Origin of the sequence: Xanthomonas sp. SS, assembly GCF_014236835.1 — a bacterium.
GTDB lineage: Bacteria > Pseudomonadota > Gammaproteobacteria > Xanthomonadales > Xanthomonadaceae > Xanthomonas_A.
Genome location: NZ_CP051190.1, coordinates 4,953,435 through 5,068,777 on the forward strand (window position 1 = coordinate 4,953,435; position 115,343 = coordinate 5,068,777).

The 115,343-nt window shown below is 68.5% G+C and carries 76 protein-coding genes and 1 pseudogene (2 of these 77 cut by a window edge); 23 read left to right on the plus strand and 54 right to left on the minus strand.

From position 1 onward, the window contains the following. The 6 genes from tssF to tssB form a co-directional block, all read right to left on the minus strand. Positions 1-561 carry the start of a type VI secretion system baseplate subunit TssF gene (gene tssF / locus HEP74_RS22005; RefSeq protein ID WP_255427821.1) on the minus strand. It extends 1,335 nt beyond the left edge of the window, so the window shows 561 of its 1,896 coding nt (coding positions 1-561); it begins with the start codon at positions 559-561; the stop codon falls past the left edge of the window. Then, on the minus strand, positions 561-1,064 hold the full coding sequence (gene tssE, locus HEP74_RS20900; protein ID WP_145703999.1) for a type VI secretion system baseplate subunit TssE: 504 nt from the start codon (positions 1,062-1,064) through the stop codon (positions 561-563). The genes tssF and tssE overlap by 1 nt, the downstream gene beginning before the upstream one ends. A 13-nt stretch (positions 1,065-1,077) precedes the next feature. Beyond that, positions 1,078-1,869, minus strand: coding sequence for a type VI secretion system accessory protein TagJ (locus HEP74_RS20905; RefSeq protein WP_185814492.1), 792 nt, complete (start codon positions 1,867-1,869; stop codon positions 1,078-1,080). Positions 1,870-1,950: 81 nt separating this feature from the next. Further along, positions 1,951-2,454 carry an Hcp family type VI secretion system effector gene (locus tag HEP74_RS20910; RefSeq protein WP_185814493.1) on the minus strand — a complete coding sequence of 168 codons (504 nt, stop codon included), beginning with the start codon at positions 2,452-2,454 and terminating at the stop codon, positions 1,951-1,953. A gap of 92 nt (positions 2,455-2,546) precedes the next feature. After that, on the minus strand, positions 2,547-4,040 hold the full coding sequence (gene tssC, locus HEP74_RS20915; protein ID WP_185814494.1) for a type VI secretion system contractile sheath large subunit: 1,494 nt from the start codon (positions 4,038-4,040) through the stop codon (positions 2,547-2,549). A 3-nt stretch (positions 4,041-4,043) separates the two neighbouring features. Next, a complete protein-coding gene (gene tssB, locus HEP74_RS20920) occupies positions 4,044-4,550 on the minus strand; it encodes a type VI secretion system contractile sheath small subunit (RefSeq protein ID WP_145704028.1) in 507 nt (168 codons plus the stop codon). 418 nt (positions 4,551-4,968) lie between these two features. On the opposite strand from tssB, the pseudogene HEP74_RS20925 reads away from it, so the two are divergent. Next, positions 4,969-5,424: pseudogene (locus HEP74_RS20925) on the plus strand (helix-turn-helix domain-containing protein); the annotation flags it as partial. Positions 5,425-5,616: 192 nt separating this feature from the next. On the opposite strand, the gene HEP74_RS20930 reads toward HEP74_RS20925, so the two are convergent. After that, positions 5,617-6,063 carry a universal stress protein gene (locus HEP74_RS20930; protein ID WP_185814496.1) on the minus strand — a complete coding sequence of 149 codons (447 nt, stop codon included), beginning with the start codon at positions 6,061-6,063 and terminating at the stop codon, positions 5,617-5,619. Positions 6,064-6,142: 79 nt separating this feature from the next. Beyond that, positions 6,143-6,709 carry a maltose acetyltransferase domain-containing protein gene (locus tag HEP74_RS20935; RefSeq protein ID WP_185814497.1) on the minus strand — a complete coding sequence of 189 codons (567 nt, stop codon included), beginning with the start codon at positions 6,707-6,709 and terminating at the stop codon, positions 6,143-6,145. Positions 6,710-6,861: 152 nt separating this feature from the next. Here HEP74_RS20935 and HEP74_RS20940 point away from each other — a divergent pair, with 152 nt between their 5' ends. From HEP74_RS20940 to HEP74_RS20975, 8 genes are all read left to right on the plus strand, one after another. Then, complete coding sequence (locus tag HEP74_RS20940) at positions 6,862-8,799, plus strand: M61 family metallopeptidase (protein ID WP_185814498.1); 1,938 nt, start codon at positions 6,862-6,864, stop codon at positions 8,797-8,799. A gap of 382 nt (positions 8,800-9,181) precedes the next feature. Further along, positions 9,182-9,925 (plus strand): endonuclease/exonuclease/phosphatase family protein, encoded by a 744-nt coding sequence (locus tag HEP74_RS20945; protein ID WP_185816754.1) that lies wholly within the window; start codon positions 9,182-9,184, stop codon positions 9,923-9,925. Then, positions 9,922-11,139 carry a cardiolipin synthase ClsB gene (gene clsB / locus HEP74_RS20950; protein ID WP_185814499.1) on the plus strand — a complete coding sequence of 406 codons (1,218 nt, stop codon included), beginning with the start codon at positions 9,922-9,924 and terminating at the stop codon, positions 11,137-11,139. Before HEP74_RS20945 ends, clsB begins: the two co-directional genes overlap by 4 nt. Beyond that, complete coding sequence (locus HEP74_RS20955; RefSeq protein WP_255427822.1) at positions 11,136-12,140, plus strand: putative bifunctional lysylphosphatidylglycerol flippase/synthetase; 1,005 nt, start codon at positions 11,136-11,138, stop codon at positions 12,138-12,140. Before clsB ends, HEP74_RS20955 begins: the two co-directional genes overlap by 4 nt. A gap of 287 nt (positions 12,141-12,427) precedes the next feature. Continuing rightward, positions 12,428-12,904, plus strand: coding sequence for a hypothetical protein (locus HEP74_RS20960; protein WP_185814501.1), 477 nt, complete (start codon positions 12,428-12,430; stop codon positions 12,902-12,904). 114 nt (positions 12,905-13,018) lie between these two features. Continuing rightward, the gene (locus HEP74_RS20965; RefSeq protein WP_185814502.1) at positions 13,019-13,405 is read left to right on the plus strand and encodes a VOC family protein; all 387 of its coding nucleotides are present in this window, start codon (positions 13,019-13,021) and stop codon (positions 13,403-13,405) included. Between the two features lie 173 nt (positions 13,406-13,578). Further along, positions 13,579-14,619, plus strand: a complete 1,041-nt coding sequence (locus HEP74_RS20970; protein WP_185814503.1) for a sensor histidine kinase — start codon at positions 13,579-13,581, stop codon at positions 14,617-14,619. Next, complete coding sequence (locus HEP74_RS20975) at positions 14,616-15,320, plus strand: LytR/AlgR family response regulator transcription factor (protein WP_185814504.1); 705 nt, start codon at positions 14,616-14,618, stop codon at positions 15,318-15,320. Before HEP74_RS20970 ends, HEP74_RS20975 begins: the two co-directional genes overlap by 4 nt. Here HEP74_RS20975 and HEP74_RS20980 read toward each other — a convergent pair. Beyond that, a complete protein-coding gene (locus tag HEP74_RS20980) occupies positions 15,298-16,683 on the minus strand; it encodes a serine hydrolase domain-containing protein (protein WP_185814505.1) in 1,386 nt (461 codons plus the stop codon). The two genes, HEP74_RS20975 and HEP74_RS20980, sit on opposite strands and share 23 nt — an antisense overlap. A 414-nt stretch (positions 16,684-17,097) precedes the next feature. After that, a complete protein-coding gene (gene uvrD / locus HEP74_RS20985) occupies positions 17,098-19,299 on the minus strand; it encodes a DNA helicase II (RefSeq protein WP_185814506.1) in 2,202 nt (733 codons plus the stop codon). A gap of 330 nt (positions 19,300-19,629) precedes the next feature. Between uvrD and HEP74_RS20990 the strand changes: the two genes are divergently transcribed. Continuing rightward, entirely contained in the window at positions 19,630-21,621 is a 1,992-nt protein-coding gene (locus HEP74_RS20990; protein WP_185814507.1) for a PEP/pyruvate-binding domain-containing protein, read from the plus strand. A 168-nt stretch (positions 21,622-21,789) separates the two neighbouring features. Here the strand turns inward: HEP74_RS20990 and HEP74_RS20995 are convergent, their stop codons facing one another. The 12 genes from HEP74_RS20995 to HEP74_RS21050 form a co-directional block, all read right to left on the minus strand. After that, positions 21,790-22,155 carry a DUF6713 family protein gene (locus tag HEP74_RS20995; protein WP_185814508.1) on the minus strand — a complete coding sequence of 122 codons (366 nt, stop codon included), beginning with the start codon at positions 22,153-22,155 and terminating at the stop codon, positions 21,790-21,792. Between the two features lie 209 nt (positions 22,156-22,364). Continuing rightward, positions 22,365-23,798: an FAD/NAD(P)-binding protein gene (locus HEP74_RS21000; RefSeq protein WP_185814509.1), complete on the minus strand. Its 1,434-nt coding sequence runs from the start codon at positions 23,796-23,798 to the stop codon at positions 22,365-22,367. Positions 23,799-23,913: 115 nt separating this feature from the next. After that, on the minus strand, positions 23,914-25,332 hold the full coding sequence (gene cls, locus HEP74_RS21005) for a cardiolipin synthase (protein ID WP_185814510.1): 1,419 nt from the start codon (positions 25,330-25,332) through the stop codon (positions 23,914-23,916). A gap of 218 nt (positions 25,333-25,550) precedes the next feature. After that, positions 25,551-25,718: a 50S ribosomal protein L33 gene (gene rpmG / locus HEP74_RS21010; protein ID WP_170874102.1), complete on the minus strand. Its 168-nt coding sequence runs from the start codon at positions 25,716-25,718 to the stop codon at positions 25,551-25,553. A gap of 10 nt (positions 25,719-25,728) precedes the next feature. Then, a complete protein-coding gene (gene rpmB / locus HEP74_RS21015) occupies positions 25,729-25,965 on the minus strand; it encodes a 50S ribosomal protein L28 (RefSeq protein ID WP_003467012.1) in 237 nt (78 codons plus the stop codon). Between the two features lie 257 nt (positions 25,966-26,222). Further along, positions 26,223-27,491, minus strand: a complete 1,269-nt coding sequence (locus tag HEP74_RS21020; protein WP_185814511.1) for a type II toxin-antitoxin system HipA family toxin — start codon at positions 27,489-27,491, stop codon at positions 26,223-26,225. A gap of 1 nt (position 27,492) precedes the next feature. Beyond that, positions 27,493-27,786 carry a helix-turn-helix transcriptional regulator gene (locus HEP74_RS21025; RefSeq protein WP_221893144.1) on the minus strand — a complete coding sequence of 98 codons (294 nt, stop codon included), beginning with the start codon at positions 27,784-27,786 and terminating at the stop codon, positions 27,493-27,495. A gap of 182 nt (positions 27,787-27,968) precedes the next feature. Next, positions 27,969-31,175, minus strand: coding sequence for an efflux RND transporter permease subunit (locus HEP74_RS21030; protein WP_185814513.1), 3,207 nt, complete (start codon positions 31,173-31,175; stop codon positions 27,969-27,971). Positions 31,176-31,327: 152 nt separating this feature from the next. After that, positions 31,328-32,599, minus strand: a complete 1,272-nt coding sequence (locus HEP74_RS21035; protein WP_185814514.1) for an efflux RND transporter periplasmic adaptor subunit — start codon at positions 32,597-32,599, stop codon at positions 31,328-31,330. 401 nt (positions 32,600-33,000) lie between these two features. Then, a complete protein-coding gene (locus HEP74_RS21040; RefSeq protein WP_185814515.1) occupies positions 33,001-34,272 on the minus strand; it encodes a TolC family protein in 1,272 nt (423 codons plus the stop codon). Positions 34,273-34,327: 55 nt separating this feature from the next. Continuing rightward, positions 34,328-34,702: a hypothetical protein gene (locus tag HEP74_RS21045; protein WP_185814516.1), complete on the minus strand. Its 375-nt coding sequence runs from the start codon at positions 34,700-34,702 to the stop codon at positions 34,328-34,330. 350 nt (positions 34,703-35,052) lie between these two features. Further along, positions 35,053-36,882 (minus strand): DUF885 domain-containing protein, encoded by a 1,830-nt coding sequence (locus tag HEP74_RS21050; protein ID WP_185814517.1) that lies wholly within the window; start codon positions 36,880-36,882, stop codon positions 35,053-35,055. Positions 36,883-37,110: 228 nt separating this feature from the next. Here HEP74_RS21050 and HEP74_RS21055 point away from each other — a divergent pair, with 228 nt between their 5' ends. Continuing rightward, entirely contained in the window at positions 37,111-37,611 is a 501-nt protein-coding gene (locus HEP74_RS21055; RefSeq protein WP_185814518.1) for an REP-associated tyrosine transposase, read from the plus strand. A 59-nt stretch (positions 37,612-37,670) separates the two neighbouring features. Here HEP74_RS21055 and HEP74_RS21060 read toward each other — a convergent pair whose 3' ends face one another. The 7 genes from HEP74_RS21060 to HEP74_RS21090 all read right to left on the minus strand — a co-directional run bounded on the left by HEP74_RS21060 (position 37,671) and on the right by HEP74_RS21090 (position 43,258). After that, positions 37,671-38,012, minus strand: coding sequence for a lipid-A-disaccharide synthase N-terminal domain-containing protein (locus tag HEP74_RS21060; protein WP_185814519.1), 342 nt, complete (start codon positions 38,010-38,012; stop codon positions 37,671-37,673). Position 38,013: 1 nt separating this feature from the next. After that, complete coding sequence (locus HEP74_RS21065) at positions 38,014-38,736, minus strand: glycosyltransferase family 2 protein (protein WP_185814520.1); 723 nt, start codon at positions 38,734-38,736, stop codon at positions 38,014-38,016. Positions 38,737-38,844: 108 nt separating this feature from the next. After that, entirely contained in the window at positions 38,845-39,810 is a 966-nt protein-coding gene (locus tag HEP74_RS21070) for an NAD-dependent epimerase/dehydratase family protein (protein WP_185814521.1), read from the minus strand. 65 nt (positions 39,811-39,875) lie between these two features. After that, entirely contained in the window at positions 39,876-40,802 is a 927-nt protein-coding gene (locus tag HEP74_RS21075; RefSeq protein WP_185814522.1) for a ParB/RepB/Spo0J family partition protein, read from the minus strand. Next, positions 40,802-41,599 (minus strand): ParA family protein, encoded by a 798-nt coding sequence (locus HEP74_RS21080; protein WP_185814523.1) that lies wholly within the window; start codon positions 41,597-41,599, stop codon positions 40,802-40,804. Before HEP74_RS21080 ends, HEP74_RS21075 begins: the two co-directional genes overlap by 1 nt. Positions 41,600-41,696: 97 nt before the next feature. Beyond that, positions 41,697-42,338 (minus strand): 16S rRNA (guanine(527)-N(7))-methyltransferase RsmG, encoded by a 642-nt coding sequence (gene rsmG, locus HEP74_RS21085; RefSeq protein WP_185814524.1) that lies wholly within the window; start codon positions 42,336-42,338, stop codon positions 41,697-41,699. A 296-nt stretch (positions 42,339-42,634) separates the two neighbouring features. Beyond that, on the minus strand, positions 42,635-43,258 hold the full coding sequence (locus HEP74_RS21090; RefSeq protein ID WP_185814525.1) for a 4'-phosphopantetheinyl transferase family protein: 624 nt from the start codon (positions 43,256-43,258) through the stop codon (positions 42,635-42,637). A gap of 129 nt (positions 43,259-43,387) precedes the next feature. Between HEP74_RS21090 and HEP74_RS21095 the strand changes: the two genes are divergently transcribed. Further along, a complete protein-coding gene (locus tag HEP74_RS21095; protein WP_003466992.1) occupies positions 43,388-43,639 on the plus strand; it encodes a GlsB/YeaQ/YmgE family stress response membrane protein in 252 nt (83 codons plus the stop codon). A gap of 66 nt (positions 43,640-43,705) precedes the next feature. On the opposite strand, the gene HEP74_RS21100 is transcribed toward HEP74_RS21095, so the two are convergent. The 6 genes from HEP74_RS21100 to HEP74_RS21125 all read right to left on the minus strand — a co-directional run bounded on the left by HEP74_RS21100 (position 43,706) and on the right by HEP74_RS21125 (position 51,402). Then, positions 43,706-44,137, minus strand: a complete 432-nt coding sequence (locus HEP74_RS21100) for a GFA family protein (RefSeq protein ID WP_185814526.1) — start codon at positions 44,135-44,137, stop codon at positions 43,706-43,708. After that, positions 44,134-44,913 (minus strand): exodeoxyribonuclease III, encoded by a 780-nt coding sequence (gene xth, locus HEP74_RS21105; RefSeq protein WP_185814527.1) that lies wholly within the window; start codon positions 44,911-44,913, stop codon positions 44,134-44,136. The genes HEP74_RS21100 and xth overlap by 4 nt, the downstream gene beginning before the upstream one ends. Before the next feature lie 394 nt (positions 44,914-45,307). Continuing rightward, on the minus strand, positions 45,308-46,744 hold the full coding sequence (locus HEP74_RS21110) for a coniferyl aldehyde dehydrogenase (RefSeq protein WP_185814528.1): 1,437 nt from the start codon (positions 46,742-46,744) through the stop codon (positions 45,308-45,310). Positions 46,745-47,376: 632 nt separating this feature from the next. Next, positions 47,377-48,057, minus strand: a complete 681-nt coding sequence (gene yjjG, locus HEP74_RS21115) for a pyrimidine 5'-nucleotidase (protein WP_185814529.1) — start codon at positions 48,055-48,057, stop codon at positions 47,377-47,379. A gap of 148 nt (positions 48,058-48,205) precedes the next feature. Then, positions 48,206-49,864: an MFS transporter gene (locus tag HEP74_RS21120; protein WP_185814530.1), complete on the minus strand. Its 1,659-nt coding sequence runs from the start codon at positions 49,862-49,864 to the stop codon at positions 48,206-48,208. Between the two features lie 131 nt (positions 49,865-49,995). Continuing rightward, positions 49,996-51,402, minus strand: coding sequence for a DcaP family trimeric outer membrane transporter (locus HEP74_RS21125; protein WP_185814531.1), 1,407 nt, complete (start codon positions 51,400-51,402; stop codon positions 49,996-49,998). Positions 51,403-51,617: 215 nt separating this feature from the next. On the opposite strand from HEP74_RS21125, the gene acs reads away from it, so the two are divergent. The 3 genes from acs to HEP74_RS21140 all read left to right on the plus strand — a co-directional run bounded on the left by acs (position 51,618) and on the right by HEP74_RS21140 (position 55,565). Beyond that, complete coding sequence (acs, locus tag HEP74_RS21130) at positions 51,618-53,561, plus strand: acetate--CoA ligase (protein WP_185814532.1); 1,944 nt, start codon at positions 51,618-51,620, stop codon at positions 53,559-53,561. 136 nt (positions 53,562-53,697) lie between these two features. After that, the gene (locus HEP74_RS21135) at positions 53,698-54,363 is read left to right on the plus strand and encodes a response regulator transcription factor (protein WP_185814533.1); all 666 of its coding nucleotides are present in this window, start codon (positions 53,698-53,700) and stop codon (positions 54,361-54,363) included. Between the two features lie 635 nt (positions 54,364-54,998). Beyond that, a complete protein-coding gene (locus HEP74_RS21140) occupies positions 54,999-55,565 on the plus strand; it encodes a manganese efflux pump MntP (RefSeq protein WP_185814534.1) in 567 nt (188 codons plus the stop codon). A gap of 79 nt (positions 55,566-55,644) precedes the next feature. Here HEP74_RS21140 and HEP74_RS21145 read toward each other — a convergent pair whose 3' ends face one another. The 5 genes from HEP74_RS21145 to HEP74_RS21165 all read right to left on the minus strand — a co-directional run bounded on the left by HEP74_RS21145 (position 55,645) and on the right by HEP74_RS21165 (position 66,303). After that, positions 55,645-56,244 carry a 2OG-Fe(II) oxygenase gene (locus tag HEP74_RS21145; protein WP_185814535.1) on the minus strand — a complete coding sequence of 200 codons (600 nt, stop codon included), beginning with the start codon at positions 56,242-56,244 and terminating at the stop codon, positions 55,645-55,647. Positions 56,245-56,341: 97 nt separating this feature from the next. Further along, positions 56,342-59,095 (minus strand): TonB-dependent receptor, encoded by a 2,754-nt coding sequence (locus HEP74_RS21150; RefSeq protein ID WP_255427823.1) that lies wholly within the window; start codon positions 59,093-59,095, stop codon positions 56,342-56,344. A 274-nt stretch (positions 59,096-59,369) separates the two neighbouring features. Further along, positions 59,370-61,226, minus strand: coding sequence for a tetratricopeptide repeat-containing sulfotransferase family protein (locus HEP74_RS21155; RefSeq protein WP_185814536.1), 1,857 nt, complete (start codon positions 61,224-61,226; stop codon positions 59,370-59,372). Positions 61,227-61,413: 187 nt separating this feature from the next. Then, positions 61,414-64,851, minus strand: coding sequence for a hybrid sensor histidine kinase/response regulator (locus HEP74_RS21160; RefSeq protein WP_185814537.1), 3,438 nt, complete (start codon positions 64,849-64,851; stop codon positions 61,414-61,416). 45 nt (positions 64,852-64,896) lie between these two features. Then, positions 64,897-66,303: a sensor histidine kinase gene (locus tag HEP74_RS21165; protein ID WP_185814538.1), complete on the minus strand. Its 1,407-nt coding sequence runs from the start codon at positions 66,301-66,303 to the stop codon at positions 64,897-64,899. Positions 66,304-66,457: 154 nt separating this feature from the next. On the opposite strand from HEP74_RS21165, the gene HEP74_RS21170 reads away from it, so the two are divergent. Beyond that, the gene (locus HEP74_RS21170; RefSeq protein ID WP_185814539.1) at positions 66,458-68,359 is read left to right on the plus strand and encodes a GGDEF domain-containing protein; all 1,902 of its coding nucleotides are present in this window, start codon (positions 66,458-66,460) and stop codon (positions 68,357-68,359) included. 157 nt (positions 68,360-68,516) lie between these two features. Next, the gene (locus HEP74_RS21175; RefSeq protein WP_185814540.1) at positions 68,517-70,943 is read left to right on the plus strand and encodes an AAA family ATPase; all 2,427 of its coding nucleotides are present in this window, start codon (positions 68,517-68,519) and stop codon (positions 70,941-70,943) included. 120 nt (positions 70,944-71,063) lie between these two features. Here HEP74_RS21175 and HEP74_RS21180 read toward each other — a convergent pair whose 3' ends face one another. After that, a complete protein-coding gene (locus HEP74_RS21180) occupies positions 71,064-73,463 on the minus strand; it encodes a GH36-type glycosyl hydrolase domain-containing protein (RefSeq protein ID WP_185814541.1) in 2,400 nt (799 codons plus the stop codon). Further along, positions 73,460-74,839 (minus strand): MFS transporter, encoded by a 1,380-nt coding sequence (locus HEP74_RS21185; RefSeq protein WP_185814542.1) that lies wholly within the window; start codon positions 74,837-74,839, stop codon positions 73,460-73,462. The genes HEP74_RS21180 and HEP74_RS21185 overlap by 4 nt, the downstream gene beginning before the upstream one ends. Before the next feature lie 150 nt (positions 74,840-74,989). On the opposite strand from HEP74_RS21185, the gene HEP74_RS21190 reads away from it, so the two are divergent. Next, a complete protein-coding gene (locus HEP74_RS21190) occupies positions 74,990-75,550 on the plus strand; it encodes a gluconokinase (RefSeq protein ID WP_185814543.1) in 561 nt (186 codons plus the stop codon). Between the two features lie 649 nt (positions 75,551-76,199). Here the strand turns inward: HEP74_RS21190 and HEP74_RS21195 are convergent. The 5 genes from HEP74_RS21195 to HEP74_RS21215 all read right to left on the minus strand — a co-directional run bounded on the left by HEP74_RS21195 (position 76,200) and on the right by HEP74_RS21215 (position 89,186). Further along, positions 76,200-76,817 carry a DNA-3-methyladenine glycosylase gene (locus tag HEP74_RS21195; protein ID WP_185814544.1) on the minus strand — a complete coding sequence of 206 codons (618 nt, stop codon included), beginning with the start codon at positions 76,815-76,817 and terminating at the stop codon, positions 76,200-76,202. Between the two features lie 236 nt (positions 76,818-77,053). Continuing rightward, positions 77,054-79,201 carry a S46 family peptidase gene (locus tag HEP74_RS21200; RefSeq protein WP_185814545.1) on the minus strand — a complete coding sequence of 716 codons (2,148 nt, stop codon included), beginning with the start codon at positions 79,199-79,201 and terminating at the stop codon, positions 77,054-77,056. 135 nt (positions 79,202-79,336) lie between these two features. After that, positions 79,337-83,338, minus strand: a complete 4,002-nt coding sequence (locus tag HEP74_RS21205) for a hypothetical protein (protein WP_185814546.1) — start codon at positions 83,336-83,338, stop codon at positions 79,337-79,339. Positions 83,339-83,568: 230 nt separating this feature from the next. Further along, positions 83,569-87,408 carry a translocation/assembly module TamB domain-containing protein gene (locus tag HEP74_RS21210; protein WP_185814547.1) on the minus strand — a complete coding sequence of 1,280 codons (3,840 nt, stop codon included), beginning with the start codon at positions 87,406-87,408 and terminating at the stop codon, positions 83,569-83,571. Continuing rightward, the gene (locus HEP74_RS21215; protein WP_185814548.1) at positions 87,405-89,186 is read right to left on the minus strand and encodes an autotransporter assembly complex protein TamA; all 1,782 of its coding nucleotides are present in this window, start codon (positions 89,184-89,186) and stop codon (positions 87,405-87,407) included. The genes HEP74_RS21210 and HEP74_RS21215 overlap by 4 nt, the downstream gene beginning before the upstream one ends. Positions 89,187-89,594: 408 nt before the next feature. On the opposite strand from HEP74_RS21215, the gene HEP74_RS21220 reads away from it, so the two are divergent. Beyond that, a complete protein-coding gene (locus HEP74_RS21220) occupies positions 89,595-90,137 on the plus strand; it encodes a GNAT family N-acetyltransferase (RefSeq protein WP_185814549.1) in 543 nt (180 codons plus the stop codon). Between the two features lie 3 nt (positions 90,138-90,140). Beyond that, positions 90,141-90,683: a DinB family protein gene (locus HEP74_RS21225; RefSeq protein WP_185814550.1), complete on the plus strand. Its 543-nt coding sequence runs from the start codon at positions 90,141-90,143 to the stop codon at positions 90,681-90,683. 205 nt (positions 90,684-90,888) lie between these two features. Here the strand turns inward: HEP74_RS21225 and HEP74_RS21230 are convergent, their stop codons facing one another. Next, positions 90,889-91,542, minus strand: coding sequence for a YceH family protein (locus HEP74_RS21230; RefSeq protein ID WP_185814551.1), 654 nt, complete (start codon positions 91,540-91,542; stop codon positions 90,889-90,891). 244 nt (positions 91,543-91,786) lie between these two features. Between HEP74_RS21230 and HEP74_RS21235 the strand changes: the two genes are divergently transcribed. After that, positions 91,787-92,872, plus strand: a complete 1,086-nt coding sequence (locus tag HEP74_RS21235; protein WP_255427824.1) for an alginate lyase family protein — start codon at positions 91,787-91,789, stop codon at positions 92,870-92,872. Positions 92,873-92,956: 84 nt separating this feature from the next. On the opposite strand, the gene HEP74_RS21240 is transcribed toward HEP74_RS21235, so the two are convergent. From HEP74_RS21240 to HEP74_RS21255, 4 genes are all read right to left on the minus strand, one after another. After that, positions 92,957-93,268, minus strand: a complete 312-nt coding sequence (locus tag HEP74_RS21240; protein WP_185814552.1) for a hypothetical protein — start codon at positions 93,266-93,268, stop codon at positions 92,957-92,959. Between the two features lie 762 nt (positions 93,269-94,030). After that, complete coding sequence (locus HEP74_RS21245) at positions 94,031-94,354, minus strand: hypothetical protein (RefSeq protein ID WP_185814553.1); 324 nt, start codon at positions 94,352-94,354, stop codon at positions 94,031-94,033. 2 nt (positions 94,355-94,356) lie between these two features. Beyond that, positions 94,357-107,820: a hemagglutinin repeat-containing protein gene (locus HEP74_RS21250; RefSeq protein ID WP_185814554.1), complete on the minus strand. Its 13,464-nt coding sequence runs from the start codon at positions 107,818-107,820 to the stop codon at positions 94,357-94,359. Between the two features lie 74 nt (positions 107,821-107,894). Further along, the gene (locus tag HEP74_RS21255) at positions 107,895-109,574 is read right to left on the minus strand and encodes a ShlB/FhaC/HecB family hemolysin secretion/activation protein (protein ID WP_185814555.1); all 1,680 of its coding nucleotides are present in this window, start codon (positions 109,572-109,574) and stop codon (positions 107,895-107,897) included. Positions 109,575-109,981: 407 nt separating this feature from the next. Here HEP74_RS21255 and HEP74_RS21260 point away from each other — a divergent pair, with 407 nt between their 5' ends. Both HEP74_RS21260 and pyrF read left to right on the plus strand, forming a co-directional pair. Continuing rightward, positions 109,982-110,878, plus strand: a complete 897-nt coding sequence (locus HEP74_RS21260; RefSeq protein ID WP_185814556.1) for a 5'-nucleotidase, lipoprotein e(P4) family — start codon at positions 109,982-109,984, stop codon at positions 110,876-110,878. Further along, on the plus strand, positions 110,875-111,609 hold the full coding sequence (gene pyrF / locus HEP74_RS21265; RefSeq protein ID WP_185814557.1) for an orotidine-5'-phosphate decarboxylase: 735 nt from the start codon (positions 110,875-110,877) through the stop codon (positions 111,607-111,609). The genes HEP74_RS21260 and pyrF overlap by 4 nt, the downstream gene beginning before the upstream one ends. Before the next feature lie 204 nt (positions 111,610-111,813). Here the strand turns inward: pyrF and HEP74_RS21270 are convergent, their stop codons facing one another. Both HEP74_RS21270 and HEP74_RS21275 read right to left on the minus strand, forming a co-directional pair. Next, positions 111,814-113,331: a tryptophan halogenase family protein gene (locus HEP74_RS21270; protein ID WP_185814558.1), complete on the minus strand. Its 1,518-nt coding sequence runs from the start codon at positions 113,329-113,331 to the stop codon at positions 111,814-111,816. Positions 113,332-113,449: 118 nt separating this feature from the next. After that, on the minus strand, positions 113,450-115,343 hold the 3' portion of the coding sequence (locus tag HEP74_RS21275; protein WP_185814559.1) for a TonB-dependent receptor domain-containing protein. 1,133 nt of this gene lie beyond the right edge of the window; 1,894 of the gene's 3,027 nt are visible here — the last part of the coding sequence; its start codon lies beyond the right edge, outside the window; it ends in the stop codon at positions 113,450-113,452.

Consider the following 115,343-nt stretch of genomic DNA (forward strand, 5'->3'; position numbering starts at 1 on the left):
CTGCACCCCGGCCAGCGTTTCGAAGCGCAGACGCAACGCCGCGCGCACCGGCTTGGCCGCGGCTTGCGCCGGCGGCAGGCCGATCCCGGCCGCGGCGATCGCCGCTGGCGTATCCAGGTACTTGGCCTCGCGCAGCGCCAGCGGCCACAGCGTGAGCGCGTGCGCGGTGCGGTATTCGCAGGCGGTGCGCTCGCCACCGGCGACCAGGCTGCGCAGCGCGGTGTGGCGCGGCACGGTGTAGCCCGCGGCCAGCGCGCTTTCCTTCAGCTCCGGCTGCAGCTGCACCACCGCCATCGATGGCATTGGCGTCAGGTAGTGCGGGTAGACCATCTGCAACAGGTGCTGGGTGAACACCGGATACTGCGCGTCGAGCTTGAGCTGCACGCGTGCGGCCATGAACGCGAAGCCTTCCAGCAGGCGCTCCACGTACGGATCGGCGCATTCGAAGCCTTCCAGGCCCAGGCGTCCGGCGATCTTCGGAAACTCGCGCGCGAACTCGCCGCCCATCTCGCGCACGTGCTGCAGTTCGCGGTTGTAGTAGCCGAGCAGGCGCGGGTCCATCAGGCGTAGCCCTCGCTGACGTCCAGGCGCCCGGTCTCCAGGTCCAGCTCGGTCTTCAGGTACAGGTTCAGCGGCAGCGGCTGCGCCCACATCTCCGATTCGATGAAGAACACCAGCGAGCGCCGGTCCATGCGCCGCGCGTCGGCCTGCACGGTGACGCGCAGGGTGTCGGCGATCAGCCGCGGCTCGAACGCCAGGATCGCCTCGCGCAGGCGCAGCTGCAGCGCCGCCGCGTCGATGCCGGACATGGCCACGCCGGCCAGGTCGGGGATGCCGAAATTCAGCACCGAACGGCGCACCTCCGGATACGCGTCCAGCGGCTGGTCGGTTGCCAGGTTGACGCAGTTCAGCAGCCACGACAGGTCGCGCATCACGCACTCGCGCAGGCGCGCGGCGGAGATCACCCGCTTGTCGCGGCTCTCCTCCTGGCGCAGCGGTTCGTCGTCGCTGAGCCGGTCCAGCAGCGAAGGCTGCAGGCGTTCCTGGGTGGTGAGTTCGGCCATCGCAGCGCTGTGCTCAGGCCGGGTCGAACAGGATCTGGCGCACGTCGAGCAGCGCGTGCTCGCCGGCATCGGTGGCCCACAGGCGCTGGCCCAGGCCGACGTCGCCGTCGCTGCCGCTCCAGTCGGTGCGCCGCGCCAGCAGCAGCTGGCCGTCGTCGCTGCGCTCGGTGCCGGGGTAGCGTACCGGCACGAAACCGAACGCCTCGCCGCCGTTGCGCCAGGTCACCGCCACCGGCGCCCACAGCATGTCGCGCAGGTCGGCCGGCGCTTCGAACCGCAATGCCTGTATCTGCGCGAACGGCACCCAGGCGTAGCCGCCGTTGACTACGAGTTCCAGGCACGGGCCGAAGCGCGGATCGGCGTCGGCGATCCACGCGAAGCGCGTGTCGTCGAGTTCGCCGGCGCTGGCCGGGGCCTGCTCGAATGCCTGCGCACGCAGCTCGGCGGCCTGCGCAGTGGCGCCTTCGGCCGACAGCCGCAGCGCCTGCAGCAGCAGCGCCAGCCACGGTTCGGGTGCGCCGAGCACCGTCGGCAAGGCCTGCCCGGCGAACACCGCTGCGCGCTGGCGCTCGGCCTGCACGGTGATCGTATAGGTGGCGGCGAGCGCGGCGTTGTCGGCATCGAGTTCGCGACAGGCGGTGAGCTGGTCGCGGGCGCGGTCCCACTGGCCGAGCACCGCCAATAGCTGGAACAGGAACACGCGCTGGCGCGCGTCGGCCGGATGCTGGCGCACGCGTTGGGTCAGCAGTTTCAGCGCTTCGTCCGGACGCCCGTGACGCAGCAGCAGTTCGGGAGTGGTGTCCATGGCCTGTCCGCACGAAGGGAATGTGCGGCGCCGTCGCAACGACGGCGCCGGGGTGCGAGGCGGCCGCAGCCGCCGCCGCGGTCAGGCCTTGGCCACGCCCTGGATGTCGTAGGTGAATTCCTTCGCCCCGCCCTGCGCGATGCCCTTGTCGTCCTGCGGCTGGAAGCTGTACTTGAACTTGCCGAAGTGCAGGGTCACGTTCTCGGTCAGGCGATCCTCGCCACCCGAGCCGCCAGTGGACAGCGAGGTGATCAGCACGCCTTCGCTCAGCTCGATGGTCAGGAAGTCGCTCTGTTCGCCGGTGGCGTTGGTCACGTACAGCCACGCCGTGTCCACGCGCGCGCCGGTGCACACCGCATCGAGCAAGGCGTTGGAGCAGCCGTCGACGTACTTGGTGATGGAGATGTCCTGGATGTGCGCCTTGCCGCCGCTGGCCGAACCGCCACCGGTGTGCAGGTCGCCGGAATTGCTCGCGCCCCACGACCAGGCCAGGATCGGCACCTCGCCCTTGTGCTTCTTGTGGTTGGACGCGCCTTCGATCTTGACCTTGCCGCTGCCGAACTTGATATGCATGTCGAACGCCATGGAACTGCTCCTCTAGTGAAAAACGGACAACGATGGATCGGTGTACGGCGCGCATCGTCTGCGCGCCGACGCCGTGGCACGATGGCGCCGGGTCAGGCCTTGGCCGCCGACGGCAGCCGCGACACCAGTCGCAGCGACACGGTCAGCCCTTCCAGCTGGTAATGCGGTTTCAGGAAGAACTTGGAGGTGTAGTAGCCGGGTGCGCCCTCCACTTCCTCCACCACCACCTCGGCCGCGGCCAGCGGCTTGCGCGCCTTGGTGTCTTCGCTGGAGTTGGACGGATCCCCATCGATGTACTGGGTGATCCAGCGGGTCAGCCACGCCTGCATCTGCTCGCGATCGCTGAACGAACCGATCTTGTCGCGCACGATGCACTTCAGGTAATGCGCGAAGCGGCAGCAGGCGAACATGTACGGCAGGCGCGCGCCCAGTGCGGCGTTGGCGGTGGCGTCGGGGTCGTCGTACTCGTCGGGCTTGTTCAGCGACTGCGCGCTGATGAAGGCGGCCATGTCCGAGTTCTTGCGATGCACCAGCGGCATCAGCCCCATCTTGTCCAGTTCGGCCGAGCGGCGGTCGGTGATCGCCACCTCGGTCGGGCACTTCATGTCCACGCCGCCGTCGTCGGTGGGGAAGGTGTGCGTGGGCAGGCCTTCGACCGCGCCGCCGGACTCGATGCCGCGGATCCGCGAACACCAGCCGTACTGCTTGAACGAACGGTTGATGTTCACCGCCATCGCATAGGCCGCGTTCTGCCAGGTGTACTTGGCCGAATCGGCGCCGGTGGTCTCTTCCTCGAAATCGAATTCCTCCACCGGATTGGTGGTGGCCCCGTACGGCAGCCGCGACAGCGTGCGCGGCATCGCCAGGCCGATGTACTTGGAATCCTCCGACTCGCGCAGCGAACGCCATGCGGCGTAGTCCGGCGTGGAGAAGATCTTGGCCAGGTCGCGCGGGTTGGACAGCTCGTTCCAGTTGTCCATGCCCATCAGCTTGGGCGCGGCCGCGGAAATGAACGGCGCATGCGCGGCGGCGGCAACCTGGGCGATGCCGTTGAGCAGCTCCACGTCGGGCGGGCTGTTGTCGAAGTAGTAGTCGCCGACCAGGCAGCCGTACGGCTCGCCGCCGAGCTGGCCGTATTCCTGCTCGTAGACCTTCTTGAAGATCGGGCTCTGGTCCCAGGCGGTGCCCTTGTAGCGCTTGAGCACCTTGCCCAACTCCTTCTTGGAGATGTTGAGCACGCGGATCTTCAGCTGCTGGTCGCTCTCGGTGTTGCTGACCAGGTAGTGCAGGCCGCGCCAGGCGCCTTCCAGCTGCTGCATGTCGGCGTGGTGCAGGATGTAGTTGAGCTGCTCGCTGAGCTTGCGGTCGATCTCGGCGATGTAGGCCTTGATCGTCTGCGACACGTCCTCGCTGACCACGTCGCTGCGGCTGAGCACCTGCTCGGCCAGGGTGCGCACCGCCGACTCCACTTCTTCCTTGGCGCGTTCGCTCTTGGGCTTGAATTCGCGGTTCAGCAGCGCGGCGAAATCGCCCGCTTCCAGAACCTGGGTCGCGCTGCCGGCTTCGGCCAGTTGTTCGCTCGCCATGGCTCAGCCCTCCTTCGGATCGGCAGGCTTGGCCGCCGAGACCAGCGACTGCAGCAGGGCCGGATCGCGCAGCGCCTGCGCGATCAGGTTCTCGGCGCCGGCCTTGCCGTCCATGTAGGTGTCCAGATTGGCGAGCTGGGTGCGCGCCTCCAGCAGCTTGGCCAGCGGCTCGACCTTGCGCGCCACCGCCGCCGGCGAGAAGTCGTCCATGCTCTCGAAGGTGATGTCCACCGCCAGCTCGCCTTCACCGGTGAGCGTGTTGGGCACCTTGAAGGTGGCCCGCGGGCGCATCGACTGCAGGCGGCTGTCGAAATTGTCCACGTCGATCTCCAGCGCCTTGCGTTCTTCCAGCGACGGCAGCTCGCCGGCATTGGCGCCGGACAGGTCCGACATCACTCCCATCACGAACGGGATCTGCACCTTCTTTTGCGCGCCATAGACTTCCACGTCGTACTCGATCTGTACCCGTGGCGCCCGATTGCGCGCGATGAACTTCTGACTGTTTGCCATTGCCTCGTCTCCGATTGAGCTTTTCGACCCGGCCTGCCGGCAATGCCGTGCAGGCCGGCCGCGCACCTGCCGCCGGTTGATCCCCGGGACGCCGACGCGAAACGCCGGCGACGCTCCCCCATCGCGCGCTCGCCGCCGTTCCGCCTCCACGTTCCCCTTGCGCCGTCGGCGCGCGGGCAGATCGCCGCACACCGGGCATCGCATGCCATGCGTCGCGCCGATCCCCTCGGCGCATCCTGCACGGCGCTTTTCAGCGATGCGGCGAGTCTAGGAACGGCCCCGGAAGACCACCCGACATTTCGTCTCAGCGAAGGCCGCGTCTACGCTCGTGCACAAAGTGTGACGACGGTGATGGTTTCGCCCTGCTTCTTCCGGTTGTACCGATGACAGGCCCAGGGGTGGGCCGCGACCGCCGCAGATGACCACGATCCGTCGCATCACCGTACCGGCGCGCATGCAAGCGCGCGCGCACCTCGCCGACGCCGGCGAACCGTTGTTGATCGACCTGCTGGCCTACATCGAGGAGAACATCGGCGAACCGGACTTGGGCGGCGACATGCTGCTGGCCGCGTTCCCGTTGTCGCGCGCCACCTTGTATCGGCTGTTCCAGGCGCGCGGCGGCGTGGCCAGCTACATCCGCGAGCAGCGCCTGCGCACTGCGCACCGCTACCTGCAGTTGCACCCGCAGTGCAGCCTGACCTGGTTGTTGTACGAAATGGGCTTCGCCTCGGAACGGCAGTTCCAGCGCGCGTTCCAGGCCCGCTTCGGCATGTCGCCGGCGCAATGGCGCAAGGCGTGCCGCGCGGCGCCGTGCCAGCCCAGGGAAGAGCGTCGCGGCCCCTACATCCCGATGTGGCGGATCATCCGCGAACTGTGCCGCACCTCGATGGTGGACGATGCGCCGGTGTACGCGCCAACGGAGCCGGCGACGGCGCAATAGCAGCTAGCGCTCCCTGTAGGAGCGGCTTCAGCCGCGACAGAAGCCTTCCCCAGCGCGACCGTTCCCGGCAAGATCCTGTCGCGGCTGAAGCCGCTCCTACAGAAAGCATCGCCCAGCAATCCAACCTCAACGAATCACCAGCACCGGCACCTGGCTGCGCGCCAGCACCTCGGCGGTCTGGCTGCCGAGCAGCACCCGGCTCATGCCGCGGCGGCCGTGCGAGGTCATCACGATCAGATCGCAGCGGTGCGCCATGGCGATATCGATGATGCCCTCCGCCGGATAGCGATCGAGCACATGGCAGCCGTGCGCGATCACCCCGGTGGCCTCGGCGGCGGCCAGCGCCGGCGCCAGGATCTTCTGCGCGCCCTCTTCGCGGTCCTGCCGATATTCGGGCGTGGCCTCGTAGCCCACGCTCCAGCCCATCGCGTCGTACATGCCCATCGCCCAGGGCTCGGACACGGTCACCACATCCACTTCCGCACCGAGCCTGGCGGCCAGCGCCAGGCCCTGCTGCAGCCCCTTGGCGGACAACTCGGAACCATCGATCGCAATCAGTATGCGCTGGTACATCTGCGTGCTCCGGTAACGCCGCTCACAGCGGCATGGGCAGCATTGGACACCCGGCGCGGACGCCGCGCCTTGACCGGGATCAATTTCCGGGCGGTCGCGACGCCAGCGCGCGCGCCGGATTGCCGGCCACGCGCGCACCGGCAGGCACGTCGCGGGTGACCACGCTGCCTGCGCCGATCACCGCATCGTCGCCGATCGTCACCCCGGGCAGCACGATCGCCCCGCCGCCGATCCACACATTGCGGCCGATCGTCAGCGGCCGGCCGAATTCCAGCCCGGCCGCACGCTGCGCCGCATCGCGCGGATGGTCGGCCGCATACAGTTGCACCGCCGGCCCGATCTGGGTGCCATCGCCGATGCTGACCTTGCACACGTCCAGGATCACGCAATTGAAGTTGAGGAACACGTCCTCGCCGAGGAAGACGTTGTAGCCGTAGTCGCAATGGAACGGCGGCCGCACCACCGCCCCGCGCCCGACCGCGCCCAACCGCTCGGCCAGCAACGCGCGCCGCGTCGCCGGCGGCTCGGCCAGCGCCGCGTTGTAGCGCACCATCCACGCCTTGGCCGCGGCCTGATCGGCCTGCAACTGCGCATCGCCGGGCCGATACGGCTCGCCGGCCAGCATCTTGTCTTTCTCGCTACGCATCCTGCCCTCCCAGGCATTGGGGAGGGCACATCATCGCACCGACCACCAGCGCACGCCGCCACTACGGACCGATCCATCTGCCGCACTGGGCGTCCCCACCGGTGCTACTGTCGCGCGCTTGACGCCACCCAATCCAGACCCGGAGCCCCGCCATGCCCGCTGCCATCCGTCTCGTCCCCCGTCGCGCACGCCTGGCGCTGGCCCTGAGCGTTTCCTTGTCGCTGGCGGGTAATGCCGGCGCGCAAACCGTGCGCACGCCCGACGTGCCGCCGCCGCAGGACACGCCGTATCCCGGCAGCATCGCGCTGCAGGTGGATGCCGGCGACATGCGCCAGGGCATCTACCGGGTGCGCGAGACGATTCCGGTCGCGGCCGGGCGGCTGACGCTGCAGTATCCGCAGTGGATCCCCGGCGACCATTCGCCGAGCGGGCCGGTGGCGATGCTGGCCGGGCTGACGCTCACCGCCAACGGCGCGCCGCTGGCGTGGCGCCGCGACACCTTCGATGTCTACAGCTTCCACGTGGACGTGCCGCAGGGCGTGTCCGCGATCGAGGCCAGCTTTCAGTACCTGTCGCCGCGTGACGACGGCTTCGAGATGACCGACAGGATGCTGCAGCTGGAATGGAACAAGCTGGCCTTGTATCCGGCCGGCCACTACACGCACGGCATCACCGTGGTGCCCAGCGTGACCCTGCCCGCAGGCTGGCAGTTCGGCACGGCGCTGGAGACCGCCACGCAGTCCGGCGCCAGCACCACGTTCAAGCCGGTCGATTTCGAAACCCTGGTCGATTCGCCGATCTACGCCGGCCGCTATTTCAAGCGCGTGGATCTCACCCCGCCGGGCAGCGCGCCGGTGCATCTGGACGTCGTCGCCGATACGCCGGCGTCGCTGGAGATCACGCCTGCGCAGTTGCAGGCGCACCGCAACCTGGCCGTGCAGGCGCTGAAGCTGTTCGGCTCGCATCACTACGACCATTACGATTTCCTGTTCTCGCTGTCCGATGTGCTGGGCGGCAACGGTCTGGAACACCACCAGTCCAGCGAGAACGGGTTGGAGGCGGACTACTTCAGCGCCTGGGCCGACAACGCGCCCGACCGCGATCTGCTGGCGCACGAGTACACGCATTCGTGGAACGGCAAGTTCCGGCGCCCGGCCGATCTGTGGACGCCCACCTTCAACGTGCCGATGGGCGATTCGCTGCTGTGGGTCTACGAGGGGCAGACCCAGTATTGGGGCTATGTGCTCACCGCGCGCGCCGGGATGTGGACGCCGGAACAGTTCCGCGATGCGCTGGCGATGACCGCGGCCAACTACGACCGCAACCGCGAAGGCTTTCAGTGGCGTTCGCTGAAGGACACCACCAACGATCCCACCGCCGCGCATCGCGCGCCGCTGCCCTACCGCAGCTGGCAGATGAGCGAGGACTATTACAGCGGCGGGCAGATGCTGTGGCTGGCGGTGGACGCCAAGCTGCGCGCGCTCAGCCACGGCCGCAAGTCGCTGGACGATTTCGCCAAGGCCTTCTTCGACGTGGACGATGGCAGCCACACAGTCAGGACCTACAGCTTCGACGATGTGGTGGCCGCACTCGATGGCGTGGCCGCGTTCGACTGGGCCGGCTACCTCGCACCGCGCGTGGATGCGGTGAACCCGCCGCTGCTGGAAGGGCTGCAGGCCAGCGGCTGGAAGCTGGTTTATACCGACCAGCCGAGCGCGTTCGAGAAGCAGTACGACAGCCGCCACCAGTCGGCGCGCCACCGCTACAACTTCGCCTGGTCGATCGGCCTGGTGATGAACGACGATGCCAGCATCAACGACGTGGTGTGGGACGGCCCCGCGTTCAAGGCGGGCGTCAGCACCGGCGCCACGCTGCTGGCGGTCAACGGCCAGGACTACACGCGCGAGGTACTCAAGCAGGCCATCGCCGAGGCCAAGGGCGGCACCGCGCCGATCGTGCTGACGCTGAAGTTCCAGGGCGGCGTGCGCAGCGTGGAGGTGAACTACCACGACGGCCTGCAGTACCCGCACCTGGTGCGGGTGGACGGCACGCCGGACAGCCTGAGCCAGGTCATCGCCGCGCGGCGCTGATGCGGCTGGCTACCGGTTCCTAGCCGGCTTGGCCCACATCGCTTGCGCCGCAGCCGCTCGGCGCAAGCTGGATGGCTGAGGCACCTACCCGCGCTCGCCTCGGCCGCTCGCCCAGGCCATGCGTCGATGGCACCGAATGGCGGTGCCATTGACCTGCGAGTTGCAGGCTGCAGCGTCTCGCGCGGCGTTCTCGATCGTCCGGCCTCCTCTGTGAAGCCACTCGATGCGCCAGGCGCGGCGGGAACGCACGCCGGTTCGCCGTGAGGCACGCCAACGGTCAGCGATGGGCGGGAAGCGCAGTCGAACCGGCGCGCCTGCAATCCTCACGCCCCGCACGCACCGCGTCGGCAGAATGAAGGACGGTTCCCCGTCCGGGTCGCGCATGCCCTCGATCAACGTGCTGACCGTCAACGTGCACATGGGCTTCAATCTGCTCAACCGCCGTTTCGTGCTGCCCGGATTGCGCGAGGCGATCCGCGCCGTGTCCGCCGAGATGGTGTTCCTGCAGGAAGTGCTGGGCGAGCATGCGCTGCATGCAATACGCCATACCGATTGGCCGGCGCAGACCCAGTACGAATTCCTCGCCGACACCCTGTGGCCGCAGTTCGCCTACGGCCGCAACGCGGTCTATCCGCACGGCCACCACGGCAACGCGCTGCTGTCGCGCTTCCCGATCGCGTCGTCGGCCAACCGCGACGTGTCGGTGCACGGTCACGAACAGCGCGGGCTGCTGCACGCCATCGTGCGGATACCCGGCCTCGATGCCCAGCTGCACACGGTCTGTGTGCACCTGGGCCTGCGCGAGGCGCACCGGCAGCGGCAGATCGGGCTGCTGTGCGGCATCGTCGCCGAGGAGATTCCGGCCGACGCGCCGCTGATCGTGGCCGGCGATTTCAACGACTGGCGCGTGCGCGGCCATCCGCTGTTGCGCCGCTGCGGTTTGCAGGAAGCCTTCGAGCACCTGCATGGACGTGTGGCGCGGACTTTCCCGTCGCGCTGGCCGCTGCTGCCGGTGGACCGCATCTATCTGCGCAACGCCCGCATCGAAGCGGCGCGCGTGCTGACCGGCAGGCCCTGGTCGCACCTGTCCGACCATGCGCCGCTGCTGGCGAGGATCGCGCTGTGAAGCGGGCGCGGGCGATCGATTCGCGCTGGCGCCAGGGCCACCGCCTGCGCCTGCTGGAGAACGGCGATGTCTACTTCGCGCGGGTGTATGCGGCCATCGACGCCGCGCAGCGCGAAGTGCTGCTGGAAACCTTCCTCTGGTTCGAGGACAAGGTCGGCATCCCGCTCAAGGACCGTCTGGTCGCAGCGGCGCGGCGCGGCGTACGCGTGCACCTGCTGGTAGATGCGTTCGGCTCGCCGGACCTGTCGCCGGGGTTCGTGCGCGAGCTGATCGAGGCCGGGGTCGAGTTGCGCATGTTCGACCGCCAGCCGACGCTGCTCGGCATCCGCCTCAATGTGTTTCGGCGCATGCACCGCAAGCTGCTGGTCGTCGACGGCACGATCGGCATGGTCGGCGGCATCAACTACGCCGCGGATCACCTGACCGATTTCGGCCCGGAGGCCAAGCAGGACTACGCCGTGGAGGTCGAGGGACCGGTGGTGGCGGACATCGTGTCCTTCATGCACCGGGCGATGCGGACCCACGGCACCGGCGAAGGATGGCAGCCGCAGGAGCTGGCGGACGCAGCGCGCGCCGCAGGCGCGGCCGAGGTGTGTTTCCTGCCGCGCGACAACGGGCGCCGCTCGCGCAGCATCGAGCGCGCCTATCGGCAGGCGTTCCGCCAGGCGCAGCGCGAGATCGTCATCGCCAACGCGTATTTCTTCCCCGGCTACGGTTTCCTGCGCGACCTGTGCGCCGCATCGCGGCGCGGGGTCAGGGTGTGCATGCTGTTCCAGGGGCAGCCGGACACGCCGCTGGCGCTGATCGCCGCGCGTGCCCTGTACCGGCACCTGGTGGACGCGGGCGTGCACATCTTCGAATACTGCGAACGCCCGTTCCACGGCAAGGTCGCGGTGATCGACGACCACTGGAGCACGGTGGGGTCCAGCAATCTGGACCCGCTGAGCCTGTCGCTCAACCTGGAGGCCAACCTGCTGATCCGCGATGCGGCATTCGCACGCGAACTGCGTGGTTGCCTGCGCCGGCTCATGGACGCGCACTGCCGCCGGGTCGCGCCGGCGAACGTGCCGCGTGGGCGCCTCTGGCAACCGGTGCTGCGCCCGGTGCTGTTCCATGTGCTGCGCAATTTCCCGCAATGGGCCAGCCGCCTGCCGGCGCGCACGCCGCGCACGGCGCTGCTGCGCCCGCCGCGCCGCGGCGGTCCGTCGCCATGACTGCCGTGCCCACCGTGCCCGCCCGCCGCCGACGCTGGCAGTGGATGCGCCGCGCCGCCTATCTGGCGTTCCTGGCGCTGGTGGCGTTCCTGCTGGTGCGCTATGGGCGCTCGGTGGATTGGGCGCAGGTCGGCGCCACGCTGGCCGGCTACGGCGGTGGCCCCCTGGCGATCGCAGCCGGACTGACCCTGGCCAGCTACGCGTTGTACGCCTGCTACGACCTGGCCGCGCGGCGCTATGCCGGACACACGCTGGCCACGCCGCGGGTGATGTCCATCGCGGTCATCGCCTACGCGTTCAGCCTCAACGTCGGCGCGCTGGTCGGCGGCGCGGGCTTCCGCTACCGGCTGTACGCGCGCGCGGGACTACCGCTGGCGACCATCGGCCGCATCGTCGCCTTCGCCATCGGCACCAACTGGATGGGCTACCTGCTGCTGGCCGGCACGCTGTTCGCCAGCGGCCGCTTGCGCACCCCGCCGCAGTGGCCGCTGGGCACGGCGCACCTGCCGTGGCTGGGCGCGGCGATGCTGCTGGCCGTGGCCGCGTATCTGCTGGCCTGCCACCTGGCGCGCGGACGCGCGCTCGAGGTCCGCGGCCATGCCCTGCATCTGCCGCCGCTGCGGCTGGCAGGGCTGCAGCTGGCGCTGGGCGCCGCCAATTGGACGCTGATGGGCACCCTGCTGTTCGTGCTGATGCCGCCGGGCGTGGACTATGTGTCGGTGCTCGGAGCGCTGCTGATGGCGGCGGTTGCCTCCGCCATCGCGCACATTCCCGCCGGCATCGGCGTGCTGGAGGCGGTGTTTCTGCCCATGCTCGGCGCGCAGGCGCCGCAGCCACAGCTGCTCGCCGCCTTGCTCGCCTATCGCGCCTTCTATTACCTGGGGCCGCTGCTGCTGGCGACCGCCGGCTACGCCGTGGCCGAGGCGCGCCGGCGCCGCGGCAGCGCAGCGACACGGCGCGGCCATGGGACGGGCTACCGCGACGACCGCCAACCGCGGTGACCCCCGCGCGGCATCGTCTCCGCTCGGCGTGGGGCGATCTTCCGATCCAGGGCAGGCGGCGGCGGTGAACGGCCGCACCCCTCCGGTGCCGAGTCCGACCGCCATCCGACCACCGCGGCGCAGCGCCAAGCCAACCGCGCCCCCCCGTTCGAAATGTGGCGGGACTCGCTCAGATTATGTGATCATCAGCACATTCCTGTCGTACGCCTTCGCCGTGCCGGACGCTCACCCGTTTGCGTCAGTGCGTGGCGGCGCAGCTCATGCAACGGACGCCAGAAGGAAGTTCCATGTTCGATCGGTTCGTGAAGACGACAGCGCCAGCGTTCGCCGCGCACCCCAGGCGCGATCGCGCCATCGCCCCTTCCCCCAAGAAGATCGTCCGGCGCATGGTCCTGCTGGCGCTGGCGGCGCTGGCGCTGAGCGGTTGCCAGCCGCGCCAGACCGGCATGTTCTCGACCCTGGAACTGGACAAGGACGGCCTGCTGTACGGCTACGAGATCTTCATCGTCAAGGCCGATCGTGGCGCGAGCGCAGGCCAGGATTACTACGCGATCGTGCAGTGCGCCGACGGCAAGGCCGGGCCGCCGGCGATCGGCCAGGTGACGATGACCGCCGACCAGGTGCGCATCGCGCTGCCGCCGCACGCGACGCCGGGCTGCCCCTCCTCCACCTTCGTCGGAACGGTGGGGTTCAAGGAACTGGCCGGCCATTTCGCCGGCGGCGAGCAACTGGCACTGGCGCGCAAGTACAGCTTCTGGGAATGAACGCATTCCCCCAGGCGCAAGCGTCTGGCGCTTGATGCCGTGCCGCGGCGCGGCTTGACGCTGCGACCAAGCCGCGAAACCATCCTCGACCATCGCCCCGTCCTGGAACATCCGATGAAGCGCGTCACCGGCATTGGCGGCATCTTCTTCAAGGCCAACGACGCTGCGGCGTTGCAGGCTTGGTACAAGCGGCACCTGGGCATCGACGTGCAGGAATGGGGCGGCACCGCGTTCTCCTGGACCGACGCTGCCGGTACGCCGGTCGCCGGCAGCACCATCTGGTCGATCGGCGCGGCGCAAGGCGATCAGTTCGCGCCCAGCACCGCGCCTTTCATGATCAATTACCGGGTCGAAGATCTGCACGCGCTGGTTGCGGTATTGCGCGAGGAAGGCTGCAACGTGCTCGAGCGCGTGGACGACTCCGAATACGGGAAATTCGCCTGGGTCATCGATCCGGAAGGCAACAAGGTGGAGCTTTGGCAACCGCCTGCCGGGCAGTGAGCCGCCAGGCTGCATCGGCGGGCGCTGCGACTGCGGGCGCCCAGCATCCCCCGCGGCCACGATTGCAGACGAAGCCGACGCCAGGCGCCGCCGGGGTGTAACCGCGCCGCGCTGCGAACAAGGGCGACGCAGCGGCCTGCAACGGCGCTAAAGTAGCGGCCCGATTGCCGGACATGCCCTCCGTGACGCCCAAGTTCTGGCTGCTGCAAGCGTTCGGCTGGTCGCTGTTCCTGTCGATCGCCTACGCCGCGCGTCCGAGCGAAGCCGCGATCGCCGATGCGCTGCAGTTCATGGCGATGTGCGCATTGAGTGCGGCCGGGCTGGCGGGAAGCCTGGGGTTGCGCTGGATCTACCGGCGGTTGCAGGCCGATGGCTATGGCGATGTGCGCTGGCTGGGCATCCTGTTTGCCGCAAGCGTGCTGGCGGCCGTGGCGATCGACCTGCTGTTCCACGCCGCGCTGTCCCTGGGCGCAGGCCTGGCCCCGGCCCTGGCAGCGCTGCGGGAAGCGCAACCGGCGATGTCGCGCGCGCCGCTGCTGGCCGTGGCGTATATCGCCTGGAGCCTGCTGTACCTGGCCATCAGCCGGCAGACCCGGCTGCAGCAGGCGGCACGCACCCAACGCGATCTGCAGCTGGCGTTGAAGGACGCGCAACTGCAGCGCCTGCTGGGCCAGCTCAGCCCGCATTTCACCTTCAATACGCTCAACAACATCCGCGCGTTGATCCTCAAGGACCCGGAGGCGGCGCGCGAGCAACTGACGCGCTTCGCGGCCACGCTGCGCTATCAGTTCTCCGGCGGCGACGAGGCCCTGGTGTCGGTACGCGAAGAACTCGATGTGGTGCGCGACTACCTGGGCCTGGTCGGCCTGCAGCTGGGCGCGCGGCTGCGCTACCAGGAACAGGTGGACCCGCAGGCGCTGGCGATGCGCGTGCCGCGCTTCTGCCTGCAGCTGCTGGTGGAGAATGCGATCAAGCATGGCCTGGGGCCGAGCAGCACCGGCGGCGAACTGCAGGTCTGCGTGGCCATGCAGCGCGGCGGTCTGCACCTGGAGGTGCGCAATAGCGGCCGGCTGCGCAGCGACGACGGACAAGGCACCGGCTTGAACAACCTGCGCCAGCGCCTGCTGCTGTCGTTCGGGCCCAGCGCCGGCTTGCGCCTGGTTCAAGAGGAAGAGTGCGTGGTGGCCAGCGTGTGGATAGGAGCGGCGGCGTGATCGAAGCGGTGATCGTGGAGGATTCGGAACTGGCCCGTTTCGAGTTGCAGCATCAACTCAAGGCCTATCCGCAGGTGAGCGTGGTCGGCCACGCGGCCGACGTGGAGGCGGCGGTCGCGCTGATCGAAGCGGTCGCGCCCGATGTGGTGTTCCTGGATATCGATCTGCCCGGCGGCAATGCCTTCGACGTGCTCGAACGCCTGTCGCAGGTGCCGCGCATCGTCTTCACCACCGCCTTCGATGCCTATGCGCTGAAGGCCTTCGCGTTCAACACCGTGGACTACCTGCTCAAGCCGATCGAACCGCAGCGGCTCGCGCAGGCGATCCAGAAGCTGTCCGAGTCGATGCCGGCGAGCCCGGCGCGGCGTTCGATGGACAGCGCCATCTTCATCAAGGACGGCGAGCACTGCTTCCTGGTCAAGCCGCGCGACGTACGCGTCATCGAGGCGGTCGGGAACTACAGCCGCGTCCACTTCCAGCAGCATGCGCCGCTGCTGTATCGCCCGCTCGGCGCGATCGAGGCGCAGCTGGCGCCGGACAAGTTCTTCCGCGCCAGCCGCAAATACATCGTCAATCTCGACTACGTGGAGCAGGTGGCGCCCTGGAGCAACGGCGGCCTGCTGCTCACGCTGCGCGGCGGGTTGGAGGTGGAGGTATCGCGGCGGCAGAGCGCGCGCTTCAGGGAACTGTTGAGCCTGTAGCCGCATCCGCCTCGCGCACGCCGGTGCTGTCGCCCATCAGCCGGTCGTGCAAGGTCATCGTGGCCCGGCCAGCGCGGTCCTGGCCGAAGCTCAACGCATCCAGTCCCCCGTCCAGATAGTAGCGGCCGTCCGCATGCGCCTGCAGCGGCAGCGCATCCTCGCCGTCGCGCTGCAGCTGCAGGCGGCCATCCACTTGCGCAAGCACGCGGGCGCCGTCGGCGAACCGGTACTGCCCGGTGCGGCCCGGCGGCAGCGCATGCGCCGGGTCCGTGCCGGCATACGGCCGCCCGGCCGCCATCGCCGCCAGGCGCACGGCCAGCGTGGTGGGATCCAGGAACTCGGCATTGGTGAGCACCGCCACGAACACGTCCGGCTCGCCGATGCGCACCACGTAGCTGTTGAAGCCGTTGATGAAGCCGCCGTGCTCCACGTCCGGCAATCCGTTCGCCTGGCCGATGATCCAGCCGAAGCCATAGGGCGACAGGGTGCCGTCGGCGAGCCTGGTCTTGGCCATGGCCTGGGCGAGCGCGGCGGCCGGCAGCAGCGTGGCGTCGCGCAGCGCGCGGTGCCAGATCGCCAGGTCGTCCACGCTGCTGATCAGGCCGCCGGCGCCCTGCGGCTGCGACATGCTGATGAAGTCCGCGTTCTGCAGCGCCTGCCCGGCACGGCGATAGCCATGGGCGCGGTGCGGGACCAGCGCCAGGTGATCGTCGTAGCGCGTGTGGGTCATGCCCAGCGGCTGAAAGATGGCCTGCTGCATGTAGGCCGCGTAGGGCTGGCCGGTAAGGCGTTCGATCAGATGGGTCAGCACGATGTAGTTGGAATTGCTGTAGCGGAACCGCGCGCCCGGCGCGAACTCCAGCGGCAGGTCCTGGAAGTACCCGATCAGGCGCATGGCGTCGGTGTCCTCGCGGCGCGCAGCGCGCGAGGCGGGGATGCTGCTGACGTTCTTGATGCCCGAGGTATGCGTCAGCAGCTGGCGGATCGTCACGTTCGCCAACGGGCCGTGCAATGCCGGATCCAGCGACAGCAGCGTCGCCTCCAGGTCCAGCTTGCCGGCCTGGACCAGCTGCAGCACCGCCACCGCGGTGAACTGCTTGGTGACCGATGCCAGGCGCAATGCCGACTCCGGCTGCATCGGCACGCCATTCTCCACATCGGACAGGCCATAGGCCTGGCGCAGCAGCACCCGATCGCCGCGGGTCACCAGCACCACGCCACCTGGCCCGGCGTCCTTGAAGAAGTCCGTGGCCGCCTGGGCCAGGCCCGCCTCCGCTGGGGCCGCAGCAGCCCCCGCCGCGGCATGCGCGGTGCCGGCCATGGCCAGGACCGCTGCCAACAACCACGCCAAACGATGTGTCATGCGCCTTCCCCTTGGTGATGTAGGGCAAGGCTGGCGCGCCCAGGCGTCGCACTCCAGCGACCTATGACGGACGGGCGGCACGCCGCGTGAGCGGTCGTCGGAACGGATGAGTGGAGGCGCGGGCGCGGGATCTGCGCGGCAAACGCGGCCGTTGCAGTGCAGGCTGGCAGGCTGGCCGGCGGATCCCGCGGATGCGCCAGCGGGGAAGGCCGCCGCCGCGAGCGACTGCGTGCCTGCGGGCCCCTCGCAGCGCGCCGCTCCAACTCGCTGCGGCATGCGGCCCGGCGACAAAGAGCAGGGCCAGGGCGTGCGGCCGATTCCCGATCAAGCCGCCCAGGAATGGCAGACGCGGCCTGGGGCCTGTCGACGCGATCGGGACTCGGCAAAGTGGCCCATCCCGATCGCGCTAACGGCCTAGATCACCGTCAGATTCGCGTACGCCATCACCAGCCACTTCGCGCCGACCTCGTCGAACTGCACCTGCACCCGCGCGTGCGCGCCATTGCCTTCGTAGTCGATGACCACGCCGCCGCCGAACTTGGGGTGCTGCACGTTGGCGCCGAGCCGGATCGCCGGCGCTTCGATGGCGCTGTGGCCGAGGTTGCGCGGCGCGCCCAGCGAGGCATTGCGCGACACCTGCACCTTCGGCCGCACTTCGTGCAGCAGCTCGCGCGGGATTTCGCGCAGGAAGCGCGAAGGCACGTTGTAGTTGTCCTGGCCGTGGATGCGCCGCGACTCGGCGTAGCTGAGCACCAGCTTGTGCCGGGCGCGGGTGATGCCGACGTAGGCCAGGCGCCGCTCTTCTTCCAGGCGCCCGCTCTCTTCCAGCGAACGCGCGCTGGGGAACAGGCCATCTTCCATGCCGACCAGGAACACCAGCGGGAATTCCAGGCCCTTGGCCGAATGCAGCGTCATCAACTGCACGCCCTCCTCGCCGGCCTGGGCCTGGCCTTCGCCGGCCTCCAGCGAGGCATAGGCCAGGAACGCGACCAGTTCGGTCATCGCCTGGCGGCCTTCGTCGGCGTCCTCGTCGTTGTCGGCACGCACGAAGCGCGAGGCGACCGAGACCAGTTCGTCGAGGTTGTCGGTGCGCGATTCCGAATCCAGCCCGCCGCGGCTTTCCTTGCTCCAGTGCTCGCGCAGCGCCGAGCGCGCCAGCACCTGGTCGATCTGCTCCGGCAACGGCAGGCCGGCCACTTCGGCGGAGAGCTGCTCGATCAGCCCCAGGAACTGCGCCAGCGCGTTGCGCGCCCGCGCGGCCAGGTCGCCGCCCTGCTGCGCGGCCTGTTGCGCGGCGGCCCACAGCGACAGCGACTGCGCGCGCGCCAGGCGCCGCACTTCGTCCAGGGTGCGGTCGCCGATGCCGCGCGTGGGCGTGTTCACCGCGCGCTCGAACGCCGCGTCGTCGGCGCGGTTGGCGACCATGCGCAGGTAGGCCAGGGTGTCCTTGATTTCGGCGCGCTCGAAGAAGCGCATGCCGCCGTAGACGCGGTACGGCACCTGCTCGGCGATCAGCGATTCTTCGAACGCGCGCGACTGCGCGTTGCTGCGGTAGAGCACCGCCGCCTCGCTGTAGCTGCCGCCGTCGCGCACCCATTGGCGCACGCGCTCGACCACGTAGCGCGCCTCGTCGATCTCGTTGTAGGCCGCGTACAGGTCGATCGGGTCGCCATCGCCCGAATCGGTCCACAGCTGCTTGCCGATGCGGTCCGGGTTGTGCGCGATCACCGCGTTGGCGGCGTTAAGGATGTTGGCGCTGGAGCGGTAGTTCTGCTCCAGGCGGATGGTCTGCGCGTTCGGGAAATCCTTCAGGAAGCGCTGCACGTTCTCGACCTTGGCGCCGCGCCAGCCGTAGATTGCCTGGTCGTCGTCGCCGACCACGAACACGCGTCCGGTATCGCCGGCGAGCACGCGCACGAACGCATACTGGATCGCGTTGGTGTCCTGGAACTCGTCGACCAGGATCTCGCTGAAGCGGCTGCGGTAATGCGCCAGCAATGCCGGGTTGTCGCGCAGCAGCTCGTGGGCGCGCAGCAGCAGCTCGGCGAAATCGACCAGGCCCGCGCGGTCGCAACGCTCCTGGTACAGCGCGTAGGCGCTGCGCAAGGTGGTGGTCCACTCGTCGCGCGGCTCGGGCTGGATGTGCTGCGCACGCCGGCCCTCGTCCTTCTGCTGGTTGATCCACCACACGATCTGCTTGGGCGGGAACTTGCCCTCGTCCAGTTCCAGCTGCTGCACGACACGCTTGACCAGGCGCAGCTGGTCGTCCGAATCCAGCACCTGGAAGCTTTCCGGCAGCTTGGCGTCGGGCCAGTGCAGGCGCAGCAGGCGATGCGCCAGGCCGTGGAAGGTGCCGATCCACATGCCGCGGCTGCCGTTGCGCAGTTGCAGGTCGGTGCGGTGGCGCATCTCGCCAGCCGCTTTGTTGGTGAAGGTGACCGCAAAGATGCCGTGCACCGGCACGCCGTGGACTTCGTTGAGCCAGGCGATGCGGTGGGTGAGCACGCGCGTCTTGCCGGACCCGGCGCCGGCCAGGACCAGGTAATGGCCGGACGGGGCGGAGACGGCCTCGCGCTGGGCGGGGTTCAGATCATCGAGAAAATGGGAGACATCCACCCGGGTATTTTACCGGTTGCGGCGGCGCATCGGCTGCGACCGGGCAACCGGATCGCGAAAAAGCGGCCGCGGCGGCGCGTTTACCCCGCTGCGAACAGCCGGCCGGCGGCGATCGTCACGCACGCGCGCAGCGTCGGCCACGGCAAGACGGACAGGCCGCCGCCGCCTGGCTGTCGTCGATCAGGCGCTGCAGGCGGCCATCGTCGACGCCTGCGCGCCAGGAACCGAGCATGCGGCCGATCCCCATGCGGCGCTTGCGGCAGCGCCTTCGGCGTCCAAAGCCGACGGGACTGGCTTAAGATCCGCACTCCCAATTCCCGCATCGGCATCATGGACCGATCCCGTACGCACTTTGCCTGGCGCCAGCGCCTGTTCGCATCGGCCGCCACGCTCGCGCTGCTGGTGGGGTGTACCGCGCCTGCGATGGCGCAGACCGCGCGCAAACCGTCGCCCTACGAATACCGCCAGAGCAGCGGCACCTCCCCGCTGCAGCCGACGCAGGGGCCGGATTATCTGTCGCGCATCGACAGCCGCGCGCAGTTCATGCAGCTCGCCCGGGTCTACAACGCCGGGACCGCGCTGGAGATGCCGCATCTGATCTTCGTGATCGACCGGCAGAACGCCGCGCGCATCTACTACATCAATACGCCCCGGCATGCGCTGCACGAGCAGTTCGTGCAGCAGCAGCGGCTGGTGCGCGTCATGGACAAGGCGACGCGCAACGCGCAGTACCGCGACCCGCAGCGGCGCTTCCTGTTCGGCACCATCAGCTGGCAGCGGGACCTGCCCGGCTACACCTACGAGTTCTGGGAGGGCGACCAGCTCACCGCGCCCTTGCTGCGGCAGACCGACGACGTGGTCCATGCCTCGTTCCACGACCCGATCCGCTTCAAGACCAACTCCACCCAGCACGAGCAGCTGGCCAGTTCCATGGGGCTGGCCTACGTCAGCCAGGAGGCGCTGCTGCGCGAGCAGCGGTTCCTGCCGTTGAACACGGGCCGCGCCGAGGGGCGGCTGCGCATCGTGCGCTCCGAGGAACAGCTGCGCACGCTGTCGCCGCGCGATATCCCCGTCCTGGACGAGGTGCCGATCGCCTTGGCGCCGGTCGCGGGCCTGGTGACGCAGCGCCCGTCCACCCTGCTGTCCCACGTCAACCTGCTGGCCAAGGGCTGGGGCATTCCCAATGTCTATGTGCGCGATGCGCAGACCGCCCTGCGCCAGTACGACGGCCGTTGGGTGGCGCTGGAGGTCACCCATAACGACTACCGGGTGACGCCACTGACGCGCCCGCCAAGGACGCCATCGCCCGCGGCCGCCCGTCCGGCGGCGCGCAACCTGCCGCGCCCGGACCTGACGGTGGTCGCGCTCAAGCCCCTGGCCGCCTTGCGTGCGCGCGACAGCGGCCACTGCGGCGTCAAGGCCGCCAACCTCGGCACGCTGAAGGCGGCGCTGCCGCCGGCCGCGCGCGTGCCGGACGGCTTCTGCATCCCGTTCTCGCACTACCAGGCGGCGATGCAGCGACTGCGGATTCCGCAGCGCCTGCAGGACCTGCAGCGTCGCCCGGGTTTCGCTACCGACGCGAACGTCCGTCGCGAGGCGCTGGCGGCGCTGCGTGCCGAGATCGCCGACGCCGCGCCCGATCCCGCTTTCGTTCGCGTGCTGGACGCGCAATGGCGCGATCAACTCCAGGGCGGTCCGGTGTTCGTGCGCAGTTCGTCCAACTCCGAGGATCTGCCGGGCTTCAGCGGCGCCGGCCTGTACACCACCGTGCCCAATGTGACCCGCGCCGAAGCCTTGGCCAAGGCCGTGCAGACGGTGTGGGCCTCGGTCTACAACTTCGAGGCGTACGAGGCGCGCACGGCGGCAGGGTTGCGCCAGGATGCGGTGGCCATGGCGGTGCTGGTGCAGCTGGCCGCGCCCTCGGATAGTTCGGGGGTGATGATCACCCGCGATCCGTTCGATGCCGCCCGCCGCCACATCACCTACATCTCGGCCAAGCGCGGACTCGGCATCCGCGTGGTGGAGGGCAAGCGCCAGGCCGAACAGGTGATGTATTCGACCTGGTCCAAGGCGGTGCAGGTGCTGAGCCGATCGGCCGAAGACACGCAGCTCGTGGCCAACGCCGCTGGCGGCGTGCGCGAAGTGCCCATCACCGGCTCGCGCCAGGTGCTGACCGACGCGCTGATCGCGCGGCTGGCCAGGGTCGGCGCCTCCACCAAGCAGGCGCTGGGCGGCGCGGACCAGGACATCGAATGGGCCGTGGTCGGCGACGAGGTGGTGATTTTGCAGTCGCGGCCGTATGTGGACAGAAGCGCGCCATGACGCGCTATTGCCGTGCCGCCTTTCATATCGCTGCCTGAAGCCTGCGCCGCGGGGGCCGTCTTCGTCGCATCGCGTCGACTTCGCTGTGCGGGACCATGTGCTGCGTTCGTCTGCCCATGTCCGCTTGTTACCGGAAGCGGACATCCTGCGGTGGCCGAGGAGGCGCGTTCACTGGACCGGGCGAGGGCGTAGCGCTGTCACCAGCAGCGCCGTGCCGAACGCCAGGCAAGCCAGAATGGCGAGCACCGAGAGCGGGAGGCTGAAGTCCTTGCGGCCCGATAGCGCAAAGCCAGCGTGCAGGATGAAGGTGGTCACCCCCACGCCACCACAACCGAGCGCCCATGCTCGTGCATGGCGACCGCGCAGCAGGACGCTTCGATAACCGTAGAGAAGCGCACCGACCGCAACGCCGTTGAATGCCAGGAATCCCTGGATGCCCCCGGGAACGGCGAACATCTTCCATTCCTGCCAGAAGGCGGCGTCGATCTGATGCAGGGTCAGCGAAAGCGCTGTCGCGAAGTAAAGACGTTCCATGCCATGGCTTCCTGATTTTCCGAACGATCCTAGCGCGCCGTCTTGTGCGTGCGGCGGAAGTGGAACGCGCCACTGCAAAGGCATTCCTGCTCCCGGGTGGGCCGGCGGTAGCGCCTAGTATCGACCGATCGCGGAGGTTCGAACGCGCGACCGTTGAAAACCGGCCAGCGCGCACTGCGCAGGCGCCATGATGGCAGCCAGGCACGCCTTCAGTTCGTGTCGGCGCTCGCCGGCCGCACTTCGCCCAGCAACGCCTGCGCCTGCTGCTGCGCCTGCACGCGCAACTCCGGGATCGCCAGGCTTTCCCACAGGCTGCCGATGCGCAGGCTGCCGAGCACGCGGATGTTCGGGTCGGCATGGCCGTCGGCGTCGAGCAGCGCCCCGTCGGGCGCGGTGGCCACGCCGATGCCGTGCGGGCCGGGCGCGGCGTGGCCGCAGCCCAGCAGTTGGTGCAGCAGCGGATTGCGCATGGTCTGCGCGCGCAGCTCCACGCCGGTGGCATTGATCAGGTAGTGCGCGTCCAGTTGCAGCGCCAGCCCGTCGGGACCGACCGCGTTGACCTGCACGCAGGCGCCGACCGGGAACACCGTGTCCAATCGCGCGCGATGCACGCGCAGCTGGCCGACCCGGCGCATCGCCTGCAGTTGCGCGAACACCGGCGCGGCGATGCGGTGCCGGTGCGCGTCCCAGTAGCGCACGGCATGGCGCAGGAAACGCCGCTGTTCGGTGGCCGACAGCGACTGCCACAGCGCCTGGCCCAGTGGCCGCAGCCGCTCCATCACGCTCTGCCACGGCAGGCCGCGCGCCTGTGCCGCAGCCGCATGCCGGCGCAGCGCGCGCAGGCGCTGGCGCAACGGCAGCGCCAGCAACGGTTGTGGGTCGAAGTCGGCCGCGGCGTGGCCGGCATGCTCGGCATGCGGCAGCGGCAGGACCGCGTGCCGCGAGATCACGTGGACCGGGCCGCGGTGCGCATTGGCGAGCAGGGTCAGCACGCTGTCGGCCATGCTCAGCCCGGCGCCGACGATGCACACCGTGGATTCGCGCGGGATCGCGCGCAGCTGCTCGTAGTTCCAGGCATCCACCCGCACGTGCGCGGGCAGGCTGGCCGCGCCGCGCGCCGGCAGCGGACGCAGGCTGTTGCCCAGCGCCAGCACCGTCGCCTGCGCGCGCAGCGTCGCGCCATCCTGCAGTTGCAGCGCCTGGCCATGCGCATCCCTGTCCAGCGCCAGCACCCGCTGCTGCCGCCACTGCAGCTGCGCCGGACTCGCCGCGTGCGCCTGCGCCAGCCGCGCGCGCAGGTAATCGGCGTAATGGCGGCGCTGCACATAGGCCTGCGCCAGCGCATCGCGCTGCAGTGCCGGATACAGCGCCTGCTGCTGCAGCCAGTCGAGGAAGTCGTCGGGCAGTTCGGCGAAGGCGCTCATGCGCCCGGCCGGCACGTTCAGCAGGTGCTCCGCGCACGGCGTCGCATAGGCCACGCCCTGCGCCAGCGCCGCCTGCGGTTCGATCAGCTGCAGCCGCAGCGCCTGCGTGGCCTGCCGCAGCAGGTGCAGCGCCACCAAGGTGCCGGCCGCGCCGCCGCCGACGATGGCGATATCGCAGTCGCAGTCGCCATCGGAGGCGGTGGGCAGGAGGTCGCTCATGCCGGCGATTGTAAGGGATGCCCTCGCCGGCTCCGCCCGCGGCTAAGAACCATCGCTCATGTCGGCGCGAGCATCGCGCATGGCGGCGACATCATGCTGTCATGTACGTGCGCACTCACATCAACGCATCGGCCAGGCGGGCGATGCCTTCGCGGCTGCGGCGCCAGGTGGGCCGCTTGCGCCAGTCCTGCAGCGACAGCGCGCGCGCATCGGCCAGGTAGTCGGCCTCCACCGCGCGCAGCCGCTGCACCACCTCGGCGCAATAGCACAGCACGCCGATCTCGGCATTCAGCGCGAAGGAGCGGATGTCCAGGTTGATCGAGCCGACCAGGGCGATGCCCTCGTCCACGCTCAGGTGCTTGGCATGCAGGAAACACGGCCGGTACAGCGCGATCTTGACCCCGCTGCGCAGCAGTTCGTCGTAGTACGCCTCCTGCGCCCAGGCGGTGAGCCGCTGGTTGCTGCTCTCCGACAGGATCAGCTGCACGTCCACCCCGGACAGCGCGGCGATGCGCAGCGCGCTGAGCGTGGCCTCGTCGGGCACGAAGTACGGCGTCACCATCACGATCCGCCGCCGCGCCAGATGGATCAGCGCATTGACCGCATCGCGCGCGTTCTCGAACGGATACGCCGGGCCGCTGGGCAGCAGTTGCGTGGCGGTGTCGGCACCGTGCACCCCAGTGCCATCGGCCACGCGCAGGCGCTGCCCGGTCTCGATGAACCAGTCGCTGGCGAACACCGCCTCCAGGTGCCCGACCACCGGCCCCTGCAGGCGCACCACCAGTTCGCGGTTGGGATGGCCGCGCACGAATTCGGCCGCGGCCAGGTTCTGCGAACCGGTGTAGCCGACGCGGTTGTCGATGACCGCGATTTTGCGATGGTTGCGCAGGTCCATGCGCCCGCTGCGGCGCCAGCGCAAACCGCCCGGCAGCAGCGCCTGCACCTCGACGCCGGCCGCGCGCAGGCGCTTGCGGTAGCGGCGCAGCCCGCGCTTGCCGCCGCGCGCATCGAGCAGCAGGCGGCAACGCACGCCGCGCGCGGCGGCTCGCAACAACGCCGCCACGACCGTGTCGCCGACCGTATCGTCGAACATCAGGTAGTACAGCAGATGCACGCGCTCCACCGCCGCGTCGATGTCGTCGATCAGCGCCTGCAGCGAGTCCGCATAGCGATCGAGCAATTCCACCGTATTGCCGTGGGTGGGCATGAAATCGCCCTGGCGCTCGATCAGCGGCACCACTTCGGCGATCGCGGTGTCGGCGGGCGGGGTCCAGCGCAGCGCGGTCAACGGCACCTGCTGCTCGCGGATCACCTGCGAAGCCTGCGCCTGGCGCTGGATGCGCTCGCGCGACAGCCACGGATGGCCCAGCAGCAGGTACAGCGGCAGGCCAAGCACCGGCACGAACCCGACCAGCAGCAGCCAGCTGCGCGCCGCGCCGGGCGTGGTGCGCGCGGGAATCCACAGCAACGCCACCAGCCGGATCAGCCAATCCAGCGCCAGCAACCAGGTGCCTTCCAACCAGAACGGCAGCATCGCGACCCTTCGCAAGCCAAGTCGCCCGATTCTGCGGGCTGCGGCGGCAAACGCAACCGTTGCGTGCAGCGCCGCGGCTGGCGGCGCGCGCCGGGCGTCCGCCTCGCACAGCGGCGACGGCCCCGCAGTCAGAACAAAATGTGCAGGCCCAGACGCACAAAACCCGCCTTGCGGCGGGTTCCGTGTCGACCTCGAAAGGCGATCCAGCGATCAGTCGATCACTTGATCTTGCCTTCCTTGTACATCACGTGCTTACGCACGACCGGGTCGTACTTCATCATTTCCATCTTCCCCGGAGTGTTCTTCTTGTTCTTGTCCGTGGTGTAGAAGTGGCCGGTGGCGGCCGAGGAAATCATACGGATCTTGTCACGCTTGCCTGCCATGATTGTTTACTCCTCAGACCTTTTCGCCGCGCGCGCGCAGCTCTTTCAGAACGGCATCGATCCCGTTCTTGTCGATGGTGCGCAACGCATGCGCGGAAACACGGAGCTTGATCCAGCGGTTCTCGCTGGCGACCCAGAAGCGGCGCTCGTGCAGGTTGGGCAGGAAGCGACGACGGGTTCTGTTGTTGGCGTGGGAGACGTTGTTACCCGTCTGCACACGCTTGCCGGACACTTGGCATACGCGGGACATTACGCACCTCGATAGAAAGTTTGAGTCGCCCATAGCCTGGGAGACGGCGGCCCCGGCAGCCTTGTGGGCCACCACGCGACGTGGGAAATCAAGCAGTTACGCTGGGAGAGGCCGGCCGGAGATCGCGCATCCGGCCGCCGTTCCGACCGGAGCCGGGCACAGCGAGCCGCGCATTATGCATGCCTTTCCCTTGTGTCGCAAGCACTTACCGCCACCGGGAAGTGCCGCCGCGCCGTTGCGAGTGAAGTCGGGCCTGCTCAGGCGAGATGGCGCTCGACCTCGCGCATGCCGATATCGGATGCACGCCTGAAGGCCGTTGCCACGGCATCACAGTCGCGCATCGGAACTCCCAGTTCTTCGAAGACCTCTCGCCACGTCCGGGTCGCCGCTACGATCCCGCCGATCAGTTGCGCAGCGCGCGCGGGGAACAGGCCGAATGCTCCGCAACCATGCAGCGCATTGTCCAAGGTGGCGCGCCTACCTCGCGGACCGACACCCAGGTGCAGGTTGCGCTCGGTTCCCGCCTGCCCCTTGGGAACCACATCGTAGAGCGGACTCAGATTCCAGGCGCCGTCCTCGTGGACAAAGGCATGGTTGCGAAGGTGGTCGTCGTCATTGGTGACAAGGATGTTGAACACCATGCGCGAGAACAGCTCTTCGCGCTGGGTCGCAACGCTGCCTTCTGCCGCAAACCCTTCGATCGCGCTGACGATAGCCCCGTAGCTGGATGCCGGGGACTGATGCTCATCCAGGCCGAGCATCGTCAGCGCGCTGACCACATGCTTCCGACTCATCCCGCGCTCCACCGGCTCCCGGTCGAAGCGCTCGATCAGCATGATCTGTCGACCATCGACCAGGGTGACGAGTTCGGTGCGGGGTACGGTAAGACCCGCACGACGTGCCAGCTCCAGGGTGGCTCGCTCGACTGCCGGTACGTTGAAACGGTCCCTGACCGACGGGAACTTGGCGATCCACTCCCGGCCCGCATGGGCGATCGGGGCCTTGGGCCGCGCCCCGCCCAGCGAAGGAGCGCCTTCGAAGTAGAACTGCAGATGCGCCGGCACAGGTAGGCCTTCCTCGACCCGCCCAGCCGCGTCCACCAGGTGCTGCAGGTCGAGTACCCGTGGCAACGCGCCAGCGGCCGGCCCGCTCTCCAGTTCTTCGCGAACATCCAGCGCCCCTACGCGGTTTGAACCCGCCAGCAACAGATACGTGGATTCCGGCAACCCGTTCGCCGGCACGCCCAGGCGGTTCTCGATCACCCGGCGACCCCAGTCGTCCGGGGTGGCATCCCGAAGCGCGCCGAACATGGCCAGACCGTTCGCCGGAACCTGCTCTCCCGCTGCATCGGCAAGGGGCAGCGATACCGGATCGACTGCCACCGCGCTCGGGTCGCGCCGGTCCAGATAACGCCGGCCGTAGGCGAACCTGGACGCGCGCAACTCGGTGCCGTCTTCCAGCAACGTCAGGCGACCGGCAGGAACCGCATCGACTTCATCGGGCAAGTGAATGAAGACCACAGGCATGTCAGAAGTCCAGGTCCTGGCTGGACGTACGGATGGGCCGCTTGGTCTTGGTGCTGTCCATGATTGCCTTGGAGGCTGGATCGTCCAACTGGTTCAGTTTGTGCAGTAGCCCAACCCGCTCCAGCACAGCCAACCAAGCGCCAAGGGAGGCCCCCAGGGCCCCCTTCTCGATACGGTTCATCGTGGGTGCGCTGATGCGTGCCCGCTCAGCCAGCCCGGCCTGGGACCACCCACGGGCCATCCGCGCCTGTTTCACCAGCATCGCCAGGTGCTTGGCGGTGTTCACAGCGCTCATGGTGGCGAACTCGTCTTCGTTCCGGCGCATAATTAACATAGATGTTAGTAATTGCAGGCAACCATATCATTTAAGAAATTTAGATGCCAATGATCGCTCGCATGAGGCCCAACATAGATGTTATCAATCGGACGGATTAATAAAATTTAAGAAATCGCATCGCTCCCGACATTGATGGACCGTCATAACGGGTGGCCTGCATGCACAGCGGACGCCGCTGCTGCAGCGTCGCGCCGGTGCAGCCAGCGGTACAGCACCGGCAACACCAGCAGGGTCAGCAGCGTGGAGGAGACGATGCCGCCGATCACCACGGTGGCCAGCGGCCGCTGCACCTCCGCGCCGGCACCGACGTTGAACGCCATCGGCACGAAGCCCAGCGCCGCCACCAGAGCAGTCATCAGCACCGGCCGCAACCGCGCCAGCGCGCCCTCGCGCAGCGCCTGCGCCAGCGGCAGGCCGTCCTCGCGCAGCTTGCGCACGAAGGCGATCATCACCAGCCCGTTCAACACCGCCACCCCGGACAGCGCGATGAAGCCGACCCCGGCCGAGATCGACAGCGGAATGCCGCGCAGCGCCAGCGCGACCACACCGCCGGTCAGTGCCAACGGCACGCCGCTGAACACGATCGCCGCATCGCGCAGCGAACCGAACGACCAGTACAGCAGCGCGAAGATCAGCAGCAGCGTGGCCGGCACCACCCAGGCCAGGCGCTGCCCGGCCGAGATCAGTTGCTCGAAGGTGCCGCCGTAGCCGATCCAGTAGCCGCTGGGCAGCTCCACGTCGGCCTGCACGCGGCGCTGCAGTTCGGCGACGAAACCGCCGAGGTCGCGGTCGCGCACGTTGGCGGTGACCACGATGCGGCGCTTGCCGTCCTCGCGGTTGATCTGGTTCGGCCCCAGCAGCGTCTGCACCTTGGCCACTTCGCGCAGCGGCACGGTGATCGGCGCGCCGCTGCGCCAGCCGGGTGCGCGGCTGGATTCGTCGGCGTCGCCGCGCTCGCCGTCGCCGCTGAGCGGGATCGGCAGATCGGCCAGTGCCGCCGGATCCTGGCGCAACGCTTCGGGCAGGCGCACCACGATGGCGAAGCGGCGGTCGCCCTCGAACAGCTGTCCGGCGTCCTGCCCGCCCACCGCGGCCGCCACCGTGTCCTGCACCACGCCGGGATTGAGTCCGTAGCCGGCGAGCGCGATGCGGTCCGGCACCACGGTCAGCATCGGCAGGCCGGTGGCCTGCTCGAGCTTGACGTCGGCCGCGCCGGGCACGGTCCTGGCCACCTCCTCGATGCGCCGGCCGACCTCCACCAGCGTGTCCAGATCGTCGCCGTAGAGCTTGATCGCCACGTCCGCGCGCACGCCGGAGATCAGCTCGTTCATGCGCATCTGGATCGGCTGGGTGAACTCGTAGTTGTTGCCGGGCAGTTGCTGCACCGCCGCCTCGATCTCGGCCAGCAACTGCGCCTTGGGCTTGCGCGGATCGGGCCATTGCGCGCGCGGTTTCATGATCAGGAAGGTGTCGGCCACCGACGGCGGCATCGGGTCGGTGGCGACCTCGGCGGTGCCGAGCTTGCCGAACACGTGCGCCACTTCCGGGAACCGCTTGATCCGCCGCTCCAGCGTGGACTGCATGGCGATCGCCTGTTCCAGGCTGGTGCCCGGGATACGCATCGCATGCAGGGCGATGTCGCCTTCGTCGAGGTTGGGAATGAACTCGGTGCCCAAGCGCGTGGCCAGCACGCCGCACAGCAGCACCAGCGCCAGCGCGCCAGCGCCGATCCAGCGCGCGTGGCGCAGCGCGCCGTCCAGCAGCGGCGCATACGCCTGCCGCGCCCAGCGCATCGCGCGGTTCTCGTGCTCGGCGACCTTGCCGCCCAGGGTCAGCGCAATCGCCGCCGGCACGAAGCTCAGCGACAGCAGCATCGCCCCGGTCAGCGCCAGCACCACGGTGATCGCCATCGGGTGGAACATCTTGCCCTCGATGCCGGTCAGCGCGAACACCGGCAGGTACACCGCGGCGATGATGCCTACGCCGAACAGGCTGGGGCGGATCACCTCGGCGGTGGCCAGCGCGGTCAGCTCGAAACGTTCTGCGGCGCTGAGCACCCGGCCCAGGCGCTGCTGCGCCTGGCCGAAGCGGCTCAGGCAGTTCTCCACGATGATCACCGCGCCATCGACGATCAGGCCGAAATCCAGCGCGCCCAAGCTCATCAGGTTGCCGGACACGCCGCCGCGGACCATGCCGGTGAGGGTGAACAGCATCGCCAGCGGGATCACCGCCGCGGTGATCAGCGCGGCGCGGAAATTGCCCAGCAGCAGGAACAGCACCGCGATCACCAGCAGCGCGCCTTCGACCAGGTTCCTGGCCACGGTGGCGATGGTGCGGTCGACCAGCGCGGTGCGGTCGTACACCGGCACCGCCTGCACGCCCGGCGGCAGGCTGCGGTTGGCCTGTTCGAGCCGCGCCGCCGAGGCCTGCGCCACCGCGCGGCTGTTGGCGCCGACCAGCATGAACACCGTGCCCAGCACCACCTCGCTGCCGTCCTGGGTGGCGGCGCCGGTGCGCAGCTCCGGCCCTTCGCCGACCTGGGCCACGTCGCGCACCCGGATCGGCACGCCTTCGCGCCGGTCCAGCACGATCGCGCCGATCTCGGCGATGCCGCTGACCTGCCCCGGCACCCGCACCAGGAACTGCTGGCCGTTGCGCTCGATGTAGCCGGCGCCGACGTTGCGGTTGTTGGCCTCGACCGCACGCGCCACATCGTCCAGGGTGAAGCCGAGCGCGACCAGCCGCGCCGGATCCGGGGTGATGTGGATCTGCCGCGCATAGCCGCCGATGGTGTTGACCTCGGTCACGCCGGGCACGTTGCGCAGCTGCGGCCGCACCACCCAGTCCTGCAACGTGCGCAGGTCGGTGGCGGTCCACGCCGTGCCGTCGGGCTTGCGCGCGTTCGGCTTGGCCTCGACCGTGTACATGAAGATCTCGCCCAGGCCGGTGGCGATCGGCCCCAGCTGCGGCTCCAGTTCCGGCGGCAATTGCGACTTCACCTGCTGCAGGCGCTCGGCCACCTGCTGTCGCGCGAAGTACAGGTCGGTGCCGTCGGCGAAAACCACGGTGACCTGCGACAGCCCGTAGCGCGACAGCGAGCGCGTGGATTCCAGCCCCGGCAAGCCGGCCAGCACCGTCTCCAGCGGGAAGGTGACGCGCTGCTCGGCCTCCAGCGGCGAATAGCCGGGCGCGGCGGTGTTGACCTGCACCTGCACGTTGGTGATGTCCGGCGTGGCGTCGATCGGCAGGCGCGAGAAACTCCACGCGCCGATCGCGACCAGCACCCCGGTCAGCGCCAGCATCAACCAGCGCTGCGCGATGGCGAAACGGATCAGGCTAGCGAGCATGGCGGCGGCCTCCGTGCGCGGCGCGCGACACGCCGCTCTTCCCCTGTAGGAGCGGCTTCAGCCGCGACCGATCTGCCAACATGCCGCTTACGTTTGGACTTCTGTCGCGGCTGAAGCTGCTCCTACAGTGGGGCCGGGGCGCGGTGCGCAGCTCAATGATCATGCGATGCCCCCGACTTCTCGATGTCCGCCTTGACCAGGTAACTCTGCTCCACCACCACCTGGTCGCCGGCCTTCAGCCCGGACAGCACCTGCACCTGGCGCGCATCGCGCGCGCCGAGTTGCAGCGGTCGCACTTCGTAGGTGTCGCCCACGCGCACGAACGCCACGTCCCAGTCGCGAAAGGTCTGCAAGGCGGTCACCGGCACCACCAGGTCGGCCGGCTGCTGCGCCACCGTGACCCGCGCCTTCACCGCCGAGCCCGGCCGCCACAAACCGTCTTCGTTGCGCAGCACCGCGCGCGCCACCGTGCTCTGGCTGGCGGTGGCGGTGCCCGGCAGCACGCGTTCCAGCGTGGTCTGCGCGACCGTGCCGTCGCTGATCCGGGTCACCGTCACCGGCGCGCCGGCGGCGATGTGGCCGGCGTCGGCGCCGAAGATGTGCAGGTCCACCCACAGCGTGGACAGATCGGCGATCTCGAACAGCGCCTGGCCCTCGGCGGCGCTGCTGCCGACGCTGGCAGTGCGCGCCAGCACGGTGCCGGCGATCGGCGCGCTGATCGTGTAGGTGGTCAGGCTCAGGTTGCTTTCCACCGTGGCCAGCGTCTGCCCGGCGCGCACGCGGTCGCCGACGTTGGCGCGCAGGCTGCGCACCGGGCCGGGGAAGCGCGCGGTGGCCTGCGCCTGGGCGCCTTCGGCCGGGGTCAGCAGGCCTTGCACCTCGTGCTCGTCGGCGATGCTGCCGGGGCCAACCGGGGCGGCACGGATGCCCGCATCGGCGGCGATCTTCGCCGCGATCTCGGTACGGCCTTCGTAGCTGGGATAGGTCCAGCGCAGCGCCTTGCCCTGCACCGTGGCGCGCACTTCCACGTCGAAGGAATGCGGCTCGCTGACCACGCTGTCGGCCAGCAGGCCGCCGTCGTCGCGCGCGCGCAGGCGGTGGGTCTCGGCCACGCCGCCCAGCCGCGTGAGCCGCACCTCGACGCTGCCGGCGCCGGGCGGCAACGGCTTGCCGTCGCGGTACAGCCAGGCCTGGTAGGTCGGCGGCGTGCCGTCCTCGGCGATCGCCAGTTCGACCGCGGCGCCATCCTGCTCGAGCAGGCGGCCGCCATGCGCGCCCTTGCGCGCTTCCTCGGCATGGGCTTCGCCGGCTGCGCCATGCGCGTCGGCTTCGTCGTGGTTGGCGTCGTCGCCGGCGCCGGCGCAACCGCCAAGCAGCAGTCCAAGCAGCAGCGGCGCGATCAGCGCAGCGGATTCGAATTTCATCGTAGGGCGTCCTGAAAGACGCCGGCGGCGGGCGCCAGGCGTCGGGAGAAGGTGGTCGGAAGCGATGGCCTTTGCCGGCGCCGCGTGGCGCGGCTCGCGCGGCGGCATCGCAGGCGGCGGATCCTTGCGATCGGCACTGGCGATCGGCGTACCCGCAAAGCGGCTGGAATAGGCCGGCGCTATGCACAGCGCCAGCGCTGCATGTCGCATGAGGCGCTGGCGCAGCGTACGCCGTAGTGCAGCTACCGCGAAGATGGTCGCGCCGGTCAGCAACCGGTGGTACGAGGCAGGCGCGACGCTGCCGACGGCCTGCCGCGCGTACCACGGCAATGCAGATGCGTGCGCCGGTGCGGCGGCGGCAGACGCCAGCGCGTTGCGGATGCGCAACAGCAACGAACGGCTCATCGCGCCACCTGCGCCGCGGGCGCGAGTACGAATGGCTGCCCGCTCAGACGCTGGATCTCGATCAGCGCGGTCTGCGCCTCGATCGCGGCGGCGAGCTGCTGCCGCCGCGCATCGCCATGCTGCGCCTGCAACTGCGCCCACTCCAGATAGCTGATCGCACCGCCGCGATAGGCGCGCTCGGCGGCGGCCTCGGCGCGGGCCAGTTTCGGCAGCACGTCCTCGCGCATGCGCGCCACTTCCAGTTGCGCGGCGCGGTAGCGGCCGTGCGCGTCGGCGAGCGTGGAGTACAGCGCCAGCGCCTGCGCTTCGCGCTCCACGCCGAGCAGCTCGCGCTCGGCCTCGGCGGCGCGGATTTCCGGCTGCGCGCGCGCGGCGCTGCCCAACGGCAGCGAGATCCCGGCGACCAGCGCGGTGGCGTCGCCGTCCTGCAGCCGGCGCACGCCGAACTGCCAGTCCAGGTCGGGCCGCGCCTGGCTGCGTGCCAGGTGTAACCGCGCCTCGCGCACGCGCGCCTCGCCGGCGAAGCGCGCCAGTTCCGGGGTGGCATCGAGCAGCGTGGCCAGCACGTCGAAGTCCGGTATTGCCGGCAACGCCAGCGGATCGCCGGTCACCTGCGCGAAGCCGGGATCGCGTTCGCCCCACAGCACCGCCAGGTGGCGGCGCGCAGCGGCGTGCTCCTGCTGCGCGCGGTCGCGGTCCAGTTCCGCACGCGCCTGCAGCGCCTGCGCTGTCAGCAGCACCGATTCGGGCGAGGCGCCGGCCTGCAGACGCTGCCGCGCGGCGGCGACGGTGCGCTGGCGCTGCGCCAGGTCGGCGGCGGCGATGGCCTGGCGCTGCGCAGCGGCGGCGATCGCCAGGTAGCGGCGCGCGACCTCGGCGAGCAGGTCCAGCCGCGCCAGTTCGCGCTGCGGCGCCAGCGCGTCGATGCGCGCCTGGGCCAGGGTGCGGCGCGCGTCGAGCTTGCCGCCGCGTTCGAGCACGCCGGCCAGGGTGACGGTCAGTTCGGCCTGGTCCAGGCCGCGCGCCGCGCCGCTGCCGAAGGCGTTTTCCAGTTCGGCGCCCAGCCGCAGCGGCGGACGCAGCGCCTCGCGCTCGGCCTCGGCGGCGAGCACGCGGCGCTGGCCGTCGGCCAGGCGCAGATCGGGATGGGTCTGGGCGACGCGGGCGAAGGCGTCGTCCAGGGTGAGCACAGCATCGGGCGGCACGGCCTGCGCCCACGCGCAGGGCGCGACCGCGAAGGCGGCAACAGCCGCCAGTCGCAACCACATGGGACTTCTCCGGATTCGGGGATCGATGGACGGGCCGGCAGGCGCCGGCGGTGCATCAAGCCGCGATCGGAGGTCGCAGCGGGGTTTCCAGCAGGTGCGAGCGGTAGTCCTGGTGTCCCGCGACCGGGCGCGGCTGCGCGGCCAACGGCAAGCCCTGCCAGATCAGCGACGACAGCAGCGCCGGGCTCTGCCCATGGCAGTAACCGCTGTGCATCAGCGCATGCAGCAGACCGGCGCCATCGCGTTCGCCGGCGCCATCACCGTCGCCGCGGTGCGGCGCTTCTTCGTCCACGTGCGCCTGGTCGTGCGCCAGTGCATGCACATCGCCCAGCGCGCAGGCTACCGGCGCCACCAACACGCCCAGCGCCAGCATCGCCAGCGCCATCAGGCGCAGCAAGGGGTGGAGCAGGCGGGCACGGCGGATGGACATGGCGCCAGCCTAGCGATGCGGGTGGGGTTACACAATCGCAGGTGAGGGACGGGATATGAGCGGACCGAGGCCGCGGTCTCTACCGGCGCTGGTGGCCGCAGCTTCATTCGGCGCTGGCGGTCGCCGTCTCGTTTGCGCTCGCGCACTGGCGGTTCACTGTATCTTCGGGAGCGGTCGCACTCTGGCGGCCGCACCTCTATCCGGCATTGCGGCTATCGCCCAAGCATCGCTAGCGGTCGTACCCTCATCCGGGACTGGCCGATGCACTCCCACGCTGTGCTGGCGGTCGTACCCTCATCCGGCGCTGCGCGCCACCTTCTCCCGGTGGGAGAAGGAAGCGCGCGCGGCGGTTATTCGGGCTTTGTCGCGGTGGGTTTGCGCGCGGCGGCCTGGCGTTTGCTCTCGGCGATGAACGCGCGCACCTGCTGCTGCAATACCGGCAGCGGCACCGAGCCTTGCTTCAGCACGGCGTCGTGGAAGGCCTTGATGTCGAAGTCCGCGCCCAGTTCCTGCTCGGCCTCGGCGCGCAGCTTGACGATGGCGATCTCGCCGAGCTTGTAGCTCAGCGCCTGCCCCGGCCAGGAGATGTAGCGATCGACCTCGGTGGTGACTTCGTGCTCGCTGAGCGCGGTGTGCTCGCGCAGGTAGGCCAGCGCCTGCTCGCGGGTCCAGCCCTTGTGGTGCACACCGGTGTCGATCACCAGCCGGCAGGCGCGCCACATTTCGTAGCTGAGCCGGCCGAAATCCTCGTACGGGGTTTCGTAGATACCCATCTCCTTGCCCAGCTTCTCGGTGTACAGCGCCCAGCCTTCGCCGTAGGCGGAGATGTAGTTCTCGCGGCGGAATGCCGGCTGCGCGCCCTGCTCTTCGGCCAGTGCGCCCTGCAGCGAGTGGCCCGGCGAGGATTCGTGCAGGGTCAGCGCCGGCAGGTTGTACAGCGGGCGCGACGGCAGGTTGTAGGTGTTGAGCCAGTAGGTGCCGACGCCGCCGCGACCGGCGGTCCAGAACGGCGCGATCTCCGGCGGCACCGGCACGATGGTGAAGCGCCCGCGCGGCAAGGTGCCGATGAACTTGCCGACTTCGCCATCCACGCGCTTGGCGATCCACGCCGCGCGATCGAGCAGTTCCTGCGGCGTCTTGACGTAGAACTGCGGATCGGTGCGCAGGAACTGCAGGAACGCAGGGAAGGTCTGCTGCCCGGCCGGCGCCTTGAAGCCGACCTGCTGGATGATCGCGTCCATCTCCTTCTGGATCCGCGCCACTTCCTGCAGGCCCAGTTGGTGGATCTGCTCGGGGCGCATCTCCAGCGTGGTGTATTCGCGAATCTGCTGCTGGTAGTAGGCCTTGCCGTCGGGCAGCGCTTCGGCGGCCAGCGTGGTGCGCGCCTGCGGCACGTACTCTTCGCGATAGAAGCGCAGCAGTTGCGCGTAGGCCGGGATCACCTTGTCGCGGATCGCCGCCTGCGCCTGCTCGCGCAGCGCCTGCTGCTCGGCGGCCGGGATCTGCGCCGGCAGCTGCTTGAACGGCGCGTACAGCGCGGCCGCGGTCGGATCCTTGAGCTCGGCGACGTTGGCGATCGAACCGTCGCGCCCTTCCAGCACCGCGCGCGGCACGCTGAAGCCGCGCTTGAGCCCGGCGCGCATGTTGTCGGTCTGCTGTCCGAAGTAGCGCGGCACGTCGTTGAGCCGCGCGATGTAGGCGCGGTACTCGGCCGGGGTGCGCAGTGTGCGCCGCGCCATGAAGCCCAGGTCGGACCAGAACGAGCTGTCGGAGTTGAACGGCATCTCGTAGGCGCGCAGGCGCACCGCGGCGGCGAGGTTCTCGATCTGCGGCCGGTACACCGCCAGGTTGACCTGGTTGTCGGCCGACAGCTGCGCCGGTTCGATCGCGTCGAGCTGGCGCAGCACGTCGTCCCACACCTTCAGCCGCGCCGCCTGCGCCGCCGCGCCGACGTCGGGCAGCTGCTGGTTGTCGCCGCTGCTGTCGCTGTCCTCGTCGGCCTGCCCGACCTGCGCCTGCCGCCACTTCCACTCCTTTTCGTAGATGGCCTGGAAGCGGGCATCGGCCGCGGAGGCGGTGGCCGCCGCCGGCGGTACGGCCGGCGCTGCGGCCAGCGCCGGCGTGGCGAGTGCGAGCGCGAGCAACAGGGAAGCGGCCAGCGGGGTCTTGGCGATCGGCATGGGCGGCGACAGGCAGTGGGAACGAGATCCCGATGATCGCATCCCGCGTGCGGCAGGGGGTGGGCCGGAAGTCCTGCTTCCACGCAACGCGCGACCCCGGGCATCCGTCCGCGCGACGCAGGGCATTTCCCGACACGGCGCACGCACTTCGGCCGATAGGCGTCGCTCGCTCCTGCGGGCACGCTGCACGCCATGCCTCCGCTCGCTCATTTTCCAGGACATGCCGCATTGCGCCGCGGCCGCCATGATGAGGGCGGGCGTACCTATCTGTTGACGGTGGTGACCTTCCAACGCGCAACGCTGTTCTCGGACTGGCGTTGCGCACGTGCAGCGGCTGCCTGCCTTTCCGCGCCCGCCAGCTGGCCGCAGGTGCAACTGCTGTGCTGGGTATTGATGCCCGACCATTGGCACGGCCTGATCGAACTGGGTCCGCGCGCGACGCTGTCAGAAGCCATGCAACACGCCAAGGGCCGATGCGCGCATGCGGTGAATCGCGCACGCGGCCGCGGCGGCAGGGTGTGGTCGCCGGGCTTCCACGATCGCGCGCTGCGGCGCGAGGACGACATGCTGACCGCGGCACGCTATATCGTGGCCAATCCATTGCGCGCCGGCCTGGTGCGTCGCTTGGGCGATTATCCGTATTGGGATGCGATCTGGCTGCCGGCGCATGCGGGAGCAAAAGCGGTCGCGGCTGAAGCCGCTCCTACAGAAGAGCATGATTCCCTGTAGGAGCGGCTTCAGCCGCGACAAGATCCCCACCGGAACTGGGAAGCACTACCGCGCCAGCCTCAATGCGAAGCGCGATCCCGGTGCCAGCCGCGGTGCTTGATGTCCAGGTACAGGCTGTAGAACGCGGTGAAGGCGGGGAACAGGTTCTGCAGCACGCCGACCGAGTCCTGCTTGGCCGAGAACAGGAAGTAGCTCAGCGTCATCAGGCTGCCGACCACGCTCATGTACCAGAACATGCGCGGGATCACCGGCTTGCCGGCGCGCTTGGAGGCGACGAACTGCACCAGCCAGCGGCCGCCGAACATCAGCGCGCCAACGTAGCCGATCAGCTTCCAGCCGGTGACGTGCAGCCCGGTCCAGTACAGCGCCTGGATCGGTTCGTTGAGGAAATGCGAATCCATCTCAGCGCTCCTGCACCACGGTGCGGCGACTGCGTGCGATCAGCCAGGCCACGCCGCGCAGGTCGCGGATGCCGACCAGCGCGCGGTTGAGATTGTTGTACTTGGACACGCCCGAGGTGCGGTGGCGATGGTTCACCGGCACGCTCAGGGTCTGCCAGCCAGCGCGCTGCATCAGCGCCGGCAGGTAGCGGTGCATGTGGTCGAAGTACGGCAGGTCCAGGAACGCCTCGCGCTCGAACAGCTTGATGCCGCAGCCGGTGTCGGGGGTGTCGTCGCGCAGCATGCGCGCGCGGATCGCATTGGCCCACTTGGAGGCCCAGCGCTTGCTGCCCGAATCCTGCCGCGACACGCGCCAGCCGGCGAACAGCTTGACCTGCGCAGCGGCGGCAGCGCGCGCGGTCAGCAGCTTGGGGATGTCGGCCGGGTCGTTCTGGCCGTCGCCGTCGAGGGTGGCGATCCACGCGCCGCGCGCGGCCTTGACCCCGTTGCGCACCGCGGTGCTCTGCCCGCTCTGGGTGACGTGATGCAGCACCCGCAGCTCCGGCGTGCTCGCCTTCAGTCCGTCCAGCACTGCCAGGGTGTCGTCGCGCGAATGGTCGTCGACGTAGACGATCTCGAAGTCGGTCACGCCGCGCAGCGCAGCGACGATCTCGGCCACCAGCGGTGGCACGTTGTCGCGCTCGTTGAACACCGGGACGACGACGGAAAGGGAAGGCTGGTTCATGGCTCGATTAGGCTCGACGGCAACGCAATGGGAAAACGCGGGGAACGGCGACAACGACGCAAAAAGACCGCGCATTGTGCCCCGAGCCGGTGACCCGGGGCTGAAGGTTCAGGCCGCGGCGCCGAAATACTCGCGGCACCACTGCACCACCTGCGGCAGCCCGACCTCGATCGGGGTGCTCGGATCGAAGCCGAACGCGGCGTGGGCGCGCGCAGTATCGGCCATCGTCTCGACCATGTCGCCCGGCTGCATCGGCTTGTAGACCTTCTCGGCGGCGCGGCCGGCGGCGGCCTCGATCACGCCGATGAAGCGCTCCAGTTCGACCGGGGTGTGGTTGCCCAGGTTGAACACGCGGTGCGGCACCGCGTCCGCGGACGGGTGGTCGAGCGCGCCGAGCACGCCGGCGACGATATCGGCGACGAAGGTGAAGTCGCGGCGCATGCGGCCGTGGTTGAACACCTCGATCGGGCGCCCGGCCAGCACCGCGCGGCTGAACAGCAGCGGCGCCATGTCCGGCCGGCCCCACGGGCCGTACACGGTGAAGAAACGCAGGCCGGTGGCGCGCAGGCCATACAGCTGCGCATAGGTGTAGGCCATCAGCTCGTTGGCGGCCTTGGTGGCCGCGTACAGCGAGCGCGGCTGGTCGATGCGCTGGTCTTCGGAAAACGGCGGCGTCGCCGAATCGCCGTACACCGAGCTGCTTGAGGCATAGGCCAGGTGCTGCACGCCGCGATGCCGGCACAGCTCCAGCACGTTGACGAAGCCGACCAGGTTGCTGTCGACGTAGGCATACGGGTTCTGCAGCGAATAGCGCACCCCCGCCTGCGCGGCCAGGTGCACCACGCGCTCGGGGCGGATCTCGTCGAACAGCGCGGTCAGGCCGTCGCGGTCGGTGAGGTCGAGCGGGCGGATATCGACCTGCGGGCACAGCGCGGCGACGCGGTCGCGCTTGAGCTGCGGGTCGTAGTAGTCGTTGTAGTTGTCCAGCCCCACCACGGTCTCGCCGCGCGCTGCCAGCGCACGGCAGGTGTAGGCGCCGACGAAGCCGGCCGCGCCGGTGACCAGCACCGTCATCGGCGGGCGCCTTGCGCGATTGCGGGGAGGAGGGCGGACGTCATGCGGATCGACAGCGGGGCGGCTCAGCCGACCTTGCCGCGCAGCCGCTCCAGCACGCCGTCGAGCGTGTCCAGGTCGGTGTAGTGGATCACCAGCTTGCCCTTGCCGCCGCGGCCGTGGGCGATGGCGACCTTGGTGCCCAGCGATTCGGACAGCTCGGTCTCCAGCGAGGCGATGTCGGCCTGCGGCGCGACGCGACCGGGCTTAGCCTTGCGGTTGCTGGGCACCTTGCCGGCGGCGAACTGCTGCGCGCGGTGCTCGACCTCGCGCACCGACCAGCCCTGGTCGGCGGCGTCGGAGGCCAGGCGGCTGGCCAGGTCCGGCGACAGCGTCAGCAGCGCGCGCGCATGGCCCATTTCCAGGCGCCCGGCTTCGAGCAGCGCGCGGATCGCCGGCGGCAGCTCCAGCAGGCGCAGCAGGTTGGACACCGACGCGCGCGAGCGGCCCACCGCTTCGGCGGCCTCGGCGTGGGTCAGCGCGAATTCGTCGATCAGCCGCTGCAGTGCCTGCGCTTCTTCGAGCGGATTGAGGTCCTCGCGCTGGATGTTCTCGATCAGCGCCATGGCAATGACGGTGCGGTCGTCGAGCTCGCGCACCACCACCGGCACTTCGCTCAGCCCGGCCAGCTGCGAGGCGCGCCAGCGGCGTTCGCCGGCGACGATCTCGAACCTGCCCGGCGCCAGCTCGCGGGCGACGATCGGCTGGATCACGCCCTGCGCCTTGATCGACTCGGCCAGCTCCTGCAGCTTGCCCTCGTCCATTTCCTGGCGCGGCTGGTACTTGCCCGGCTGCAGCTGCCCGACCGGCAACTGGCGCAGGCTCTCGCCGGGCTGCGCTGCGTCGTCGGGCGCCGGCGCGGCCGTAGCGCCGCCCTTCGGTCCCAGCAGCGCTTCCAGGCCACGGCCCAGGCCGCGCTTCTTCGCTCCGAGGGCGGGGGGCTTGGCGGTCATCAGTAGCTCTCCATGGCCGGGGCGGGCCTGTTGCGTTCGTTGCGACGGCGCACGATCTCGCCGGCCAGGCCCAGGTAGGCCACGCCGCCGCGCGAGGTGCGGTCGTAGCCGACGATGCTCTGGCCATGGCTGGGCGCCTCGGCCAGGCGCACGTTGCGCGGCACGATAGTGCGGAACACCTTGTCGCCGAAATGGTTGGTCAGCTCCGCCGACACCGCGTTGGCCAGGTTGTTGCGCACGTCGAACATGGTGCGCAACACGCCCTCGATCTCCAGCGTCGGATTGAGGTTGGCGCGCAGCGCTTCGATGGTCTCCAGCAGCGCGGTCAGCCCTTCCAGCGCGTAGTACTCGCACTGCATCGGCACGATGATCGAGTCGGCGGCGGTCAGCGCGTTCAGGGTCAGCAGCGACAGCGCCGGCGGGCAGTCGATCAGGATGAAGTCGTACTCCTCGCGCAGCGGCGCCAGCGCGGTCTTCAGCCGCTGCTCGCGCGCCGGCTGGTCCATCAGCTGGATCTCGGCGGCGGTCAGGTCGATGTTGCCGGGCAGCAGGTCGAAGCCTTCCGGCGCGGTCACCCGGATCTGCGCGGCGCTGCTTTCGCCCAGCAGCACGTCGCAGGTGGACGCGGCCAGCTCGCGCTTGTCGATGCCGCTGCCCATCGTCGCGTTGCCCTGCGAATCCAGGTCCACCAGCAGCACGCGCTGCGGCTGGCGCGCGAGCGCCGCCGCCAGGTTGACCGCCGTGGTGGTCTTGCCGACGCCGCCTTTCTGGTTGGCGATGGCGATGATGCGGGCCATGCGGGAGCCTCGTCGGCGATGGGTGGGACCGGGCATTATGCGGTCACACCCCCCCGGGGCGGAAATCGGCGTCGGCGCGCCGGGCCCGCCCGGCGGCTCAGCCGCGCTCGACCACCACCAGATGGCGGTCCGCGCCCAGCCCCGGCACCTGCAGCGGGTGCACCGCCTGCGCCACCCAGCCCGGCGGCAGCGCGGCGATCTCTTCGTCCGGGCGCACGCCCTTCATCGCCAGCAGCCGCCCGCCCGGGCGCAGCAGGTGGCCGCCGACGGCGACGATGCCGGCCAGCGTGTCCAGCGCGCGCGCGGTCAGGAAATCGTAGGCGCCGGGTTCGTCCACGGCCTCGGCGCGCGATTCGGCCACGCGCGCGTTGTCCAGGCGCAGCTGGCGCACCGCCTCGCGCAGGAACCGCGCCTTCTTGCCGTTGCTCTCGACCAGGGTCACCCGCAGCTGCGGCCGCGCGATCGCCAGCGGGATGCCGGGCAGGCCGGGGCCGGTGCCCAGGTCGGCCAGCGTGCCCGCTTCCACGAACGGCTGCATCGCCAGCGAATCGAGCAGGTGCCGGGTCACCATCTCGTGCGGGTCGCGGACCGCGGTGAGGTTGTAGGTGCGGTTCCAGCGCGCCAGCAGCGCCAGGTAGGCCAGCAGCGGCGGCGCCAGCGCGGCGGCGTCCAGGCCTTGCGCGCGCAGGCCCTGGTCGAGCGCGGCGCGGACGGAGTCGGGAAGGGAGGCGTCATTCATCGCCCGATTATCGCAGCTGCCGCCACCGTTACCGCCATGTAGCCGACATCGTCGCGGCCGATCATGCGCAGCTGTTCATTGCGGTCGTGGTGCAGCGGCATGCCGGATCTCCAGGAAACGCCATCGGCCGGTGACCTGCAACGGCCGCGCCGGCGCGGTGGAGGCATGAGCCGCGGCGGCGGATGCAACCGGCGCGCTGCCGCTTCGTTGTGGGAGCGGCTTCAGCCGCGACAGGCACTCTCTATCCCTGTAGAACCTGTCGCGGCTGAAGCCGCTCCTACAGAGGATTGGGGGCGCTATGTCGACTCGAGCGGATACCAGGCAAGCGCCGCGCGATAGCCCGGCGCCGGCACCCACTCATGCACGTGCCAGCACGCGGCCACGCCCAGCGCCGGGTCGCACCAGGCCAGTTGCAGCACGCCGTCGGCATCTTCGGCGAAGCGCAGCCGGTGCAGCCCGAACGACAGCCCGTGCCCGTGCGCCTTCAGCAACGCTTCCTTGGCGCACCACAGACGGAAGAACAACGCCTCGCGCGCCGGTTCGGCCAGCGCCTGCAACGTCGCGACCTCGTCGGGATGGAAGAAGCGCTGCGCCAGCTCCAGCAAACGCGGCCGCGCGCGCTGGTGTTCGATGTCCACACCCAGCCGCGTGTGCGCGCCGATCGCCACCAGCAGATAGTCGCCGCTGTGGCTCCAGCCGGCGCCGACATGCGCCAACGGCGCGTGCAGCCACGGGCGGCCGCGTTCGTCGCGGCGCAGTGGCAGTTGCGCCTCCGGCGTGGCCAGTTCGGCGGACAGCAGGCGCCGCGCCTGCGCCTCGCCCGGCGTGCGCGGCGGATGCGTGCGCAGCCACAGCGCCACCGGGCCGAACCGCCAATCCGGTGGATCCGGGCGCAACGGTGCGTCGGCGGGACCGCTCACGCTGCGTCCACAAAGCACAATGGCCGCTGCGACAGGCCTGCCTGGGTACACGGGCGCTTCACGGCAGCGCTCCTTAAATGGCGCACGCCACACCGCTCCCGGTGTGGGCAGAACCGAGGAGTCTTACCCATGGGCATCATCATCTGGTTGATCGTCGGCGGCATCGTGGGCTGGCTGGCCAGCATCATCATGCGCCGTGACGCACAGCAGGGCATCATCCTGAATATCGTCGTCGGCATCGTTGGCGCATTGATCGCCGGCTGGTTGTTCGGCGGCGGCATCAACCAGGCGATCACGCTGTGGACGTTCCTGTACTCGTTGATCGGCGCGGTGATCCTGCTGGCCATCGTCAACCTGTTCACCCGCGGCCGCGCGCGCTAAGCGCCAACGCCCCCGCAGGTGTGCGCAAACGCCCGGTCCGCCGGGCGTTTGCGTTTGCGGCGCCGCTCACGGGGCGGCGCGGTCGGCAGGATGATGCACGCCGTCGCTGACCGGCACCGCGATGGCCAGCGCATACGGATCCACGCCTTCCAGGCAGCCGACGTTGTAGCCGTATTCGCTGGGATCGGAGCGGCGCTGGTGATGCGTATAGATCCCGCACACGCCGCAGAAATAATGTTGCGCCGTATGGGTGTTGAAGCGGTACAGGCGCAGCGCGTCGGCTCCCTCGCGCACGTGCAGTGCGACCAACGGCACCGAGCCGACGATCGCGCCGCGGCGGCGGCACAGCGAACAGTTGCAGCGGCGCGGATCGACGATGCCGAGCGGCAGCTCCAGGTCGATCTGCACCACGCCGCAGTGGCAGCTGAGCCGGTGCAGCGGCGCGATGACGGTGTCGCCGACCTTGTCGATGCAGCGGCGCGGATGACGTTCGTTCATGCGCTGGCCTCGTCCAGTTCGATCCAGGCCGGCGCATGGTCGCTGGGGCGCTCCCAGGTTCGCGGTTCGCGGTCGATGCCGGCGGCGCGCGTGTGCGCCTTCAGCGCGTCGGAGACCAGGGTCAGGTCGATGCGCAGGCCGAGGTCGCGGCGGAAGCCGGCCTGGCGGTAGTCCCACCAGCTGAAGATGCCGCCGTCTTCGTGGTGCAGGCGGAAGCCGTCGTGCAGGCCCAGCGCCTGCAGCTTGTGCAGCGCGCCGCGCTCGGCGGTGGAGGTGAGGATGTGGTTGTCGCTCCACACCAGCGGATCGTGCACGTCGCGCGCGTCCGGGGCGATGTTGAAGTCGCCCAGCACCACCATGCGCGGATGGCGCTGCAGTTCGGCGGCGAGCCAGTCGTGCACCGCCTCGAGCCAGCGCAGCTTGTAGGCGTACTTGTCGGTGCCCACGTCCTGGCCGTTGACCACGTACAGGTTGACGATGCGCAGATCGCCGACGGTCGCGGCGATGACCCGCTGCTGCGCGTCCTCCAGCCCGGGCACGCCGATCTGCACGTCGCTCAGCGGCGTACGCGACAGGATCGCCACGCCGTTGTAGGTCTTCTGCCCGGCGAACACGCTGCGGTAGCCGGCCGCGGCCAGCGCCGCGTCCGGGAACTTGTGGTCTTCCAGCTTGGTTTCCTGGATGCCAACCACGTCCGGCGCGAACGCCTCCAACCACTGTTGCAGGTGCGGCAGGCGCACGTTGAGCGAGTTGACGTTCCAGGAGGCGATCTTCAAGGGGAAATCCATAACGGGGCGGCCGGCGGGTATTTTGACCGTTGCCCGCCGAGACGGCCAATCCGGCCGCGCCAACGCCCGCTCAGAGGCGGGGACCGCACTGCGCGTGCAGCTCCGGCGCGTATTGCCGCTGCGCGGGATCGAGCCGGTCGAGCAGCTCCTCGCCGCTGGCCAGCCGCTCCGGCGGGAATGAATCTCTAGGCGCCTGCAGCGCCGCCAGGCCGCCGCATAGTCCGGATCGGCGATGGCCAGGATCGGCGACTCCAGCAGTGGCGCCAGTGCCTCGATCGACGGCCGGTCGCCACGCAGCGCATGCGCCGGCGGATCGCGCGCCGCGGTGTCCCTTTCGGGTTCGAAGCGGCCGAGGACGTCGCAGGCGTCCTGGCCTGCGCGATCAGCGCAGCAGCAGATCGATCAGCCGCGCGATCTTCGTGTACGGCGGCTTGAGTCGATCGCTGGCGGCCCAGCGCGACTGCCACAAAATCGGCAGCGCCTTGCTGAAGGCGTCGAAGCCGGCGCGGCCGTGGTAGGCGCCCATGCCGCTGGGGCCGATGCCGCCGAACGGCAAGGCGTTGGCGGCGAAGTGCAGCAGGCTGTCGTTGACGGTGACGCCGCCGGCGACGGTGGCGTGCAGGATCGCCTCCACCTGCGCACGGTCGTGGCTGAAGGGGTACAGCGCCAGCGGCCGGTCGCGGCCGTTGACCAGCGCGATCGCCTCGTCCAGCGTGCGGTAGCTGCGCAGCGGCAGGATCGGGCCGAAGATCTCTTCCTGCATCAGCAGCGCATCGTCGCCGGGCTGCAGCACCACGGTCGGCACGATCAGGCGCTCGCGCTCGGCGCGCTCGGGTTCGATGCTGGCCAGTTCCACGACTTCCAGGCCGCGCGCGCGCGCGTCGTCCAGGTAGCCGCGCAGGCGTCGGTACTGGCCTTCGTTGACGATGCGGGTGTAGTCGTCGGCCCGCGCGAAGTCGCCGTAGCGCGCCAGCACCTGCGCGCGCAGCGCCTGCACCAGTGCCGCACTGCGACCGGCGTCGATCAACACGTAGTCCGGCGCGATGCAAGTCTGCCCGGCGTTGAACCATTTGCCGGTGGCCAGGCGCGAGGCGGCCTGCTCAAGCGGGTAGTCGGCGCAGACGATGGCCGGCGACTTGCCGCCCAGTTCCAGGGTCAGCGGGGTCAGGTTCGGCGCGGCGGCGGCCATCACCTTGCGCCCGACCGCGGTGGAGCCGGTGAACACCAGATGATCCAGCGGCAGCGCGGCGAATGCGCCGGCCACCTCGGCCGCGCCCAACGCCACCGCCACCCGTTGCGGCGGGAACACCTCGGCCAGCAGCGACTGCAGGAACTGCGCGGTGCGCGGGGTGTGCTCGGACGGCTTCAGGTAGACGTGGTTGCCGGCGGCGATCGCGGTGGCCAGCGGGATCAGCGCCAGGTTGACCGGGTAGTTCCACGGCGCGATCACCCCGACCACCCCGACCGGCACTGGCCGCACTTCGGCGCGCGCCGGCCACAGCCGCCAGCCGGCGCCGACGCGCTGCGGCCGCATCCAGCGCTTGAGGTGGCGCAGCAGGTGATCGATTTCGCCGAGCACGGTCATGCCGTCGGCGAGCAGCGATTCGTGGCGCGAGCGGTGGCCGAAATCGGCGGCGATGGCATCGGCCATTTCCGGCAGGCGCCGCTTCAGTGCCGCGCGCAGACGTTGCAGGTCGTCGCGGCGCTGCGCCTGGTCGGGCTTGGCCGCCTGCCAGGCCGCGCGCAGCCGCTGCAGGGTGGCCGGCAGGTCGGCAAGCGGCGTGTCGGCGCTGTGGGAAGCGGGGTCGGAAATGGGCATGGGCGCACTATACGATGCCGGCGTATGGCGCGATGCGGGTGGTGCAGGACAGAGTGTGGTGTCGGCCGGGCATGTTTGCGGCGATGCAGAAGAGTGCTTGGCAGGTGCCTGAGGGTGTGCCGCGTCGCGACTGAAGTCGCTCCCACAATGCGCCGATCGGCGCGCTGTGCCTGTAGGAAGGCTTCATCCCCGACGGTGCCCGGCGTGCGGAGGCGTGCCGCTGGCAAAATTCTGCATGGGCTTCGATCCCTGCCCCAGCGAGCATGGCTTGCGCCGACGCGGGGTGTCGCGGCTGAAGCCGCTCCTACAGGGTGCGCTTCAGCCATACAGGGCGTGGCATCGGCCGGCCATGGTGGTGGCGATGCCGGCGCGTGATTGGCAGGTGCTTGAGGGTGTGCCGCGTCGCGACTGAAGTCGCTCCCACAAGGGGTCGATCGGCGCGCTGTGCGTGTCGGAGGGTCGTCACCCCGACGGGGTCCGGCATCCGGATGCGTGTCGCTGGCATCCTGCAAGAGCTTGGTTCCCTGCCCCAGGAAGCATGACGTGCGCCGAGCCTGTGGGTCGCGGCTGAAGCCGCTCCTACAGAAAGCGCTGAATGGTTTCGGCCGCGGCGCGTGGCGCAATACGAGCGGTCATGCCTCCCCTAGCAGCAAATCCTGCAACTGCGCCAGCGTCGCCACTTCGTAGTGCGGCACGATGCCCTCGGGCGCCGGCAGGCCGTGCGCGTTGATCCAGCAGGTGTGCAGCCCCGCGGCCAGGCCGCCGGCGATGTCGGCGTGCGGGTTGTCGCCGACCATCAGCACCTGCGCGCGCGGCGGATCGCCCAGTTGCGCCAGCGCGTGCGCGAAGATGCCCGGGTGCGGCTTGGCCACGCCGATCTGTTCGGAAATGGCCACGACCTCGAAGCAGTCGTGCAGGCCGGTGCGCAGCAGCCGCGCCTGCTGCAGCGCGGTGAAGCCGTTGGTGATCAGGCCCAGCCGTGCGTGCCCGCGCAGCGCGTCGAGCAGCGCCACCGCGCCCTCCAGCGGCGCGCACAGTTCGGCCATCGCCGCCAGGAACGCCGCATTCAAGGTCTCCGGTGCGGTCTGCAGGCGTTGCGCCCAGCCCGCGAAGCGGCGCTGCTGCAATTGCAGCGCGGTGATCGTGCCGTTCTGGTACTCCACCCACAACGGCCGATTCAAGGCGCTGTAGTCGGCGTAGTCCTGCTCGGCGAAGGCCACGCCGTAACCGGCGAACATGCGCTGCAGGCCGGCATAGGCATCGAAGCGGAACAGCGTGTCGTCGGCGTCGAACAGGATCCAGCGGTAGCGCATGCGGCGATCTGCGTGTGTGTCCAGCGCGCATGGTAGTCGCATGCCGCCGCCGCCGATTCCAGCGCCGCCGGCGGACCGCGCAAACGACGACGCCGGCACGAGGCCGGCGTCGCAGTGCCGGACGCATCCGGCGCAAGGACAAGTGCGCTTACTTGGTGATGTCGACGTTGCGGGTTTCGCGCAGGAACAGCGTGCCCAGCACCAGGGTCATCAACGCGATGCCGATGGGATACCACAGGCCGTAGTAGATGTTGCCGGTGCCGGCCACCAGGGCGAAGGAGATCGCCGGCAGGAAGCCGCCGAACCAGCCGTTGCCGATGTGGTACGGCAGCGACATCGAGGTGTAGCGGATGCGGGTCGGGAACAGCTCGACCAGGAACGCGGCGATCGGGCCGTAGACCATGGTCACGTACAGCACCAGCACCCACAGCAGCAGGATCGTCATCGGGATGTTGATGCGCGCGGTATCGGCCTTCTCCGGATAACCGGCCGCGGTCAGCGCGCCCTTGAGCTCCTTGCCGAAGGCATCGGCCTTGGGCTTGGCATCGGCCTTGCTCAGCCCTGCGGCCTCGTAGGAAGCGACCTGGCTGCCGCCGATGCGCACCTGCGCCAGCGAACCCGGCGCAGCCGGCTGCACTGCGTACGGCACGCCGGCCTTGGTCAGCGCGGCGGTGGCCACGTCGCAGGAGCTGGTGAACTTGCGCACGCCCACCGGATCGAACTGGAAGCTGCAGGTGGCAGGATCGGCCAGCACCTGCGCCGGCGACTTGCTGCGCGCCTCTTCCACCGCCGGGTTGGCGAAGTGGGTGATGCCCTTGAACAGCGGCATGTAGGTCACCGCCGCCAGCAGGCAGCCGAACAGGATGATCTTCTTGCGCCCGATCTTGTCCGACAGCCAGCCGAAGAACAGGAAGAACGGGGTGGCCAGCGCCAGCGCCGCGGCGATCAGCAGGTAAGAGACGGTCGGATCGACCTTGAGCGTGCTCTGCAGGAAGAACAGCGCGTAGAACTGGCCGCCGTACCAGACCACCGCCTGGCCGGCGGTGGCGCCGAGCAGCACGATCAGCATCAGCTTGAAGTTGCCGTCCTTGAGGCTGTCGCGGAACGGTTGCTTGGAACCCTTGCCCTCGGCCTTCATCTGCTGGAACAGCGGCGACTCGCTCAGCTGCAGGCGGATCCACACCGACACGCCGAGCAGGATGATCGAACCCAGGAACGGGATGCGCCAGCCCCAGGCCTCGAACGCCTCGGTGCCCAGGGTCAGGCGGCACACCAGGATCACCAGCAGCGACAGGAACAGGCCCAGCGTGGCGGTGGTCTGGATGAAGCTGGTGTACAGGCCGCGCTTGCCCGGCGGCGCGTGCTCGGCGACGTAGGTCGCCGCGCCGCCGTATTCGCCGCCCATCGCCAGGCCCTGGGCCAGGCGCAGCACGATCAGGATCACCGGCGCGGCCACGCCGATGCTGGCGTAGTTGGGCAGCACGCCGACCAGGAAGGTGGAGATGCCCATGATCAGGATGGTGACCAGGAACGTGTACTTGCGGCCGATGCGGTCGCCCAGGCTGCCGAAGAACGCCGCGCCGAACGGGCGCACGAAGAAGCCGGCGGCGAAGGCCAGCAGCGCGAAGATCATGCCGGTGGTCTCGTTGACCCCGCTGAAGAACTGCTTGGCGATGATCGCGGCGAGCGAGCCGTACAGATAGAAGTCGTACCACTCGAAGACCGTGCCCAGGCTGGAGGCGAAGATGACCTTCTTGTGGCCCTTGGTCAGTGGCTGACCCGACGGGTTGATGGCGGTGCTGGACATAGGAAGCTTCCCCTCCGAAGCGGGTGGTGTGGCGGTGGCGGTCAGATGGTCGGGTGGCGCGATCCGTCGCGAGTGCGGGGCGAGTCCGCGGCCGCGCGGCGCGCCCTCCCGGGCGCCGCGCGGCCGCAGCCTCAGAAGCTGTACTTGGTGGTGAACTGCAGGCGGGTGATGTCGCCCTTGGCGCCGCTTTCGATCTCGCGCTTGCCGTACATCAGCTCGGCGCCGACGTCGACCTTGGGCATCGGCGTGTAGAAGATGTTGCCGCGGATGCTCTGCACGCTCTTGGTCACGCCCAGCCCGGTCAGCGCGGTGTCGTTGTCGTAGTCGCTGCGCGCGTAGATCAGGTTGGTGCGCAACTTCGGCGAGAACGCATGGCGCCAGCCGATGTAGCCGGCGACCACGCCGACCGTGTCCAGGTCGCGGTCGGCCGCGTCGTAGACCGCGTTCTGGGCGATGCCCAGGCCGACGTAGCGGCCGATGCCTTCGCCGCCGCTGAGCTGATAGAACAGGCTGTCGCTGTCCCCCGCCACCCACTTGCCGCCCAGGGTCAGGCCGCCGGAGACCTTGCTGGCGTCGGCGCCGGTGGCGCGGTTGTCCACCTTCTGCTGGCCGAGCAGGCCGCCGATGCCGAAGCTGCCCCAGTCGCCCTTCCAGCCGTAGCGCACGGTCAGGTCCGGCAGCGCGCCGCGATCGGAGCTGGCGCTGGTGATCACGCCGGTCGCGCTGCGGTTGTAGATGGTGGTTTCCGGGTTCTCCAGGGCGACGCTGAAACCGCCGTTGGTGTAGCGCACCTGCGCCTGGCGCACGAAGATCACGCCGTCGGTGGGGCCGATGAAGTCGGCCGCTTCCGGCAGCGCCGCCGGATCCATGAAGTTGGACCAGGTCTGGCCGGCCAGCCAGTGGTTCCAGTACATGTAGGCGTGGCGCAGGGTGGCGCCGTAGGTGTTGGTGGCGGTCTGGGTGCCCAGCGAATTGCCGAAGAAATCCAGTTCCACCAGCGCGCCGGCCTTGTTGCCGCCGTCGGTGACGCTGTCCACGCCGAAGTTGATCCGCGAGAACTTGGCGTGCGCGTTGTAGTCGGTGCCGGACTTGCCGCCGCCGACCGGGGTCTGCCCGGGCAGGTACAGCGCGCGGCCGGTGGCGTCGTCGGCGAGCTGGCCGTCGCCGGTGCGGGTGGCCAGGAAATCGGCCTTGATGAAGCCGCCGACCTTGAACGTGGTGCCGGGCGCGGCGCCGGGGGTGATCGTGGTCACCTGGATCGGCGCCTTGCCGGCCGGCACCGCCGGTACCGTGGCCTGGCTCGACTTCACTGCGGCGACCTCGCTCTGGGCCTGCGCGATCTGGCCCTGCTGCTGTTGCTGCGAGGACAGCAGCAGCTGTACCTGCCGCTCCAGCTCGGCCACGCGGGCTTCCAGCGCCTGTTCGCGCGCCGACGGGGTCTTGCCGCTCTGGGCGAAGGCCGCGCCTGGGGCGATCAGTGCGACGAACAGCGCGGCGGCCAACGGGCGCCGTGCCAAGGATGCGATGCGGTTGCTCATTACTCCCTCCCGAATAATGGATGTCCGCCGCGCGCAGGCACGGCTGTGTGCACAGTGCGCGCCGCGGCCGGCCGCGCCTATTGGCCATTAGTCGAACGGGGCGGGGTTTACGACCATCGTCTAAAGCCCGGCGCGTGCGCGCTTAACGGTGAATGCGGCAAACTGCGCCATGACGCGCCGCCGCATGCGGCGCCCCGTTCATTGCAGAGGGCACCATGGCCGATATCTACCCCGTCGATCCGCAGTTCGCCGCCCGGGCACGGGTCGACAAGACCCAGTACCAGACCCTGTACCGGCAATCGGTGGAACAGCCGGAGGCGTTCTGGGGTAAGGCGGCCGAACGCCTGGACTGGTTCAAGAAGCCGACCCGGATCAAGGACGTGAACTTCGCCCTGGACGATTTCCATATCCGCTGGTTCGACGACGGCGAGCTCAACGCCAGCGTCAACTGCCTGGACCGGCAGCTGGCCACGCGCGGCGACAAGACCGCGCTGCTGTTCGAGCCGGACAGCGCGGACGCGCCGTCCTACACCGTCAGCTACCGCCAGCTGTACGAACGCGTCTGCCGCCTGGGCAATGCGCTGCGCGCGCTCGGGGTCAAGAAGGGCGACCGCGTCACCATCTACCTGCCGATGATTCCCGACGCGGCGGTGGCGATGCTGGCCTGCGCGCGCATTGGCGCGATCCACTCGGTGGTGTTCGGCGGGTTCGCGCCCAATTCGATCGCCGACCGGGTGATCGACTGCGGCAGCAAGCTGATCATCACCGCCGACGAAGGCCTGCGCGGCGGCAAGAAGATCCCGCTCAAGGGCAACGTCGATGCGGCGCTGAAGCTGCCCGGCACCACCACCGTGGAAACCGTGCTGGTGGTGCGCCACACCGGCGGCGCGGTGGACATGCAGGCCCCGCGCGACCGCTGGTTCCACGACGTGGTCGACAGCCAGCCGGCCGAATGCGAACCCGAGCGCATGAACGCCGAGGATCCGCTGTTCATCCTCTACACCTCCGGCTCCACCGGCAAGCCCAAGGGCGTGCTGCACACCACCGCCGGCTACCTGCTGTACGCGGCCTACACCCACGAGACCGTGTTCGACCTGCGCGAGGACGACATCTACTGGTGCACCGCCGACGTCGGCTGGGTCACCGGCCACAGCTACATCGTCTACGGCCCGCTGGCCAACGGCGCCACCGCGCTGATGTTCGAAGGCGTGCCCAACTACCCGAACGTGTCGCGCTTCTGGGAGGTCATCGACAAGCACAAGGTCACGATCTTCTACACCGCGCCGACCGCGATCCGCGCGCTGATGCGCGAGGGCGAGGCGCCGGTCAAGCGCACCTCGCGCGCGTCGCTGCGCCTGCTCGGCAGCGTCGGCGAGCCGATCAATCCCGAAGCCTGGCGCTGGTACTTCGATGTGGTCGGCGACGGCCGCTGCCCGATCGTGGACACCTGGTGGCAGACCGAGACCGGCGGCATCCTGATCACCCCGCTGGCCGGCGCGATCGACCTCAAGCCCGGCTCGGCGACGCTGCCGTTCTTCGGCGTGCAGCCGGCCCTGGTCAACGCCGACGGCGAAGTCCTGGAAGGCGCCACCGAAGGCAACCTGGTGCTGCGCGACTCGTGGCCGGGGCAGATGCGCACCGTCTATGGCGACCACCAGCGCTTCATCGACACCTACTTCCGCACCTACCCGGGCAGCTACTTCACCGGCGACGGCTGCCGCCGCGACGAAGACGGCTACTACTGGATCACCGGCCGCGTGGACGACGTCATCAACGTCTCCGGCCACCGCATCGGCACCGCCGAGGTGGAGAGCGCGCTGGTCTCGCACCCGAAAGTGGCCGAGGCCGCGGTGGTCGGCTTCCCGCACGACATCAAGGGCCAGGGTATCTACGCCTACGTGACCCTGGTAGCGGACGAGCAGCCGAGCGAGGCCCTGCACAAGGAACTGGTGGCCTGGGTGCGCAAGGAGATCGGCCCGATCGCCGCGCCCGACCACCTGCAATGGGCGCCGGGCCTGCCCAAGACCCGCTCGGGCAAGATCATGCGCCGCATCCTGCGCAAGATCGCCGAGAACGCCCCCGACCAGCTCGGCGACACCTCGACCCTGGCCGATCCGTCGGTGGTCGATTCGCTGGTGAACGAGCGGCTGACGCGCTGAGAGCCGGGATTCGGGAGTCGGGATTGGGGATTCGCCAAAGCGCTCCCCTGCCCGTGTCCAATCTCCTGACGAGGTCACGCTCCGCTGTTGCTGTTGCTCCACGAATCCCCAATCCCCAATCTCGAATCCCCGCCCCATGCCCACCCTGCTGATCGCCGACGACCACCCCCTGTTCCGCGAGGCGCTGCGTGGGGCGGTGCAGCGGGTGATGCCGGGGGTGCAGCTGTACGAGGCAGACAGCGTCGAGGCGCTGTACGCGCTGGCCGACCATCACGCCGATGCCGACCTGTTGCTGATGGATCTCAACATGCCCGGCGCACAGGGGTTCAGCGCGCTGGTGCACATGCGCGCGCTGCATCCGCAGTTGCCGGTGGTGGTGGTGTCCGCACGCGAAGAACCGACGGTGATGCGCCGCGCGCTGGACCACGGCGCGTTCGGCTTCATTCCCAAGTCGGCCGACTCGGACACCATCGGCCTGGCCCTGAGCACGGTGCTGGACGGCGAGCGCTGGGCGCCGCCGGAAGCGCACAACCTGCCGCCCACCGACCGCGCCGAACGCGAGGTCGGGCAGCGCCTGCGCGAACTGACCCCGCAGCAGTTCCGCGTGCTGCAGATGCTCGGCGCCGGCCGCCTCAACAAGCAGATCGCCTACGACCTGGGCGTGTCCGAAGCCACCATCAAGGCCCACGTCACCGCGATCCTGCGCAAGCTCGGCGTCACCAACCGCACCCAGGCGGTGCTGATGGCCGGCAAACTGGCCATCGACAGCGACGCCATCGTGTTGCCGTTGGAAGAGGAGTGAGCGCGCTGCGTTCTGGTGGGTGCGTGCGCCGAGGTTCACCGCGGCGTGGCGTGACCTGGTCGCTGCGCGCGAGGCCGGTGCGATTCCATTTGTAGGCGGGTTTCAACCTCGACCGTTGTTTGCATGTCGCGGCATTCGTCGGCGTGCTCCCCGGCTTTAGCGGCGCCTGAAGATTTCGGTCGCGGCTGAAGCCGCTCCTACAGTGGGATGGCATCGAGCCTCCTCGGCCCTTGTAGGAGCGGCTTCAGCCGCGACCGCTTTCGCGCGTCGTAGGCCTCGTCTGCATACCTAGCGATTGCTGACGCACACCGGATCGGCTTGCCGAATCGCCTTCGGCGCACCCATGCCGCAGTACCGTCGGCATGCCGCACATATAGCCGCTGCTAAGAAAAAAAGCTGCAGGTTCGCGTGCGTTCGAAGCGTATTCGCCGGCATTTGCCGCTGTTAGACTGCGCGTCCCTTGGGGAGTAGCCTGCTGTCCGGCGTGTTTCGGACAGCGCCCGCATCAACACACTCGGCCGTTGCGCCGTGGTGCGGGCAGCCATCTCGGTTGGCGAGACCAGCGGCGAGCTTGCGTGGCGAAAGCCGGGCGCGCGCGCTCGTCGTTCGTCTTCTGCCCCGGCGCGGTCCCCCACATGTCGTTTCTTTCCATTCTGTTGCTCGGCATCGCCATGTCCACCGACGCCTTCGCCGCGGCGGTCGGCAAGGGCGCGGCCATGCGCAAGCCACTGTGGCGCGATGCACTGCGCGCCGGCCTGATCTTCGGCTGCATCGAGGCGCTGACGCCGGTGCTGGGCTGGCTGCTGGGCCAGGCCGCGGCCAAGTACGTGACCGCGTTCGACCACTGGATCGCGTTCGGCCTGCTCGGCGCGCTCGGCGTGCACATGATCGTCGCCGGGCTCAAGCCCGAGGCGCCCGAGGACGCCGCCGAAGCGCCCAGGCGCCACGGCTTCTGGAACCTGGCCGCGACCGGCCTGGCCACCAGCATCGACGCGATGGCGGTCGGCGTGGGCCTGGCCTTCCTCGAGGTGAACATCGCCGAGGTCGCGGTGGTCATCGGCCTGTGCACGCTGACCATGGTGACCCTGGGCATCATGCTCGGCCGCGTGCTCGGCACCCTGGCCGGCAAGCGCGCGGAGATCGTCGGCGGTGCGCTGCTGATCGCGATCGGCAGCACCATCCTGTACGAGCATCTGCATTGAGGCCGGGATTGGGGAGTCGGGATTGGGGATTGGTAACAAGCGGATCGCGTCGCCGACGTGGTGCTGGATTCGTCCGGCGTCAGCGCTGCGATGGAGATGGCTTGGCGGTGAATTCCAGGTAGGTGGAGAGGATGTACTTGTCGCCGCTGCGCGGCGGCAGGGCGGCGTGCATGTACATCCAGTACGGCGGGAACATCAGCAGGCGCCCGGCGCGCGGCGCGACCTCCAGGTCCAGGTCGACGAAGCGGGTCTGCCCGCCCTCGGCGACGTCGTTGAGATACCACAGCAGCACCAGGTAGCGGCCGGTTTCCTCGTCGCAGGCGTCGAAATGCGGCTGGAAGCGCTCGCCGGCGCTGGCGCGATAGCGCTTGATCCGCAGGTCGGCCAGGCGCGGGCGCCACGGCACCGGCGCGGACAGGCCCAGATCGGCGTTGTAGCGCGCCAGCGCCGCGCGCACCTGTTCGATGAAGAACCCCTGGAAGGCCGGATCGGCCGCGCGGGTCACGTTGAGTTCGGTCCAGGCGCTGTCGTCCAGGCCGGCACGCGCACCGGCACCGTTGTGGCTCTGCTGCGCCGACGTGCGCTCGAACTGCGCGACCAGCTGGCTGCAGAAATCAGCATCCAGCGCTGCATCGTAGACGCGAACATAGTGGCGAAGATCGGCATGCTTCGCTTTCATTGGCGTCCCCTCAAGGAAAAACGGCGCGCCCGGTTGGGCGCGCCGCGTGTCACCAGCCGACCTGCTTGCGGACGCAAGCAACGCTCGTCGACATCCCTCAGAACCGATAGGTGGCGCGCATCCAGTAGTAGCGGCCGACCGTGTCGTAGGTACTCACGTCGGTGTTCGCGTTCAACACGTTGTTCTGGTACAGCACCGGCGGCTGCTTGTTGAACAGGTTGTCCACGCCCAGGTCGAAGCGGATGTTCGCGTCGCTCATGTCGTAGCCCAGCTGCAGCGCGTGGTACATGTAGCTGCCGTAGTTCAGCACCACGCCCTTGTCTGCCGCATCGGCGGACATGTTCTCCGACAGGTCGGTGCTGCCGACCTGGATCTTGCCGACCCAGCGCGTGGTCCAGGTGGCGTCCCAGTTGCCCAGCTTCCAGCCGATCTGGCCACGCGCGCGCCAGCGTGCGTAGTTGCCGTAGGACGAGTTGTACTTGCCGGCCATGTGCACCACCGAATCGCCGGTGTCGATGTCGTAGCGCTGCAGGTAGGTGCTGTCCAGGGCCAGGGTGAACTTGCCGAAGGCGGTTTCCGGCAAGGCGTAGTTGGCGCCGAAGTCGATGCCCTGGGTGTCCAGCTTGCCGATGTTGACCACCGGGGTTTCGATGTAGTCGATGTTGCCGGCGCTGACCGTGCCTGCCGCATAGCGGTGGATGTAGCTGCAGTACGGGCTGCTGTTGTCGTTGTAGCAGATGTTGGCGACGGTCTGCGCGGAGATCGACTGGATCAGGTCGTCGAGCTTGACCTTCCACCAATCGACGTTGAGCGACAGGCCCTGTACCGACTCCGGGCTGTAGACGATGCCGTAGTCGTAGGAGGTGCCCTTCTCCGGCTTCAGGTTGTAGTTGGCGTAGCTCGCCCCGGACACGATCGCGTTGGTCTGCGACAGGCCCGAGCCGGTCCAGCCGGCGGCCACGCCTTCGCAGGCGCTCTCGTGGCCGCTGCCGCTGTAGTCGATGCACGGATCGGTGAAGGTCGGCGAGTTCGCGGTCGGACCCTGGTACAGATCGTAGATGGTTGGCGCACGGAACACCTGCGCCACGGTGCCGCGCACCATCAGGTCGTGGATCGGGCGCCACTCCAGCTGGAACGAGGCGCTGTTGTTGGTCGAGCTGACGCTGCTGTAGTCGGAGAAGCGATCGCTCAGGGTGACGTTCAGCGCGCCGATCGGCGAGGACTGCGCCAGCACCGGGATGAACAGCTGCGCATAGGCTTCCTTCACGCTGAAGGAACCGCTCAACGGCGAGGAGCAGGCCTCGGAGGAGATGTCGCAGGTGTTGTCGCTGTTGATCACTGCATTGCTGGAGACCGTGTAGCCCAGGCTCTCCTTGCGATACAGCGCACCGACCGCCAGCTGCGCGCTGCCGGCCGGCAGCTCCCACACGCTGCCGTTGGCGCTGGCTTCCCACTGGCGGGTGATGCTCGTGGTCTGGTAGCGCGGGATCGACTCGTGACTGTTCATCCAGTCGATGGTGTTGGCGTCGGTCTGGTCGAAGATGTTCACTTCGCCCGTATCGATCGCGTCCTGCAGCGCCGCGTAGTCCACGTAGCCGTGGCTCCAGCTACGCTGCTTGTAGTGGCCGTAGTTGAAGTTGACGTCCCAGACCCAGCTGGTATCGCCGATGCTGCCCTTCAGGCCGAGCACGTCCTGGTCGGTGGCGGTGTCGTAGAAGGTTTCGCGCTGGCCCAGCGAGCTGAAGCGGGTGCGGTACTCGTAACCGTCGGGGCCGAACTCGACGCCGAACGGGTTGTACGGATTGTCGGCGGCGATGGTGATGCCGTCGCTCTGCGCATCGAACGGCAGCGGTGCGATCGCCGAATGCGACATCGTGTGGTTGTGGTAGGCGTTGACGTAGGCCTGCACCTTGTCGGTGATGTTGAAGCTGCCGAGCACGAAGCTGTTGACGCGCTGCTGCGGGGTCATCAGCAGGTTCTGCGCCTGGTAGTTGTAGGCGTCGGAGGAGGAGTAGCACTTGTAGCCGCCGCTGCCGTCGCTGGTCATCGCGCCGTTCGCGCTGCAGCCGTTGGCGGCCAGCGTGCTCGCCGGCAGCTTGTAGTAGCCGCTCGGGGTACGGCTGGAACCGCCCTTGTAGACGCTGCCGCTGGACAGGTACATCGCGTCCTTGGAGAACGCGCGATTGGCCGAGGAGATTTCTTTCTGCTTGTTGTAGTCGATGCCGACCACGATGTTGCCGCGGTCCCAGGTCTTGCCGAAGGTGAAGGCGCCGCCCTGGCGCGCGCCGTCGCCGCGGCTGGCCTGGCCGTAGTTGGCGACGAATTCGCCGCCTTCGAAGTTCTTGCGCAGGATGAAGTTGACCACGCCGCCGATGGCGTCGGAGCCGTACAGCGCCGAGGCGCCGACCTTCAGCACTTCGACATGGTCGATCATGCTGGTCGGGATCGAGTTGATGTCGTTGTTTAGGATGCGGTGGCCGTCGATCAGGATCAGGGTGCGCTGATCGCCGAGTCCGCGCAGCGACACGGTCGAGGCGCCGTCGCCGCCGCCGTTGTTGACCTGCGGGTTGGTCGCATCGCCGGCGATGCCGGGCAGCGACTGCATCAGGTCGCCGAGGGTCTGCTTGCCGCTCTGCTGGATCTGCTGGCGATCGACCACGGTGACCGGGCTGGCCGTTTCCACGTCCACGCGCCGCACCAGCGAGCCGGTCACGGTGACCCGGTCCAGGTCGACCGCGCCGCTCGCGGACGTCGCAGCGGTATCGGCGCTCTGTGCGTAGAGCGAAGCGGCGGGAAGCGCCGCCAGTCCCAGGCAGATGGCCTGGGCGAGTCTGTTCTTTGGTGCGGACATTGGGGAAAACCTCATGTGATGGGCAACAGAACGCCAGCGGTGCACGCGGACGTGGACCGGTTCGAATCGCGCTCTACGCGCGACGTCTTCGTTGGATGCTTCGGACTTGCGGGCCGACCGGACCGTCAAGCACTTGTTAGTTTTTTATAAGAAAAGTGTTGTTTTCATGTGCCGCATTGCGCCAGCGCTTGGCACAATCGCTACATCGTTCGAAAACATGCGCGTACGGCGAAGGCGCCATGGGCGCCCGTGCAGGCGAAAACGCGTGCCCGAATCAGTCGACGCGATAGTCCCAGCGCTGCAGGTAGGGCTGCAGCAGCGGCAGCACCGGCTCGAAGAAGTCGCGATACGGGCGCCAGCGGTCCAGACCCTTGCGATTGATGCCCTCGACCACCTGCGCATAGCTGGGCGTGCTGATGAAGCCCTTGGCGCGCGCATGGCGCTGGAACTCCAGCAACCGCTCCGGTTGTTCAAGTTCCAGAAAGCTGCCCAGGCGCGCGACCTGCGCCTGCGGATCGGCGACCAGGTCTTCGTAGCGCAGTTCCAGCGCGCGCGGTTGCAGCAGGTCGACGTGGTAGAGCCAGAACGCCATCGCATCGGCATAGCCCTGCGCCAGACGTTGCGCGCTGGAACACAGCACCGCGAAGGCCGGGGAGCGGAACGCCTGCATGTAACAGCTCAACAGCACGTCGCAGGGATGGCGCAGCGCCAGGATGATGTGGGCGTTGGGGAACAGACGCTGGATCAGCGGCAGGCGCAGCAGGTTCAGCGGATTCTTGTCGACCAGGCGTTGTCCGGGCTGCAGCTGCACCACGCCGCGCACCGACTGCCAGTAGTCGGCGCGCAAGGCCACGCAAGCGGCATCGTCCAGTTCGCCCAGGCAATCGGGCCAGGCCAGGCCGCGGCGCTCGCTGCGCTCGGCCAGCCCTTGCAGGAACGGCCGCTCGTCCATCGCGCACAGCTGCGGATGCGCATCGAGCATCTGTTCCAGCAAGGTGGTGCCGGAGCGCGGGAAACCGACCACGAAGATCGGCGACGCATCGCGGTCCGGGCCCGCCACCGGCGGCGCGGCAGCGTAGCGCGCCGGATTCCAGCGCCGCCGCGCGACCGGCAGCGGCGCCGCGTCCGCCGCGAGCAGCTCGGGCACCAGCGAGGCGACGCCATCGACCTGCCCGGCGTGCCCCTGCGCGCATGCCGCCAGCGCTTCGTCGTGGCGACCCAGGCGGTCGCAGACGCGGGCCATAGCGAAGTACAGATTGCTCTGTTTGCGCGTGTCGGTGGCCGCGCCGGCGGGCAGCAGGCCGCGCAGCAGTCGGTACGCGGCGTCCCACTGCCCGTCGCGCATCGCCAGCACCGCCAATGCATTGATCGCATCGTGGCGCGCGTCCACGTTCTCGATCCGCTCCGGCGGCGGCAAGTGTGTGGCTGCCTGCCGCGCCTCCTCGAGCTGGTTGACGCGCTCGAGCACCAGCACCAGGCGCGACCAGGCGCGTTCCGGTTGCGGCATCGGTCCGGCGGCGCAGGCACGCAGCATCTCGCAGGCCGCGTCGGTCTGGCCGGCCTGCGATAGCAGCCAGGCCAGTTCCAGCGTGGTCTCCGGATCCAGTGCGGGCCACTGCGGCCAGTGCGCGATCAACGCCTCCACGCGTTGGAAGTCGCCGCATTCGTGGCAGGCCATCGCGGCGTGGACGCTCAGCTGCGCGGACGCCGGTGCCAACGCATGCGCGTCCAGCAGATGCTCGCGGGCGGCGCCGTAGTCGCCGCCGTCCATCGCCAGCAGGCCCAGATTGTGGTGCAGCATCGGATCGTCCGGCGTCAGCGCGAGCGCCCGCGCATACGCCTGCCGCGCCTCGGCGAAATCGCGCGCCTCGCGCAAGGCGGTGCCCAGGTTGTTCCAGTGCGCCACATCCTGCGGCTGGCGCTCGGCCAGGGCGCGATACAACGCAGCCGCCTGCGCCGGATGGCCCTGCATCTGCAGGCTCATCGCCAGCAGGCTGCTGGCCAGCGCATCGTCGGGCGCGTGCTGCAGATAACGGCGCGCGCCTTGCTCCAGCGCGTGCGCCTGCCCGGCTTCCAATGCCGCCAGCAAGGCGGGCAGCGACAGGATCGCGGAATCGTCCGGTGGGGTCATGCGCTGGCGGTCCACGCAGGGCAGGCGGAAAGGGCTGCCACCATAGCCGGGCCGGATCGCGGGTCGCAACGCACGCCGTGCCGGCCGCGGACAAACGACGCACACACTGCGGATACGCAAATTCGCCGCACGGCCAGCGCAGTGCCGCACCCGGCAACGCGCAATCGCGCGATCGCGCCAACCGGCGCTAGTCGCTCTTGATCGGATCGTGATACGCGGTGAGGAAGGCGCGCAGCGAGGCGGGCTTGACCGGCTTGGTTAGCAGCCGGTAGCCGCGTTCGCGCGCCTGCAGTTTCAGTTCGTCGCGCCCGTCGGCGGTGAGCAGCGCACCGGCGACCGGGCCGACCATCGCCTCGCGCAGCGCGTCCAGCGTGTCCAACCCGTCCAGGCTGTCGTGCAGGTGGTAGTCCACCAGCATCACGTTGGGCGCGCGCGCCGCCAGCAGTAGTGCTTCGTCCACGGTGCTGGCGCAGATCACCTCCACCTGCCAGCGGCCGAGCAGCGCACGCATGCCGTCGAGGATTTCCTGATCGTTGTCCACGCACAGCACGCGCAGCCCGGCCAGCGAGTCGCTGCTGGCGGCGCTGCGCTGGCGTTGCTGCTTCTGCGGCACCGGTGCCACCCGCGGCACGGCGATCGAGAACATGCTGCCGTGGCCGACCGCGCTGCGCGCATCCAGGTCGTGGCCGAGCAGGCGCGAGATGCGCTGGCAGATCGACAGGCCCAGGCCCAATCCCTGCTCGCCCCAGTCGAACGGCTGCTGGTAGCGCTGGAACTCCTCGAAGATCTGCTGCATGTGGTGCTTGGGAATGCCCGGGCCGGTGTCCCACACCTGCAGCTCCAGCGCCGCGCCGCGGCCGCGCATGCCCAGCACGATGCGGCCCTGGCGGGTGTAGCGCAGCGCATTGGCGAGGAAGTTCTGCAGCACGCGACGCAGCAGGCGGCGGTCGCTGCGCACCCAGATCGGCCGTGCGTACACCTGCATGCGCAGGCCGCGGCCGGCGGCGACCGGGGTGTACTGCGCGGCCAGTTCGCGCAGCAGCACGCTGGCGTCGAAGTCCTCGATCGTCGGACGCATGCCGCCGGCGTCCAGCCGCGACACGTCGAGCAGGCCGTCGAGCAGTTCCTCGGCCGCACGCAGCGAGGCGTCCACGCGCTCGGCCAGGTGCCGCTGCTCTTCGTTCTGGTGCGCTTCGCGCAGCGCGGAGGCGAACAGCCGCGCCGCGTTGAGCGGCTGCAGCACGTCGTGGCTGATCGCGGCCAGGAAGCGGGTCTTGGACTGCTGCGCCAGTTCGGCCTCGCGCGAGCGCTCGGCCACGCGCTGCTCCAGCGTCTCGTTGGCTTCCAGCAGCGCCTGCTCGGCGCGCTTGTAGTCGGTGATGTCGTTGTAGCTGGTCACGTAGCCGCCGCCGGGCAGCGGCTGGCCGCGCATCTCGATCACCTTGCCGTCGCTACGGGTGCGCTCGAACACATGCGAGGTGCCGGCGCGCAGATGCGCGATGCGGCGGCCGATCTGGTCCTCGATGCGGCCCTCGCCCAGTTCGCCGCGCTCGGCGTTGTAGCGGATCAGGTCGGCGACCGGGCGGCCGACATAGAGCATGCCGTCGGGATAGCCGAACATCTGCTGGTAGCGCCGGTTCCACGCGGTCAGGCGCATCGCCGGATCGACCACGCTGACCCCGGCGCTGATGTTCTCCAGCGTGGTGGACAGGATCTCGCGGTTGAAGCGCAGCTCCTGCCCGGCTTCGTCGAGCACCGCCACCACTTCGCCCAAGTCCATGCCCGAACCGCGCAGCAGGCTGGTCAGCACCAGCCGCGCCGAGGCCGCGCCGATCGAGGCGGCGAGCAGGCGTTCGGTGAACTGCACCCAGACGCGGTCGGCCACCGCGTTGGGCTGCGGCTCGCGGCCGAGCAGTTGCGCCTGTTCGGCAAAGGCGCGGCGGGCGTGGCGCTCGCCGACCATGCGTTCGGCCAGCGCCTGCAGGTCGACCACCTGCACCTGCCCGAGCCAGACGCCGGCCACCGCCGGCCGCTGCGAATACGGCTCCAGGAACGGCGCGGCGCGCAGCCGCTCGTCCAGGCCCGGGCGCCAGCGCGCCGACACCAGCATCATCGTGCCGACGTTGAGCAGCAGCGACCAGAACGTGCCGTGCGCCAGCGGATCCCAGCCGCTCATGCCGAACAGCTGCTGCGGGCGCAGCCAGGAGATGCCGAACGGTCCATCGTGCAGCCATCCCGGCGCCAGCCAGCCGGCCTGGGTCATCGCCGGCAACAGCAAGGTGTAGATCCAGGTGCCGAAGCCCAGCAGCATGCCGGTCTCCACGCCCTTGCGGCTGGCGCCGCGCCAGTACAGCCCGCCGATCACGCCAGGCGCGAACTGCGCCACCGCGGCGAAGGCCATCAGCCCGTACGAGGCCAACGAGCTGTCGTTGCTGCTGCTGCGGTAGTAGCCGTAGGCGATCAGCGCCAGCAGCAGGATCGCCAGGCGGCGGATCCACAAGACCCGTGAGGCGACGTCGGCGCCGGCCGCCTGGTGCCCGCGCCGGCGCAGCAGCACCGGCATCACCAGGTCGTTGCTGATCATCGTCGCCAGCGCGATGCTGGACACGATGACCATGCCGGTGGCGGCGGAGAACCCGCCCACGTAGGCGACCAGCGCCAGCGCGGTGCGGCCCTCGGCCAGCGGCAGCGCCAGCACGATGCTGTCGTGCGCCACCTCGCCGGACTGGCCGAACAGGGCGATGCCGGCCGCGGCGATCGGCACCACCATCGCCGAGATCACCACCAGGTACAGCCCGAACAGCCAGCGCGCCTTGCGGATGTCGCCGATGTCGCTGCATTCCACCACCGCCACGTGGAACTGGCGCGGCAGGCACACGATGGCAAGGAAGCTGAGCAGGGTCTGCGAGATGAAGCCGACCGGCGGGGTGTTCTGGAACAGGGTCTGCGCCGACTGCAGCACGCGACCGTCGCGGCCGCTCAGCCACACGTAGGCGAACACGCCCACCGCGACCATCGCCAGCAACTTGACCACCGATTCCAGCGCGATCGCCAGCATCATGCCGTGGTGATGTTCGGTGGCATCCACCTGACGGGTGCCGAACAGGGTCGCGAACAGCGCCATCAGCAACGCCACGTACAGCGCCGGGTCGGCATAGAACGGCGCCCCGGCACTGGACTGCCCGCTGAGCACCTGCAGGCTCATCGCCACCGCCTTGTACTGCAGCGCCAGGTACGGCACTACGCCGATCAGCGCGATCACCGCCACCAATGCCGCCAGCCGCCGCGAGCGACCGTAGCGCGAGGAAATGAAATCGGCGATGGACACCGTGTTCTCGCTGCGCGCAATCAGCGCCAGCCGTTCGATGATGCGCCAGCCGAACAGCAGCAACAGCAACGGCCCCAGGTAGATCGGCAGATAGCCGGCGCCGTTGCGCACCGCGCTGCCGACCGCGCCGTAGAACGTCCACGACGAGCAGTACACCGCCAGCGCCAGGCTGTACACCGCCGGGCGCAGCCACGGCCGCTCCGGGTACAGCGGCCGCCGGTCGCCCCACCACGCCACCGTGAACAGCAGCGCCGCGTAGCCGACCGACACCAGCAGCAGGATCCAGCTAGAAACCAAGGGCGAGGTCCCCGGTGCGTTCGCCGCAGTCTAGCGCGGCGCCGCTCACGAGACCGCCGCCGCGCCGGCGTGCAGCGGCAGCCGCAGGCGGAACACGCTGCCCTGCCCGGGCGCGCTCTCGACCAGCAACGCGCCGCCGGCCGCGGCGATCAGGTTGGCGCTGACCGCCAGCCCCAGGCCGGTGCCCTGGCCGCTGGGCTTGGTGGTGAAGAACGGCTCCAGGCAGCGCGCGCGCACGTCCTCGCTCATGCCGTGGCCGCTGTCGCGCACCGCGATCTCCAGCGTGGCATCGGGCCGCGGCGCCAGGGTCAATTCGAACTGCCCGCCCTCGGGCATCGCCTGCTGCGCGTTGGCGGCGAGATTGAGCAGGATCAGTTCCAGCTGCGCGCGGTCGAAGCGCACCGGACACGGCGCCTCGTGCAGCTGCAGGCGCACCTGCACGCCCAGGCCGAACAGCTGGTCGAACATCGGGCGCATGCCGGCGATCGTCTCGGCCGGTTCGAACACTTCCAGCCGGGTGGCTTCCTGGCGGCTGAAATCCAGCAGCTTGCGGGTCACCGCCGCCGCACGCCGCGCCGCCGCATCGGCGCCCTGCAGGGCGGCCTTGAGCTGCTGCGGATCGTCGCTGCGCCGCGCGCGCGCGGCATAGCCCATGATCAGGCTAAGCAGATGATTGAAATCGTGCGCCACGCCGCTGGCCAGGCGGCCGACGCTCTCCATCTTCTGCGCGTGCACCAGCTGGTCGCGCGAACGCTCCTTTTCCTGCATCTCCAACTGCAGCCGGTCGCGCGAGCGGGCCAGATCGTTGCCGCGCTTGCGCGCCAGGTCCAGGCTCTCGCGCAGCGCCGCCACCGACTGGTCCAGCACCACCGCGGCGATGACGAAGCCGGCGATGCCGAGCATCGCGCTCTCCACTAGCCGCGGCATCAGCGTGGGCATGAAGAACGAGCGGGTCGCGTCGCGCCAGGCACCCAGCGCCACCACCAGCACCAGCCACGCCACCGCGCCCCACAGTGCGCGCCGGCTCAACAGCAGCCCGCCGATCAGCACCGGCAGCAGTTGGCTCAACTGCCCGCGCAGCTGCGCTTCCAGCCCCCATCGCACATAGCCCACGCTCAGCAGCGCCAGGCTCACCACCACGAACATCCGCGCCGCCCACAGGAACGCGCCGCGCCGCAGCAGCACGAAGCAGGCCCACATCGCCAGCGTGTTGGCCGCCGCCAGCCACAACGCGACCGGGTCCATGGCCGCGCCGATCCGCCCCCAGGCGAGCAGCATCGCCATCGGCTGGTACAGGCCGACGAACGCCAGCACCAACTGCAGCATCGCCGCGTTGCGCCGATCGACCTGATCGGTGACCGGAACGTCGCGCCACCAGTGGCGCAGGCGCGCCAGGACGCCAGCGGCGCGCGGCGTGGGCGAGAGGGAAGCGGAGGCGGGACGGAGCGTCATGTACGGACCGGCAGGAAGCGCACCGACGGGCGGATGCGGACTGCGGCTATATTAGCGACCTCCGTTCCCCCGCTGGCTGCTGACGCAGCGCCGAAAACCATGGCGCGGCGTGCATGGCGGGCCGATCCATCGTTCGACCGCTGGATACCTTTCGATGATGTCGTGTCGCTTCAAGCGCTTTGGCCGATTGCTGCTCCTGGCCGCCGCAAGCTTGCCGGTCGTGCCGGTGCTGGCGCAGACCATCCCCGGTGGCGATCCCTACGAGGGACCGCTGCAGCGCTGCCGCGCGGACCTGGGGCAGCAGCCGCAGGCGTCGCTGCGCGTGGCCAGCGACCTGCTGGCCAAGCCGGAGCTACCGCTGCCGGTGCGGGTGATGGCCACGGGCTGCCTGGCGACCGCGCAACAGTTGGTGGGCGACAGCGCGAAGGCGACCGCGTCCACCGAACGCCTGCTGGCCCTGCTGCAGACCCCGGGGCTGCCGCCGATCGTGCACAACAACGAGCGCCTGCAGGCGGCGATGCTGCTGCAGCAGTTAGGTCAGTTGCCGCGCGCGATCGCGCTGATGGAGCAGATCCAGGCCGACGCGGTGGCCGCCGGCGATCTCGCCATGCAGATCAACGCGCTGATATCGATCGCGCTGATGCGCGGCGCCCTGGACGACCCCGAGGGCGCACTGACCTACTTCCAGCAGGCGAACGCGCTGTCGGAGCGGCTGCAGCGGCCGCCGGCGACGGGCGATATGGTGCTGCACTACAACTATGCCTATACGCTGCTGGTGCTCAAGCGCTACGACGAGGCCGATCGCGCGTTCGAGCGTGCCACGCAGACGGGCACCCAGCTGGGCAATCAGGACGTGTTGCTGAACCGCATCGTCAGCCATCGCGGCGAGATCCAGCGCGCCAGCGGCCACCCCGAACGCGCCGAGCCGCTGGTGCAGCAGGCACTGCAATGGCAGCAGATGCATGGCGATCGACAGGGTGCCGTGGTCAGCCTGCATCGCCTGGCGCGGCTGCGCCTGGAGCAACGGCGCAATGCCGACGCGCTGGCCTACGCCGAGCAGGCGCAGGCATTGGCCGTGCGCGGCAACTACATGGTCGAAATTCGCGACGGCCTGGATGTGCTGGGCGAGGTCCATGCCGCGCTGGGCGATAGCGCCGCGGCAGCGCGCGACGCGCAGCAGGCGCATGCGATGGACCGCGCCAAGGCGCGTGGCGAAACCTACGCTGCGCTGGCCAATCTGCAGGCCGCCGCAGCGCAGACGCCACGCAGCGTCGATGCGCGCGTGGCGCGCGCCGACACCACCGGCACCGTCGCGATCGGCCTGGCCCTGGCAGTGACCCTCGGTGCGGTGCTGGTGGTCCTGTACCGGCGCCGCCAGCGCCATGCGCTCGACCTCGGCCAGCGCGACCCGCTGACCGGGCTGTTGAACCGGCCGGAAGCCGAGCGCCGCATGCAGGCGCTGTTCGCCGTTGCGCCGGAGCAGGCCGGCGACGCCGACAACCGCTGCGCGCTGCTGCTGGTCGACGTGGACGGGTTCAAGGCCTTGAACGCGCGCTACGGCCATGCCGCCGGCGACCGCGCGCTGCTGGCGCTGGCCACCTGCCTGCGCGAAAGCTGCGACGCCGACGACCTAGTCGCGCGCTGGGGCAGCGAGGAATTCCTGGTGGTACGCGCGGACACGTCGTCGGCCGCGGCCTTCGCGCTGGCCGCGCATCTGCGCGGCACGGCGGAACGCCTGCGCGTGGACGCCGGCCAGGGCGAGCTGCTGCCGTTGACGGTGTCGGTCGGCGTGGCGCCGTTCCCGCTGTTCCATCGCCCCGATGCGCGCCTGCAGGACAGCGTGGCGCTGGCCGAGCGCGCGGTGCAGGCGGCCGGGCATGCCGGCGGCAACGCCTGGGCCGGGTTGTGGGGCGTGCAGGGCGATGCGGCGACCACGCCGCAGCAGGTGCTGCAGGATCCGCTGCAGGCGCGCGCGCAGGGCCAGGTCCTGCTCGACGGCAGCGATCCGTTGCTGTGGACGCGTGCGTTCGATGCGCCGGCACCACGGCGCGCGTGAGCGCGTCCGGATGTGGCGCGGCGCCGTGGGTTGCGGCTGCCGTACCCTCACCCCAACCCCTCTCCCGAGGGGAGAGGGGCCATGTGCCGGTGCCGGCAGTGCCGCGCGTGCGGCAGGCTAAGATTCGCGCAGTGAACGCCCGCGCCCACCTAGACCGATGACGTCCGCCCCAGCCGAATCGCGAGCGGGCTATCTGCAGCAGCAACGGCTGCGGCTGCAGACGCAGTTGCAGCAGGCACAGGTGCGGCAGGCCGCTGCCGAGGCCGAGGTGGAGCGGCATCTGCCGGCGGTGGAACAGGCCGTGGCCACGATCCGCCGCGACTTCGTCGCGCAGGCCGCGCAGGCCGCGAGCGCGGTGCTGCGCCGCGAACGCCGCCGCGCGTGGTGGCCAGCGCTGCTGTTGCGCCCGCTGCTGCCGGACTGGCGCTGGCGGCTGGCACTGCTCGTCTTCCTGCTGCTGGCGCTGCCGTGGATGAGCGCGCACTGGCTCGGCGACGCGCGCGGCTATCTGGACTGGTGGCGCCAGCTGGGCCTGCAGCGCGACACGCTGGACCTGCTGCAGCGCGTGCTGCCGTCGCTGCTGACGTATGCGCTGCTGGTGATCGGCGGTGCGCAACTGCTGGCCCGGCACGTCAGCCACAACGAACGCGCGCTGCTGAGCGGTTTCGCGCAACGGCCGCTGGCGCTGCTGCAGTTCGCCAGCGACAGCCGCCACGACGCCGCCTTTCCGTACCGCGTCACTCGCGCGCCATGGCCGCTGCGCGAGCTGCAGGGCCGCTGGCAGATCGCCGCGGCGCACGGCGACCTGTTCGGCGCGCGCATGCTGGCGCTGCACGACGGCGCCGAACCGGAGCCGCAGGTGCAGGCGCTGCTGGTGCTGCCGGACGCGTCCCACCCCGCGGCGCTGATCCCGATCGCCGACGCGCTGGACGCCGAGGCGCAGGCGCAGTTGCACGACCTGGCGCTGGCCGTGGCGACCAGCGCGGCGGCCGAGTCGCAGCCGATCGCCGAACTGCACCGGCACGTGGACGCGTGGATGGAAGCGCGCAGCCAGCAGCGCATGCTGCAACAGCGGCTGCAGAGCATGGACGCCATCCATCGCCACTGGGCCGACGTGGCGCTGCCCGACAACATCCTCGACCAGATCCTGAAGCTGGTGGACCTGTTCGTGTCCGGGCGCACGCCGGCGCCGAAGGGCGTGCTGCTGCACGGCCCGCCGGGCACCGGCAAGACCCTGATCGCGCGCAAGCTGGCGCGCCATGCCGGCTGCCATTTCGAAGCGCTGGGCGTGGCCGACCTGAAGGCCGCGCATGTCGGCCACACCGGTCCCAAGGTGCAGGCGATCTGGCAGCGCTGCCGCGCCAAGGCGCCGGCGATCCTGTTCATCGACGAATGCGAGAGCGTGTTCGCGCGCCGCGGCGGCATGGACAGCGACAGCTTCGGCGCCGAGCTGGTGCAGACCTTCCTCGCCGAATGGGACGGCTTCCACGAAGCGCGCGGCCAGGTGCTGGTGATCGGCGCGACCAACCGTCCCGAACTGCTCGACGATGCGGTGATGTCGCGCTTCACCGCCAGCATCGGCATCGGCCTGCCCGATGCCGCCGCGCGCGCGCGCATCCTCGGCGGCGAACTGGAACGCGCCGGTTTCGCGCTGGCGCTGGACCCGCGCGTGGTCGCCGACAGCAGCGGCCTGTCCGGCCGCGACCTGCACACCCTGGTGGCGCGGGTCGCCGCCGAGTGCATGAACAGCGAACTCGACGGCGACGCGCTGCTGGCGCAATTGCGCTTGCTGCGCGGCAAGGGTTCCACCCGGGTGACGCCGCTGGACTGGAAAGACATCGTGCTGCCGGCACCGGTGATCGAGGAATTCGTCGGCCTGGGCAAGGAACTGCGCAATGCCGAGACGCTGGCCACGCTGGGCGTGCCGGTGCCGCGCGGGATCCTGATGTACGGCCCGCCCGGCACCGGCAAGACCCAGCTCGCGCGGATCCTGGCCAGCCAGTCGGGCCTGGCCTTCATCGCCCTGACCGGCGCCGACCTCAAGGCCGCCTACCTGGGCCAGTCGGGCCAGCGCGTGCAGGCCGCGTTCGAGCGCGCCCGCGCGCAGGCGCCGTGCATCGTGTTCGTCGACGAGATCGACATCGTGGCGCCGGCGCGCGGGACCGACGGCGACGATGCGCTGACCCGCGAGATCGTCGGCCAGTTGCTGCAGGAACTGGACGGCGTCGCCAGCCAGGCCGGGCAGGTGTTCCTGCTGGCCGCCAGCAACCATGCCGCGGCGATCGACCCCGCGCTGCTGTCGCGGCTGGACCGGCAGATCGAGATCGGCCTGCCCGACCGCGCCGCACGCAGCGCGATCGTCGCGCGCCTGCTGCACGGCAAGCCGCTGGCGTTCGACGCGGCGGAAGCGGGTGAATGGTTGGCCGAACGCAGCGAAGGCCGCTCCGGCCGCGACCTGCAGACCTGGATCAGCCGCGCCATGCGCCGCGCCGCGCGCCGCGCGCTGCTGGAAAGCGACGATGCAGCAAGCACCCGGCTGCAATGGGACGACCTCGTCGAAACCGCGGAAGCATTGCGCGCGTAAGCGTGCGTCCTGTCGCGGCCGAAGCCGCTCCTACAGTGCACCCAGTTGCGATGCTTATCCCTGTAGGAGCGGCTTCAGCCGCGACAGGATGCCAGATCGCCCCAGGCACGGCCGCCAGCCTCACCCACCCGGCAACACCACCTCGACCAGATAGCGGCGGCCCGGTTCGATGCCCTCGATCCGCGCCACGTCCAACACCTGCCCGTCCACGCTGACCTGCGGCGCAACACAGCCCGCATCGCGCTGCATGCGCACCTCGAACACCGCTCCGCGAAACCGGCGCTGCACCGTTGCCTGCTTCCAGTGCGAGGGCAGCTGCGGGCGCACGCACAGCGCCTCGCCCTCGCCTTTCAGCCCGAACAGACCCTCGATCAGACAGCGGTACAGCCACGCCGCGGTACCGGTGTTGAACAACTGGCTGGAACGGCCGGCGGTGCGCGGCAGCTCGCGCCAGGCGCCACGGTAATAGTTCGGCACGAACACCGGCAACTGCCCGCGCTGCAGGTAGTCGGCCAGGTCCGGCCCCGGGATCATCGCGCGCAGCACCCGCCAGGCGCGGTCGGCGTCGCCGATCGCGTACAGCGCATGCAGGTAGAACGCGGCGGCGTGGTTGTAGACCGACCCGTTCTCCGCCGAACCCGGATGCTTCTGCGTCAGCCGGCCCACATCCTCGCGCATCGCGGTATAAGGCGGCGCCAGCATCGTCGGCCCGTACGGCGTGTCCAGCTGCGCATCGACCGCCTGCAGCAGGCGCGCGCGCCGGTCCGCATCGGCGGTGCCGGCGAGCAGCGCCCAGCTCTGCGGATTGAGATAGATACGGCCTTCCGCATCGTCCTTGATGCCGAAACGCACGCCGTCGTCGGTGATGCCGCGCGCGTACCAGTCGCCGTCCCACAATTCGCGATTGACTGCGGCGTTGACTTCCGCCGCACCGGCGCGACATGCGGCCGCCTGCGCATGGCGGCCATGGCGTTCGCACAGCGTCGCCCACAGCTGCAGCGCGTAGGCGGTGGCCACCGACAACCAGCCGGACACGCCGCGGCCGCGGTAGCCGACCATGTTCATCGGGTCGCACCAGTCGCCCTGCGCGATATAGCTCAGCCCGCGCGCGTCACGTGCGCCGAGCAGCCAGCGCATCGCCGCATCCAGCCGCTCGGCGACGCTGGCGCCATGCCCGTCGGTACCGACCACGACCTCGTCGAGCAACGCCGCATCGCCGGTCTCGTCCAGATACGCCGACAGGAACACCGGCAGCCACACGCAATGATCGGTATGCGGCACCTGATTGATGTATTTGAGCTCCGCGCCTTCGATCAGCAGGATGCCGTCCGGCATCGCGCCGCTGGCTTCCTGCTGCGACAGCGCATGCAGCAGCGCCGCGCGCGCGGTCTGCGGGCGCAGGAAGCTCATGCCCATGTGATCCTGCAGGAAGTTGCGGGTCTGCGGATCGGTGGTCAGCCGGTTGACGTCGCCGTGGTAGAAGACCTGCCGCGGCAGCCAGTGGTTGACCAGGTTGTCCAGGCACGGATCGGGCGTGGCGATGTGCAGGCAACCAGCCGCCTCGGCCAGATAATCGCCGTACGCGGCGGCCGCCTCGGCGAAGCCGGCCGCGGACAGATAGCGCTGCCGCAGCGCGGCGATCTCCGCATCGTCGCGTGCCGGGCCGAACAGGAAGCGCAGCGTGTGTTCCTGTTGCGGCTGCAGCGTCAGGCAGTACTGCAAGGCCGCGGTCGGCGTTTCGTAGCGCGCATCGTTGCCGCCCAGCCGCGGCTGCAGCACCGCGCTCGGCGCGTGCAGGCCGCCCTCGCCCTCGAATGCCGATTGCCGCGCATCCCACGCATCCGGCGCCTGCTCGTGCAGCAGAAAGGTGCAGTCCTTGAAGTCGCGGTTGCGGAAATAGTCCTCGACCTTCTGGTACGGGGTGACGCTGCGGCACACGATGCCGCCCAGGTCGGCGCGGTACTCGCCGCTCTGGTGCATCCACGACATGTAGCCGACCGGGAAATACGCATACAGCGCGATGCGCCGCGCGCGCCCATCCAGATTACGCACCTGGCACTGCCACAGCTCGACCGTGTCCTCGACCGGCAACTGCAGGCGCAGCTCCACCTCGATCTCGGCGTAACGCACGCACCAGACGATGTCGCGCTTGCCGACCGAAAACCGGAATGCCTGCGGCGTCGCCCGCACCGGCTCGTACGGCACCGAATAGACCGTACCGCTGTCCTCGTCCTTCAGATAGAAGAAGCGCCCCGGATGATGCGCGTAGTACGGCTGCTCCGGCTGCATGAAGGTCCTGGCCTCCAGGTTCGGCGCATGCGCGTACTTGGCCGGCTCCGGCTGCATGAACTGCGCGGTGGCGTAGCCGCGGCAGGTGGCCTGGATCATCATCCGCCGGTTCCACAGGAAGCCGCCGGCATTGGGCAGGGCCGTCGGGCTATGCAGCTCGTAGCGTTCGCCGTCGGCGCTGGGCGCCAGCACATCGGTTACCTCGCGGGATGCGTCATTGCCAACGCTCATGCGCTTGCTTCCTCCGCGGCGCGCTTGCGCGCGGCCAGTTCCTGTTGAATGCGCAACAGCGCCGCATCGTCGAGCGGATAGAACCGCATCGTCCACGCCGCCAGGAACGCGACCGCACCGGGGATCACCGTCAGCAGCAGCACGATGCCCAGCTGCGACGCATCGCTCTGCGCCTGGTTGGCCACATAGCCCATCCCCGCCAGCATCCACGCGATGCAGGCCGAGGCCAGCGCGCCGCCGAGCTTCTGCGAGAACGTCGCCGCCGAGAACGTCATCGCGGTGGCGCGGCGCCCGGTCTTCCATTCGGTGTAGTCGGCGGTGTCGGCATACATCGAGAACGCCAGCGGCGATTTCGGCCCCAGCGCCAGGCCGATCAGCAGGTTGATCGCGAACAGCGCCCAGATCGCCTCGCGCGGAATGAAGAACATCGCGCAGCTAAGTATGCCGACCACCATCATCAGCCACATCATCAGCCGGCGCTTGTCGCACAGCCGGGTCAGCAGCGGCGTGGCTGCCGCGCCCACCGCCAGCGCTATCGAATAACTGCCCAGGAACCAGCCGGTCAGGTCGGGGCGGCCGACGTAGTACTTGAAGTAGTACACGCCGGCGCCAGCGCGCATGACGATGGTGATCATGATGATCAGGGCCAGCGCGAACAGCACCCGCCACGGCGGATTGCGCAGCAGATCGGCGATGTCCTGCAGCACCGGCGTGCGCGGCTGCGGCAGCGGCTGCACGCGCTCGCGCGTGGTCGCGAACACGATCGCGAACAGCGCCGCCGCGGCGATGCCGTAGACCAGCATGGTGCGTTGCCAACCCTGCGCATCGTCGCCGTTGCCGAACCAGCGCACCATGTCCAGCGTGGCGTAGTTGACCAGCGTGGTGCCGGCGAAGGCGGCGATGAAGCGGAAGCTGATCAGTGTGGTGCGCTGCTGGCTGTCGGCGGTGATCACCCCCGACAGCGCCGAATACGGGATGCTGATCACCGTGTACATCAGCATCATCAGGCCGAAGGTGACGTAGGCCCAGACCAGCCGCCCGCCCTGGCCCAGATCCGGCGTGGTGTAGGCCAGCACGCCGCTGGCAGCCATCGGCAGCGCGGCGAACAGCAGATAGGGGCGGAACTTGCCCCAGCGCGAGCGGGTGCGATCGGCGATCGCCCCCATCAGTGGATCGGTGACCGCATCGACCACCTTGGTCACCAGGATCATCGTGCCCACCGCCGCCGCCGGCAGGCCCATGGTGTCGGTGTAGAAGATCAGCAGGAATGCGGAGATGTTGGCCCAGTAGAAATTGAAGCCCATGTCGCCGACGCCATAGCCGACCTTTTCGGTCCAGCGCAGCGGAGCATCGGCGCGTTGCGGCGGTGTGGGCATCGGCGATCCTGTCGGGTGGTCATGCGATGATGGAACGGCGCAAGGCACGTTGCGCCGATCGTGGCGTGCCGACGCTACACCACGCTGCGCGCGTCGCCAACGCCGGCGCACGCATCATGCCAAACCCCAAGCAAGGTATAACCGCTCGTGATGGACGCGACATCCCAGAATTCCTTGCCGCAGCGCAGCGAAGCCATCGTCGTGATGGGCATTTCCGGCAGCGGCAAGACCAGCGTCGCCCAGGCGCTGGCCGCGCACTACGGCCTCGCGTTCCTGGACGCGGACGATGTCCACAGCGCCGAGGCCAAGGCGCAGATGGCGCGCGGCGTGCCACTCACCGATGCGCAGCGCGCGCCCTGGGTGGCGGCACTGGCGTTGCGCCTGCGCCAGTCGATCGATGCCGGCCGCAGCGTGGTGCTGGCCTTCTCCGGGCTGCGCCGCGCGCACCGGCAGCAGCTGCGCGACAGCGGCGTGCCGATGCGCTTCGTGTTCCTGCATGCCGCCGCGCATGTGATTGCCGAACGCCTGGCGCAGCGCAGCGGCCACTTCATGCCGCCCGGCCTGTTGCAGAGCCAGATCGACGCGCTGGAACTGCCGCTGGAGGAGCCGGACGTGCTCTCGGTGAACGTGGACGCGGCGTTCGATGCGGTGGTGGCGAACGCGATCGCGCAACTGGATGCCACGCCTGGTGCGCGCGTCGGCGCGGTTTAACGCGCCTTTCGCCTCATTTTGGCGATCGCTATCGAGTCGCTTCGTTGGTTGCGGCTCGAGCTGCTCCCACAGGGGGCTTGCAGCCAACTCAATGGCTGCACCGTAGGAGGAATTGTTTCCTTCTCCCATCGGGACCATGGCCCCTTTTCGGAGAAAGGTGGCCCGTAGGGCCGGATGAGGGTACGGGCGAAGCCTCGTGCACCCAACTCCGCGAGACGCTTCGCGCCGTACCCTCACCCCAACCCCTCTCCCGACGGGAGAGGGGCTAGCGGCTGCTCCCTTCTCCCAGCGGGACCATGGCCCCCTTTTCGGGGGAAGGTGGCCCGCAGGGGCGGATGAGGGTATGGGCGAAGCCTCATGCGCCCAAACTCCGCGAGCCGCTTCGCGCCGTACCCTCACCCCAACCCCTCTCCCGGGGGGAGAGGGGCTCAGGCTGTTGCTTACTCCCACCGGGAGACTTCAGTCCACACACTTTCCGGTCGCGGCAACCCCACCGCTTCGCTCGTCGCGGCTGAAGCCGCTCCTCCTACAAGGGACTTGCGGCCAACTCGATGGGTGCACTGTGGGAGGGACTTCAGTCCCGACGCCTTCCCGGTCCCGGCCATCCCGCCGCGCGATGCGTCGGCATGTGTAGACCCAACACAACCCGTCAGTTCGCGCGCATGCCCCTGCGCTTCGCTCCCGGTAGCGCAGGCCCCGACACGTTCGGATCGCCAGGCACGTACCAGCGCCACAACGCCTCCGTGGCCTTGCTGATGCCGATGCGCGGCGTGGCCACCGGATCGGCCGGCGGCGGCGTGCCATCCTCGCCCAGCCACAGGCGCGAGCTGGCCTGGGTCAGATCCAAGCCATTGTCCGCACTCGAAGCACCCAGCGCCTTGGCCAGCCGGCCGGGACCACGGGTGAGATCGGCGATGCGTCCCACCCCGCGTGCCAGCTGCATCGCTTCGATTCCTGCAACCGGCGCCAGCGCACGGATCAGCACTGCATGCCCGGGCGCGCCGCCGCACACCGCGTTGAGCGCCCAGTGCATGCCGTAGATGAAGTACACGTACAAATGGCCCGGCGGCCCGAACATCACCTGCGTGCGCGGGGTCATGCCGCGAAACGAATGCGCCGCCGGATCCTCGGCGCCGCAATAGGCCTCGACCTCGACGATACGGCCGCAGCGGCCGTCGTCGGTGACCAGCAACTTGTTCAACAACTCTGGCGCCACCAGGCGCGAGTCGCGGGCGTAGAACGTGCGCGGTAGAGGCGTCGGCAACATCGCCACAGCCTAGCGGAACGCCCGCGAAGCACGGGGCGGCGCGTGCAGATCATCATGCGTGCCAAGACGCGCGGATCGTAATGCGCGCACCACGGAACCGTCTGGTCGGCAACGGACGACTGCACATGGCGCCGCACCCGGGCGCATGCTGCTCCATCCGAATGCCACGCGCCGCACTCCGCCCGTCGGCATCGATGCGGAGCACCAAGCCCGATACCTTGCGGGCACGGCGTTGCTCATTCCGCAGGCAACCGCAGTTCCTGCAGCAGCTGCGGCGCCGGATACACCTTGGCCAGCAACCAGCGCAGGTAGCGCATGTCCACATGGATCGCCCGCTTGTAGCGCGGGTCGTACCACCAGCTGGCGCTGACCGCCTCCCAGTTGCTGTCGAAGTTCAACCCGATCAGCTCGCCGCGCGCGTTGAGCACCGGCGATCCGGAATTGCCGCCGGTCGTGTCCAGGTTGGTCAGGAAATTCACCGGCTGCGTCTTCAGCTGCGCATCGGCGGTGCTGCCGAAGTCGCCCTTGGCGATCGCATCCAACAGCGGCTTGGGCGCGTCGAACGGCACTTGCCCGGTGTTCTTCTCGACGATGCCGGCGACCGTGGTCACCGGCGCGAAACTCACCGCATCGCGCGGCGCCAGCGGCTCGACCCGGCCATAGCTGATGCGCAACGTGCTGTTGGCATCCGGATACACTGCCCGCCCCTGCTGCTTGCGCCAGGCGAACAGCGCGCGCATGTAGGCCGGACGCAGGCGCAACTGCTCACCCTCGCGCATCTTGCGCTCGTTCTCCAGGCGCAGCTGCGCCGGCACCAGCGCCGCAGCCAACGTCATCAGCGGATCGGCGGCCACCGGCTTGGCCTCGCGCGCGGCGGCGAAGCGCGACAGGCGCTCGGCTTCCTCGCCCAGCCTGGTCCCGGCATAGAGCTTGTCCAAGGCCTGCTGCAACTGCGCCGGCGTGCGCCCAAACGCCGCATCGAATTCCGCTACGCGCTGCGCATCCGGCAACTGCTGGTAGCGAGTCAGCAGCCCGCCCAACAGCGACTTCTCCACCGCAGGCGAGTAGCGCCGCTGCACCTGTTTCAGCGTGCCCTCGATCAGCGCCTGGTCGCGCTGCTGATAGCCGGTTTCGCGCTGATCGTCGGATTTGGCCGACTCCAACCGCAGCCGCTCCAGCGTCAACGCCGAACGCAACAGCTGGGTCTGGGTACCGAGCAAGGTCAGCAGCAGATCGCGCTCGCGCAACGCCGACGCCTCGGCGAGCAGCGACTGCAGCGCAGCGATGTCGCGCGCATCGTCACCGTGCGTGGCGGTGAGCATGCCGCGCTCGTCCTCGCCGCGCAGCCGCACCGCATCGCTGCGCTGCATGCCTTCCAGTTCGCCGGCCGCGCGCTTGCGATTGTTCTTCAGCGACTGCAGCTGCGACGCATAGCGCGTGCGTGCCTCCGCATCGGATCTGCCCGCCGCTTCGATCACCGCGATCATCTGGTCGTACACCGCCACCCGCTGCGGCAACGCCCCGTTCACCTGCTCGTCGAACTCCGCCGCCGTGCGATGCCGGTAGGTGATACCCGGATAGCCGGCCAGCATCGCGAAGTCCCCGGCCTTCGGTCCCTGCATGGCGATCTGCAGGTGCGCCGGCGGCTGGTACGGCACGTTGTCGGCGCTGTAGTCGGCCGGCTTGCCGTCCTTGCCGACGTAGGCGCGCAGCAAGGTGAAATCGCCGCTGTGCCGCGGCCACATGAAATTGTCGATTTCGTCGCCGTAATTGCCGATCGCCCGCGGCGGCGCATACACCAGGCGCACGTCGCGCAGCTCCAGCTGGCGGATCCGGTAGAAGTCGGTGCCGTAGTACATGTTGGCAACGCTGCAGCGCACCCCACCCTCGCGCTCGCAATCGGCCACGATGCGCTTGCTCGCCGCGTCCACCGCATCGAAATACGCGCGCCCGGTCTTGCCCTTGGCCGGCCCCAGCACCGCGTCGGTGACCTTGTCGAAACCCACCGTCACCAGCACCCGGAAATCCGGATTGGCCGCGCGCTCGTCGCCGCGATCCTTCGCGATGAAGCCATGCTCGATCAGGTTCTCCTTGGCCGAGGTGTTGTACTGGATCACTCCATAGGCCACATGGTGGTTGGTCAGCAACAAGCCCTCGCCCGACACGAACGCCCCGGTCCCGCCCCCGACCTTCACCACTGCACTCAACGGCGGCTGCGTCACCGCCGCCAGATCGCGTGGATCCCCACGAAAGCCCGCTTCGCGCAAGGGCTTGGCCAGCTCCGGCAACTGCGATGGCATCCACATGCCTTCGTCGGCATGGGCGGTCGCGGTGAGGGCGAGGCCCAGGGTGAGCGAGGCGGCGAGAGTGCTGGGTGCTGGCATGCAGTTGGTTCGCTACAAGTCGGATCCAAACCTTAGCCGGCCACTGCGTATGTAGCAATCTGCGCAACACCCTTGCCGCGCCAGCACCGGACCTGAAGCAGAGCCTGGTCCGGAACTGTCGCCCCCCGCGCGAAGTCAGCTCGCCGACTCGGGCACCTGGCCGGCCGATTCCGCGGTGGCGCGAGCCTTGGCCCATGCCGCCTCGGCTGCGGCAAGCGTGTCGAAATGCTTGAACCACACATCGCCCTTGTAGCTTCGCGGACCCTTGCGAATCGTCAGGATGGCGGCATCGCGATCCAGGCGCAGCGTGGTCAGGTTGCGTGCGTTGCCGAGCTGCAGGCGCTCGATCCGCACGTCGCCACGTTGCCCATGCCAGAGCAGGGCGGCGTCGGCGATGTCGCGCGCGAGGGCATCCAGCAGGGTGTCCACCAGCGCTTGACGCAGCGCATCGCCGGCCGAGATGTCGTCCAGGTCTTCGCCTTCATCGCTGTCGGCCGGCACTATCTGCCGGGACACCTCATCGGTATCGCCCAACAGCCACTGCGGCGCGCCCTGCGCGTCGACCACCAGCGGCTGCCGTGAGGCCACCGGCGTGGCGGCCAGCACTTCGGCCGGGGACAGCAGCCGTATGCCCTGCCCGGGGTAGCGCCAGCCGATCGAGGCATGCTGCTGCCACAACGCCACCAGCGCGTCGGGCAGGGGATGCGCGCGGGCTTGCACCAGTGCTGCGATGTCCGCCTGCGCGGCGGGGCCATCGCAACGCGACTCCAGCGCGGCGCCGGCCGGCTGCAGCGCATGGGCGGCCAGATAACCGGCCAGGCCTTCCAGCGTCTGCGACACAGCCTGGGCAAGCGTGTCGGCTTGCTGGTGGCGCAGATACTCGAATCCCCCCAGCAACGACAGGTCCTGCGGTCGCTTGTCGACGTCGAGGTATTCGATGCTGCAGGTGTAACCGCCGGCGCGGCGCGCGTCCGCTTCCAGCGCGCCCATCGCCACAATGGCGTGCGCGCCCACCAGGCAAGTGTCGCTGGGGTCGTCCCATGCGTTGTAGCGCAGACGCAGCGAGTGGAGATTTTTCCGGCGCGGATCGGCCAGGGAGCGCACGATTGCGCCATGGCCCGGCCGGTACCAGGGGTCGCTGGCCACGAACCCCTGTGGCGGGTGGGCGGCAATACTGTCCAGCAGGCGCGCCGCGGCGTCCGCCGTGGCGCAACGGATGGCGATACGCACCTGGCCGAGGCCTGCCTTGCCGTGTACCGCACTGATCGCCGCGCCGAGGCGGGTCCAGTCGTACAGCGCCTCGCCGCGCCACAAGGTCAGTCGCGCGGAAACATCCACGGCGTCGTGGAAGACGTCCAGCCCAATGGCCTGCTCCGCATGCACCTCGAACGGCGGCGTGGCCAGGCCGTAGCCATCGAAGTAGTGCACGTCCCCCCGCACGTCCTGGAACAACGTGGCGCCGGTGTCGGGATGGCTGAACCACAGGAAGGCCACGTCGGCCCCGGCCAGCTCGCCCAGTGCCTTCGGGGCAAGCCCGATGACGGGCACGCCTTTGCCGCGTGCCTTCTGCAGCCGTGACAGCAACGCAGTCTGTTGTTGCTCTCCCTTGCCATCCAGCGCATTGCGCAACTTGGCCTGCAAGTCGCTGTCGGCGAACGGGTCGAACACGGTGGTGGTGTGCGCTCCCACCTGATAGGCGGTGGCGTCGATCGCGCTCGCGGCCGGATGGAGGGTGCGCACCTGCGCGTACTTCTTCAGCGACAGGGCCGCAACGCAGCCCTTCAACAGCACATATTTGCGCAGTCCGCGCTCGGCCGCGTCCTCCGGTAGCGGCCAGGCCAGCACCAGTTCTGCGAGGTCCAGCGTTTCGCTGTGGCGGCTTTCCCAGCCGTGACTTGCGCAGTACAGGGCCGCCGCGGCGATGGACGGATGCTCGCGCAGGCGCTGCAGGATCTGGCCATGCAATGCCGGCGTCCAGCACTTGTGCACTGCAAAACACAGGCCGCGCGGGAAGCTCTTCTCGTCCCACAGGCGCGAGAACAGGTAGGCGGTGTTGCCAGGCGCCTGTGGGCCCATGTCGCCCAGACACCCGTACAGCATATCGAGCACTTCCTTGCGCGCATGCTCGCCACGCTGCATCGCAGCCGACGCGTCTTCCAGCGCGATGCGGATCGTGTCGGCCATGTCCGCCGACGTCATTGCTTCCAGCACGCGCTTCGCCGGGTAGTCGTCGCTGCCGTCCGGCGCGAGCGCCGCCGCGCGGGCCTGCACGCGGGCCAAGGCCCAGTGGAACAGACGCTGGCGCTGTGCCGTGTCCAGCACCTCCCGCAGGCGCTTGATGGCCTCGCCGACCCGATCGGTCAGCACGCTTTTCACCGGCGCGTCCTGCAACAGGGCCATCAGCGGCTCGAACAGGCGCGCGTCGCTCCAGAAGGTCTGCAGGCCCGCAAGGATGGCGTCGACCCGGTCATCGACGTCCAATTCGGCAAGATAATCGCCGGCCGGCGGCTCGCCGATCATCGCCAGCAGCATGGGGACCAGCGCGTCGCCGGCATCGGTGACGCTGCGGCACAGTTCCGGCAACAGGGACGTCTGCAGTGCGCCGCTCAGCTGCGGCAGCGCGCGCTGCACCAGCGCGATCCGCGTCGGCAGCGTGCTGTCGAGCAAATGGCGGATCGCCCATTGCCGCTCATCATCGTCGTCCGCCAGGTCCGGACGGCGCGCCAGCCGTATCGCCATCGCATCGCGCGTGGCCGGTGCGGCCTGGGCGACGCCCTCGGCGAAGCTGGGAGCATCCCAGATGGTGAGCAGGTCCTCGGCCAGGCGACGGTTATGGGCCAACGCCTCGGCACTGAGCGACGGTTCCTCGTCGCCAAGCAACCGTTGCGCGTGCTCGGCCAGGTCCAGCACGCGCAGCATCAGGTCGTCCCATGCCAGCAGCGGCTGTACGACGGCCAGCAGGGCGCGACCGTCGCCGATGGCCTGGTGAATCGGGTTCAGGAGGATGGTGATGACCTGCCAATCCACGGTCGTTGACGCGGCGAGCAACCGCGTGGCGGTGTCCGCAGCCGCGCCCGCATCCTGGCCCAGGCGCAGTTGCATGCGCGCACGCAGGGCCCATGTCGCCGGCGCATCGGTGTCGCTGATGCGATCCAACGCCTGCAGGGTGGTGGCCGGATCCAGCGCATCGGGATCGCGTTCCAGCGCGCTGTCGATGTGGCCCAGAACCATCGCCCCGACGGACCTGGGCGATACCGCAAGCGCCCGCAGCCGCTGCGCAATCGGCGCCTTGGTGTCGATCTGCGCCCAGACCAGCATGCGTGCACGGCGGTGGCGGAAATCCGGAACGACCGGCAGGTCCGCGTCGTCGGCCATCGCCCCGAAGGTGTCCACGAAGGCGCGCAGCAATGGCGTCTCCACCCCGGCGACCTGCTCCAGCACCTGCGCAAGCCGCGCATCCTGGCCGAGCAGGCGCGTGTGCAGCAGCCAGTAGATCGCCAGATGCACGTCGCCGCGCATCGCGGGCAGCGCCGTCTCGAATTCGCGCTGTTCGTACTCCTTGGTGGGGAAGGTACTCAGATAGTGGTTGAACGCCTCGGCCCCCAACGCATCCGGGCCCTGCAAGGGATGGCCCTGGTCGTCGCAGGCTGGCTGCGAGAGCGCCTGCATCAGCCATTGGTAGCGCGTGAGCAGATTGGCGCTGACGAAGTCCTGCGGGGAGGGCGTCCATGCGTACTCGTGCAACAGCTCCGCCTCCGCATCCTCCCTGTCGTCGCCCACCTCCCAATCGTCGAGTTCGTCCAACTCCAGTTCTTTTTCCCACATCCGCGCACGGAAGGCCCGGTAATCGACCAGGCTAGCGAAACGCGGTTCCACCTGACGGGTCTCGTGGTCCTGCCACCACACCTGGCCGCCTCCCCGCAGGTCCAGCAGGGTGTAGTTGTCGCCGGCGTCGTCCAGCACGACGAAGCCGGAAAGCGTCTTGTCGATGCCGCCGAAGTACCGCGGATTGTTGCCCAGGTGCGCCTGGACCAGATCGGGGACATCCAGCGCGGCGAAATCGGAGGTGATCGCCGCAACGATCTGCTCGGTAAGCGGGAGCGCATAGAAGCGCGAATAAGAAGAAATCAAGTCCACGGTGTCATCCATGTTTACGTAGGAAAGGTGCAGCAAGGCTCGGCATTTCCATCCATGCCTGCAGATCGAGTGTCGTGCCCAAGGCCCGCTACCGGCCGGCGAGTTTACAAGATGTCATCGTGGTAGCGCGCTGGAGAACTTTGTGTCCGCGGGCAGCGGCTGGCGCAACGATCCGCTTCGGCGGCATTGCCGCGCGAGCAAGAAGGCTTGCAAAGATGAAAGACGAAAGCCTACTTCTCCTTCCGCCAATTAAGCGACCCACGATTCTCCACCGTACTCGATTCCACCTCCGCGTCGAAACCGCGGCCGAGCAGATATTTCAGGGTCAACACCGAACCACTGCCAACCAACGACACGCCGTAACTGACGTAGAGTTTCGGCGACAGATATTTGCCGAAACCGACCACCGAGCCGCCGAGGGTCCGCGATTGGCTGACGCCGGCGTCGTCGAAGCCGAGCCTGGCGCCGAGTTGCGAGGCAAGGATGCCGCTGCCGGCCGACAACGCGCTGGCCGCGGCGGTGACTTGGTCGGCTTCGTCGCTGCTGGCGTTGCTGAGGCTGCGGCCGAGTACCAGATACGACATCGCTTCGGATTGCGACATCGATGGGTCCGACCACACGTCGGCACGCGGCGCGGTGGCGCGGCCGGTGACGTCGATGCCGGCGGTGACGTCGCCGACCTTGCGTTGCGCGCGCATGTTGATGCGCGGGTCGGAGACGATGTTGTTGCTCCAGGTCAGCTGGCCGCGGGTGATGGTCAGGTCCTGGCCGTAGGCCTTGTACTGGCCGCTGACGTCGAGGCCGCCGGTGGCGGTCATCTCGCGGCCCTGGCGCGAGCGCACCTGCATGGCGCCGGTCAGCGCGCCCTTCAGGCCGAAGCCGGCCATCTTGACCTGATCGCCGAGCACCACGCGCAGATCCATTTCCAGCGGCGAACTCGGCGCTTCTTCGGGGTCGGCCGGATCCAGCACCACCACGTCCTCGGACACCGAGGTGCCGCGGTCGAGCCGCTCAAGGTCGATGTCCGCCGACGGCACGGTGACCTGGCCATTCAATTTCATGGTCTTGTTGGCGATGCCGAACTGCAGGTCCGGATTGGCCACCGCGCGCAGTTCGGCGGTATTGGACACCAGCACGTTGGTGCCGCGGATGTTCAACTGCAGCGGCGTGGTGTCGCCATACCAGGACAGACCGCCTTCGACGTTGAGCGTGCCTTCGCCGGATTTGACCGAAGCCACGATGCGCGCCGAGCCGTCCGGCTGCGCGTCGAAGCGGCCCTTGCCTTCGCTCAGGGTCAGGCCCAGCGCCGGTAGCTCGCCGGTAAAGTCGCTGAGCGTTGCGTTGCCGCCCATCGACGGCTGCGAGCGCGTGCCGCGCAAGCTGACGTGGCCTTCGACCAGGCCCTTGGGCCGGACCAGGTCGGGCGAGAACAGCTCCATCCAGTACAGCCGCGACATGTTCATGTAGATCTCGCCGTTGAGCGGCGCGTACGCATCCCAGCCGGTATCGACGGTGGCGTCGATGAAGCCGTCGCCCTTGAAGCCGACGCCGAGCTTGGAGTGGATGTGCTGGGCGGTGAAGTCGGTGACGAAACTGAACTGGTCGTAGCGCACCAGTTCGCCGCGTGCGTTGTCGCCCAGGCGCAAGCCGCCTTCCGGCGAGGCCAGGCGCAGCGATCCCTGCCAGGCGTTGCCTGCCGGCTTGAAACTGCCGTCGAGCGTGAGTTCGCCGCGTAGGTACATCTTGCGGCCGCTGTTGGGCGGCAACCACGGTTGCACCAGCGACAGCGGCAGCGCGTCGCCGCGCACGGTCAGGCCCTGCTTGGGCCAGTTGGCGGCCAAGCACAACGCGCCGCCGCCGCTCGCGCCGAGGCAGGTATCGGAAAGCGTAAACGCGCTGCCGGCGATGGCGAACGTGGCCGGTTGCCGCAGTTGCCACGGCTCGCCCTTGGCCGGTGCCACCCGCAGCGTGTTCAAGCCGCCCTGCCAACGCGCGCCATCGCGGCGCAGCTGCCCGGCGAAGGCGAGCGCGCCCATGTCGTTGTGGGTGTCGGCATCGAGCTGCAGGTTTTCCACCGCGCCGCGCGCATCCACGCGCAACGTCTCCAGCGCCACGCCGGCGCTGATCGCGCTGCCGCGCAGCGCCAGTTCGCCGCCGCTGCCGCGCCACGGCAGGCGCCCGCGCAGGCTGACGCTGTCGGCGCCGTAGCTGTCCCACTTCAGGCCGTTGCCGCTGAGGTCGGCGGTGAGGTCGGGCGCATCGCGGCGGCCCTTGACCTGCACGCTGCCGCGCAGGCTGCCGATGGCGCCGGGCAGCAGGTCGGCCAGTTGCAGCGGCTGCAGCTGCGCATCGATGTCGAGCTGGTCGCCGACCTTGCCCTGCGCCTGCACGCGGCTGTCGCCCAGCGCCAGTTGCAGCTTGCCTTCGCCCTGCTCGCCCTGCAGCGCGAACTTGCCGTTGGCGTCGAGCGGACGGCTGCGCAGCTTTCCGTTCAAGCGCGGCACGTCGAGGCTGGCCTGGTAGCCGGCGGCGCTGCCATCGGCATGCGCCGGCAACTGCTTGCCCTTGGAGGCGAACTGGCCCGACAGGTTGCCGTCCCAGCCCGGTGCGAAGTAGCCGGGATCGAAGCCGGCCAGCTTGGCATTCAGATCCCAGCTCAGTTCCGGAGCCCACACCACTTCGCCGCCGAGATCGAGCATGCCGCTGGGCATCTTCGCCTGCACCTGCGCCAGCTGCGCGCGCTGGTCGTTGCCGCGCACGTCGAGGTGCAGTTCGGCGCTGTCCTTGCCGCGCGCCACGGTGGCCTCGCCGTAGGTGGCCCACTGCTGCAGCGTGCCGGCCAGGCCGAGGTTGGCGTCGACCAGCTTGATCGGCACGGCCGGCGCGTCCGGGGTGGACGGATCCGGCGCGGTAGCGAAATTCAGGCCGCTGGCGTTGACCGAGAAGCGGAACGTGGCGTTGTTCGGATCGCGGAAGTCGGCGGTGCCGCGCAGCCGCGCCTGGCCGTCGAAGGCGCGCAGTTGCAGCGGCGCCACGGTGAGCACCTGGTTGTCCAGGCGCACGTTGGACGGGTCCAGCGTCAGCTTCTGCGCGCCGTATGCGAGCTGGCCTTGCAGCTTGGCGTCGCCGCCCTTGCCCGACGCACTCAGGTCGAACGCGATCGGTTCGCTGGCGGGGGCCGCGGTATCGCCGGGCGGCACGAACAGCGACGGGTCCAGCGCCTTGCTGCTCGCCGCGAACTGCCAGGTGGGATCGGTGCGGCCGGTGAACACCAGCGTGGTGCGCAGCGGCGCCGGCGCGTTGCCGGCGATCGCCACTTCCATCTTGTCCAGATTGCCGCGCGCGACCAGGCCCAGCCGCGCCGGGGTGCGCCCGCGCGCGGCCGGCAACACCGCGCTGGCGGTGAGGTTGGCCTTGTAGTCCTGCGCCGGCACGTAATCGCCATCGACACGGAAATCGCCTCGGTCGCTGGTCACCAGCAGCTGCCTGGCGCGGAATTCGCCATTGGCCACTTCGATGCCGCCGCGCAGCGTGTGGATGTCGATCATCGGCTGCTGCGCCTGGGTGATGCGCAGTCCGTCGATCAGGATGCGATCGGCCTGCAGCGCCAGCGGCACTTCCATCTGCGGCAGCGACTGCGGCCAGCTCGGCAGTTCGAACGGTTCGTCGCTCTTGGCCAGGTTGAGCGTGGCGTTCTTCAGCTGCAGCGTGTCGAGCTGCAGCTTACGCCCGAGCAGCGGGCGGATGTCCGGATCCAGGTAGGCGCGCTCGGCGGTGAAGTGAATCTGGTCGTAGCGGAAATCCAGGTTGTACAGGGTCAGCGGGCCGGCCAGCGGGCCTTCGGCGCGCTCCCAGGTCAACGATGAACCAGCCGGCAGCCGCGCCACGATCTGCGCCAGCAGCACATCGCGTCCGGCCACCGTCTGCAGCAGCCAGTACAGCGCCAGCAAGGTCAGCAAACCCAGCCCGGCAATGGTCAGTCCTGAGCCCCACCAGAAACGCTTGCGCCGGTAGAAGCGCGGTCGCCGCGACGGCGGCGGTGCAGGCGTGGCGGGGCCGGTCGCGCTCACAGGTTGGCTCCGATGTTGAGATAGAGCTGGAACTGCGAGTCGGGATCGTTCAGGCCATGCGCGATGTCCACCCGCACCGGCCCCACCGGCGAGCGCCAGCGCACGCCGAAGCCGACGCCGGTGTGCCAGTCGGGGGTATCGTCGAAGGCGCTGCCGCTGTCGACGAACACCGCGCCGCCCCACGGCCCGCCCTTGAAGTAATGCTCGTATTCGGCGCTGCCGGTGAGCACGTTCTTGGCGCCGAGTGCGAAGCGGTCAGGCTTGGCGGTACGCGGGCCGACCTCGCGGAACGCGTAACCGCGGATGCTGTTGTCGCCGCCGGCGAAGAAACGCAGGCTCGGTGGCATCGCCACCAGCGCATTGGTCCAGGTGCTGCCGGCTTCGCCGCGCAGGAGCAGGCGGCTGTTGTCGCCCAGTCCCTGGAACCAGCTCAGGCGCATGTGCGCCTGGGTGAAGCTGGCGTCCGAGCCCAGCCCTTCGGCGCCGGCGCGCAGGCTGAGGTTGCCGCTGAAGCCCTTGCGCGGGAATACCTTGTCGTCCACGCCCACATAGTCGGCTTCGATCTGCGGATAGACCAGCGTGGAGTACTGATACAGCGCGTTGTCGAACACCTCGTCGGTGGCGTAGCGCCAGCGCTCGCGCAGCGCGTTGAGCGAGGCGATCGCGGTCCAGTGTTCGTTGATCTCGCCGCTGCGGCTGCCGGTGAGCTTGAGGTTGCGCAGGTCGATGTAGTCGGTCTGCTCGTCGTAGGCGCGCATTGAGGCGGTGTACCAGCCGTCGAGCCAGCGGAACGCCGGCACCCGGTAGCTGGTGATCAGGCTCTTGCGCTTCTGCGCATAGTCCAACTGGGTGCTGAGCTTGTGCCCGCGCGCGTTGACGTAGCGGCGGTCCACGCCCAGGCGCACGCCGGCGCCGCTCTCGCTGCCGTAGCTGATGCCGCTGGTGTAGATGCTGCGCTTGGCGCGGGTCAGGTTCACGTCGACCGGCACGTTGCCGTCGGCGTCGGCCTCTTCGGGCTTGGGCTGGATGTCGACGGTGCTGAAATAGTCGAGCTTGACCAGCGACTCGCGCAGCCGGTCCAGCTTGCCTTCGTGGTAGTAGCTGCCTTCGTCCCAGTACACCAGCGGATCGAACAGGTCCTGATTGAAATAGTCCTGGTGGAAGCGGATCGCGCCCATGTTGTAGCGGCGGCCGCTGTCCCAGCTCAGGTCGATGTCGGCGGCATGGTCGGCGCGGGTCACCTCGACCCGGCGCTGGGTGAAGTCGGCATCGAAGTAGCCGCGCTCGGCCAGGCGCCGGGTGATGGCGACCTTGCTGGTCTCGTAGGTGGTGTGGTCGAAGACCTCATTGGCCTTGGGATGGAACTTCTGCAGGTCCTCGCCCAGGTAGCTGTCGTCCTCGGCCGGCCCGGTGATGCCCACATGGAAGTTGCGCACCCGCACCGGCTCGCCCTTGTCCACGTGCAGGGTGACGGTCAGCTTGTCGTCGTTGCGCGGCGCCTCGACGGTGATGGTCGGGGTGTAGTAGCCGAACGGCTCCAGCGCCTGCCGGGTCTGCCGCTCGGCCTGGCTCAGCAGGTACTCCAGGCGCGATTCGCCCTGGACCTTGCCGATGGTCTGGTACAGCGACAGCGAGACTTCGATGTTCTCGATCATCGCCGCGTCGTCGTCCTTGTCCAGGCCTTGTATCTGGACTTTTTCAATCGTGCCGCGCGCCTGGACGAGGCCGGCCAGCGACAGCAAGGACAAGAGCAGGGCGAGGCGGGGGATGGATCGCATGGGCGCCAGAATACCGACACACCGTGTGAAGCTGTTAACTAGACGTTTGCTTGCATCTGTCGGCAAGGTCGCGTAAGCGGCAGGCCGGGCGTCGTTGCCGTGGTCCTGTGCGGCATTGACGGTCGCGTCGGCAGTGGCGCCCCGCGTCGGTACAGCATGGTTTGGGATGCCCGCCTAAGTGGGTACCCTGCGCTGCCGGATGCCATCTTGCGCGGCGGTGGGAGGCCCTCACTCGCCGCTGCCTGCGCATCGGCGGCTTGGCCATAGGGCCGACGAGCCGGCAGCAGACGACGTCTTCCTTCGCGCGGCGAAGCCGTACAAGCGCCGCGTGTCCCGCGCCCCCTCCGCAGCTTGCCAATCCGCACAGGCCGCGCCACGCTGGCGCGATCGCCATCCCAAGGACGTGCAGTGTCCACCGTGATCGAAACCGCGCGCCTGCGCCTGCGCTTGCTGGAGCCGGACCGCGACGCCGCCGCGATGCTGGCGTTGCTCAACGACCCCGGCTTCCTGGCCCATATCGGCGACCGCGGCGTGCGCGACGAAGACCAGGCGCGCCGCTACCTCGCCGACGGCGCGGTGCTCAGCTATGCCCAGAACGGCTTTGGCCTGTATGCCGTGGAACGCCGCGACGACGGCGCCTGGCTCGGCGTGGCCGGCCTGGTGCTGCGTCCCGCCCTGCCCTGCCCGGACCTGGGCTATGCCCTGTTGCAGCCTTACGAAGGCCACGGCTATGCCAGCGAAGCCGCGCGCGCTGTCCTGACGTACGCGCAACACACCCTAGCGCTGCCGCGCCTGTGCGCGATCGTGGCACCGGACAACGCGCGCTCGACGCGATTGCTGAAGGCGCTGGGTTTCGCCGCACAGGGCCGCATGCGGATCGCCACGGATGCCCACGAGGTCGAGCTGTACGCACGCGACCTGTCTGCCTCGAACGAGCGACCGGAGGCTTGAACCGTGGATACCCTGGAATCGCTGCAGTTGCTGGCGCGCTACAACCAATGGATGAACGAGCGCTTGTATGCGGCCGCAGCGACCCTGCCGGAACAGGCCGTCGCACAGCCGCGTGGTGCTTTCTTCGGCTCGCTGCTGGGCACGCTCAACCACCTGGTGGTGGCCGATACGATCTGGCTGCAGCGTTTCGCCGAGCATCCGGCGCAGTACCCGGCACTGAGCGCGATCGCCGCCGCTCCGATTCCCGCCGCGCTGGATGCAGTGCAGGCCACGACCCTGGCTGCACTATCGACCCAGCGCCAGACGCTGGACGCCACCACCACCACCTGGATGACGCAGGTGAGCGCCGCGGACCTGGACATCACGCTGCATTACCGCAACACCCGCGGCGACGCCCATCGCCGGCGCTTCGGAGATGTGCTGCTGCACTTCTTCAATCACCAGACCCACCATCGCGGCCAAGCCACCACCCTGCTCAGCCAGGCCGGCGCGGAGGTGGGCGTGACCGATCTGCTGATGTTGATTCCGCAGATGGAGATCGAATGAGGATCGATGCAGCCGGTGGCGCGACAGTCGTACGCGCCAGCAACAGTGGAGACAGCAGGATCCGAACGTCCAGCGTCGCCGAGCGGTTGGCAGAAACCGCTCGCGGCATCGCCTTCGACAAGTCGCTGAGCAAGGCAATGATGCCGAAGACACGCTAGCGACGCGCGCCAGCGCACTGCCGCCAGCCTCCTGCGTGACAACGGCGCTATGCCGTACTGCTCTGCGCCTGCAATGCGGCGACGATCTCGCGCAGCTCCGCAACCTCGGCCTCCAACGCCTGCACCCGCGCTTCCAGCTCGTCGTTGCCGGACGTCGCCGGGCGCGCCTTGAACGACGCTGACAGCGCCTCCGCATCGATCGGCCCGCCGAGCAGATGCATGTAGCGATCCTCGCGCTGGCCGCTGGCGCGCGGCAACTGCACCGCCAACTGGCGCTGTGCCAGGCGCTCCAACTGGTGGCGCACGTCCTCGGCATCGGCGAAGCGTGCCATGCGCTCGGCCCGCGCCAGCAGCTCGTTCGCCGTCTGCGGGCCGCGCAGCAACAGCAGCCCGATCAGGATCACCTGCTGCTGGGTCAGATCCAATGCCGCTGCCAACCGATGCTCGTAGCGCACAGCACGCGAAGAGAACTGCTGCCGCGCAATCCCCCGCCCTTCCAGCTGGCGCAGCGCATGCTGCACATCGCCCGGACTCAGCGACATCACCGGCTCGCGCGAGGTCTTCTGGTTGGCGGCCACCACCGTCGCATTGACCGTGAGCGGATACGCATCCGGCGTGGTGGCTTCCTTTTCGATCAGGCAGCCGAGCGCACGGGCTTCGACGGCGGAGAGAACAAGGGGTTGTGACGCATCGGTCGTCATCGTGGGAAGCCAGCAGCAAGGGTGGCTAGGATAGCCCGGCATGCGGCATCAACTGGGATTTCCCTCTCATCGTGCCGTGCAGCCAGCGCTTGCACCATCATCTTGCCGCCAGGTTGCGGCGCATTGTCTGGCAGATGCAGCGATGGTCGCTGCCTCCCGCCCTCTTGCCTGAAGCCACGCCCGGTTCATGGCGCGCGGCATAGATTCGTCCACGTCGTGATCGCCGCGCCCGCACGGAGTGCCCATGTCTTTCGCCAGGTTGCGAGTAAGCCTCGCCATCGCCGTCCTTGCCCTGTCCACATGCGCCCCAGCCGCTGCCATGCAGCGCCTTTGGCCGACCGAGCAGCAATGGCGCCAACTCGGAACCGGTAGCGACGCGACTGCCGCGCAACTGCGCCTGGCTGACACGGCGCTTCACGACACCGCGCACCCCATCGCCGTGCTGAGCACCGCCGGCCGCCTGAAAGGCGACCCTGTCAAGGCAAGCACCGAAGCGAGCCTAGGCGACATGCGCAAGATCCAGGCGCTGGCCGTGGCCTATGCCCTGACCGGCGAGGAGCGCTATGCAACGAAAGCCGGCAACTATCTCGGCCAATGGGCCGCAGTGAACCAGCCGACCGGTCAACCCATCGACGAGACCGGCCTGGAGCCGGCGATCTTTGCCTACCGCATCGTCAGGAAGGAATTGCCCACCGGCACCCGCCATGACGTCGACGACTGGATGCGGCGCATTGCGCGTGCCGAGATCGCGTCGCGCGATATCAAGCGCAAGACCGCCACCAACAACTGGCATAGCCATCGCTTGAAGACCGTCGGCCTGATCGGCATCGCGCTGGACGACGACGCATTGATCGCCTATGCCAGGGATGGATTCAAGCAACAGATCGGCGACAACCTGCGCCCGGACGGCCAGAGCATCGACTTCATCGAGCGCGATGCGCTGTCCTACCATGTCTATGACCTGCGCCCCCTGGTGACTCTCGCCTTGGCCTTCTCCGAGCGTGGCGACGACCTGTATCACTGGCAGGCGCGCAGCGGCGCCTCGCTCGCACACAGTGTGCAATGGCTGCTGCCCTACCTCCGCGGCGACAAGACCCATGCCGAATTCGTGGGCAGCGACGTCGCCTTCGACAAGGCCCGCTCGCGCAACGGCGAAGCGGGCCATGTGGTCGGCAGCGTCTACGCCCCGCGCGACGCATTGCCGTTGCTGTCGTTGACGGCCGCCTACGATGCCGAGAGCGCGCGCCTGGCGACGCAGTTCGGTAGCGACACGGTGGACCTGCGCCTGGCTTTGAGCTTGCTGCCGGCGCACGCCGAGCAAAAAAGCTAGTAGATCGCGCGGCTGCTCAGGCCGTAATGTCCTAGAGTCCGCAAGCATGCCGCGCACATTTTACATGACAGAATCTATTTCGCACTATTTACAGCGAATATCGAATTCTTTATCTATCTCCAATTCAGTCTTGAAACCAAGAATAAGCCCGACCTCTAGCAATTTTACCGCCAATTTACCGGATAAATTGAATGGATATTTATCCAATAGACACACTATATTTTCATAAGCCAAACTGCACTCTCCCGCATCATCAATCCACTCCATCATTTGATCCATTTGATCCGAATATGACATCCCGCAATCGGGAAAGTGAACCGCAACGCCAGGCTGGTTGATTAGCCCAAAAACTATTAATTTTAGATTTTTTTCTATTAGATTATAATTATTTTTCATGACTTAGGATTCTCTGGAGTATTAGCGGATATCCAGTAACGATTCTGCAGAAACGGAGTCAGAGTGCACTTTTTCTCTTCCGTCAGTTTAACCTTCGGCTACCGATCTATCCCCGCAGCGGGCCCGGCGTGATGGCCAAGTTGACGCTCAATGGCAGTACGAAAGCGGTCGTTGCCCAGCGCATGTTGGCGCCGCAGGTTGAGACGGATGGCAGCTGTCTTGTCCATAGCGGCGACCTAGCGAGTGCATCAGCGTTGGCATCGTGCCGGTTTGCTGGCTGGTGAGCAGCAAGTGCACAGGGTTGGTCATCAACACATAAGCATGCACGGCAACTCTGAGCTTGATCGAAAGTTCGTGCAGATCCTGCAGATAGCGCGTCCGGTCGATGTCGGTAAAAAAGCCTGGCTACCGGTCACTGCCCCGCTGCACGATATGCTGGGCGACGCCGAGGAGATCCAGTCGGGGGGGCGCGTGGCATGTCCCATCCTTCGCTCTGCGGTGGGACCAGCGTCGTTTATCCAAGACCCCATCAGGTAAGCGCCTGAGCTTGGGTCGGGAAAGTACACTCTGACCCCGGTTTCCCGGTTTTTTTGGGATGCCAACTGCTTTGGGCTGCAAAGCGAAGATGCTTTTTTAAGTAAACCCGAGCCTGTTATCCATTATAGATCCTATAATCCATTAACCATAAAATAGCGTGGCATCTAGCGCCACCTCATGGAACCATATTTTAATAATATAATTGCTTAAATAACAACTTAAAATCTACTGTGTCGACCCATAAAAAAACTCAGTTTTAGCAGCGCCAGATGAATCTACCGTTATGAGAAATTTACTCCAATTCCCACCCGTATGATTTTCCATTAAATCATGCAGCTCACGAATAAGTGCGGAAGCCTCATCTTCCGGATCATCTAATAGCTTGCTAAAAGATACTCCATCGCAAACAAAAGAATACTCCGATCCTACAGACCAACTGTCGTCGTATTTTTCATACGAAAATTCGCAACGCAATTCATCATAACTCTCAAGAGCAGAGCCATGCATTAGCTGAACAATCCTATTAAGTATATAAATCTGCCTATCCATGCTCACCCCCCGGCCTCATTTCTAAATGTCTTGCGCATTAACTTTCCATTTATTGAATATTCAACAATCAACGCGTCTGGTCTCGCTGACGCAGGGTTATCCCGCGAAAAACGTACAGCCACCGCTCCGACTTCATCGCCTTTTTTAAGGCTAGCTTTCACGTCATTTTCCCACTTCTTATAAGCAGAATTGTTAAAATTTTTATCTTGAGGAAAAAGATTAAAACGATCGCATGTCCCACCAACGCCACAACCTTGGATATGACCACCAACGTCCGACGCCAGCCCTTCTTTACCCACTGCAGTCTGACGCGCGTCACGAACTCCTTTGGTCAGGGAGGGAGTAAATGTTATCTCCTCCACATATCCGCTTCCGTTTGTCTTGAATTCAGTTCCATTACTAAGCTTGACATGAGCATTTGGAGGAGGGCTATTTAATAATGTATATTCAGCCGTGCCTTTACTTGCTTTGGTTACATCCACATTGACAATTGCTTTAGGTGTGGCATCGACTACTCTATTCGAGCTTTTCACCTCCCGAGACGCATCAACTACCGCTTCACCAGTATGCTCTAAAGCCCTACCCACGGAACCCACAGGCGCAACGCTGGTAACAAAATTCATCGCTGCATCGTTAACGGCAGTTTTGTAGTCACCATCCGAAAGCGAAACCCAGGTGGCCCCGGGCGGGCCGAAGACGCCAAATTGTGCCATTTTCCGAAGATCGTTCTTCTGAACGAATCCGACCATGGTATTCAGGTCTTGCTCGCTCCACTGCGAGATATCCGCAGGGCGGGTCGCACGCCACTCCTGATATTGCCCTCCCAACTTCAGGTCCGAGGCCACAGACAGATAGTCATCCATCTTGATCGGATGACTCGCTGTCAGATCTGTACCGAGTACCTTGTCCGTTAGCTTGGACAGGATCGTCCCTCGATATGGACCGTCGTACAGCGTGGAGTCGTAGAACTGACTAATGCTTGTAGTAAACGCCTGTTGATTCTCGCCATTTTCATTGACGAATCCAAGATTTACCTTGGCCGCTTCACTCGCTATCCAGTTGGCAGCCGCCTGATACTTTGCAGTGTCCTGACTCCTGGTCAATGTCTGCGAGTCGTTATCTATTTGATCCAACGTCGAGGTAATCAGGAGCTGCGCCGCCTCCTTCTCGCTGATATTTGCATACGCCGCATAATCGTCGGCCTTCGCCGCGATGAAACTCAGTTCGATGGGATGCAACTGACGATTGAAGCGCTCTCCCGCCAATGCAGCATTAGCGCCCGATTCTTGGCCAGCCACGCCGCCCAGGGCAGCACTACCCAATTCGATGAGGCTTTTGAATGTCTCGTCATTCGGGGAAAGACCTTGCGCCAACAGGTAGTTGAACATCGCCTGTTTCGCTTTCTCTGCAGCTGCAGCGCCCAGTGCGCCGCCGAGAGCATCCCCACCTCCAAGCGCGGCCACAGCAGCACCTGTTACACCATGCAATAACGTCTTTGCGGTTCCTCCATCACCCCAGCTAGCGATTCGCGAAAGCGCTTCGTCTATCTCCGCTTGGTCTCCACTGGCTTGCGCCTGCTTCAAATCATCTTGCGCGCGATGCTGCATGTACTCGGCTACATTGCCAGCGGTACGGAAGCCGACTTCGCTTGCCACTGCCGACAACTCTTGTTGCTCGGCCAGCTTCTTCTGATCGAAGATTTCCTTCAGCCCCGATTGCTGCAGTTCGCTCGCAGTGCGATCCAATCCGGCCAACGCGGACTGATCGCCGTTGCGAACCTCGACCGTTCCCGCAGCAATATCGCTCTTCGTCGTACTGCTGTTGTTGCCGCTGCTATTGCCCAGCATGCTCAACGCGGTGCCAGCGGCAACGCTGACCATGCTGCTACCCGAACCACCTGCCACCGACACGCCGCTGCTCTTGTATTCGGACTCGTTCTTCAAGTCCTCGACGGTCAGGCTGTCGGTAGACAGATGGTTGCGCAATGCATCGGCCGTGCTGGCGATGGCTCCACCGATCAGATGCGTATTGCCGCCCACGGTGATGTCGAACCCACCATCACCTGCCTGGATGCCGGTCTGCTCCTTGACGCTGGTGTAGCTGCTGTTGACCTTCTGCTGGCTGTAGCTGCCGCCACTGCCCGAACCGGTGGCAAGCGTAACGCTCGCCTGCTGTTGCTTGCTCTTGTACTCGTTCTCGTCCTGTTCGCTCTGGATCAGCAGGTTGCCGCCGACATTGGCCAGCACCTTGTCGCCAACCGCCTGCGCGCCCTTGATCGTGGTGTCGTTGCCGCTGGCCAGGGTCAGTGTGCCGTTGGCGGTGACCACGCTCTCGGTATGCAGGTCGCTGTTGCCCTTGGCGCTGCCCTTGCCGGCCGAGACGGTGAGGTAATAGCCCGTCGTTGCACCGACGCTGAAGCCGATCTCGCCGCCAGCGTTCTTGTTCTCCGACTTCGTCGTGTTGTTTTCCTGCTGGCTCAGCAGGTTGAGGTTGTTGGCCGCTGCCAGCGCGACATTCTCGCCACTGATCTTGCTGCCGATCACGTTGAGATCGCCGCCAGTGGCCGCGATGGTGACATTGCCGTCGCTGAGGATGCGGCTGCCGCCTGTGGTCTCCTCGTGCGTGGTGGTCTTGCTCGAGGAACTGCTGGCACCGATGCCGATGCGCAGGCTTACGCCTGTGGCATTGGCTGCACCTTGGGCACCGTCTGCTGAAGCCGTGCCGGTTTTCGTCATGTTCCCGGCAACTGGTTCGCCGTTGTAGCCCTTCAAGCCGTTGCTAGCCAAACCGGCGGCATCGCTGATCGAGTAACCCGCTTTGACTGCATACAGCGCCTTGAGCCGATCATCTTCGACCTCGGAGCCGCGCTCGACCGCGCTATACGCGGTTTGTACCGCATCGACCAAACCACCGGTCAAGCCCAGCGAGATCCCCGCACTCTGCTGCTTGGAGGTCTGCACCGTGTCCACGCGGTTCTCGGCCGCGGCGATCGTCACTTCCTTGCCGACGATGGCCGTGCCGGTCTTGCTCAGCACGTCGCTGCCGGTGATGGACACCGCGTTGCCGGCAGTCATCGTCACCGAACCGTCGGTGCTGCCGACCAGGCTGCCGCTGTTGGTGATTTCGGTGGCGTCGAGCGTATCGGTCTTCTTGCTGGCGCCCAGCGTGACGCTGAAGCCGCCGCCGCTGTACAAGCCGGTCTTCTTGACCTTTTTGTCGTGCTCTTCGCTGTGCTCGTTCTGTGCGGTCTCCAGCGTCAGGTCGTTGCCTGCGGCCAGCACCACGTCGCCGGTGCCGGCGACCTGCGCGCCTTGTGACAGCAGGTTGTTGCCGGCGGCGATCTGCACGCTGTCGCCGCTGAGCGTGGTGACCACCGCCGTGCTGTCGTGCCACTCGTCGTGCGTGGTGGTGGTCTTGCTGGACAAGAAGCCGCTTTTCTTCTTCTGCATGTCCTGTTCGGCGTCGTGTTGCTCCTGCGCGGCGAGCAGGTTGACGTCGTTGCCGGCGGCCACGGATACGCTGCCGGTGTCGGTGTAGACCTTGGCCGCGGTGAGGTTCACGTCGTGGCCGGCCTGCAGGGCGATGTCGCTGCCGGCCGTGAACTCGGTGCCGTGGACGGTCTCATCGGTGGTGCTGGTGGTCTGCTTGAAGCGCTTGCGTGTCTCCAGCGTGTCGCTGCTGTCCACCGTCGTCAGCATGGTGCTGTTGATGTCGTTGCCGGCGACCACGGCCAAGCCCTTGCCCGCGTCGAGCTTGGCCGCGACCAGGTTGACGTCGTTGCCGGCACTGAGGATCAGGTTGCCGCCGGCGGTGAGCGCCTGCTGATCGAGGTCCTGCGTAGTGGTCGTGGTGGTGACCTTGGTCTTGCCCTGGCGGGTGTGGTCGGTGGTGGTGGTGCTCTCGCCCAGCACCGATTCGACGTTGAGGTCGTGTCCGGCCGCAGCGATCAGGTCGCCACCGGCCTTTACTTCGGCCTGGCGGATGGTGATGTCGTTGCCGGCCGCCAGTTGCAGGCTGCCGTCGGTGACGATGTTGGTGCGCACCGTGGCCTTGCCGTTGGAATCGGTGACCGGAGTCAGCGAGAGGTCGTGGCCGGCCTGCAGCGCGGCGTCGCCGCCAGCGGTGATGGCGACGCCGTGCAGTTGCAGGTCGTTGCCGGCGAGCAGCGACAGGTCGGCGCCAGTGGCGAGTGTCGTTGTCGCGCCGTCGCGGGTGAAGCCGCGTTCTTCCGAGCTTGCCGTTGGCTGCAGCACGAGGTTGTTGCCGGCCTGCAGCGCGGCGCTGCCGCCGGCCTGCACCGTGACGCCTGTGAGGGTCAGGTCATGACCGGCATTGATCAGGAGATTGCGGTCGGCAGTGATGCCGGAACCTGCATTCAGCACGCCGCCGCTTTTGCTGCTGAGCAGGTCATTGCCGGCGCTCAGCAGGACATCGCGGCCAATGATCTGGCCACCGAGGTTGAGCAGGTCCTGCTGCGCCTGCAGGCTGACCGTGCCGGTGCCGGCGATGCGGCCCTGGTTGAGCAGGGTGCCGGCGGTAGCGCTGACGTTGACGCCGCTGATGGTGCCGCTGTTGCTCAGGCCGGCGGTGGCGTTGAGTGAGACGTCGCCATTGTCGCTGGCAAGCAGGGCGCCGTCGCTGCGCAAAGTCAGCGCGGTGCTGGACGACAGGTACACCACCGGCACCAGCACCTTCTGGCCCTGGTACTCCTGTTCGACCATCCACACGATGTCATGGGTGAGCGCAGCGACCTGCTCGGCGGTCAAGGCGACGCCCACATCCAGGTGCAGCGCGCCGGCTTCGGCCACGGCGCCGTCCAGCAGGGCGCGGTACTGCGCCACGCCGTCGTCGTAGTTGCCCAGGTAGCGGCGACCGGTCAGCTGGGTGATCTGGTCCAGCACCAGCCGCTGTTCGTAGAAGCCGTCGCCCAGGCGGGTCTGGGTCCACTCCGGATCCACGCCGAGCTTGTCGAGCAGGTAGTCGCTGCTGATGAAGTTGTCGTAATTGACGAAGCGCGGATCGGTCTCGATCAGGTAGCGACGGCCGGGGCCATTGCTGCGGTTGGCGTTGACACCACCCAGGCCGTTGGCGGCGCGGCCCAGCGCGTTGAAGCTAGCGCCGTTGGCACCGACCAGGCGGTACAGGCCGCCAATCGGCAAGGTGATGTTGCCGAGCGGGGTGCCGATACCGCCAACCACTTGCTGCACATTGCCAGTGCCAGGGTCGATCTGTTGGCGTTGGGCTGTGCTGCCCGCGTTGGACAGACTGGCCTGCACCGTCTGCGGTTGCACGTTGGCGGCGGACGCATCGGTACTTTTAACCAACGAGCCCTGGCCGTCGTCGATGCGGATCGGGCCGATGCTGGCACTGACGATGCGGTTGCTGACCGTTGCACCGTCTGCGGCCGCACCGGTCTGCGCCTGCACAGCTTTATTGCCGACACCGTTGGCGCTCTGTGCGCTGCGGCGGTTCAGTGCCGTACCTTGCGTGGCGTTGAACGCGGCGCCGCCGATGCTGCGGCCATCGCTGCCGACGGCGCCGTTGCTGATCGTGGCGCCGTTGATCGACACGCCCTGTCCGCCGGTCATGTTGGCGGCAAGGGCGGTGTAGCTGGTGTCGATGGTGCCGGTACCGATGACGGATGCCGTATTCCCGCCGATGTTGCCGCCCGACTGGTTTTCCGCATCTTCGGCACTGCACTGCACCTTCCCTGGCGGAGGCGTGCAGCCTTTGGGGCCGGTGCCGGCCTTGTATTCGGTATCGGTGTAGTTGAATCTCTGATTGAGTGCCAACGCTTGATTCAGCACGCTCTCGTTGCCCGCGATCATGCCGTCGGCCAAACCGGAGACACCGCGCTGGTTGATCCACAGCGCACCCGCTGCCGCAATCGTCGAGGCGGTGTTGGTGACGCTGCCGGACAATGCGATATTCCCGCCCGCCGCGATGCGGCCTTCGGCGCTGGCGGCAGTCACCCTTTCCTTTTGCTGCGCGTCGAAGGTTCGGAAAACGCCGAGATTGTGGCCGTGATAGTTGGCCGGCTCCGGATCGTTGCGAAGCTCTTGCTCCGGCATCGTCTGGTTCGCGGCAGCGCGCTCGTCGGCAGACAGTTGCGAGGTGGCCGTCGTGATCGTCCGCCGCCGGTTATTGAGTTGATTTGCCGCAATCAGAATGCTGCCATCGGCCTCGATGCTGCCGGACAGGTTGTTGACCGTGCCAGTGCGCGCGGTGAGCGTGCCACCGCCGTCGCGCGCGCCGCCGATGGCGATGTTGCCGAGGCTGAAGATCCTGGCGTCGCGGTTGAGCAGTTGGTCGCGCACCAGCAGGGTCATGCCGTTGGTGGCGCCGATCAGCGCCGAGCCGTAGGCGGCGTTGTCGGTGGCGCCGCCCAGGTCGGCACCGTTGACCAGGGTGCCGGTGTTCACCAGCACGTTGCCGCCGACCAGGCTGCCGGTGTTGTAGACGCTGCCGGCCGTGAGCTGCAGATTGTTGCTGGCGGAAATGTCGCCGGCGTTGTCGATGGTCCCGCCGGCATTCAACTGGGTATTGCCTGCCTGCATCGTCGCGCCGGCGACGTTGCTGATGTTGTTGGCGGTCACGCTCAGGCTGCGCCCGGCCTTCAGCGCGGAGGCGTTGGTCATGTTGCCGCCGATGCTGAGGCGGAAATCGCCGTTGCTGGTGATGTCGGCACCGGCGCGGTGGGTGTAGTCGCTGCGCACGGTCAGGTCGAGCAGGTTCTGCGCGAGGATGTTGCCGCTGCCGTCGAAGCCGACGGTATCGATGACCACGTCGCCGGCGCCGCCAACGCTGCTGCCGGCGCCGATGCGCCCGCCGCTGTTGCTCAGGCTCTGCAGGTTCAGACGCACCGCCTGTTCGGCCTTGATGGTGCCGCCGCGGTTATCGAGCGTGGCGCCGGCGCGCTGCAGCTGGAACGTATTGCCCGCGTAGACGTTGCCGCGCTGGTTGTCGAGCGCGTTGGTGTTGGCGACGAGATTGCCGCCGGCGACCAGTTGGCCGTCGCTGTTGACCACGCTGGCGGCGTTGAGCACGACGCTGCCACGCCCGCCCAGGCTGCCGCCGGCATTGCGCAGTTCGCCGCCGGTGGTGAGCTGGGTCAGGCCGCCGCCGTTGTTGGCGATGCTGCCCTGGCTGTTGTCGATGCGGCCGCCGGACAGGGTCATCGCGTTGCCGCTGTCGAGCTGGCCGCCGCTGTTGAGCAGCGCGCCGGTGACCGCGACGTTGAGGTCTCGGCCGCCACCGATGCGCCCGCCTTGGTGGTTGTCGAGTTGGCCGCGCGCGGTCAGCGCCAGGTCGCGTCCAGCCTGGACGGTGCCGGCGCTGTTGCTGAGGTTCTCGGCGCCAATGCTGGCGTCGTTGCTGGCGCCGAGCAGGCCGCCATCGTTGTTGAGCGTGTGCGCGATCTCGGTCCGCAGATCGCCGCCGCTACCGCCGCTGGCGACCGCCTGCAACGTGCCGCCGCGGTTGTCGAGGCTGTCGGCGCGTACGGTCAGGGTGCCGCCGGAGGCCTGCAGCACGCCGCTGCGGTTGTCGAGCGCGCCGCCGAGCTGGGTGTTCAAGCCGCGTGCCGACACGCTGCCGCCGACATTGCTCAGGCTGGCCGCGGTCAACGTGGCGTCGCCGGCGGCGGCGATCGCACCGTTCTGGTTGTCGATGCCGGCATTGGCGCCGAGTTGCAGCTGGCCCTGGGTCAGGATGCGGCCGCCGGCATTGGCGACGGCGCCACCGATGCTCAGTGTGGCGGTGCCGGTGCCGGCGTGTTCGATGCGCCCCTGGACATTGTTCAGCGATGCGGCGCTGAGGTTGAGATCCTGGCCGTTGGTGGCCAGCTTGCCGTTGCCGTTGTCGAACGCGCCGGTGATCGCGATGCGGGTCTGCCCGCTGCCGCTCTGCACCAGTGTGCCGCCGGCGTTGCTCAACGATGCTGCGCCCAGATCCACGCGCGCGGCCTGCATTTGACCGCCGACGCCGTTGAGCGTGCCGTTGTCGAGGCTGCCGCCGGCGCGCACGGTCAGCAGACCGCCGGCGAGCAGATCGGCGCCGCGGTGATCGAGGCCGTTGCTCGCGGTCAGGCTGGCATCGCCGCCGACGCGGGTGGTGCTGCCGGCCAGGTTGAGTTGGGTGGCCCGCGCGGTGAGGTTGCCAGCGGCGATCAGCTTGCCGCTGGCGCTCAGGGTGCGGTCGGCATGCAGGTCCAGCGCACCGCTGCTGCCGAGACTGCCGTCGCTGCGCACGCCAGCCGCGGCGACGCCGCCGATGGCGATATCGCCGGCATGCAGACTCAGGTTGCCGCTGGACAGCGTCTGCCCGGCGTTGTCGATGCGTTGCGCCTGCAAGGCGATGTCGCTGCCGTTGACGGTGCCGCGCTGGAGCAGTGCGGCATCACTGGTCAGCGTGAGCTGGTTGGCCGAGAGCGTGCCGGCCACGGTCAGGTCGCCGTGCGACTGTAGTTGCAGCGTGGTCGCGGCGCTGAGCGCGCCGCTCTGCGACAGCGCGCCGCCGGCTTGGGCACTGAACGCACCGGCCGCGGCCAGCGTGCCGCCCAGCGCGAGATCGCCATGGCTGACCAGGGCGACGTCGCCGCTTTCGCTGCCGAGCTGGCCGCTGCTGGCGACGCTGGCCGCTTCCACGCGCAGCGCGCTGCCGGCGATCAGGTCGCCGCGGTTATCGACGGCGCCGCTGGCGGTCAGGCCCAGGCGCTGCAGGCCGTAGCTCTGCCCGGTCTGCTGCAGCGAGCCGACGTCCAGTTGCAGGCGCTGGCGCGCCCGCAGCGCACCGGCGTTGGTCAGCGTGCCGCTTACGGTCAGGCTCGCATCGCCCTGCGCGGCGAGCAGGCTATTGGCGGCGGTGTCGACGCTGGCCGCGGTCAGCGTCAGGTCGGTGCCGGCCACGACCTGGCCTGCGTTGCTCAGCGCGCCAACGGCATTCAAGTTCAGCGTCGTCGCCGACTGGGCGATGCCGGCGAGCGCGAGATCGCCGCTGCTGGTCAGGGCCAGCGTGGTGCCGGCGTCCAGCGTGCCCTGGCTGTCGATGCGTGCGCCGGTCAGCGCGAGCGCGCCGGCGGTGTGCAGCACGGCCTGGCTGCCGGTGCTCAATGTGGCGCCCGCGCTCAGCGACGCACCCTGACCGGCATTGGTTTGCCCGTCCACGTGCAGGTCGCGCTGCGCCTGGACCTGCAGCGACTGCGTGGCCGTGACCTGGCCGGCCATGGCGATATCGCGCCCAGCGTGCAGGTCCAGTGCCTGCGCGCTGAGGGTGCCCGACTGCAGCAGATCGCCTTGCGCTTGCGCCTTCAGTTGCGTGGCCGCGGCGACGATTCCGCCCAGACGCACATCGCCCTGGCTGGTCAGCGCAACCTGGCCGGTCTCGCTGCCGAGCTGGCCGCTGCTGGCGATGCTGGCGGCGTCCACCTGCAGATCATGCTTGGCGATCAGCGCGCCCTGGTTGTCCACCGCGCCGCTGGCGCGCAACGTCAGGCGATCGCCCGCGTAGGCCTGGCCGCTGTGTTGCAGCGTGCCGACGTCCAAGGTCATGGCCTGGCCGGCCTGCAGGCTGCCGGCGTTGCTGAGCATCCCGGGGGTGGAGAGTTGCACTGCGCGCTGCGCGGCCAGCGTGCCGCTGGCGGCGTTGTCGATGCTTTGCGCGGCGACGCTCAGGTCGCGGCCGGCCACGATCTGGCCGGCATTGCTCAGCGCGGCACCGGCATCGAGCGCGATGTCGCGCTTGGCCTGTGCCACGCCGGCGACTGCCAACACGCCGTCGCTGCGCAACGTCAGGTCGGTGCCGGCATCGAGCGTGCCGCGGCTGTCAATGGCGCCGCCTTGCAGGGTCACGGCAGCTGCGCCTTGCAGCACCGCGGCCGTACCGGTGGCGATGCTGGCGCCGCTCAGGCGCAGATCGCCACCGGCCAATGCCTGGCCATCGACGCGCAGCGCGCGCTGCGCCTGCAGCTCCAGCCCGGCGGCGGTCTGCGCGCCACCGGCGACGCTCAGGTCGCGGCCGGCGGCGAGCGTGGCCAACTGCGCCTTGAGCGCGCCATCCACCTGCAGATCGCCCAGCGCGTTGGCGCTCAGCGCCTGCGCGGCGATCACGCTGCCGCCCAGTTGCATGTCGCCCTGGCTGCTCAGCGTCACCTGGCCGGTCTCGCTGCCGAGCTGGCCGCTGTTGCTGAGACTGCCGGCATCGATGCGCAGGTCGCCGCCGGCGATCAGCGTGCCGCGGTTGTCCAGCGCGCCGGTGCTGTGCAGATCCAGCGCCTGGCCGGCGTACAGCTCGCCGCTGTGCTGGAAGCTGCCGGCCTGCAACAGAAGGGACTTCTGGCCGCGCAGGCGGCCGGCGTTGTCGAGCAGGCCGACGACGCGCAGGTCGAGCGTGTCCGCCGCAGCCAATGCGCCGGTGGCACGGTTGACCACACTGTCGGCGCTCACGTGCAGATCGCGACCGGCGACGACCTGGGCGCTGTTGTCCAGCGCAGCGCCGGCCTCCAGCACCACATCGCCGCCAGCTTGGGCGATACCGGCCAGGGTCAGCTGGCCCTGGCTGCGCAGGCTCAGATCGGTTCCCGCATCCAGCGTACCGCGGCTGTCGATCGTGCCCGCGTCCAGCTGCAGCGCCGTGGCGGTCTGCACCACGGCGTCCTGGCCGAGCGCGACGCTGGCGCCGCGCATGCCGAGATCACCGCTGGCGACGGCTTGGCCGTCCACGCTCAGCGCGCGCTGCGCCTGAAGTTGCAGCGTCGTCGCGCTGCGCAGCGTGCCGGCCAGGGTCAGATCGCGGCCAGCCTGCAGCTGCGCCGATTGCGCCTGCAGGCTGCCACGCTGGTGCACGTCGCCGAGCGCGGCGGCGCGCAACGCACCGGCCGCGACCACGACGCCGTCCAGGTTCAGATCGCCACGGCTATCCAGCCCGAGCTGGCCACGCTGGCTACCCAGCTGGCCGCTGCTGGCGATGCTGCCGGCAGCGATGCGCACGTCGCCGCCGCCGATCAGGTCGCCGCGGTTGTCAACCGCATCGGTCGCGGCGAGGTCGAGGCTTGCGCCGCCGTAGGCCTTGCCGGTCTCGGTCTGGGCGAAGCTGCCGGCGCTCAGGCGCAGGGCGCCATCGGCATGCAGGCTGCCGTCGTTGCGCAGCGCAGAGGCACTGCCGATGGTGGCATCGCCGCTCGCCGACAGTGCCGCGCCGCTGGCGTTGTCCAGGCTGCCAGCGGCCACCGCCAGGTTGCCGCCGGCGATCACCTGCGCCTGGTTCTGCAGCGTTGCAGCGCTGTCCAGCGCGACGTCGCCGCGCGCCTGCAGCGTGCCGGCCAGGCGCATCGCGTTGGCGCTGCGCAGGGACAGCGTGGTGCCCGCGTCGAGCACACCGGACTGGTCGATGTCCGCGCCCTGCAGGCGCAGTGCGCCGCCGGACTGGATCTGTCCGGCCTGCAGCAGCATGCCTTGCGCACGCAGATCGGCGTCGCCGCCCGCGGCGATCGTGGCGGCACTGCGCAGTTGCCCGTCGGCGCTCAGCTGCAGTGCGCCGTCGGTCTTCAGCGTGCCGTCCAGCGACGTATCGCCGCCGGCTTGCAGCTGCGCGCTGGACGCGCTGAGCGTGCCGGACTGGCGCAGGTCGCCCGCGGCCTGCGCCGTCAGCGCACCCTTCGCCGCCACGGCGCCGTCGAGCGCGAGATCGCCGCGGCTGTACACGCTGGTGGTGCCACGCTGGCTGCCGAGTTCGCCGCTGCTGGCGAACTGCGCTGCGTCCACATGCAACGCGTCGCCGGCGACCAGGCTGCCGCGGCTGCGGGTGGCGCCGCTACTGGCGATGTCCGCATTGCGGCCGGCATAACTGCTGCCGTCGTTGGCGAAGGCCGCCGCATCGATCCGCAGGTCGCGCCCGGCGTACACGGTGCCGGCATTGTCCAGCGTGCCGGCGGTCGCCAGGGCGACGTCGCCGCTGGCGGACAGCACGCCGTTGGCGCTGTTGCCGATCGCCGCCGCGGCGATGTCCACGCGGCCGCCGGCGCTGAGCTGGCCGGCATTGTCGAGGCGGCCACCGGCCTGCAATGCGGCGTCCTGCCAGGACTGAACCAACCCGGACAGGCGCATGTCGCCATCGCTGCGCAAGCCCAGGCCGGCACCGGCGTCGAGCGTGCCGGCGGCATCGATCTGCGCCGCCTGCATGCTCATCGCGCCGCCGCTCTGCAGCGTCCCGGCGCTCTGCAGCCAGCTGCCGCCGGCATGCAACGCCATCGCGGTGCCGGCATAGGCCACGCCGCTGTTGTGCAGGTTGCCGCTCGCGTCCAGGCTCAACGCGCCGCTGCTGTACAGCGTGCCGCCGGCATCGAGTTCGGAGCCGAACAGGCTGATCGCGCCAGCGCTGCTGCGCCCGCTATGGAGGAAACTGCCGCTGGCGCGCGCGTCGAGCAGGCCGCTGGCGACGGTGTCGCCGCTCAGGCTCAATTGCGCGGCGCGCAGGCGCACGCCGGCCTGCTGCGAGCCGAGCGTGCCCTGCTGGGTCAATGTGCCTGCGGCGCGCAGGTCCACGTCGTCGCGGGCGACCGTGGTACCGCTCAGGCTGAGCTGGCCGGCGCTATCGATCTGCAGGCTGCCGCTCTGCGCGGCCAGGGTGCCGCGGCTGACCACGCCGACACCGGCTTCGGTGGCGATCAGGCGGATGCGGTCGGCGTACATGCCGCCGAGATAGGCCACGTCGATGCCGATCGACGGCGCCGCGCCATCGCTGCCCGGCAGCAGCTCCAGCAGCATGCCGTCGTAGCCGATGCGCTGCGTGCCGGTGCTGGCGAGCAGGTCCTTGGCCCACACCGAGCCGTCCACGCTGAGCTGCCGCGACAGCAGATCCAGGCGATCGACGTTGTACGCGTCCAGGCCGTTGCTGCCGACGCTGAGCACGCCGCCGGCGATGCCGAAACCGTTCAACGCACCGTCGCTGCCGAGTTGCGGCGTGCCGGTGGCCAGGGTGACCCGCGAGGCGTTGAGGAAGCCGCAGCCGTCGCAGCTGATGCCATTCGGGTTGGCGATCACCAGTTGCGCCCTGGCCCCTGCGATTTCCGTATAGCCCTGCAGGCGGCTGGCGCTGGAGGTGACTTCGTTGAGGATCAGCGTGGCCGCACCGCTGTTCTTCAGGTTGTCGTTGCCGGCGACGTAGCCGCCGAGTTCGGTCTTGGAAATGTTGGCGCTGTTGTTGAGGATCAGGCCGTTGGCGCCGACATCGAAGCGCGAATAGCGGTTGTGCGAGACGCCGCGCGCGTTCGGGGCGACGATGTCGACCACCGGCACGCCGTTGGCCGCGGCCTGCTGGCCCGGCTGTTGCCCGCCAGGATTGGCGACCGGCACGACCTGCGCGTAGAGCGGCAGCGAGGTCCAGGTGACGGTGCAGCACAGCAGCATCGCCACGCCGCGCTTGAAGCGGTCGGCCATCGTGGTGCGCATGCCAGCGGAATCCTTGTCCATCGCCATTTCTCTCTCGTCGCGCCACAGGCGCTCAAAACAACAAAAACCCGGTCCGCCAAACGGCGGCCCGGGGATCAGAACTGATAGGTCACACGCACGCCGTAGGCCGGCTGCGCGGTATCGAAATCGCGCGGCGCGTGCAGATCCCAGCCGGCGAAGCCGTCCCAGGTGAGCCCGCCGCGCGCGCCACGCACGCCGACGAAGGCGCCGACCAGGCTGCGTCCGTCCTGCCCGCTGGCGCTGGGGCCGCCGATGCGGCCGGCATCCACGCCCAGGTATGGGACGATGCCCAGGCGCTGCACCGGCATGTTGAGCGTGTTGCGCCAGTACGCGCCGCGTTCGGCGCCAAGGGTGCGTTCGCCATCGAAGCCGCGCACGCTGTAGCGCCCGCCGATGCTGATGAACTCCGAGCCGAGCAGCAGCTGCGAGGCGGTCTGCGCGTGCAGGCTGCTGTCCCAGCTGGCGGCCACGCTGCCGAGCTTGAACGGCAGCCCGGTGCTCACATCCAGCGTGGTGACCCCGTAACGGAAGCTGGGGAAACCCACTGCCGGGTCGTAACCGGTCCATTGCCCGTCGAACCAGGGCGTGCCGCGGCGGTGCGCCAGGCGCAGGTCCAGCTGCATCGGCCCCAGGTAACGGCGATGGCTGAGGTAGGCCTCGGCGCTGGTGGTGTGCCGGCGCTGGATGCCGATCTCGATGCCGTCCAGGTAGCTGCGCGCCTCGCGCTTGGCCACGACCACGCCGAGCGAGGTCTTGCTGCTGCCGTTGCGATGGATGACCCGCTGCAGGTCGAGCTGGGCACTGTTGGATTCGCCACTGGACTGGAAGCTCTGCAGGTAGCCGTCCACGCGCTGGTGGTAGCGGTAGGACGACAGCGACAGCGCGAACGTCCACCAGCCCCACGGCACGCTGTAGCTGAGGCTGTTGCCGCGCGTGCCGCGCTCGGCGCCATGGTCCACCAGGTCGTGGTTGTAGCCGATCGACAGCAGGTCGTTGATGCCTAGCGGCGCGTCCAGCGCGAAGTCGATGCCGCCCTGCGCGCGGCCGGTGGCACGCACGCCGGAGTCGTCGGCGTTGAGCACGCTGCGCCAGCGCCGGCTGTGCTGCAGGGTGATCACCAGGTCCGACTCGCCGGGCTGCTCGCCCGGGGCGATATCGATCTTGGCGTCCTGCGAGGGCACCCGCTTGAACTGCTCCACGGCCTGCTCGATCGCGCGCAGGTCGACCAAGTCGCCCGGCCGCAGCGGCAAGGCGCTGCGCCAGAAGGCTTGGCCATCGGCAGACGCCACGCGGACCTGGCGCAAGCGGCCGGGCATCAGTTCGAAGCGCAAGCGGCCGCTGGACAGGTCCTGCTCAGGCACGCCGATGCGGGTGGTGACCAGGCCGCGCGCGACCAGTTGGTCGAGCGCGCGGCGGCGGATCAGATCGATGCCCTCGCGGCCGATGCAGCGCCCTTGGTACTGGCGCAAATACAGCCACAGCCAGGCGAAGCGCGCGCCATCGGCGCCGGCGCCGCCCAGCTGGATGCGCTGGATCGGGAAGCACAGGGTTTCGGTGGGCAGCGCGATGCTGCGCATGTCGGCCGGCGCCACGGGCTCGCGCGGGCCGGCGAACGGCGCCTGCCGGTCCTGTTCCTGCTTGCGCTGCACCTCCTCGGCCTGGCGCAGCTGTTCCTGGCGGTCCAGCGTGGTCGGCAGTTCCTGCGCAAACGCCGGAATCGCCAGACACGCCAGCGCGCCGACAGCCACGGCCATCAGAGAGAGTCCTTTCCTCGACACACTCACACCTTTTCCCCTGTCACGCATCCGGCGTATCCCCGCTAGGCGCAGGGCGTCGATCGCATCCTTCCGAGTGCACTGCGCATCGCGCGCAGGCGAGGCAGACTGTGGTGCACACCACAGCAACCGCACAATCCGGGGCTTCCTGACGCCCTGTGGGGGAATTCCCTAGCTTTGATGCGCTTCCATGAACCCGGTCGCGCTTTCCATGGACCGTGCGCACACTTGTCACACGGCGAGGCGTCGAGCGCGTCCGCTTCGGCGCCCGCCGGGGATGTGCATCGCGGCCACGCCCGGCCGCGGCCGCTACGGCGGTGCCGCAGCGCCAGCGCCGCCGCAACCCGCTAAAATCGCTCGATTCCCCGCCTAGGTTCCCGCGCCCGATGACCCCGATCGCCCGCACCGCACTGGCCTGCGCCGTGCTCGCCCTGTCCGCCTGCAAGCCGCAGGCGCCGGCCACCGATGCCGCGACACCGCCGGCCGCCAAGACCGCCGACGCCGCCGTGGCCGGCGACGACAACCTCAACGCGGTGTTGTGGATGCAGCGCTCGGCCGAGTACCGGGCGGTCGCCGAGCAGACCTACCGCGCCGCCGCCGACCGCCTGGATGCGGCGCTGCAGGAGCCCAACTGGGACGCGCTGGTGCCGGAGGAACGCGGCAACGCCGCGACCGGGCTGAAGCCGGCGGTAGTGATGGACGTGGACGAGACGGTGCTGGACAACTCGCCGTACCAGGCGCGGCTGATCCGCAACGGCAAGGAGTTCGACGAGGTCAGTTGGGACCAGTGGGTGTCCGAGAAGAAGGCCAAGCCGATCCCCGGCGTGGTCGATTTCGCCAAGGCGGCCAGCGCCAAGGGCATCACCGTGCTGTACGTGTCCAACCGCGCGGTGCACCTGACCGACGCGACCCTGGCCAACCTGCGCAGCGCGGGCCTGCCGGTGGCCGACAACAGCGTGCTGCTGGGCCTGGGCACGGTGGTCAAGGACTGCGAGCAGAACGGCTCGGAGAAGAACTGCCGGCGCAAGCTGGTCGGCCAGCAGTACCGCGTGCTGATGCAGTTCGGCGACCAGCTCGGCGATTTCGTGCAGGTCGTGGCCAACACCCCGGACGGTCGCGCGCAGCTGCTGCAGCAGTACCACGACTGGTTCGGCGAGCGCTGGTGGATGCTGCCCAACCCCAGCTACGGCTCCTGGGAGCCGGCGCTGTTCAACAACGATTTCGCGCAGCCGCGCGCCGCGCGCCACCAGGCCAAGCGCGACGCGCTGGAGCTGGCGCAGTGAGCCGCGCGCCACTGGCGCTCGAGGCGCGCGAACGGCTGATCTTCGCCCTCGACGTGCCCGGCCGCGCCGAGGCGCTGCAGTGGATCGATCGGCTCGACGACGCGGTGGCGTTCTACAAGATCGGCATGGAGCTGCTGGCCTCCGGCGAGTACTTCGACGTGCTGGAGACGCTGGCCGCACGCGGCAAGCGCGTGTTCGTGGACCTGAAGTTCTTCGACATCCCGGCCACCGTCGGCGGGGTGATCCGGCGCCTGTCGCAGTGGCCGGTGGACTACTGCACGATCCACGGCTGGCATCCGGCGATGATGCAGGCCGCGGCCGAGGCCAACGGCGGCGACATGCGCCTGCTGGCGGTGACCGTGCTGACCTCGATGGGCCGCGCCGACCTGGCGTCGATGGGCATCGACCGCGAACCGCAGGACGTCGTGGTGGAACGTGCCCTGGCCGCGCAAGCGGCCGGCATCGACGGGGTGATCGCCTCCGGCCAGGAAGCGGCGCCGATCCGCCGCGCCACCGGCGCCGGCTTCTCGATCGTGTGCCCGGGCATCCGCCCCGGCGGCCCGGTCGGCGACGACCAGCAGCGCACCGTCGGCGTGGCCCAGGCCTTCGCCGATGGCGCCGATGCGATCGTGGTCGGCCGCCCGATCCGCCAGGCCGCCGACCCCCGTGCTGCGGCCGAGGCGATCCAGCAAGAGATCGCCGCCACCTTGGCGAATGCGGCAGTGCGTTGATCGATCAATAAATATCAACGACTTAGCCAATAAAACTTAAACCATTGCATTAGCTGCGTACTGCCGGTAGCATGCGCAGCGTCCGGCTTTGCCGGAGATGCGCCACAAACCGTTCTCCGGCTTCGGTCGGATTTTGAAGAGGCCCGCGCCTTGGTGCGCGAGGCCTCTTTTTTTTATGCCCGGCGCGCGGCCGGGCGCACCCGCTCAGCGCGGCGCCGCGGCGCAATAGCGGTCGATGAAGGCCTGGTGCGGCGGCATCGCGTCCACGCAATGGCCGATGGTCTGCTCGATGCTGGCGACGAAGCGTTCGATGTCAGCGGCCGGCACCTGGTCCACCAGCGGGTGATAGGCACGCGGCAGGATGCCCTGCCCGACCATCACCTGCACCCAGCTGATCTCGGCGAACATCTCGTCGCCGTTGCGGTAGAAGCGGCCGCTGTCGCCGAACAGGTCCAGCGTCGCCTGCAGCTCGGGCGTGATCGCCATGTTGCGGCACTGCCGCCAGAAGTCGCTGTCGTCGCGCTCGGTGGCGGTGTAGTGCAGCACCAGGAAATCGCGGATGCGGTCGAACTCGAAGGCGATGCGGTCGTTGTAGCGCTGCACCAGCACCGGGCTGATGCCCTCGCGCGGGAACAGCTCCAGCAGCTTGGAGATGCCGGACTGGATCAGGTGGATGCTGGTGGATTCCAGCGGCTCCATGAAGCCGCTGGCCAGGCCAAGCGCGATCACGTTGCGGTTCCACACCTGCTTGCGGCGTCCGGTGACGAAGCGCAGCGGGCGCGGATCAGCCAACGCCGGGCCGTCCAGGTTGGCCAGCAGCGTGGCCGCGGCTTCGTCGTCGCTGATGTGCGCGCTGGAATACACGTAGCCGTTGCCGGTGCGATGCTGCAGCGGGATGCGCCACTGCCAGCCGGCCGCGCGCGCGGTGGCGCGGGTGTACGGCGTCGGCGGGCCGACCTTGGCGCAGGGCACCGCCAGCGCGCGGTCGCACGGCAGCCAGTGGGTGAAATCGTGATAGCCGGTATGCAGCGCCTGTTCGATCAACAGGCCGCGGAACCCGGAGCAGTCGATGAACAGGTCGCCAGTGATCACCTCGCCCGAGGCCAGCCGCACCGAGAGCACATCGCCCGATTCCGGATGCAGTTGCACCTCCTCGACGATGCCTTCGCGCCGGGTCACCCCGCGCTGCTCGGAGTAGCGGCGCAGGAACGCCGCGTACAGCGAGGCGTCGAAATGGTAGGCGTAGGCGATGTTGGCCAGCGGCGAATTGGGCGGCGCATCGCTGGCCGAGGTCATGAACTTGCCGCGCTTGGCGGCCACGGTGTTGAGCGTATAAGCGCCCAGCGGCTTGGCCTTGCCGGCCAGCGCCTGCTTGAACCAATACTGCTGGAACGGCAGCAGCCCGAGCGTATGCCCGATCTCGGTGCCGAAGCCATGGATATAGGAGGTGCCCGGCCGGTGCCAGTCGACGAACTCGATGCCGAGCTTGAAGCTGCCCTGGGTCTGGCGCACGAACTCGGCTTCGTTGATGCCGAGCAGGTTGTTGAAGGCCTTGATGTGCGGCACGGTGGCCTCGCCGACGCCGACGATGCCGATCTGTTCCGACTCGATCAAGGTGATGCGGTAGTCCGGGCCCAGCACGCGCGCCAGCGCGGCGGCGGCCATCCAGCCGGCGGTGCCACCGCCAACGATGACCAGGTTGCGGAGAGGGGCGGCGATCATGCGTGCGCGGTCCTGTGCGGAAAGAAGGGAGTATCCGATACGCGAACGGGGCCAAGCGGCCCCGTCCGGAAAAACCCCACGCGCGCCGGTCGGGCACGCGCGTGGGCGATGCGGTGGATCAGAACTTGGCGCCGATCTCGAAGGTCACGGTGCGCGGCACGTAGTTGATCTCGCCGGTCCTGTTGATGGTGATGTCCGGGTCGAAACTCCCATTGGTGCCGAAACCGTTGTACGCATACGACGAGTAGTTCTTGAAGTTGAAGGCGTTGAGCAGGTTGATGCGCGCCGACAGTTTGAAGTCGTTGTACACGGAGAAGTCCTTGCTGGCCTGGAAGTCGACCGTGCGGTAACCCCAGATCTTGCCGCCGACCAGGAACTTGCCGCTGCCCGGCGGAGTGACGCCGACCTGCTGGCAGGTGCCGCCATCCGCATCGACCTTGCCGTAGCAGGCGATGGTGTTGATCGGCTCAGGCGTGGCCAACACCACCTTGGCGCCGAAGGTGACGCCCCACGGACCGTCGATCGAACCGGAGGCGACGAAGCGGTGCGCCGAGACCGCATCGGACTTCACGAACGGATAGTCGCCGACCGTCGGCTTGTCGAACGCGAACGGCTCGTCGATGTTGCGGTTCTGGCGCGCGCTGGTGTGGGTGTAGGACAGCGACAGGCCCCAGCCCGATTCCTTGGTGTACGGCTTCTCCGCCGACAGCAGGAACTGGCTGCTGCGCTGCTCCAGGCCGTTGTTGCCGATGATCGTGTTCTGGTAGCCCGGTACCGGCTCGCCCCACGGCACACTGCCATTCTGGAAGTAGGAACCGTCCGGATAGCGGTTGATCAGCGACATAACGAAGCCGTCGTAGCTGAGCACGCGCTGGAAGGTCACGTCGGTCAACCAGTCGCCGACCTGGTTGCTGATGCCGATGCTGTACTGGTCGCTGTACGGCGTCTTGATGTTGTTGTTGAAGATGAACAACTCGGCGCTGCCGCTGACGCCGGGAATGGTGTTCAGCTGGTCCACGCCATTGAGGAACCGCGGATCCCACGGAGCGCAGGTGCGATCGTTGCGGAAGCACTGGCCGGTGGCCGGGTTCTCGAAGTACACCGCGACCGGCGACAGCGCGGCCTTGCTGGTTTCAAGCGCGAGCTGCTCGAACAGGTTGCGGTCGTAGGAACGGCCGGCACCGCCGTGCAGCACTGCGGTCTCGTCGCCGAAGAAATCGTACGAGAAGCCCAGACGCGGTGCCCAGGCGTCCTTGAAGTTCTTGCGGTTCTTGCCGGTGCTGATGTAATCGGCCGCATTGATGCCGCTGGGCAGCAGGCGGTTGGCCCAGGGCTGGCCGGGGTTGTCGGGATCGTCGCCGTACAGCGCGTCGACGAAGGCCTGCGAAGTGACGAAGTCGGTATAGGCCGGGGTATCTTCGTAGTCGTAGCGCACGCCCACGTTGATCATCAACTTGTCGGTGGCGGCCCAGTCGTCCTGGATGTAGATGCCGTACTGCTTGGACGGCGACTCCACCGTCGCCCGCTGCCCGGCCGTGGTGTACGGGGCGACGAAATCCACGCGGTACGGCGTGGCGGCGACGCCATTGGCATCGACAGCGTAGCTGAACTGCGGGTTCACCGCTGCCGCGTCCTGCGAGGTCAGCTTCACGTCCTTGTAGTTCACGCCCATCTTGATGGTGTGTTCGCCATGCCACTCGAAGCTGGTGAAGGTCAGGTCGTTCTGCAGGAACCAGCCCTTCTGACTCTTGCGCTGCACGGTGGAGCCGCCGGCCGAGCCGGTGGCCAGGAACGTGTACTCGTCGACATCGGTGGAGCCGGCGCGCGGTGCCAGGTACTTGTAGAGGATGCCGTTGCCGAGCGTCTTGGCGGTCGGGTTGTTCTCCGAATCCTCGGTGCCCACGATCAGCTCGTTGTACCAGCTGTCGGCACTGTGCTGCCAGCGCAGGGTCGAGCGCTTGTCCTTGTTGATCTTGTTGGTGGCCTGCTCCGGCGTGTTCAGGCCGCCGACG

Excerpts from the sequence above, each read along its gene's own strand:
- tssE (WP_145703999.1), bottom strand. The coding sequence starts at position 1,064 with ATGGCCGAACTCACCACCCAGGAACGCCTGCAGCCTTCGCTGCTGGAC.
- HEP74_RS20905 (WP_185814492.1), bottom strand. The coding sequence starts at position 1,869 with ATGGACACCACTCCCGAACTGCTGCTGCGTCACGGGCGTCCGGACGAA.
- HEP74_RS20910 (WP_185814493.1), bottom strand. The coding sequence starts at position 2,454 with ATGGCGTTCGACATGCATATCAAGTTCGGCAGCGGCAAGGTCAAGATC.
- tssC (WP_185814494.1), bottom strand. The coding sequence starts at position 4,040 with ATGGCGAGCGAACAACTGGCCGAAGCCGGCAGCGCGACCCAGGTTCTG.
- tssB (WP_145704028.1), bottom strand. The coding sequence starts at position 4,550 with ATGGCAAACAGTCAGAAGTTCATCGCGCGCAATCGGGCGCCACGGGTA.
- HEP74_RS20930 (WP_185814496.1), bottom strand. The coding sequence starts at position 6,063 with ATGTACCAGCGCATACTGATTGCGATCGATGGTTCCGAGTTGTCCGCC.
- HEP74_RS20935 (WP_185814497.1), bottom strand. The coding sequence starts at position 6,709 with ATGCGTAGCGAGAAAGACAAGATGCTGGCCGGCGAGCCGTATCGGCCC.
- HEP74_RS20940 (WP_185814498.1), top strand. The coding sequence starts at position 6,862 with ATGCCCGCTGCCATCCGTCTCGTCCCCCGTCGCGCACGCCTGGCGCTG.
- HEP74_RS20945 (WP_185816754.1), top strand. The coding sequence starts at position 9,182 with ATGCCCTCGATCAACGTGCTGACCGTCAACGTGCACATGGGCTTCAAT.
- HEP74_RS20955 (WP_255427822.1), top strand. The coding sequence starts at position 11,136 with ATGACTGCCGTGCCCACCGTGCCCGCCCGCCGCCGACGCTGGCAGTGG.
- HEP74_RS20960 (WP_185814501.1), top strand. The coding sequence starts at position 12,428 with ATGTTCGATCGGTTCGTGAAGACGACAGCGCCAGCGTTCGCCGCGCAC.
- HEP74_RS20965 (WP_185814502.1), top strand. The coding sequence starts at position 13,019 with ATGAAGCGCGTCACCGGCATTGGCGGCATCTTCTTCAAGGCCAACGAC.
- HEP74_RS20970 (WP_185814503.1), top strand. The coding sequence starts at position 13,579 with ATGCCCTCCGTGACGCCCAAGTTCTGGCTGCTGCAAGCGTTCGGCTGG.
- HEP74_RS20980 (WP_185814505.1), bottom strand. The coding sequence starts at position 16,683 with ATGACACATCGTTTGGCGTGGTTGTTGGCAGCGGTCCTGGCCATGGCC.
- HEP74_RS20990 (WP_185814507.1), top strand. The coding sequence starts at position 19,630 with ATGGACCGATCCCGTACGCACTTTGCCTGGCGCCAGCGCCTGTTCGCA.
- HEP74_RS20995 (WP_185814508.1), bottom strand. The coding sequence starts at position 22,155 with ATGGAACGTCTTTACTTCGCGACAGCGCTTTCGCTGACCCTGCATCAG.
- HEP74_RS21000 (WP_185814509.1), bottom strand. The coding sequence starts at position 23,798 with ATGAGCGACCTCCTGCCCACCGCCTCCGATGGCGACTGCGACTGCGAT.
- cls (WP_185814510.1), bottom strand. The coding sequence starts at position 25,332 with ATGCTGCCGTTCTGGTTGGAAGGCACCTGGTTGCTGGCGCTGGATTGG.
- rpmB (WP_003467012.1), bottom strand. The coding sequence starts at position 25,965 with ATGTCCCGCGTATGCCAAGTGTCCGGCAAGCGTGTGCAGACGGGTAAC.
- HEP74_RS21020 (WP_185814511.1), bottom strand. The coding sequence starts at position 27,491 with ATGCCTGTGGTCTTCATTCACTTGCCCGATGAAGTCGATGCGGTTCCT.
- HEP74_RS21025 (WP_221893144.1), bottom strand. The coding sequence starts at position 27,786 with ATGAGCGCTGTGAACACCGCCAAGCACCTGGCGATGCTGGTGAAACAG.
- HEP74_RS21030 (WP_185814513.1), bottom strand. The coding sequence starts at position 31,175 with ATGCTCGCTAGCCTGATCCGTTTCGCCATCGCGCAGCGCTGGTTGATG.
- HEP74_RS21035 (WP_185814514.1), bottom strand. The coding sequence starts at position 32,599 with ATGAAATTCGAATCCGCTGCGCTGATCGCGCCGCTGCTGCTTGGACTG.
- HEP74_RS21040 (WP_185814515.1), bottom strand. The coding sequence starts at position 34,272 with ATGTGGTTGCGACTGGCGGCTGTTGCCGCCTTCGCGGTCGCGCCCTGC.
- HEP74_RS21045 (WP_185814516.1), bottom strand. The coding sequence starts at position 34,702 with ATGTCCATCCGCCGTGCCCGCCTGCTCCACCCCTTGCTGCGCCTGATG.
- HEP74_RS21050 (WP_185814517.1), bottom strand. The coding sequence starts at position 36,882 with ATGCCGATCGCCAAGACCCCGCTGGCCGCTTCCCTGTTGCTCGCGCTC.
- HEP74_RS21060 (WP_185814519.1), bottom strand. The coding sequence starts at position 38,012 with ATGGATTCGCATTTCCTCAACGAACCGATCCAGGCGCTGTACTGGACC.
- HEP74_RS21065 (WP_185814520.1), bottom strand. The coding sequence starts at position 38,736 with ATGAACCAGCCTTCCCTTTCCGTCGTCGTCCCGGTGTTCAACGAGCGC.
- HEP74_RS21070 (WP_185814521.1), bottom strand. The coding sequence starts at position 39,810 with ATGACGGTGCTGGTCACCGGCGCGGCCGGCTTCGTCGGCGCCTACACC.
- HEP74_RS21075 (WP_185814522.1), bottom strand. The coding sequence starts at position 40,802 with ATGACCGCCAAGCCCCCCGCCCTCGGAGCGAAGAAGCGCGGCCTGGGC.
- HEP74_RS21080 (WP_185814523.1), bottom strand. The coding sequence starts at position 41,599 with ATGGCCCGCATCATCGCCATCGCCAACCAGAAAGGCGGCGTCGGCAAG.
- rsmG (WP_185814524.1), bottom strand. The coding sequence starts at position 42,338 with ATGAATGACGCCTCCCTTCCCGACTCCGTCCGCGCCGCGCTCGACCAG.
- HEP74_RS21095 (WP_003466992.1), top strand. The coding sequence starts at position 43,388 with ATGGGCATCATCATCTGGTTGATCGTCGGCGGCATCGTGGGCTGGCTG.
- HEP74_RS21100 (WP_185814526.1), bottom strand. The coding sequence starts at position 44,137 with ATGAACGAACGTCATCCGCGCCGCTGCATCGACAAGGTCGGCGACACC.
- HEP74_RS21110 (WP_185814528.1), bottom strand. The coding sequence starts at position 46,744 with ATGCCCATTTCCGACCCCGCTTCCCACAGCGCCGACACGCCGCTTGCC.
- yjjG (WP_185814529.1), bottom strand. The coding sequence starts at position 48,057 with ATGCGCTACCGCTGGATCCTGTTCGACGCCGACGACACGCTGTTCCGC.
- HEP74_RS21120 (WP_185814530.1), bottom strand. The coding sequence starts at position 49,864 with ATGTCCAGCACCGCCATCAACCCGTCGGGTCAGCCACTGACCAAGGGC.
- HEP74_RS21125 (WP_185814531.1), bottom strand. The coding sequence starts at position 51,402 with ATGAGCAACCGCATCGCATCCTTGGCACGGCGCCCGTTGGCCGCCGCG.
- acs (WP_185814532.1), top strand. The coding sequence starts at position 51,618 with ATGGCCGATATCTACCCCGTCGATCCGCAGTTCGCCGCCCGGGCACGG.
- HEP74_RS21135 (WP_185814533.1), top strand. The coding sequence starts at position 53,698 with ATGCCCACCCTGCTGATCGCCGACGACCACCCCCTGTTCCGCGAGGCG.
- HEP74_RS21140 (WP_185814534.1), top strand. The coding sequence starts at position 54,999 with ATGTCGTTTCTTTCCATTCTGTTGCTCGGCATCGCCATGTCCACCGAC.
- HEP74_RS21145 (WP_185814535.1), bottom strand. The coding sequence starts at position 56,244 with ATGAAAGCGAAGCATGCCGATCTTCGCCACTATGTTCGCGTCTACGAT.
- HEP74_RS21150 (WP_255427823.1), bottom strand. The coding sequence starts at position 59,095 with ATGTCCGCACCAAAGAACAGACTCGCCCAGGCCATCTGCCTGGGACTG.
- HEP74_RS21155 (WP_185814536.1), bottom strand. The coding sequence starts at position 61,226 with ATGACCCCACCGGACGATTCCGCGATCCTGTCGCTGCCCGCCTTGCTG.
- HEP74_RS21165 (WP_185814538.1), bottom strand. The coding sequence starts at position 66,303 with ATGACGCTCCGTCCCGCCTCCGCTTCCCTCTCGCCCACGCCGCGCGCC.
- HEP74_RS21170 (WP_185814539.1), top strand. The coding sequence starts at position 66,458 with ATGATGTCGTGTCGCTTCAAGCGCTTTGGCCGATTGCTGCTCCTGGCC.
- HEP74_RS21175 (WP_185814540.1), top strand. The coding sequence starts at position 68,517 with ATGACGTCCGCCCCAGCCGAATCGCGAGCGGGCTATCTGCAGCAGCAA.
- HEP74_RS21180 (WP_185814541.1), bottom strand. The coding sequence starts at position 73,463 with ATGAGCGTTGGCAATGACGCATCCCGCGAGGTAACCGATGTGCTGGCG.
- HEP74_RS21185 (WP_185814542.1), bottom strand. The coding sequence starts at position 74,839 with ATGCCCACACCGCCGCAACGCGCCGATGCTCCGCTGCGCTGGACCGAA.
- HEP74_RS21190 (WP_185814543.1), top strand. The coding sequence starts at position 74,990 with ATGGACGCGACATCCCAGAATTCCTTGCCGCAGCGCAGCGAAGCCATC.
- HEP74_RS21195 (WP_185814544.1), bottom strand. The coding sequence starts at position 76,817 with ATGTTGCCGACGCCTCTACCGCGCACGTTCTACGCCCGCGACTCGCGC.
- HEP74_RS21200 (WP_185814545.1), bottom strand. The coding sequence starts at position 79,201 with ATGCCAGCACCCAGCACTCTCGCCGCCTCGCTCACCCTGGGCCTCGCC.
- HEP74_RS21215 (WP_185814548.1), bottom strand. The coding sequence starts at position 89,186 with ATGCGATCCATCCCCCGCCTCGCCCTGCTCTTGTCCTTGCTGTCGCTG.
- HEP74_RS21230 (WP_185814551.1), bottom strand. The coding sequence starts at position 91,542 with ATGACGACCGATGCGTCACAACCCCTTGTTCTCTCCGCCGTCGAAGCC.
- HEP74_RS21235 (WP_255427824.1), top strand. The coding sequence starts at position 91,787 with ATGTCTTTCGCCAGGTTGCGAGTAAGCCTCGCCATCGCCGTCCTTGCC.
- HEP74_RS21240 (WP_185814552.1), bottom strand. The coding sequence starts at position 93,268 with ATGAAAAATAATTATAATCTAATAGAAAAAAATCTAAAATTAATAGTT.
- HEP74_RS21245 (WP_185814553.1), bottom strand. The coding sequence starts at position 94,354 with ATGGATAGGCAGATTTATATACTTAATAGGATTGTTCAGCTAATGCAT.
- HEP74_RS21250 (WP_185814554.1), bottom strand. The coding sequence starts at position 107,820 with ATGGACAAGGATTCCGCTGGCATGCGCACCACGATGGCCGACCGCTTC.
- HEP74_RS21255 (WP_185814555.1), bottom strand. The coding sequence starts at position 109,574 with ATGGCCGTGGCTGTCGGCGCGCTGGCGTGTCTGGCGATTCCGGCGTTT.
- HEP74_RS21260 (WP_185814556.1), top strand. The coding sequence starts at position 109,982 with ATGACCCCGATCGCCCGCACCGCACTGGCCTGCGCCGTGCTCGCCCTG.
- HEP74_RS21270 (WP_185814558.1), bottom strand. The coding sequence starts at position 113,331 with ATGATCGCCGCCCCTCTCCGCAACCTGGTCATCGTTGGCGGTGGCACC.